The organism is Brevibacterium aurantiacum (assembly GCF_007558825.1).
Lineage (GTDB): Bacteria > Actinomycetota > Actinomycetes > Actinomycetales > Brevibacteriaceae > Brevibacterium > Brevibacterium aurantiacum_A.
Genome location: NZ_VLTK01000005.1, coordinates 1 through 115343 on the forward strand (window position 1 = coordinate 1; position 115343 = coordinate 115343).

The 115343-nt window shown below is 63.5% G+C and carries 103 protein-coding genes and 5 tRNA genes (1 of these 108 running past the window's edge); 59 read left to right on the plus strand and 49 right to left on the minus strand.

Annotation, left to right across the window (positions count from 1 at the left end; genetic code table 11):
* Window positions 1–52 precede the first annotated feature (52 nt).
* Window positions 53–685, plus strand: coding sequence for a TetR/AcrR family transcriptional regulator C-terminal domain-containing protein (locus FO013_RS09760; protein WP_143922371.1), 633 nt, complete (start codon window positions 53–55; stop codon window positions 683–685).
* A gap of 239 nt (window positions 686–924) precedes the next feature.
* Here the strand turns inward: FO013_RS09760 and FO013_RS09770 are convergent, their stop codons facing one another.
* Entirely contained in the window at window positions 925–2268 is a 1344-nt protein-coding gene (locus FO013_RS09770) for an APC family permease (RefSeq protein WP_143922373.1), read from the minus strand.
* A gap of 84 nt (window positions 2269–2352) precedes the next feature.
* The gene (locus tag FO013_RS09775; RefSeq protein WP_143922374.1) at window positions 2353–3237 is read right to left on the minus strand and encodes a carbon-nitrogen hydrolase family protein; all 885 of its coding nucleotides are present in this window, start codon (window positions 3235–3237) and stop codon (window positions 2353–2355) included.
* Between the two features lie 71 nt (window positions 3238–3308).
* On the opposite strand from FO013_RS09775, the gene FO013_RS09780 reads away from it, so the two are divergent.
* The 3 genes from FO013_RS09780 to FO013_RS22340 are packed head-to-tail and all read left to right on the plus strand — an operon-like array spanning window position 3309 to window position 5012.
* Window positions 3309–4067: a FadR/GntR family transcriptional regulator gene (locus FO013_RS09780; protein ID WP_143922375.1), complete on the plus strand. Its 759-nt coding sequence runs from the start codon at window positions 3309–3311 to the stop codon at window positions 4065–4067.
* Window positions 4068–4089: 22 nt separating this feature from the next.
* Window positions 4090–4719: a maleylpyruvate isomerase family mycothiol-dependent enzyme gene (locus tag FO013_RS09785; RefSeq protein ID WP_143922376.1), complete on the plus strand. Its 630-nt coding sequence runs from the start codon at window positions 4090–4092 to the stop codon at window positions 4717–4719.
* Window positions 4720–4736: 17 nt separating this feature from the next.
* A complete protein-coding gene (locus FO013_RS22340; RefSeq protein ID WP_186293041.1) occupies window positions 4737–5012 on the plus strand; it encodes a hypothetical protein in 276 nt (91 codons plus the stop codon).
* Here FO013_RS22340 and FO013_RS09795 read toward each other — a convergent pair.
* The 9 genes from FO013_RS09795 to FO013_RS09835 form a co-directional block, all read right to left on the minus strand.
* Window positions 4990–5298, minus strand: coding sequence for a hypothetical protein (locus FO013_RS09795; RefSeq protein ID WP_143922377.1), 309 nt, complete (start codon window positions 5296–5298; stop codon window positions 4990–4992). The genes FO013_RS22340 and FO013_RS09795 overlap by 23 nt on opposite strands.
* Complete coding sequence (locus FO013_RS09800) at window positions 5295–5759, minus strand: GNAT family N-acetyltransferase (RefSeq protein ID WP_143922378.1); 465 nt, start codon at window positions 5757–5759, stop codon at window positions 5295–5297. The genes FO013_RS09795 and FO013_RS09800 overlap by 4 nt, the downstream gene beginning before the upstream one ends.
* A gap of 133 nt (window positions 5760–5892) precedes the next feature.
* Window positions 5893–5974: transfer RNA gene (locus FO013_RS09805), tRNA-Leu, on the minus strand.
* Between the two features lie 67 nt (window positions 5975–6041).
* Complete coding sequence (bcp, locus tag FO013_RS09810) at window positions 6042–6515, minus strand: thioredoxin-dependent thiol peroxidase (RefSeq protein WP_143922379.1); 474 nt, start codon at window positions 6513–6515, stop codon at window positions 6042–6044.
* A gap of 106 nt (window positions 6516–6621) precedes the next feature.
* Complete coding sequence (locus FO013_RS09815; RefSeq protein WP_143922380.1) at window positions 6622–8367, minus strand: acetyl/propionyl/methylcrotonyl-CoA carboxylase subunit alpha; 1746 nt, start codon at window positions 8365–8367, stop codon at window positions 6622–6624.
* Window positions 8368–8370: 3 nt separating this feature from the next.
* Window positions 8371–10068 (minus strand): 5-oxoprolinase subunit B/C family protein, encoded by a 1698-nt coding sequence (locus tag FO013_RS09820; protein WP_143922381.1) that lies wholly within the window; start codon window positions 10066–10068, stop codon window positions 8371–8373.
* Window positions 10065–10889 carry a putative hydro-lyase gene (locus tag FO013_RS09825; protein ID WP_143922382.1) on the minus strand — a complete coding sequence of 275 codons (825 nt, stop codon included), beginning with the start codon at window positions 10887–10889 and terminating at the stop codon, window positions 10065–10067. Before FO013_RS09825 ends, FO013_RS09820 begins: the two co-directional genes overlap by 4 nt.
* Window positions 10886–11686 (minus strand): LamB/YcsF family protein, encoded by an 801-nt coding sequence (locus tag FO013_RS09830; protein ID WP_143922383.1) that lies wholly within the window; start codon window positions 11684–11686, stop codon window positions 10886–10888. The genes FO013_RS09825 and FO013_RS09830 overlap by 4 nt, the downstream gene beginning before the upstream one ends.
* A 2-nt stretch (window positions 11687–11688) precedes the next feature.
* Entirely contained in the window at window positions 11689–12969 is a 1281-nt protein-coding gene (locus FO013_RS09835) for an NRAMP family divalent metal transporter (RefSeq protein ID WP_143922384.1), read from the minus strand.
* A gap of 203 nt (window positions 12970–13172) precedes the next feature.
* Between FO013_RS09835 and FO013_RS09840 the strand changes: the two genes are divergently transcribed.
* Window positions 13173–13811 (plus strand): GntR family transcriptional regulator, encoded by a 639-nt coding sequence (locus FO013_RS09840; RefSeq protein WP_143922385.1) that lies wholly within the window; start codon window positions 13173–13175, stop codon window positions 13809–13811.
* Between the two features lie 466 nt (window positions 13812–14277).
* Here the strand turns inward: FO013_RS09840 and FO013_RS09845 are convergent.
* The 6 genes from FO013_RS09845 to FO013_RS09870 all read right to left on the minus strand — a co-directional run bounded on the left by FO013_RS09845 (window position 14278) and on the right by FO013_RS09870 (window position 19331).
* Window positions 14278–14353: transfer RNA gene (locus FO013_RS09845), tRNA-Lys, on the minus strand.
* 110 nt (window positions 14354–14463) lie between these two features.
* Window positions 14464–14784: a GroES family chaperonin gene (locus FO013_RS09850; protein ID WP_143922386.1), complete on the minus strand. Its 321-nt coding sequence runs from the start codon at window positions 14782–14784 to the stop codon at window positions 14464–14466.
* The gene (locus FO013_RS09855) at window positions 14777–15067 is read right to left on the minus strand and encodes a DUF3618 domain-containing protein (RefSeq protein ID WP_143922387.1); all 291 of its coding nucleotides are present in this window, start codon (window positions 15065–15067) and stop codon (window positions 14777–14779) included. Before FO013_RS09855 ends, FO013_RS09850 begins: the two co-directional genes overlap by 8 nt.
* 93 nt (window positions 15068–15160) lie before the next feature.
* On the minus strand, window positions 15161–15895 hold the full coding sequence (locus FO013_RS09860; RefSeq protein WP_143922388.1) for an ASCH domain-containing protein: 735 nt from the start codon (window positions 15893–15895) through the stop codon (window positions 15161–15163).
* Between the two features lie 54 nt (window positions 15896–15949).
* Window positions 15950–17536, minus strand: coding sequence for a hypothetical protein (locus FO013_RS09865; RefSeq protein WP_143922389.1), 1587 nt, complete (start codon window positions 17534–17536; stop codon window positions 15950–15952).
* Window positions 17537–17645: 109 nt separating this feature from the next.
* Window positions 17646–19331 carry a hypothetical protein gene (locus FO013_RS09870; protein ID WP_143922390.1) on the minus strand — a complete coding sequence of 562 codons (1686 nt, stop codon included), beginning with the start codon at window positions 19329–19331 and terminating at the stop codon, window positions 17646–17648.
* Window positions 19332–19555: 224 nt separating this feature from the next.
* On the opposite strand from FO013_RS09870, the gene FO013_RS09875 reads away from it, so the two are divergent.
* The 5 genes from FO013_RS09875 to FO013_RS09895 all read left to right on the plus strand — a co-directional run bounded on the left by FO013_RS09875 (window position 19556) and on the right by FO013_RS09895 (window position 24375).
* A tRNA-His gene (locus FO013_RS09875) sits at window positions 19556–19628 on the plus strand.
* Between the two features lie 192 nt (window positions 19629–19820).
* Complete coding sequence (locus tag FO013_RS09880) at window positions 19821–20249, plus strand: organic hydroperoxide resistance protein (RefSeq protein ID WP_143922391.1); 429 nt, start codon at window positions 19821–19823, stop codon at window positions 20247–20249.
* A 71-nt stretch (window positions 20250–20320) separates the two neighbouring features.
* A complete protein-coding gene (locus tag FO013_RS09885; protein WP_143922392.1) occupies window positions 20321–21184 on the plus strand; it encodes a ribokinase in 864 nt (287 codons plus the stop codon).
* Window positions 21181–22080, plus strand: a complete 900-nt coding sequence (locus FO013_RS09890; protein ID WP_143922393.1) for a dihydrodipicolinate synthase family protein — start codon at window positions 21181–21183, stop codon at window positions 22078–22080. The genes FO013_RS09885 and FO013_RS09890 overlap by 4 nt, the downstream gene beginning before the upstream one ends.
* Window positions 22081–22221: 141 nt before the next feature.
* Window positions 22222–24375 carry a choice-of-anchor I family protein gene (locus FO013_RS09895; RefSeq protein WP_186293042.1) on the plus strand — a complete coding sequence of 718 codons (2154 nt, stop codon included), beginning with the start codon at window positions 22222–22224 and terminating at the stop codon, window positions 24373–24375.
* A gap of 34 nt (window positions 24376–24409) precedes the next feature.
* Here the strand turns inward: FO013_RS09895 and FO013_RS09900 are convergent, their stop codons facing one another.
* The 8 genes from FO013_RS09900 to FO013_RS22350 all read right to left on the minus strand — a co-directional run bounded on the left by FO013_RS09900 (window position 24410) and on the right by FO013_RS22350 (window position 31478).
* Window positions 24410–25228 (minus strand): siderophore-interacting protein, encoded by an 819-nt coding sequence (locus tag FO013_RS09900; protein WP_143922394.1) that lies wholly within the window; start codon window positions 25226–25228, stop codon window positions 24410–24412.
* A gap of 125 nt (window positions 25229–25353) precedes the next feature.
* Window positions 25354–26673: a glutaminase gene (locus FO013_RS09905; RefSeq protein WP_143922395.1), complete on the minus strand. Its 1320-nt coding sequence runs from the start codon at window positions 26671–26673 to the stop codon at window positions 25354–25356.
* A 396-nt stretch (window positions 26674–27069) separates the two neighbouring features.
* Window positions 27070–27429 (minus strand): antitoxin, encoded by a 360-nt coding sequence (locus FO013_RS09910; protein ID WP_143922396.1) that lies wholly within the window; start codon window positions 27427–27429, stop codon window positions 27070–27072.
* A 45-nt stretch (window positions 27430–27474) separates the two neighbouring features.
* Window positions 27475–28773 (minus strand): M20 family metallo-hydrolase, encoded by a 1299-nt coding sequence (locus tag FO013_RS09915; protein ID WP_143922397.1) that lies wholly within the window; start codon window positions 28771–28773, stop codon window positions 27475–27477.
* 44 nt (window positions 28774–28817) lie between these two features.
* Window positions 28818–30107, minus strand: coding sequence for a Na+/H+ antiporter NhaA (gene nhaA / locus FO013_RS09920; protein WP_143922398.1), 1290 nt, complete (start codon window positions 30105–30107; stop codon window positions 28818–28820).
* A gap of 114 nt (window positions 30108–30221) precedes the next feature.
* Window positions 30222–30371 carry a hypothetical protein gene (locus FO013_RS22345; protein WP_186293043.1) on the minus strand — a complete coding sequence of 50 codons (150 nt, stop codon included), beginning with the start codon at window positions 30369–30371 and terminating at the stop codon, window positions 30222–30224.
* 71 nt (window positions 30372–30442) lie between these two features.
* Complete coding sequence (locus FO013_RS09925; RefSeq protein ID WP_143922399.1) at window positions 30443–31171, minus strand: LmeA family phospholipid-binding protein; 729 nt, start codon at window positions 31169–31171, stop codon at window positions 30443–30445.
* Window positions 31172–31220: 49 nt separating this feature from the next.
* Window positions 31221–31478 (minus strand): hypothetical protein, encoded by a 258-nt coding sequence (locus FO013_RS22350; protein WP_186293044.1) that lies wholly within the window; start codon window positions 31476–31478, stop codon window positions 31221–31223.
* Between the two features lie 113 nt (window positions 31479–31591).
* Here FO013_RS22350 and FO013_RS22355 point away from each other — a divergent pair, with 113 nt between their 5' ends.
* Together FO013_RS22355 and FO013_RS09935 are read left to right on the plus strand one after the other, a co-directional pair.
* Window positions 31592–31909 (plus strand): FCD domain-containing protein, encoded by a 318-nt coding sequence (locus FO013_RS22355; protein ID WP_186293045.1) that lies wholly within the window; start codon window positions 31592–31594, stop codon window positions 31907–31909.
* Between the two features lie 178 nt (window positions 31910–32087).
* Window positions 32088–33008: an SCO6745 family protein gene (locus FO013_RS09935; RefSeq protein ID WP_143922401.1), complete on the plus strand. Its 921-nt coding sequence runs from the start codon at window positions 32088–32090 to the stop codon at window positions 33006–33008.
* Window positions 33009–33016: 8 nt separating this feature from the next.
* Here the strand turns inward: FO013_RS09935 and FO013_RS09940 are convergent, their stop codons facing one another.
* The 3 genes from FO013_RS09940 to orn are packed head-to-tail and all read right to left on the minus strand — an operon-like array spanning window position 33017 to window position 35756.
* Complete coding sequence (locus tag FO013_RS09940) at window positions 33017–34708, minus strand: SulP family inorganic anion transporter (protein WP_143922402.1); 1692 nt, start codon at window positions 34706–34708, stop codon at window positions 33017–33019.
* On the minus strand, window positions 34705–35094 hold the full coding sequence (locus tag FO013_RS09945) for an ArsR/SmtB family transcription factor (RefSeq protein ID WP_143922403.1): 390 nt from the start codon (window positions 35092–35094) through the stop codon (window positions 34705–34707). The genes FO013_RS09940 and FO013_RS09945 overlap by 4 nt, the downstream gene beginning before the upstream one ends.
* Before the next feature lie 56 nt (window positions 35095–35150).
* Window positions 35151–35756 (minus strand): oligoribonuclease, encoded by a 606-nt coding sequence (gene orn / locus FO013_RS09950; RefSeq protein ID WP_143922404.1) that lies wholly within the window; start codon window positions 35754–35756, stop codon window positions 35151–35153.
* A 169-nt stretch (window positions 35757–35925) separates the two neighbouring features.
* On the opposite strand from orn, the gene FO013_RS09955 reads away from it, so the two are divergent.
* From FO013_RS09955 to FO013_RS09965, 3 genes are all read left to right on the plus strand, one after another.
* Window positions 35926–37545 carry a hypothetical protein gene (locus FO013_RS09955; RefSeq protein ID WP_143922405.1) on the plus strand — a complete coding sequence of 540 codons (1620 nt, stop codon included), beginning with the start codon at window positions 35926–35928 and terminating at the stop codon, window positions 37543–37545.
* Window positions 37546–37716: 171 nt separating this feature from the next.
* Window positions 37717–38661 carry a tetratricopeptide repeat protein gene (locus FO013_RS09960; protein ID WP_143922637.1) on the plus strand — a complete coding sequence of 315 codons (945 nt, stop codon included), beginning with the start codon at window positions 37717–37719 and terminating at the stop codon, window positions 38659–38661.
* A gap of 53 nt (window positions 38662–38714) precedes the next feature.
* Complete coding sequence (locus tag FO013_RS09965; protein ID WP_143922406.1) at window positions 38715–40436, plus strand: hypothetical protein; 1722 nt, start codon at window positions 38715–38717, stop codon at window positions 40434–40436.
* A gap of 67 nt (window positions 40437–40503) precedes the next feature.
* Here the strand turns inward: FO013_RS09965 and FO013_RS09970 are convergent, their stop codons facing one another.
* Both FO013_RS09970 and FO013_RS09975 read right to left on the minus strand, forming a co-directional pair.
* On the minus strand, window positions 40504–40998 hold the full coding sequence (locus FO013_RS09970; protein ID WP_395949581.1) for a hypothetical protein: 495 nt from the start codon (window positions 40996–40998) through the stop codon (window positions 40504–40506).
* Entirely contained in the window at window positions 40989–41339 is a 351-nt protein-coding gene (locus tag FO013_RS09975) for a hypothetical protein (RefSeq protein ID WP_143922408.1), read from the minus strand. Before FO013_RS09975 ends, FO013_RS09970 begins: the two co-directional genes overlap by 10 nt.
* A 124-nt stretch (window positions 41340–41463) precedes the next feature.
* Between FO013_RS09975 and FO013_RS09980 the strand changes: the two genes are divergently transcribed.
* From FO013_RS09980 to FO013_RS10025, 10 genes are all read left to right on the plus strand, one after another.
* Window positions 41464–42675, plus strand: coding sequence for a cysteine desulfurase family protein (locus tag FO013_RS09980; protein WP_143922409.1), 1212 nt, complete (start codon window positions 41464–41466; stop codon window positions 42673–42675).
* Entirely contained in the window at window positions 42672–43865 is a 1194-nt protein-coding gene (mnmA, locus tag FO013_RS09985) for a tRNA 2-thiouridine(34) synthase MnmA (protein ID WP_143922410.1), read from the plus strand. The genes FO013_RS09980 and mnmA overlap by 4 nt, the downstream gene beginning before the upstream one ends.
* 59 nt (window positions 43866–43924) lie before the next feature.
* The gene (locus tag FO013_RS09990) at window positions 43925–45910 is read left to right on the plus strand and encodes a S9 family peptidase (RefSeq protein ID WP_143922411.1); all 1986 of its coding nucleotides are present in this window, start codon (window positions 43925–43927) and stop codon (window positions 45908–45910) included.
* Complete coding sequence (locus FO013_RS09995; protein WP_143922412.1) at window positions 45903–47036, plus strand: hypothetical protein; 1134 nt, start codon at window positions 45903–45905, stop codon at window positions 47034–47036. The genes FO013_RS09990 and FO013_RS09995 overlap by 8 nt, the downstream gene beginning before the upstream one ends.
* A complete protein-coding gene (ligA, locus tag FO013_RS10000) occupies window positions 47033–49240 on the plus strand; it encodes an NAD-dependent DNA ligase LigA (protein ID WP_143922413.1) in 2208 nt (735 codons plus the stop codon). Before FO013_RS09995 ends, ligA begins: the two co-directional genes overlap by 4 nt.
* Before the next feature lie 73 nt (window positions 49241–49313).
* Entirely contained in the window at window positions 49314–49832 is a 519-nt protein-coding gene (locus FO013_RS10005; RefSeq protein ID WP_143922414.1) for a hypothetical protein, read from the plus strand.
* Between the two features lie 164 nt (window positions 49833–49996).
* Window positions 49997–50302, plus strand: coding sequence for an Asp-tRNA(Asn)/Glu-tRNA(Gln) amidotransferase subunit GatC (gene gatC, locus FO013_RS10010; protein WP_009882665.1), 306 nt, complete (start codon window positions 49997–49999; stop codon window positions 50300–50302).
* Window positions 50302–51804 (plus strand): Asp-tRNA(Asn)/Glu-tRNA(Gln) amidotransferase subunit GatA, encoded by a 1503-nt coding sequence (gene gatA, locus FO013_RS10015; protein WP_143922415.1) that lies wholly within the window; start codon window positions 50302–50304, stop codon window positions 51802–51804. The genes gatC and gatA overlap by 1 nt, the downstream gene beginning before the upstream one ends.
* On the plus strand, window positions 51801–53282 hold the full coding sequence (gene gatB, locus FO013_RS10020) for an Asp-tRNA(Asn)/Glu-tRNA(Gln) amidotransferase subunit GatB (protein WP_143922416.1): 1482 nt from the start codon (window positions 51801–51803) through the stop codon (window positions 53280–53282). Before gatA ends, gatB begins: the two co-directional genes overlap by 4 nt.
* 194 nt (window positions 53283–53476) lie before the next feature.
* Complete coding sequence (locus FO013_RS10025) at window positions 53477–54547, plus strand: hypothetical protein (RefSeq protein WP_143922417.1); 1071 nt, start codon at window positions 53477–53479, stop codon at window positions 54545–54547.
* Between the two features lie 94 nt (window positions 54548–54641).
* Here FO013_RS10025 and def read toward each other — a convergent pair whose 3' ends face one another.
* Window positions 54642–55214 carry a peptide deformylase gene (gene def, locus FO013_RS10030; protein ID WP_143922418.1) on the minus strand — a complete coding sequence of 191 codons (573 nt, stop codon included), beginning with the start codon at window positions 55212–55214 and terminating at the stop codon, window positions 54642–54644.
* Between the two features lie 472 nt (window positions 55215–55686).
* Between def and cysK the strand changes: the two genes are divergently transcribed.
* The 8 genes from cysK (at window position 55687) to FO013_RS10070 (ending at window position 63954) form a co-directional block, all read left to right on the plus strand.
* The gene (cysK, locus tag FO013_RS10035; protein WP_143922419.1) at window positions 55687–56613 is read left to right on the plus strand and encodes a cysteine synthase A; all 927 of its coding nucleotides are present in this window, start codon (window positions 55687–55689) and stop codon (window positions 56611–56613) included.
* Window positions 56614–56738: 125 nt separating this feature from the next.
* Window positions 56739–57419 (plus strand): serine O-acetyltransferase EpsC, encoded by a 681-nt coding sequence (epsC, locus tag FO013_RS10040; RefSeq protein ID WP_143922420.1) that lies wholly within the window; start codon window positions 56739–56741, stop codon window positions 57417–57419.
* Between the two features lie 316 nt (window positions 57420–57735).
* Window positions 57736–58914: an LLM class flavin-dependent oxidoreductase gene (locus tag FO013_RS10045; protein ID WP_143922421.1), complete on the plus strand. Its 1179-nt coding sequence runs from the start codon at window positions 57736–57738 to the stop codon at window positions 58912–58914.
* The gene (locus FO013_RS10050; protein ID WP_260848083.1) at window positions 58911–59624 is read left to right on the plus strand and encodes an NAD(P)H-dependent oxidoreductase; all 714 of its coding nucleotides are present in this window, start codon (window positions 58911–58913) and stop codon (window positions 59622–59624) included. Before FO013_RS10045 ends, FO013_RS10050 begins: the two co-directional genes overlap by 4 nt.
* A gap of 2 nt (window positions 59625–59626) precedes the next feature.
* Window positions 59627–60091: a MarR family winged helix-turn-helix transcriptional regulator gene (locus tag FO013_RS10055; protein ID WP_143922422.1), complete on the plus strand. Its 465-nt coding sequence runs from the start codon at window positions 59627–59629 to the stop codon at window positions 60089–60091.
* Window positions 60092–60145: 54 nt separating this feature from the next.
* The gene (locus FO013_RS10060) at window positions 60146–61093 is read left to right on the plus strand and encodes a 2-hydroxyacid dehydrogenase (RefSeq protein ID WP_143922423.1); all 948 of its coding nucleotides are present in this window, start codon (window positions 60146–60148) and stop codon (window positions 61091–61093) included.
* 112 nt (window positions 61094–61205) lie between these two features.
* Complete coding sequence (gene ilvD, locus FO013_RS10065; protein WP_143922424.1) at window positions 61206–62918, plus strand: dihydroxy-acid dehydratase; 1713 nt, start codon at window positions 61206–61208, stop codon at window positions 62916–62918.
* A gap of 94 nt (window positions 62919–63012) precedes the next feature.
* Window positions 63013–63954 carry a D-2-hydroxyacid dehydrogenase family protein gene (locus FO013_RS10070; protein ID WP_143922425.1) on the plus strand — a complete coding sequence of 314 codons (942 nt, stop codon included), beginning with the start codon at window positions 63013–63015 and terminating at the stop codon, window positions 63952–63954.
* A gap of 123 nt (window positions 63955–64077) precedes the next feature.
* On the opposite strand, the gene FO013_RS10075 is transcribed toward FO013_RS10070, so the two are convergent.
* The gene (locus FO013_RS10075; protein WP_143922426.1) at window positions 64078–64899 is read right to left on the minus strand and encodes an aldo/keto reductase; all 822 of its coding nucleotides are present in this window, start codon (window positions 64897–64899) and stop codon (window positions 64078–64080) included.
* A 239-nt stretch (window positions 64900–65138) separates the two neighbouring features.
* Window positions 65139–65657: an adenine phosphoribosyltransferase gene (locus tag FO013_RS10080; RefSeq protein ID WP_143922427.1), complete on the minus strand. Its 519-nt coding sequence runs from the start codon at window positions 65655–65657 to the stop codon at window positions 65139–65141.
* 95 nt (window positions 65658–65752) lie between these two features.
* On the opposite strand from FO013_RS10080, the gene FO013_RS10085 reads away from it, so the two are divergent.
* On the plus strand, window positions 65753–66358 hold the full coding sequence (locus FO013_RS10085; protein ID WP_143922428.1) for a protein-L-isoaspartate O-methyltransferase family protein: 606 nt from the start codon (window positions 65753–65755) through the stop codon (window positions 66356–66358).
* A 305-nt stretch (window positions 66359–66663) separates the two neighbouring features.
* Here the strand turns inward: FO013_RS10085 and FO013_RS22360 are convergent, their stop codons facing one another.
* Entirely contained in the window at window positions 66664–66951 is a 288-nt protein-coding gene (locus tag FO013_RS22360; RefSeq protein ID WP_186293046.1) for a hypothetical protein, read from the minus strand.
* A gap of 90 nt (window positions 66952–67041) precedes the next feature.
* Between FO013_RS22360 and FO013_RS22365 the strand changes: the two genes are divergently transcribed.
* Window positions 67042–67518, plus strand: a complete 477-nt coding sequence (locus FO013_RS22365) for a hypothetical protein (protein WP_186293047.1) — start codon at window positions 67042–67044, stop codon at window positions 67516–67518.
* A gap of 205 nt (window positions 67519–67723) precedes the next feature.
* Here FO013_RS22365 and FO013_RS10095 read toward each other — a convergent pair whose 3' ends face one another.
* Both FO013_RS10095 and FO013_RS10100 read right to left on the minus strand, forming a co-directional pair.
* The gene (locus FO013_RS10095; protein ID WP_143922430.1) at window positions 67724–69574 is read right to left on the minus strand and encodes an ABC transporter ATP-binding protein; all 1851 of its coding nucleotides are present in this window, start codon (window positions 69572–69574) and stop codon (window positions 67724–67726) included.
* A complete protein-coding gene (locus tag FO013_RS10100; protein ID WP_260848084.1) occupies window positions 69571–71343 on the minus strand; it encodes an ABC transporter ATP-binding protein in 1773 nt (590 codons plus the stop codon). The genes FO013_RS10095 and FO013_RS10100 overlap by 4 nt, the downstream gene beginning before the upstream one ends.
* Window positions 71344–71700: 357 nt before the next feature.
* On the opposite strand from FO013_RS10100, the gene FO013_RS10105 reads away from it, so the two are divergent.
* The 5 genes from FO013_RS10105 to serA all read left to right on the plus strand — a co-directional run bounded on the left by FO013_RS10105 (window position 71701) and on the right by serA (window position 78503).
* Window positions 71701–73638 carry an acetolactate synthase large subunit gene (locus FO013_RS10105; RefSeq protein ID WP_143922432.1) on the plus strand — a complete coding sequence of 646 codons (1938 nt, stop codon included), beginning with the start codon at window positions 71701–71703 and terminating at the stop codon, window positions 73636–73638.
* Window positions 73635–74147, plus strand: coding sequence for an acetolactate synthase small subunit (ilvN, locus tag FO013_RS10110; protein ID WP_096178825.1), 513 nt, complete (start codon window positions 73635–73637; stop codon window positions 74145–74147). Before FO013_RS10105 ends, ilvN begins: the two co-directional genes overlap by 4 nt.
* A gap of 132 nt (window positions 74148–74279) precedes the next feature.
* Window positions 74280–75311 (plus strand): ketol-acid reductoisomerase, encoded by a 1032-nt coding sequence (gene ilvC / locus FO013_RS10115; protein WP_143922433.1) that lies wholly within the window; start codon window positions 74280–74282, stop codon window positions 75309–75311.
* Window positions 75312–75441: 130 nt separating this feature from the next.
* The gene (locus FO013_RS10120; RefSeq protein ID WP_143922434.1) at window positions 75442–76734 is read left to right on the plus strand and encodes a GNAT family N-acetyltransferase; all 1293 of its coding nucleotides are present in this window, start codon (window positions 75442–75444) and stop codon (window positions 76732–76734) included.
* A 176-nt stretch (window positions 76735–76910) separates the two neighbouring features.
* Window positions 76911–78503 (plus strand): phosphoglycerate dehydrogenase, encoded by a 1593-nt coding sequence (gene serA / locus FO013_RS10125; RefSeq protein ID WP_143922435.1) that lies wholly within the window; start codon window positions 76911–76913, stop codon window positions 78501–78503.
* Window positions 78504–78538: 35 nt separating this feature from the next.
* On the opposite strand, the gene FO013_RS10130 is transcribed toward serA, so the two are convergent.
* On the minus strand, window positions 78539–79297 hold the full coding sequence (locus FO013_RS10130; protein ID WP_143922436.1) for a phosphatase PAP2 family protein: 759 nt from the start codon (window positions 79295–79297) through the stop codon (window positions 78539–78541).
* Between the two features lie 10 nt (window positions 79298–79307).
* Window positions 79308–80159, minus strand: coding sequence for an HpcH/HpaI aldolase/citrate lyase family protein (locus tag FO013_RS10135; RefSeq protein WP_143922437.1), 852 nt, complete (start codon window positions 80157–80159; stop codon window positions 79308–79310).
* Window positions 80160–80349: 190 nt separating this feature from the next.
* Between FO013_RS10135 and FO013_RS10140 the strand changes: the two genes are divergently transcribed.
* The 11 genes from FO013_RS10140 (at window position 80350) to FO013_RS10190 (ending at window position 92893) form a co-directional block, all read left to right on the plus strand.
* Window positions 80350–81387, plus strand: coding sequence for a 3-isopropylmalate dehydrogenase (locus FO013_RS10140; protein ID WP_143922438.1), 1038 nt, complete (start codon window positions 80350–80352; stop codon window positions 81385–81387).
* Window positions 81388–81538: 151 nt separating this feature from the next.
* Window positions 81539–82630, plus strand: a complete 1092-nt coding sequence (locus tag FO013_RS10145) for a branched-chain amino acid aminotransferase (RefSeq protein WP_143922439.1) — start codon at window positions 81539–81541, stop codon at window positions 82628–82630.
* A 478-nt stretch (window positions 82631–83108) separates the two neighbouring features.
* A complete protein-coding gene (locus FO013_RS10150) occupies window positions 83109–84644 on the plus strand; it encodes an MFS transporter (RefSeq protein WP_143922440.1) in 1536 nt (511 codons plus the stop codon).
* Between the two features lie 85 nt (window positions 84645–84729).
* Window positions 84730–86208, plus strand: coding sequence for an HNH endonuclease (locus tag FO013_RS10155; RefSeq protein ID WP_143922441.1), 1479 nt, complete (start codon window positions 84730–84732; stop codon window positions 86206–86208).
* A gap of 129 nt (window positions 86209–86337) precedes the next feature.
* Window positions 86338–86976, plus strand: coding sequence for an N-acetyltransferase (locus FO013_RS10160; RefSeq protein WP_143922442.1), 639 nt, complete (start codon window positions 86338–86340; stop codon window positions 86974–86976).
* Window positions 86977–87002: 26 nt separating this feature from the next.
* Window positions 87003–89267 carry a prolyl oligopeptidase family serine peptidase gene (locus tag FO013_RS10165; RefSeq protein WP_143922443.1) on the plus strand — a complete coding sequence of 755 codons (2265 nt, stop codon included), beginning with the start codon at window positions 87003–87005 and terminating at the stop codon, window positions 89265–89267.
* A 46-nt stretch (window positions 89268–89313) separates the two neighbouring features.
* Window positions 89314–90402 (plus strand): lipoate-protein ligase small subunit, encoded by a 1089-nt coding sequence (locus FO013_RS10170; protein ID WP_143922444.1) that lies wholly within the window; start codon window positions 89314–89316, stop codon window positions 90400–90402.
* Entirely contained in the window at window positions 90399–90899 is a 501-nt protein-coding gene (locus FO013_RS10175) for a hypothetical protein (RefSeq protein WP_143922445.1), read from the plus strand. The genes FO013_RS10170 and FO013_RS10175 overlap by 4 nt, the downstream gene beginning before the upstream one ends.
* 178 nt (window positions 90900–91077) lie before the next feature.
* Window positions 91078–91863: an FAD-dependent thymidylate synthase gene (gene thyX, locus FO013_RS10180; RefSeq protein WP_143922446.1), complete on the plus strand. Its 786-nt coding sequence runs from the start codon at window positions 91078–91080 to the stop codon at window positions 91861–91863.
* A 1-nt stretch (window position 91864) separates the two neighbouring features.
* Window positions 91865–92443, plus strand: coding sequence for a maltokinase N-terminal cap-like domain-containing protein (locus FO013_RS10185; protein WP_143922447.1), 579 nt, complete (start codon window positions 91865–91867; stop codon window positions 92441–92443).
* Window positions 92444–92458: 15 nt separating this feature from the next.
* A complete protein-coding gene (locus FO013_RS10190; RefSeq protein WP_143922448.1) occupies window positions 92459–92893 on the plus strand; it encodes an HIT family protein in 435 nt (144 codons plus the stop codon).
* A 64-nt stretch (window positions 92894–92957) separates the two neighbouring features.
* Here the strand turns inward: FO013_RS10190 and FO013_RS10195 are convergent, their stop codons facing one another.
* The 5 genes from FO013_RS10195 to FO013_RS10215 all read right to left on the minus strand — a co-directional run bounded on the left by FO013_RS10195 (window position 92958) and on the right by FO013_RS10215 (window position 101330).
* Window positions 92958–94010 (minus strand): zinc-binding dehydrogenase, encoded by a 1053-nt coding sequence (locus FO013_RS10195; protein ID WP_143922449.1) that lies wholly within the window; start codon window positions 94008–94010, stop codon window positions 92958–92960.
* 69 nt (window positions 94011–94079) lie between these two features.
* The gene (locus FO013_RS10200; protein ID WP_143922450.1) at window positions 94080–95042 is read right to left on the minus strand and encodes a 3-methyladenine DNA glycosylase; all 963 of its coding nucleotides are present in this window, start codon (window positions 95040–95042) and stop codon (window positions 94080–94082) included.
* Window positions 95039–97951 (minus strand): ATP-dependent RNA helicase, encoded by a 2913-nt coding sequence (locus tag FO013_RS10205; RefSeq protein WP_143922451.1) that lies wholly within the window; start codon window positions 97949–97951, stop codon window positions 95039–95041. Before FO013_RS10205 ends, FO013_RS10200 begins: the two co-directional genes overlap by 4 nt.
* Before the next feature lie 12 nt (window positions 97952–97963).
* The gene (locus FO013_RS10210) at window positions 97964–99499 is read right to left on the minus strand and encodes a GMC family oxidoreductase (protein ID WP_143922452.1); all 1536 of its coding nucleotides are present in this window, start codon (window positions 99497–99499) and stop codon (window positions 97964–97966) included.
* 67 nt (window positions 99500–99566) lie between these two features.
* Window positions 99567–101330 (minus strand): aldehyde dehydrogenase family protein, encoded by a 1764-nt coding sequence (locus FO013_RS10215; protein WP_143922453.1) that lies wholly within the window; start codon window positions 101328–101330, stop codon window positions 99567–99569.
* A gap of 172 nt (window positions 101331–101502) precedes the next feature.
* Between FO013_RS10215 and FO013_RS10220 the strand changes: the two genes are divergently transcribed.
* The 6 genes from FO013_RS10220 to FO013_RS10245 all read left to right on the plus strand — a co-directional run bounded on the left by FO013_RS10220 (window position 101503) and on the right by FO013_RS10245 (window position 106855).
* Window positions 101503–102636 carry a PucR family transcriptional regulator gene (locus FO013_RS10220; RefSeq protein WP_143922454.1) on the plus strand — a complete coding sequence of 378 codons (1134 nt, stop codon included), beginning with the start codon at window positions 101503–101505 and terminating at the stop codon, window positions 102634–102636.
* A gap of 201 nt (window positions 102637–102837) precedes the next feature.
* Window positions 102838–103644, plus strand: a complete 807-nt coding sequence (locus tag FO013_RS10225; RefSeq protein WP_143922455.1) for a fumarylacetoacetate hydrolase family protein — start codon at window positions 102838–102840, stop codon at window positions 103642–103644.
* 91 nt (window positions 103645–103735) lie between these two features.
* Window positions 103736–105202: a glutamate--tRNA ligase gene (gene gltX, locus FO013_RS10230; RefSeq protein ID WP_143922456.1), complete on the plus strand. Its 1467-nt coding sequence runs from the start codon at window positions 103736–103738 to the stop codon at window positions 105200–105202.
* Window positions 105203–105204: 2 nt separating this feature from the next.
* Complete coding sequence (locus FO013_RS10235; RefSeq protein WP_143922457.1) at window positions 105205–106494, plus strand: alpha/beta fold hydrolase; 1290 nt, start codon at window positions 105205–105207, stop codon at window positions 106492–106494.
* A gap of 178 nt (window positions 106495–106672) precedes the next feature.
* Window positions 106673–106744 (plus strand) — tRNA-Gln (locus FO013_RS10240).
* Between the two features lie 38 nt (window positions 106745–106782).
* Window positions 106783–106855: transfer RNA gene (locus tag FO013_RS10245), tRNA-Glu, on the plus strand.
* A gap of 226 nt (window positions 106856–107081) precedes the next feature.
* Here FO013_RS10245 and FO013_RS10250 read toward each other — a convergent pair.
* Both FO013_RS10250 and FO013_RS10255 read right to left on the minus strand, forming a co-directional pair.
* The gene (locus FO013_RS10250; RefSeq protein WP_143922458.1) at window positions 107082–107972 is read right to left on the minus strand and encodes a DUF4282 domain-containing protein; all 891 of its coding nucleotides are present in this window, start codon (window positions 107970–107972) and stop codon (window positions 107082–107084) included.
* A 72-nt stretch (window positions 107973–108044) separates the two neighbouring features.
* Window positions 108045–109013, minus strand: coding sequence for an aldose 1-epimerase family protein (locus FO013_RS10255; protein WP_143922459.1), 969 nt, complete (start codon window positions 109011–109013; stop codon window positions 108045–108047).
* Window positions 109014–109193: 180 nt separating this feature from the next.
* Between FO013_RS10255 and galT the strand changes: the two genes are divergently transcribed.
* The gene (galT, locus tag FO013_RS10260) at window positions 109194–110330 is read left to right on the plus strand and encodes a galactose-1-phosphate uridylyltransferase (protein WP_143922460.1); all 1137 of its coding nucleotides are present in this window, start codon (window positions 109194–109196) and stop codon (window positions 110328–110330) included.
* Window positions 110327–111562 (plus strand): galactokinase, encoded by a 1236-nt coding sequence (galK, locus tag FO013_RS10265; RefSeq protein WP_143922461.1) that lies wholly within the window; start codon window positions 110327–110329, stop codon window positions 111560–111562. The genes galT and galK overlap by 4 nt, the downstream gene beginning before the upstream one ends.
* A gap of 113 nt (window positions 111563–111675) precedes the next feature.
* On the opposite strand, the gene FO013_RS10270 is transcribed toward galK, so the two are convergent.
* From FO013_RS10270 to FO013_RS10285, 4 genes are all read right to left on the minus strand, one after another.
* The gene (locus FO013_RS10270; protein ID WP_143922462.1) at window positions 111676–111960 is read right to left on the minus strand and encodes a hypothetical protein; all 285 of its coding nucleotides are present in this window, start codon (window positions 111958–111960) and stop codon (window positions 111676–111678) included.
* A gap of 17 nt (window positions 111961–111977) precedes the next feature.
* Window positions 111978–113675 carry a sodium:solute symporter family protein gene (locus FO013_RS10275; RefSeq protein WP_143922463.1) on the minus strand — a complete coding sequence of 566 codons (1698 nt, stop codon included), beginning with the start codon at window positions 113673–113675 and terminating at the stop codon, window positions 111978–111980.
* A gap of 444 nt (window positions 113676–114119) precedes the next feature.
* The gene (locus FO013_RS10280; protein WP_143922464.1) at window positions 114120–114893 is read right to left on the minus strand and encodes a DeoR/GlpR family DNA-binding transcription regulator; all 774 of its coding nucleotides are present in this window, start codon (window positions 114891–114893) and stop codon (window positions 114120–114122) included.
* Window positions 114894–114903: 10 nt separating this feature from the next.
* A protein-coding gene (locus FO013_RS10285) for an IclR family transcriptional regulator (RefSeq protein WP_009882470.1) crosses the window boundary here: on the minus strand, window positions 114904–115343 show its 3' portion. 277 nt of this gene lie beyond the right edge of the window; the window shows 440 of its 717 coding nt (coding positions 278–717); its start codon lies beyond the right edge, outside the window; it ends in the stop codon at window positions 114904–114906.

Here is a 115343-nt window from a genome sequence, read left to right on the forward strand (position 1 = left end):
GCAGAAGAGCCCGGCCGTTGCTTGACAATGAATATAACGGGATGAGGTCGATATGAGGCTCAACAGAGACCGGCTCGTCGATGCTGCGCTTGACCTCGTTGACGTGGAAGGGTCCGAGGCCCTGTCGATGCGCATCCTCGCGGCACGAGTCGACCGCCAGGTGTCTTCCCTGTACAACCACGTGTCCGGGCGCAGTGAGCTCATTGAACTCATGCGGGCTCGAATCGTCGCCGAGATCGACGTGGCTGCGTTTGCCCGAGTCGGCCTAGTCGAACGTTCGGAATGCTGGGACCAGGCGCTCGAATCCTGGGCCCGGTCGTACCTGCGTGCCTTCGCCGCGCATCCGAATCTCATCCGATTGCTTGCGACGACGTCGATCGGCGACCTCTCGACCTACCAGATGTACGACGCTGTGGTCGCGGGTCTGCGCCGAGGCGGATGGTCCAGGTCGCGGACGGTGGCGGTCATGCGCACCGTCGAAGCTCACGTCCTCGGCTCTGCCCTCGATATCATCGCCCCTGCCGACCTCATTTCCCAGGACTCAGCCGACGAACGGTTCTCCGAGATTCGTGCCGCCCTCGATCCACTCTGCGCCGACACCTCGTCGGCGACGGCCGCGTTCGAACTGGGTCTGCGTGCGCTCGTCGATGGACTGCGACTGCAGTTGGAGGCGGGTGCCGCGTGACACGCTTCGCACTCGAGAAGTTCTGGTCGGCCGCACGCTTAAGGAGTGGCGAGAGGACCACGAACAGTTCTGGCGGTGCTACGGGCAGAGCAACCGTGCTTTCTCTTCTGACATGCCGGTGGTGTGCGAGCGATTTGAGTTGGTCTTCGCAGTCTGATGGCCGACGATGCTCACGGGCCGCAGGGCATACGCTCGAGCCGGTCACGGGGAGGGGCGAGTCCAGCCCGACACTGTCCCGATCACCCCGCCTCCACCTCGTCGACGGCCAGCTCGGACGGCTGAGTCCGAAAGCCCCTGGTCGTGATGGCGAGGATCACGGCACCGATGACAAGCCAGAGCGACCCAAGCGTGATGGCGTGGACATCGAGCTGAGTGACGAGGAAGCCGATGACGAGCACTCCCACGATCGGACCGGCCAGATAGAGCAGAACCCCATGATGGCGACCGGCGCGACGTTCCTTGGCCCAGAAGACGATGACCGAGACGTTGACCATGATGAATGCGAGGAAAGCGCCGAAGTTGATGAACGACGTCGAAGTCGCGACGTTCATGACGATCGCGATCAGCCCGATCACGGCAATTGCCAGCAGCGAGAGCACAGGAGTGTGGAAGCGCGGGCTGAGCTTGCCGAAGAAGCGCGACGGCAGGACTCCGTCACGGCCCATCGCATAGAGCAGACGGCTGCCCGCCGCCTGAGCCGCGATGCCCGAGGTGAACTGAGCGATCACGAGAGCGGCAAGGAAGATGGCACCGAAGAGGTGACCGCCGATCCTGCGCGCGATCTCGAATGCCGCGGCGTCGGAGTTCTCGAATACTCCACCGGGGTGGACCAGCTGCACAGCGTAGGCGACGACGACGAAGATGCCGCCGCCGATGATCGCGATGAGCATGATCGCCTTCGGAACGGTGCGCCGGGGGTCGATTGTCTCTTCGGTGAATGTGGTCACTGCATCGAAGCCGAGGAACGAATACGCGGCGATCGCGGCACCTGCGCCGATCGCAACGAGGCTTGAATTGACGCCGGTGAACGGGGTGGCGCTGAAGAGACCGCTCGCGCCATGAGTGCCGAAGACGTCGGCCAGAGACAGGACGACGAAGAAGGCGATGATGAGGATCTGGAATGACATGAGGATGAGATTGACGCGATCGGCGACCTTGATCCCTACGATGTTGAGCGCGGTGGTGAGGATGATGAATCCGATGATCCACACGGCCATCGGCACCCCGGGGAACTGTGCCTGCAGGTAAGAACCGCCGATGAGCCAGATGACCATCGGCAGGAACAGGTAGTCAAGCATGGTCGCCCAGCCGACGAGGAACCCGACTCGCCCATCGATGGTCTTCCGCACGTAGGTGTATGCGGACCCAGCGACCGGAAAGGCAGCAGCCATGCGCCCATAGCTGTTGGCAGTGAAGAGCATCGCGATGAGCGCCAGCAGATAGGCGCTGGCACTTGCGCCCCCGGTTTCGGAGGCTATGACGCCGAAGATCCCCAGGACGATCAGCGGCGTGAGATAGGCGAGGCCGAAGATGACGAGCGAGGGCAGCTTGAGCGTCCGTTTGAGTGTGACAGTGTCTGACATGATTACTCCATTGTTCTCAGTGGTGACATAGGGCCGCCGAGGTGGTGCGACGGTGAGTTGGGATCGCTGCGGTCGGCGTTCGGCTCAGTTGTGCCCGCGATAGCGGGGGGACCATTGCTCGGGGTCGATCCGTCCGCCGTAGAGCGGCAGTGGGATCGGTGCGTCTTCTGGGGTGAACTGCGACCAGATTCGATTGGTCCCAGCAGTGCCCTGAGCTCGCACGCGTTGGATCTGGCCGGAGTCCACCCGAACGACAAGGGTGTCCTCACCGGCACCCGCCTCGGCGAGGACCTGCCCTTCGGGGCCGACGGCAATGCTGTGGCCACGGCCGACTGGTTCGGCGCAGTTGACGCTGAGCATGTAGACCTGATTGACGATCGCATTGGCTCGGGCGAGGACGAGCTCCTGTTCACGATCTTGGCTGGTCGTCTTGACGATGTTGATGATCGCATCTGCACCCATCCACGCGAGGTGCCGGGAGTGTTCGGGGAACCAGGCGTCATAGCAGTTCGACAGACCGAGCACACCGTGGCCGTCGATCGGGGCGACGACGAATTCCGTTCCGGGGAGGTGAGGCTCAAATGGCCGCCACGGGAACATCTTGCGATAGCTGGCGGCCAGCGTCCCGTCGGGGGAGAAGAGGAGCTGGGTGTTGTGCTGCGCGTCCGTGCTGGTCGACTCGCCGATGCTTCCCGGGCACAGCCAGATGCCGAAGGCTGCGGCGACGTCGCCGATCCTCGCCACAAAGGGGTCATCGAGGGGCATTGCCATCAGTGACAGCGCGGCCGGCTGTTCATCATTCGGCAGGTGGTCGACACCCTGGAGGTGGAGCTCGGGATAGACAAGCATGTCGATCTCAGGATGCCGTGCAAGCGTGCGTTCGACGTCTGCGTGCAGCCTGGCCAGCGCATTCGGGCCGTGGAGCGGAGCGCGCTGAGCAAGTCCGACGCTCAGTTCTCTCTGAGGCACCGGCAGCTCCCTTGCTCGAGATAAGTGTTCATTTTGAACACTATAAACTTGTGGGCCGATAGACTCAACACATGGCGGGAAAAAATTCGCGTGCCTCGAACCGGGAGGCCCATGAGGTCGACCAGGCCCTGTTCACGGCTCCGGGATCTGCGGCGGTCACACGGCTCTCAGCCGTCGACACTGTCCGAGCTCGAGTTCTGCTTTCGATCGAGCATGCGCTGCTGGCGCCGGGAAGCAAGCTACCCCGCACAGAGCTCATCGCAGGGGGCCTGGAAGTCAGTCCCATCACCGCACGCCGTGCCTTGGAGAGTCTGGTCGACGATGGAGTCCTGGTGCGCCGTCGAGGGCGCGGGGGCGGCACCTTCGTCGCCGACGATCCGCCGGCGCTCAATGACTCCTCGGTCACGGCCTATCGGGCTGACGAGCAATCGATTCTCCGGCTCATCGATCAGCGCAGCCTGATGGAGAGTGCGATCGTCGCTGCCGCCGCACAGCGAGCGACGGCGGCGCAGTGCGATGAACTCGACGACCTCATTCGGCAGTCGAAGAGCGCCGCCGATTGGCACGAGCACCACATCCCCGACACTCGCTTCCACCGCCTGTGCGCCGAGATCAGCGGCCTTCCGGAAGTGTCGACTTATCTCGCCTGCTATGAGGCGCTGACCAGGTACTTCGTTCCCTATCCGCAGGAACAGCTCAATGAGGGCCGCGACCATCATGCCCGTCTCGTTGCCGCCTTTCGCGCCCACGATCCGATGGCGGCCGTCGATATCGCACGCATTCACGTGGATGCTCTGCGTCGAGAGATGTTCGTCGGCCTCGGCCACTGACCATGAATGTGAGGTACCTGCTGTGAGGGAATCAGAATATTGGACGCACATCCACGCCGAACGCGCTCGCCTCTTGAGTCTCCTTGACGGTCTCGCCGCAGACCAGTGGCAGGCGCAATCGCTGTGTTCCGATTGGAGCGTCGAACAGGTGGTTGCTCATCTCAGTGCCGCCGTGAAGACCGGCAGGTGGGCATGGATTCGCAGCATCGTCGCCGCCGGATTCAATCCGGCCAAGCACAATGCTCGCCTGCTGTCGCGTTACCGGGGCCGCAACTCTGAAGAGACTCTCGCGATCTTCCGCGACTCGACCACGCTCACAGTTGCTCCGACAAGGGACTATCCGGCCTTCCTCGGCGAGGTGATCGTCCACGGCCAGGACATCGCTGAGCCGCGAGGGCTGTCTCTTGTCCCTGATCGGGCGGCGCTTCTGGAGGTCGCTCGCTACTTCGCGCAGAAAGACTTCGCGGTCAACAGCAGAACACTTGTCACTGGTCTGTCGCTCGAGGCCGAGGATGCCGACTTCGAAAGTGGCAGCGGGCCATTAGTCACTGGGAATCTTCTCGAACTGGTGATGACCATGGCGGGACGCCCCACCTTCGCCGTGTCGCTGCGTGGAGAAGGCGCCGAGGAGCTGCGCCATCGCTTGAGTTGAGCGCCCAGGGACGGCGCATGGCTATGAACTCCTTCGGCACCGCCTCCTCGGTGATGCGACCGGTGCGCAGGTTGATCGGAACATTGCCGATGATCGTGACTACGAGCGCGATGCTGAGGCTGATGGCCGCGAAGACAAGTGCGAGGGTGAATGCCGTAGAGGAGCGTGACCAAGAAGGGCCCACTGTCATCCTCGATCGCCTCGGTGACTACACAGAGTCAGCGGAACGTGTGGCGAGAATCGACCTCGAGACCGTCGATGAGGTTCAAATCACACAGCAGGGAGGAAGGTGATCGGGAAAAGTTCAGTTCTTGCGATGACACGATCGCGCTCAGCTGCCTGCTGCTGTCGCCGAGGGTCATTCAGGTAGGAGTCAAGGGCGTCCGGTGAAGCGAAGCGGTAGAACTGCACTTCATCGGGGTGTCCGTCCTTTCCGTCGCTTTTGGCGCGGTCGACGACTTCTCCGCCGTGTTCGGTGAGAAGCGCGAGCACCCCATCTTCATAGGCGCTGAGCGAGGCACCGCACCCCTCGTGAGCCCACAGCAGGCAGCAGAGTAGAATTTCCGTCTCAGCGCTCATGTGTCCGTCGGCTTCGCGTCGTAGGTGAGCCAGTTGGTCTTCGTCGCCACCTTGTCATAGAGGACCTGAGCCTGAGCATTGTCGTCGGCAGTGATCCAGCGGACGACCGAACGACCCTCGTCCGCTGCGATCTCCTGGAGACGGGTGATGAGTGCACGTCCGGATCCTGTTCCGCGGGCCTCGGGATCGGTGAAGAGGTCATCGAGCCAGAGACCGACCGTGCCGGTCGACGGACGCGAGAATCTCCGAAAGTCCGCGATTGCCACGATACGGCCATCCGCCTCGGCGACCAGGCCTTGGCATTCGTGTGCTGTATCCATGAGCCAGCCCCACACCCGAGAGACGATGTCCTCGGATTCCGGCAGGTGATAGAACTCGCGGTAGCCGCGGAAGAGCTCACGCCAGCGAGTCTCATCTGGTGATTCAACAGGGCGAACCGAAGTGGTCGAGGAATCTGCCATGACTGTCCGTACCTTTCCTCTTAGTTCTGCGGGTGATATGGGAGCGCTGCAAGGCGACATGTACTGCAAGAGTATGTGAAAAAGCCTCTGGCCGGGAGGACATTTCCCGAACCAGAGGCCGTTTTCCATTGTGTACGCGAGGGGGGACTTGAACCCCCACGTCCGCAGACACTGGAACCTAAATCCAGCGCGTCTACCAATTCCGCCACTCGCGCGCGACGTCCTCAAGATTAGCAGGACGAGCCCACGTTGTTGAAACGGTCGTGCGCAATGCTGAAACGATCAGGCGGCGTCGATGCCCAAGGCCTTGCGCACACGTGCAACGTGGCCGGTGGCCTTGACGTTGTACTGGGCCAGTTCCACAGCACCCTCGGCATCGATGACGAGCGTCGAGCGGATGACGCCCTGGACGACCTTGCCGTAGTTCTTCTTCTCCCCGAATGCGCCCCATTCTTCCATCATGGACTTGTCAGGGTCGGAGAGTAGGTCGAAGTTCAGCCCCTCCTTCTCCGCGAACTTCTTCAGCTTCTCCGGCTTGTCAGGGGAGATGCCCAACACGACGAGGCCGGCAGCGGACAGCGCCGAGAGCGAATCTCGGAAGTCGCAGGCCTCGGTCGTGCAGCCGGGAGTCATGGCAGCAGGGTAGAAGTAGACGACAACCCGCTGTCCCTTGAATTCGCTGAGGGTCACAGACTTCCCGTCCTGATTGGCCAGGGTGAAATCCGGTGCAGTGTCGCCGACTGACAGACGTGGCATAGTGTCTCCTCTTCTCGTTCGGAACTTCTCCGAAATTCTCAGTTCACAGACCACTCTAGTCCGAGACCAGGACACAGATCAGCCTCACCCGATGCGAGCGATGACCTCACCCGATGCGAGCGATGACCTCACCGACAGCCACCATGTCGCCGACCTTCGCCATCTGCTCCAGGGCACCTGCCGCCGGAGCCTGAACTCGGGTCTCCATCTTCATCGCCGACAGCACAGCGACATCGTCGCCCTCGGCCACCTCGGCGCCGTCGTCGACGAGATAGTCGACGAGGTTGCCGGGCACAGGTGCGCTCACGGCCCCCGTCTCCGCAGCGTCAGTCTCAGATCCGTCCGAACCGATACCACCGGCAGAACCGTTGCCGGCGCCACCGGCGGTGCCCAGTCCAGCCAGCAGCGCAGTCGGCAGTCCGAGCCGGGTGAGTCTGCCGTCGATCTCGATGTCCATGCGCTGCAGCGATGACTCGGGAATCGGTGCCGGCCGGTCCTGGGCCGTCATGCGGGGGAGGAGTTCGGATTCGATCCACTGGGTGTGGATGCCCAGCTCGGCTCCGGTGAACGCCGGATCCGTGAGAATCTCAAGCGAGCAGGGAAGCACCGTGGCAGGCCCTTCCACGTGCAGTTCCTTGGCGGCAGAGACCGTGCGCGCGATCGCAGAATCACGGTCGGGTCCGTGGACGATGAGCTTGGCGAACAGGGAGTCGAAGGCTGGCTGTACGCTGTCACCGGCCCGCACACCAGCGTCCCAGCGCACTCCGGGACCACCCGGGGCGGTCAGGGTATCGATGCGACCCGGTGTGGGCAGGAAGCCGCGGCCCGGGTCCTCGGCGTTGATGCGCAGCTCGATGGCATGCCCGCGGGGTTCGGGAGTCGCAGAAAGGGAAAGCCCATCCCCGAAGGCGATGCGGAACTGTTCGGCGACGAGATCAACCCCGGAGACTGCCTCGGTCACGGGGTGTTCGACCTGCAGGCGGGTGTTGACCTCGAGGAAGGTCATCGTGGAATCGGCGGCGAGCAGGAACTCGACGGTGCCGGCACCCCTGTAGTTCACCTCGGCGCAGATGGCCTCGGCCGAACGGTGCAGGCGCTCGCGCTGATCAGCGCTGAGCCCGGGGGCGGGTGCTTCCTCGATGAGCTTCTGGTTGCGGCGCTGGGCAGAGCAGTCGCGGTCGCCGACGGCTACGACGCGTCCCTGGCCATCCCCGACGATCTGAACCTCGACGTGGCGGGGGCATTCGAGGAACTTCTCAACGAAGCACTCGGAGCGTCCGAAGGCCTCCACGGCCTCACGGGTGGCCGATTCGAAGGCGTCGGCGACCTCGGCGAGTTCGTGGACGATCTTCATTCCGCGCCCACCCCCGCCATGGGCTGCCTTGATGATGATCGGCAGTCCGTGTTCGGCGGCGAAGGCCTCAACCTCGCCGGCGTCCTTAAGCGGCCGGTCGATGCCCGGGGCCAGCGGAGCGCCGACCTGCTGGGCCAGCTGCCGGGCGGTGACCTTGTCACCGAGCGCGGTGATCGTGTCCGCGGTCGGGCCGATCCAGATGAGGCCCGCGTCCTCAACCGCAGCAGCGAATTCGGCGTTCTCGGACAGGAATCCGTACCCGGGATGAACGGCATCGGCCCCTGACTTCTTGGCCGCGGCGATGATCGCGTCGATGTTGAGGTAGGTCTCGGCCGCGCTGGACCCCGGCAGGGAGTAAGCCTCATCGGCCAGCTGGGTGTGCATGGCCTCAAGGTCCTGGTCGGCGTAGACGGCGACCGATGTGTGGCCGAAGTGAGAGCAGGCGCGGATGACGCGGACGGCGATTTCGCCGCGGTTGGCAATGAGGATCGTCGGCATGATTCAGTGTCCGTTCTCCGGTGAATGATCGGTGTGGTCTGTGGTGATGGCATCGGCAGTCGCCGGGTAGGCGTCGGTGACGAAGCGGATCTTGACCCCGGGAGACAGCTGCGCAGCCAGGTCAGTGTCATCGACGCTGGCGATGATCGGATAGCCGCCGGTCAGCGGGTGGTCGGGGCCGAAGAGCACAGGCTGTCCGTTTGGCGGGACCTGCAGTGCCCCGGTGACGGCACCCTCGCTGGGCAGCTCACCGGTGCGGGAGCGTTCGAGCGGGACAACGCCTGAGAGTCTGAGCCCGACGCGATCGGATTCGTGGGTGACCGTCCATTCCTGGCCCAGCAGAGTCTCGACTCCCGCCGAGGTGAACCAATCATCGCGCGGTCCCAAGGTCACCGACATCTCGATGGTCTCTCCCGGTGCGGGCAGATGCCGCTCGTGGCCCGAGCCACGGACCGGATCGACGAGGTGAGGTGCCGAGTCCGGTCGACCGAGGGCAACGGTGGAGTCCGGCTCCAGGTGTGCCGGACCGAGATGGGCCAGGGTATCGGCCGAGGCGCTGCCCAGTGCGGTCTCCGTCTCGATCCCGCCCCGGAAGGCGATATAGGCCCGGGTCCCGCGCTCGGTCGTGCCGAGTTCGAGTTCGTCCCCGTTGACCAGTGAGAAGGCCTCGCCGAGGTGGTGCTGGAACACGGCACCGTCGGCAGATGTCACGGTGATCGCGGCATACGCCCCGGTCACAGCGGCCACACCGGCACCGGTGATGGCCAGCTTCGCCCCGCCGCCGAAGCTCTCCAGCCCGGCTGTGGTTTCGGAGTTGCCGACTAGGCGGTTGGCGGCTTGCAGCGCCGAACGGTCGGCGGCTCCGGCGCTTGAGACGCCCATGGCGGCGAATCCGGGCCGTCCGAGGTCCTGGATGAGCAGCTGAAGTCCGGGACGAATGACTGTGAAGGCATGCGCCGATGCGACTCTGTCCGACTGTGACGATGAATCCGGCTGCGGCGATGACTTCGGCTGCGCAGGCGCACCCTTCAGCGACGACGAGGATTCCGCGCTTGCCTCAGAGACCGTGACTGATTCCCGCTTCGCCTCCCGGAAGGTCACGATGGTCCCGGGGACGAACAGGGCCGGCGGTTCGCGATCGAGGTCCCAGAGTCTGGCGTCGGTGCGCCCGATGAGCTGCCAGCCGCCGGGGGAGGCACGAGGGTAGACGCCGGTGAATTCCCCGGCCAGGGCCACAGCTCCGACGGGCACACGGGTGCGCGGTGAGGACCGGCGGGGAACGGTGAAGATCGGATCGTCACCGGCCAGGTAGCCGAATCCGGGGGCGAAACCGGAGAAAGCGACCTGCCAGGTTGCGCGCTGATGCCGGGTGATGACCTCGGCGGTCGACAGCGACAGAAGATCGGCCACCTCGGTGAGATCCTCACCGTCGTAGTGGACGTCGATCGTGACCTCACGGGGCTCGGCGGAATCCGTCCCTGTGTGCTCGAGACTGCGGATCCGGTCGGCAAGCACCGGGGCCGAGGTGCGGGCCGGGTTGAAGCGGATGAGTACGGTTCGCGCGGCGGGGACCAGTTCGTCCACGCCGTCGAGCTCGGCTGCCTCCAGCGCTTGATGCAGGTGCATCGTCGAGGCCAGGTTCGGGCATTCGACGAGGAGATGGCGGCGAGAGGCGGTGTGGAAGTCGAGGTTGTCGATCATTGGCGGTAGTTGCCTTCCGGCGCATCGGTGATGAACATCCGGCCCGGGGAGTGCGTGATCGCGAACGGTGGGGCCGAAGCCTGGATGGCAAGCTGGGGTGTGACTCCGCAGGCCCAGAAAACAGGGATGTCGCCGTCCCGGATCGCCGGGGCATCGCCGAAGTCGGGGGAGTGGAGGTCTGTGATGCCGATCTGTTCGGGTTCTCCGATGTGGACGGGGCCGCCGTGGACGGAGGGGAAGCGGTCGGTGATGCGCACCGCCTCGGCGACCTGACGGGCAGGGATGGGGCGCATGGACACGACCATGTTGCCGTGGATCCGACTGGCGGGATGACATGCGATCGAGGTGGAGTACATGGGGACGTTGCGGGCGGCATCGTGGTGTCGGATCGGGATGCCCGCGTCCAGCAGCCCGGTCTCGAAGGTGAAGCTGCACCCGATGAGGAAGGACACGAGGTCGGGATGCTGGGACCAGGCAGCACTGGCGTCGTCGACCTCGCCGACGAGCGACCCGTTCTCCCAGAGTCTGTAGCCGGGAATGTCTGTGCGCAGATCACTGCCCGGGGCCAGGGCTGATTCGACCTGCCCAGGCTCGAGGACATCGATGACCGGGCACGGTTTCGGATTGCGCTGGGCGAAGAGCAGCATGTCGAAGGCCCAATCGGCCGGAACCGCGATGAGGTTGGCCTGAACCAGACCAGGAGCCAGACCCGAAGTCGGTTCGGTGGACCCGGCCCGGATGCGCTCGCGAGCCTGCGCTCCAGCCGATTTCTGCGATCGAGCCGATCTGTGTGCTCCGCCGGTATGTGGTGCGCTGCTCATCGACCGGCACCGGCGAACGCAGCGATCGTCACACCCGAGGATTCGAGGAGCTCTCGTGCGGCGCGGGCCATGTCGATCGAACCCTGGCTGTCGCCGTGGAAGCAGATCGACTGGGCGTCGACATCGACGAGGCTACCGTCGATGGCTTCGACCTGTCCGGTCTGGACGAGCCTGAGCACGCGTGCGGCCACGGCTTGCGGGTCATGCAGCACTGCATTGGGTTCGGTGCGCGAAACCAGGGAGCCATCGGGGTTGTAGGAGCGATCGGCGAAGGCCTCGGCCGCCACATTCAGCCCAGCCTCGGCGGCTACGCGATTGGCCACGCTGCCGGCCAGACCCAGGAACACGAGGCGCTCATCGACGGCCTTGACCGCATCGACGACGACCTTGGCCTGCGCCTCGTCGCGGACGATGGCGTTGTAGAGGCCGCCATGGGGTTTGACGTAGGCGACCGAGCCGCCGACGGCTGCGGTCAGGCCCAGGAGGGCACCGATCTGGTACTCGACCTGCGCCTGCAGGGTCGCTGCCGGAACGTCGAGGGGACGACGACCGAATCCCTCGTAATCGTCATAGCCGGGATGGGCGCCGATGACGACCCCGCCCCTCGTCGCCGCTGCCAGGGTCGCCCGGATGCCCTCGGGGCTGCCGGCGTGGAACCCGCAAGAGACGTTGGCGCTGGAGACCAGGTCCAGCATCGCGGTATCGTCGCTGACGACGCGGTCGGGAACGTTCTCCCCGAGGTCCGAATTGAGGTCGATGCTCACCGTGCTGGTGGCGTTCTTATCTGTGGCGGTCATTGTCACCCTCCGATTCCGATCATTGCGAAGATGGGGCCGACTGATCCGACGGCCGTGTACCACATCACCAGTGTTGCCGCGGTGCCGATGATCAGCAACCACCTGGGGTACTTGTCGACTCGCAGCAGGCGTGGCCTGAACCAGCCGATGTACATGAAGATCGTCAGGCCGATCGGCAGGATGAGTCCGTTGAATCCGCCGACGAAGACGAGCAGGGTCGCCGGTGCTGTACCGACGATGAGGTAGATGATGAGGGAGACGGTGATGAACGCGACCGTGGCCAGCTGCAGCGGCCATCCCTTGCCGAGGCGTTTGGAGAACGCGGACAGGAAGGTCGCTGAGGTGTAGGCCGCGCCGATCACCGAGCTCAGTGCCGCTGCCCAGAAGATGGCGCCGAAGATGCGCATTCCGGCATCGCCGAGGACTGCGGCGAAGGCCTGACCGGCAGGGTTGGCGACCTGACCGCTGAGGTCGAGGGCGACTCCCGAGGCGACGACGCCGAGGATGGCCAGAAACAGGATGTAGCGCATGACACCTGTGACGAGGATGCCTGTCAGCGCCGAGCGCATCACGGAGGGAGCATGCTCCGGTCCGGTCTTGCCCGAGTCGAGATAGCGGTGGGCTCCCGAGTAGGTGATGTAACCGCCGACAGTTCCTCCCACGATGGTCGTGATGGTGGCGAAGTTGATCGTGTCGGGCAGGACGCTCTGCTTGATCGCTTCACCGACCGGTGGGTTGGAGGCGATCGCGACGATGACGGTGAGGATGATCATTCCGATTCCGAGGACCATGACGACGGTGTCGACGACCTTGCCTGCGCGTTTGAATAGGAAGATGCCGATGGCCAGCACGCCGGTGAGCAGGCCGCCGAGCTTCGGGTCGATGCCGAGGAGGGCGTTGAGTCCGAGACCGCCGCCGGCGATGTTGCCGATGTTGAAGGCCAGACCGCCGATGACGATGAGGATCGACAGGAGGATGCCCGTGCCCGGGATGGCGCTGGAGGCGAGTTGAGCCGCACGTTTGCCCGAGGACGTGATCATGCGCCAGACATTGAGCTGGATGGCTATGTCGATGAGGATCGAGATGAAGATGGCGAAGGCGAAGGCCGCGCCCATCTGGGCGGTGAAGGTCGCCGTCTGCGTGATGAATCCCGGGCCGATCGCCGAGGTGGCCATGAGGAAGATCGCGCCGAGGATCGCGCTGCGGCTGACCTTGACCGAGGATTTCGCTGTCCGGTCCTCAGGCGCATGGTTATGCGGCGTCTGTTCTTGTGGCTGTGACATGGGGTCTCCAAGTTGCCTGGAATGTGGTCCGCTTCCCGATGGGACAGAGAGCCAGCCACGGTGGTGGTCCGCATCACTATCGAAGAAGCGTTAGACAATCTAGCATGGATTGTTCAACAAGAATAGATCTGAGTCACATTTCAGTTCTGGAATTGTCCTCATGATTCTGGGCTATTTGTTGCCCCGATCACTAGGATGGAACTGTGAATCACGAATCGTCCCTGGTCAATCAGCTCACCGACCGACTCATCGCCGGCGAGCTTCGCCCCGGTGCCCGTTTGTCCGAAGCTGCCTTGGCAAAGGAGTTCGATGTCTCCCGGAACACGCTGCGCGAAGCCTTCCGTGTATTGGGGGAGCAGGGGCTGGTCAATCACATCCCCCATCGTGGGGTCTCGGTGGCCTCGCCGAACACTTCGGACGTCATTGATATCTACCGGGTGCGGCGGCACATCGAGTGCTCTGTGCTCGAGAACGCTCCGAAGAACCACCCGGGCGCCGAGGAGATGCGCCGGGCCGTCGAGGCTGCGCACACGGCCGCGGCCGCCGATGATTGGCTGCGGGTGGGGACGCTGAATATGTCCTTCCACAATGCCGTGGTCTCACTGTCGGACAGCTCGCGCCTGATGCGCTCATTCGGGAATGTGCTGGCCGAGCTGCGCCTGGCCTTCCTCAAAGTCGAGGTCCTCGACTTCCTTCATGCGCCGTTCGTCGAACGCAACCAAGAGGTCCTTGATGCCTACCTCAATGAGAGCCCGAGGGGGGCGGCCGCGAAACTCGGTGCCTACCTCGGTGACTCCGAACGTCAGGTCCTCGGCGCATATGCGCGCGCCGGCCAGGACTGAGCACGCTGATCTCAGCACAGGGCCCGTTGAGCCCGACTGCTAGACTGAGAACGACGTGTTTGTGCAGATTGCATACGCCCATGTCGGCCCTGAGCCTGCATGTCTAACGGCAGATCAGACAGTGGTCGATCTGCGAGGAGTGCGCAATGAAGTATGCACCATATCTCTGTCCCGACTGCTACGGCCGTCTCATCGACACAGCCGCTGCTGCGGAGCCCGGTGACGGAGCCAACTTGAACCCCATGCTTGAGTGTGCAGACGGCTGCGGCGTCTCGGAGAATGCGCTCAAGCCGTATAGAACCCGAATGAATGGCAGGGCCCGAACAGCAGGCAGGTCACCGGTCCGACCTACAGCTAAGGCGCCGGCTCGACGCCAGCGCTAGCGGCCACCCTCGGGCAGCTGCTTGCCATAGGAGACAAACAGGAAACCGCCGTTCGGATGATCCGAACGGCGGTTTCCCTACTGTGGTGCACCCCCCGGGACTTGAACCCGGAACCCACTGATTAAGAGTCAGTTGCTCTACCAATTGAGCTAGAGGTGCGAGCTGCGCTTGCCGCGCAACGAGAATTAATATTACTCAGGTTGCCAGGGTTCTTGCAAACTGAGAACCACTCATTTGAGGTTTTGTGAGGTAGCTCGCATACCTGCAGGTCAGAGGTACATCCCGGATCTCGATTGTTCCGGTGGCTCCGAGATCGCGTGGACGTCGCGCTCACGCAGGAGCACATACGCGCTCCCCTCGAGCTCCACCTCGGCGAGTTCCTCAGGGTCATAGAGGACGGTATCGCCGAGGTTGGCCTGCCTCACGTGGGGACCGGCCGCGACGACCTTGCCCCACACGAGACGCTTCCCCATGCTTGCGGTTGCCGGGATCACGATTCCGGCCGAGGATTTGCGCTCGCCGGCCTCCTCGCCCGGATCCAGCAGCATCCGGTCATGCAGCATCCGGATCGGCAGAGAGGCTTCAGCCACGCTTGCTGCGGCCGGAGAGGCCAACGATCAGTGCGGCCACGCCGAGGACGGCGCCGACGCCGAGGGCAACAGCTTCGGGCTTGACCGAGCCGCTCTCTTCATCGACGACGCCGGACTTCGCCTTATTGGCGGCGCGAGTCGCAAGGACCTTGGGGTGGACACGGCCCACAAGTTCATCGATGTTGTCCGCGATGCGCTCTTCGCGCAGGCGAATCGATTCCGCCAGCTGGCTGGGTGACGCTGAGTCGACGGTCACATCTGAGGTGTAGACATTGTCAGTCATCGGGGCAGGTCCTCCGGGTCGAGAATACAAACATGCACGTGACGGGGTGTCACGGTGCCTCATGTCAAGCTTAACCGCTTGATTCTCTCGGTGTCAGATATTGACTGCGGAGAGCTGAAAAGTCACGACATCGACGTCCGCGTCCTCAGGCATGGTCGGGTAGTGATCGCGCAGATTTGCCACATATCCTTCGATGCTCGACCCAGCTTGCAACTGCAGAATCTGCGTTGTCAGCTCGCTCAATCGATGGGTATTCACCGAGGTGATGTCAACGGGCACAGGCGCGTGCTCGGTGTGTTCGAAATAGGCCAAGGCAGGGCCTGGCGAGTGGGATTCCTTCCATCGCACGGTCAGGTTCTTCCTCCCCGAGGTGGCCGCCTCGTAATAGCGAGGGTGGAACCTCAGGAGGCGCTGGGGTGCCGAATCCGGCTGACGGTAGTAGTGGGGGAGGAGCACGGAGATCGGAGCAATCGTGGCAGACCCGGCAGGCCCGGCAGACCCCGATCTGGGGACTGCGACGAGTGCGTCGGGGTGCAGGTCGAGAATGACCTGACGGCAGCGTCCGCAGGGGGATAGGAGGCCCCGGCCGCCATCTCCGGCGGCTGCGATCGTCACCAGCGGACCTGCTCCGGCGGCCGCCGCATTGCCGATGGCGACGAGCTCAGCGCAGGGCCCACCGGTGAAGTGGTGGACATTGACGCCGGTGTGGATGCGACCATGAGTGTCCATGACGGCGGCTGCCACCGTGTGATTCTCATCGGCACCGAGTGTGGCTGCCAGAGATTCGGCGACGGCGATCACCTGGAGTTCTGAGTCGTAGAGGTTCATGCTGTGATCTTAGAACAGCATGAACCACTGAGGTGGGCTCAGTTCTGAATCGGCTCAGTTCTGTTTCTTGCGTCGGCCGACGATCCAGATGATGAATCCGACGGCGGCCATACCTGAGGCTGCGAGGATGAAGATCGGCCACGAACTTGCAATCGTCGACGCAATCGACTCACCGAACGAGGTCGATGGTGGTTTGTCGCTGCGAGGCTTTGGAGTTTCGCCTCCGGTGATGAGGTCCTTGTCATCATCCGGTACGGGAGTGTCGGGGTTCTGTGGGACGGGATCCGAGTAGTCCGGAGGCGGGGAGTCGCCGTTTCCAGGCATCCAATCGTCGCCGACGTCTCCGGGAATCTCATCGCGTGTGTCCGATGAGCCGTTGCCGGTCGCAGGGTCTGGGGTGGAGTCATCGCCGACTGGCCCGCCATCGCTATCGCTGGAGGTTCCGTCCTTGTCTGCGGAGCCTTTGTCGTCCTTGCCGCCATTCTGGTCCGAGCTGCCTTGGCTATCGGAGCTGCCGGAATCGGAGCCGTCGGATATCGATGAGGAGTTCGAATCAGAATCCTGGTTGGACGAATCGGCGTCCGACGAGGTGTCGGATCCCTCGGAATCAGCGTTTGCGGACTCTGAGGAATCGGAGTCAGAAGAGGTGTCCGAGGACGACTCGTTCTCCGAATCCGATGAGGTGTTGGAGTCCGAGTTGTCGCCGGCGGAGGAGTCGACGTCTGTGCCGTCGGTGCCCGACTCCGAATCGGTGGAGGCACTCAGGTCTGCGTCGTTGGATGAGTCCTTCGCGCCACTGTCGGTGCTGTCAGCATCGTTGGAGCTGTTTGAACTCGCTTCGCTTTCAGCCTCGTCGCTTGGCGGCGGGTAAGGCTCACCATCTTCGACGGTGATGGTTTCTCCGTCTGAGACGAATGTCCATTCGGGGTTCGGCGGATCGTCGAACTCCGTGAATACCATCCGTTCGCCTGTTTCGGCGTCGAGAACGTAGCCGTCCTCATCGAACGAATACTTCGCCGGTGCATTCTCCGTTGCCTCGGGCACGGAGTTTCCACTGTCGTCGGTGGCGCTGTCGGGCTCGCTCCCATCTGCCGCAGAATCGGAGTCATTGGCAGAGTTCGAAGAGTTCTGGGTTGGCCAGCGTTTGGCTTCGTCTTCTTCTGCCGGGCCGGCGAATTCCTTACCCTCCCAGCTTCTGGGCATGCCGGAGACCTGCATAGTCTGCGCGGACTGGTTCCATGTCGAGCCAATCGGGTCTTCGACCTCACACGGGGCGCTGGCGTCGCCACCATCACTGGGTGTGTCGCAGGCGGGGTCGTCTTCGGGGGCCTCGGTGTCGTTGTCCGCTTCGGCCTCGGATCCTGCCCCTTCGTCTCCAGCGGTGTCGTCGGCCTCGGAGCTTCCAGAATCGGAATCGGCCGTGACGGAATCGATCGCCTCGCCTGGATCCGAAGCTATAGCTCCTTCAGGGGATCCGTCAGGATCGGAAGTTGTGTTCCCAGAGCTCGATGAGCTGGTCTGGCCGGAGTCCGTGAAACTCGCATTTGCAGGAGCGATGGTGCCTGTGATCGGCAGGAGTATCAGGGCAAGAGCAGTGCCGAGGGCGGCCGCCGCGCGGCTGAGCTCGTGTGTAGCTGGCACTGTGTTCCTTCGCGGTGGGGGCTCCGGCATCAAACATACAAGGGGACATGACAGACAGGCACGTCGCTGTCCATCCTAATGGCTACGTCCAGGGTGAGAAAGTCAGAGTCTATTTCTCGCTCGTTTCGGACGGCTTATCAAAAGCGCGAATCGTCGAATCGGCGCCGTCGACGATGGCAGTTCCGCCGTCGTTGGTCAGTGCCAGCAGGTTGGTGTCTGTGCGGTAGGCGTGCTTGCCCGCCAGCAGGCAGGAATCGTCGTTGTCGACGGTGCAGGGGACGATCGTGCCCCGTGGTTCAGATAGGTGGATGTCCTTGCTGGAGGTGTCCATGAGCAGCAGCCCGGATTCCAGATCGAAGAGGTACGGGCCGATGTATGCCCGCTTTCCACCCTGCCCGCGTACCCATGACATCTCACCGACGATGTCGGTAGTGGTGGTCACAGTCGACAGGATGGACCCGTCCTCCAGGGAGTGGACGACGAGTTGGATGCGGTGGCCGGAGTTCGTCGAAGCCCCCTGCTCACCCCACAGGGTGACCGCTTTGCCGTGGCCCGCAGAGACCCATTTGATGATCTGGAGCCCATCGGCGGGAGCTTCGAACTTGATGGAACGTTCGTCACCGGACTTGATGTCCTTCGCCTTGACGGGACCGTTCCAGTCGGAGCTGAAGAGCTCGTCGTTCTCTATCGCCATGGGCGTCGACCCTGATGCGGGAGTCGGGACGTTCTCGAGCCCATCAGCGCCGAACGTCGACAGTCGGTTGCCGGACTTGACGAGGACGCTTTTGCCGGCCGATGTGATGCGAGCATTCTCCGGCAGCTGGTAGGTCTTGGGCTTGTCCTCACCGTCGATGAGCGCCTCGGCAGTATTGCCGGCCTGCCACAGCAGGGCGGGCTTGCCGTCGATCATCGTGTCGACGGCGAACGTCGGGGCTTCGCTGGTCTTTCCCGAGTAGCGGGTCTTTCCTGTGCTGGAGTCGAGCACCTCGAGGTTGCCCTCGTCAACGACGAGCACACCACGATCCGAGGCTGTCACCGAGGCGTCCTGAGGGATCTTCGTCTCCCACTTCGGTGAGTTGTCGAACCCGGGGACGACGTCTTCGGTCTTGTCGACCGAGAGTTCGGAAGCCGGATTGATCTGCTTTTCGGATTCGATCGTCTGCGGCGAGTCCTGGGAACTGGTCGGGACGATGTTCGGGATGACGAAAGCCCCGATCATCAGGATCACGATGCCGATGAGCACGAGGCCGGGCACGGTGATCTTCTTCAGACGTTGGGGTCGGCTCTGCGAAGACCTTCTGTGCTGTGGTGCATGCTTGCGCACCCGGGTGCGCTTGACCGTCGGAGCACTGGGGGCAGCCGGTCCAGAGAATGGGGTGCCCAGGGGGTAGTCGTCCCCGCTTCCCGCCTCGGTGTCGGTGTTCGGCTGTTGCTGATGTGCTGTCTGTTCCTCAGCAGAGGTGGTGTCCATCGCGGAGGTGGTCGCGGCCTCATCTGCCGATGTGTCCCCGTTTGCGACCGCAGATGCCGCCGAGGAAGAAGACTCCTGAGGGGGCTCGGTGGGAGGTGCCGGGGATGCTGAAGCGGCGGGGGCGATCTTGCCGGTCTCGTCGAGGAGGACGTCGACTTCCTGCTTGCCATCGTCGATGGTCACAGGCACTTGGGTCGCTGTCTCCCTGGCATAGTCGCCAAGGTAGGTCATGGCCTGTCCGGTGTCGGAGTAGCGACTCGTCGCCCCGTTGAGGGTGAGATAGGTGAACCCGTCCTGAGAGACGGAGATCAGCGCACGAGCCATGTACAGGGTTCCTTGAATAAGATTGAGGGTGGGACCGTGACAATACTATTGAATACGATCGGGTGCTCCTACCGTTTTTCCGAAACCGTTATACATCGCTACTGAATCGTTGCACGTCAGGAGATCTGTGTCTCATTGTGCACCATATCGGCTGTGAGTTTGCCCGGGTGCCTGAGTGAGGTTAGGATATATCTTGCTGTCTGCGCCAAGGTGCAGCGCATGCGGTGGGTATAGCTCAGCTGGTAGAGCGCCGCGTTGTGGTCGCGGATGTCGCGGGTTCAAGTCCCGTTACTCACCCCGAGCAGATAAGCCCCGGAGTCCGAGAGAAATCACGGATACCGGGGCTTTTCTCATCCCTGGTCCTCTTTCAGCCGATCGCAGGGCCGCCCCCTGGACTTCCATCGGTGAAGTGACAATACTCGGTCTCAGGTACCTTCTTCGTGAAGGACCCGATCTGTGAATCATGATTCGACGAACAGGAGACGGTTGATGAATACCCCAGAGAGCATTGTCTACACCGCAAAGGCCGAGATCACCGGAGGCCGGGATGGTCACGGCGCTACCGATGACAAGGCAGTCGACGTCGACCTGCGCACCCCCAAGGAGATGGGCGGACCCGGTGGAGGAGCGAATCCGGAACAGCTCTTCGCTGTCGGATACGGAGCCTGCTTCCAGGGTGCGATGGGCCTGGCCGGCAAGGAGCTCGGGGTCGACACCTCGAAGTCCGTCGTCAACTCCGAAGTCGGAATCGGCAAGGAGGGGGAGAGCTTCGGTATCAGCGTCAAGCTCACCGTGACCATTCCCGGAGCCGACCAGGACACCGCTCAGAAGGTCGTCGATCGTACCCACGAGCTGTGCCCCTACTCGAAGGCCACCCGCGGAAACATTCCAGTCGAGCTCGTCGTCAACGGCTCCTGACCATCAGCTTCTGACCATGTCGGCACCCGAGAAATTCTTCTCGGGTGCCGACTTGAGTGATGGACGACCACATGAGCATTGACCTTGATCTCACCGTCGTCGGCAGCATCAACGCCGATATCACCGCGCTCACGCACCGCCTGCCCGAAGCAGGTGAGACAATCGGCGGTGGGCGCCTCATCCACAGTCCAGGAGGAAAGGGCGCCAACCAGGCTGCGGCCGCAGCACGGCTGGGTGCACGGACGAGGATGGTCGGCGCCGTCGGCTCCGACGCCTCGGGCACGGCGATGAGATCGGCACTGCAGGGCGCCGGCGTCGGGATCAAAGACGTTGCCGTCGTCGATTCGGAGACCGGAACCGCTCTCATCATGGTTGATGCGCACGGCGAGAATCAGATCGCGGTCTGCGAAGGCGCGAACGCGCACGTGAGCATCGCCGGTCGCAGCTTCCCGGCGCAGGAGACTGTGCTCACTCAGCTCGAGATCTCCCTTGACTTGATAACAGAATTGTCACATTCCGTCGAAGGACGGTTCGTCGTCAACGCAGCCCCGGCACTGCCCCTGCCTGCCGAGGTCATCGAGCGGGCCGATCTCATCATCGTCAATGAAACCGAATACGACCTGCTCCCGCAGCTGCGCGAGGCGCGGCTCGTGGCCATCACCTATGGTGCGAAGGGGTCTGCTCTGTTCGAACGTGGTCGGCAAGTTGCCTTCGCGAACGCTCTGCCGCGCCGTCCGATCAGCACCGTCGGTGCCGGAGACGCCTTCTGTGCGGCACTGACGATCGCGCTGGCCTCGGGGCATTCCCTCGACCGAGCGCTGGCGGTGGCCAACGCTGTCGGTGCCGACGCCGTCATGGACCCTGCGGCCCAACCAGAATTTCACCCGCTCGAGCACTACCTGCCATCGACGACATCCACGGAGACTGAGACATGACCTTGTTCACGGGCCTGAGCGCCTTCCCCCTCACGCCGATCCGCGACGAGGAGATCGACGAGGCTGCCTACGCGGGGCTGATCCAGCGTCTCGTCACGGCCGGTGTCGATTCGATCACTGCCCTGGGATCGACCGGGTCATACGCCTACCTCACCGCTGAAGAACGTGCTCGAGTCGCCCGGATGACCGTCGAGCATGCCGCCGGGATCCCCGTGTTCGTGGGCATCGGCGCCCTGCGCACGCGCGAGGTCATGGCCAATGTCCGCTCGGCGGAAGCCGCTGGTGCCCAGGGGCTCCTGCTCGCCCCCGTCAGCTACCAGCAGCTGAGCACCGACGATGTGTTCGAGCTCTTCCGGACTGTCACCTCGGCGACCGATCTTCCCATCGTCGTCTACGACAATCCGGGCACCACGCACTTCACGTTCACCCTTGATCTCTACGCACGGCTGGCCGAACTTGAAGGCGTGGACTCGATCAAGATTCCAGGACAGGCGATGTCGCCACCGGACTTCAGCGCACATGTCGAGCGGATCCGTGCCGCGACCGGCAACCAGGTGACGATCGGGATCTCCGGCGACGCGTTCGGCGCTGCCGGCCTCAACGCCGGCTGCGATGCCTGGTACACGGCAGTCGGCGGGACCCTGCCGACTCCGATGCTCGCGATCACACGAGCCGCCCAGAACGGCGAAGCAGACCGGGCGTCGGAGCTCTCCGCCGAACTCCAACCGCTGTGGGACCTCTTCTCCGAATTCAGCGGCAGCCTCCGAGTCACAGCCGCGATCGCCGAACATCTGGGGTTGGTCGCCCCGCACTCCCTGCCGCTGCCGATCCTCGGTCTCACCGATGCCCAGAAGAGGAAGGTCGCCGAGGTGGTCGCGACCCTCAATCTCGACTGACCGGTCCTACGCGGGTTCCTCCGGAGCAGGAGGGTTCATCCGGAATCCACCCGGAGTTCGAGACAGAGACAGGCCGTGTGCCTATATATGAGTGGTTGCGGGCAGTTTCGCCCTCTCGATCACCTCGACTCCGGAGAACCGATGACGCATCCGTCCACTTCGCGCTCAATCACGGCCGCACTGACTGCCCTGCTGCTGACCACAGGCCTGAGCACGGCCGCGACGGTGATCGGCTTCGGCGAGGCGTCGGCGGCAGAGGTGGCGGAACCGATCAGCCATTCCGCCCCGGATGCGAGCCTGGATCTCGGGTTCCTCGGCTCTCATGAGACCGGTCAGTTCGACGAGTCCGCCGCGGAGATCACCGCTGTTCACGGCGACACCGCATTCACCGTCAATGCTGAGGCCGCGACAGTCGACATCATCGACATCTCGGATCCACGGAAACCTGAGAAGACAGGTGCCCTCGCCGGCTCCAGCGTCGCGAACTCCATCGCCGTCCGCGATGACGGACTCGGCGTCATCGCGCTTGAGGACGAGGACAAGACCGCACCGGGATCACTGATGTTCTTCGACGCCACCACCACCTCGGCGACGGTGCTGGGAACCGTCCCTGTCGGATCGCTGCCGGACATGGTGGCGCTGACCCCCGACGGTGCGCACGCGCTCGTGGCCAACGAAGGGGAGCCGTCCGAAGACTTCGCCACGGATCCGGAAGGATCCGTGGCCGTGGTCGACCTGCCCGCCGAGGTGGCCGCACCGAAGGAATCGGACGTGCACACCGCTGACTTCCACGACTTCGAAGAAGGCGGTTCGAAGACGCTGCACGACGACGTTCGCGTGTTCGGGCCCAAGCCGCACAAGGATCTGCCTATCTCTCGCAATCTCGAACCCGAATACATCACCGTCGCAGGCGACAAGGCGTACGCGACCCTGCAGGAGGCGAACGCGATCGCCGTCGTCGATATCGCCACCGCCGAGGTCACCGACGTTCTTCCGCTGGGCGTCAAAGATCATGGGCAGGCAGGGAACGGGCTCGACGCCTCCGACCGCGACCCAGAGGACGCGCCGGAGACGAACATCGCAGAGCACCCGGGGCTGAAGGGTGCCTACATGCCCGACACGATCTCTTCATTCTCATCCGGAGGCACCGACTACCTGGTCACCGCCAATGAAGGAGACTCACGGGAATGGGGCGACTTCGTCGACGCGGCCAGGGTCAAGGACCTCGGCGAGGACGGACTGGCACCCGTGTGCGAGAACTCTCCGCTGGCTGGCCAGCTCGGTGACGAGGCCCTGGGCAGGCTCAACATCATCACCGACCTGGGGCTGGACGAGAGCGGTGACTGCTACGAGGAACTCTACGCATTCGGCACCCGCTCCTTCTCCGTGTGGACGACCGATGGCGTACTCGTGGCCGACTCGGGCGACAGCTTCGAACAGCTGACCGCCGAGGCGATTCCCGACTTCTTCAACTCCAACCACTCGGAGTCGAATCGCGAGGGACGCAGCGATGACAAGGGCCCAGAGCCCGAGGCTCTGACCGTCGGTGAGGTGGGGGAGACCACCTACGCTTTCGTCGGCTTCGAACGGGTAGGTGGAATCGCCGCCTTCGACCTCAGCGACCCCTCGAACCCGAAATTCGTCACCTACTTCAACAACCGTGACTTCTCGGTCTCCGTCGAAGACGAGATCGAGGACGCCTCCGATCCCGATGCCCTGCTCTCCAAGGCCGGCGACCTTGGTCCGGAAGGAATTGCCTTCCTGGGTGCTGATGAGTCTCCGACAGGCGAAGCTGCCCTCGTCGTCGGCAACGAAGTCTCAGGCACCACCAGCCTGTACTCTGTCGCCGATCTCAACGACGACGGCGCGGGTGCCGATTCCGATGACTCGGCGGATGCAGGTGCTTCGGCCGGCTCCGATGCTTCGGTGGATTCTGAGGCTTCGGTGGATTCTGACAACGAGGTGGACACCGACGGTGCAGGCGACTCCGCTGGTGCAGCCGAAGATGCCGCTGCGGACTCCGAGACGGGAGCCGACGCTTCGAACTCGGCGGCGAAGGGCGACGCAGGCTTCTCCGATGGAACAGACGCGGCTGACGACAACGCGGGCTCGCTCCCGCGCACCGGTGCTGATCTGGGCCAGTACCTCATTCTGGGCGGTATCGCGCTGGCTCTCATCGGCTTCGGCGTCCTGGCCGTCTTCCTCACACGTCGCCGCGGCCAGCGCCGCGAAGGCGAGCGAACCAGTCCGGCACGGTCGATCGCCGAGGACCTCGGCTCAGCCGGTTTGGACTGAGCGCTGAGGCGACGTCAGTCGAGCTGACGCTGTGTCAGTCGATCTTGCCGATGGGTTCGCGCTTCTCGGCCTGGAACTGGTCCTCGGCGCGACCTCGTGCCCAATAGGCTGAGATCGACAGCGCTTCGCGTGGCACCGCGTGCTCCTTGAAGACTGTCCGGATCGTTTTGATCGTCTCTCGTTCACCGTGGGCGAAGACCTGCGGAGTTCCCTCGGGCCAGTCGAGGCCGCGAACGGCGGCGATCAGTTCGTCGTCATCGTCGACCCAGACCACGGTGACTCCAGCCGGTGCTTCGGGCAGCAGCCGGTCGGCCTCGTCTGTGACAGCGGCGATGACGATGCCTCTCGCCTCGGGGTCCATGGCCTCGAGGGCGGCGCTGACGGCAGGGATCGCAGTGTGGTCGGCGACGAGCAGATGCCACTGGGCGTCAGGATTCGGCCGGTACTTGCCTCCTGCGCCGACCATGACGATGGTGTCGCCTGTCTGCGCGGTCTTGGCCCAGGGGCCCGCAACGCCCTCATCGCCGTGGATGACGAAGTCCACGGAGAGCCATTTCTCGTCTTCGCAGATCTCACGCACTGTGTAGGTGCGGTTGCGGGGGAGCTTCTCTGGGGAGTTCTCCCGCAGGTCCGTCAGATCATACGGCGGTATCAGCCCGTGTGCGGGATCGGCGAACATGAGTTTGACGTATTTGTCCGTCGACTCATTGCTCGAGATCGCGTCGAAGCCGTCACCGCCGACCTTGATCCGAATCAGATTCGGAGTGATCCTTGTCACCTCCTGCACCGTCATGACGGCCTGTGGGCGGGGTGGTCGAGCTGAGCGGTCGGGCGTGCTTGGGGTGGTCGACATCGAGAGCCTTCCTGGGATGTATCAGAGCTTGGCTGTTCGGGTGGGTCGCCGGCGATGGCCGCCGACGTCACCGACACAAAAAGTGTAGTTAGCCTCACCTTAGCAAATGGCCGTGTCTGACCGGATCAGACGGCTCTCTGAGACCAGTCCTCACGCAGCCTACGCAGGCCCTTGAGTGCCTTGGGAGAGTCGATGTATTCGACCTCTGGCAGAGACGAGCTCGGACTCTTGCAGAGGAGCATGTCTTCGGGATCCATGAGCGCTATTCGCTTTCCATCCTCCTCGAGCCGACTCATCGCCTCGGTGAGCATGCGCCTGGCCACCCCATTGATCTCATTGACCCGGCGCAGGTCGAGGACGAAGGCCTCGACATTGGATTCGGGGGCGTCCATTGTGCGGATGACGTTTTCGGCACCGCTCCACTGGATGAGGCCCTGCAGGCTGCAGATGCGCACCATGACGCCCTGAGAATCCACGAAGCGCCTGTCACGGCGAATGATGGAGCGGGCAGGCTCGGGGGCGTCCATGATGTGAAGACTCAGCTCGCGCGAGAGAGTCCTGAAGATGTTGGCTCCGCGAACGCTCGTCCCGTGCTTGTCCAAGCGCGGAGAGAAGGTGGCGATGCCGACCTGTCCGGGCAGTACCCCGAAGACTCCGCCGGAGACTCCGGACTTGGCGGGTACACCGACCTCTGTCATCCAGTCACCGGCAGCGTCGTACATGCCACACGACATCATGACGCCGAGCACCTGACGGTTCACGCGAGGTGAGAGCACCTGCTTGCCGGTGATCGGATTGAGTCCGCCCGCAGCCAGTGTGGCGGCCATGATTCCCAGATCTTTGGTGGTGATGAGGATCGAGCACTGGGCGATATACCCCTGGACCACCTCATCGGGCTGGTCAGTGTAGACACCATATGACCGGAGCATATTGGCGATCGCGACATTGCGGTAGGCCTCACCCCATTCGCCTTCAGCCACCGAGTCGTCGACACGCAGCTGGCGGCCGGCGAACTCGGACAGTCCGGCCCGCACGATTTCAATCCGTTCGGCCAGTGAGGTTCCCGGTTCGCCCAGGAGCGAATGGATGACCATGGCACCGGCGTTGATCATCGGGTTGAGCGGTTTGCCGGACATCTTGTCCAGAGAGAGTTCGTTGAAGGCCTCTCCGCTGGGTTCGACACCGACCATGTCGAGGACTGCGGCCAGCCCTTCCTGCTCGATCGCCAAGCCGTAGATGAAGGGCTTCGACATCGACTGGATGGAGAACTCGAACTCCGAATCCCCGGAGGTGTATTCGACCCCGTCGAGTGTGGAGATGCAGATGCCCAGCTTCTCGGAGTCGGCCGAGGCCAGATCCGGAATGTAGTCCGCGTTCGCACCGGACCGGTCTGACCTGTGACGATCGAGCGTCTCGTCCAAGAAGTCAGGGATAGGGGATCGCATTGCACCTCCTGCAGTGTGATGAAGATCGGGGATGAGATTCGGCTGAGTGTATTGCGGGCCGCCGATGTCCGAGTGCTATTCTCACACACCTCGTGCTGGTGGGGAGTCCAACGCGGGACAGCACAGGCCCACCACCCGCATCCCCGATATGCCACCGGATCGGGCCAGATGTCCGAGGTGCTTCGTGCTGCCACCGGTCGTGGAGGTCTCAGCGCAGGAGCTGAGCACGAGATCCATTCCGTCGGCTGCTTGACCACCTGGGCAGCAGTCGGTTCCGCACAGGCGAAGACAGATCTCGGAGGAGTGGCTGTCTGCTTCTGCTTCCGACCCTTGGTTCCAGGGGATATGGACGCCGGCCTCTTCGAACCGAGGACGGATTCTGCGAGAAGGGAATCTTCAGGGGCGAGTTTCTCCCTCGTCGTTGCGACGATTCACATCGGGTCGGTGTTCGCCGGAGGGACGCTGCTCGTCAGTTGGGCGCTGGTTGTCACCAGGGCGCTGATCGCCGGCCGGGCGCTGGCCATCGGACTGGTTGTTCTCCGACTTGCCATCGCTGCCGACTGCACGATCGGCGGCGTCTCGGGCCTTCTGGATCTTGTCGGTGTGCTTGCCCTTGGTCAGGGACTCGGCGACTCCTGCGGCCTTGTCGAGAATCGAATCAGTGGCCTTCTCTCCTTTTTCGGAGTTGAGCTTTTCGCGAATCTTCGGGTCATTGGCCAGGTTCTTGGCCTTGTTGATGAACTTGTCGAATGGCATGATGTGGCCCTTCTCAGCAGACGGTCGTGTCACCACCGATCTTAGTCACACTGACTGTGCTCCACCTGACCGCGCAGCCCCACCGGACGCTGCGGGCCCGCCTGCAGGTGCAGCTCCGTCGAGGCGCAGCACAGTCTCGAGCAGGACCTCGATTCCGGGCAGGATGTCATCGAGTTCGGTGAATTCCTCGGGACAGTGACTGCGGCCATCTTGTGAGGGAACGAAGATCATTCCCACCTGCGTCTTGGCGGCGATGATTCCCGCGTCGTGGCCGGCACCGGAGAACATTGTGGCCCTGGAATGACCAAGGTCATCGGCCACCTCGGCGATGGTCGAAGTGATCGGTTCGTGCAGGGGCACCGGCGCATCGTCCGTCGTCCATTCCATCTCCACACGCACACCGCGCTTGTCAGCATTCTCCCCGGCAGCATCGGTGAGCCTGCGCTGTGCCTCATGCAGCCAAGAACCGTCGGGGCCGCGGAACTCTCCCTCGACGCTGGCATTGGCCGAAACGACGTTCACGGCTTCCGGAGTGAACTGGATCTGACCACTCGTGCCGCGGGTGTTCGTCCCTGACTCAGCGATCGATTCGACGGCGAGCACCGTGCCGGCAGCGGCACACCCTGCGTCGGCACGGACATCCATCGGGGTCGTGCCTGCATGGTCCTGGCGGCCGGTGAAGAGCGCCTTGAAGTGGTTGATGCCGGTGATCGTCTCAACGACGCCGATCTGTTTGCCGAGCCGTTCCAGCTCAGGTCCCTGCTCGATGTGGAGTTCGAGGAAGGCGGTGACCTTCGAGAAGTCGTAGCGCGCGTCTAAGAAGGCTTCCGGGTCGATGCCGGAGTCCGGCAGAGCAGCGGCGAGGCTGCGACCGCTGGTGTCTGTGGCGGCCAGGGTTGTGCGGTCGACGAGTCCAGTCATCGCCCGGGAGCCCACGCAGAAGAAGCCGAAGTCGTTGGGCTCCTCGTTGAAGAAGACCACGACCACGAGGTCATGGTCGAGGCGAACATTGTTCTCCCGCAGCAGCCGCACGACCTCGATGGCACCGAGGACACCGGTGATCCCATCGAAGCGGCCGCCGCCGTCAACGGTGTCGGTGTGGGATCCGAGCATGATCTCCTGCCCGCCGAGGCGACCGGGAAGAACCCCGATCACGTTTCCTGCCCCGTCGACTCGGGTCGCCAGCCCTGCCTGCTTCATCAGGGTGCGGGCATAGTCGCGTCCGGCGATGTCGAACTCGCTCAGCGCCCGCCTCGTCCAACCCGGACGCTCGGAATCGACGAGGGTTGCGAGTCCGGCGAGTTCTGAGCCGAAACGTTCGCCTACGGGGGTGATCGTGCTCATCGTTGAGCCTTTCTGGTGGTGCCGTCAGTGGTGGTGTGCGGTCCTCAGAGGTGGTCCACACTCAGGGTAGCGCCCTCAGCCTTGCGGTATCGAGAGTTCCGGCTGCCCAAGATCAGAGTGGCCAACACTGCGGCGATGACTGAAGCGCTGAGGACTGCGACCTTCGCATAGTCGTGTTCGGGGGAGCCGGGGATGAAGCTGAGTTCGGCGACGAGGAGGGAGACCGTGAACCCGATTCCGGCGAGCAGACCGACACCGGCCAGATCCGGCCACCTCAGACTCGGGTCCACGCCCGCCGAGGTGAATCTGGTGACCAGCCACGCCGATGCCAGGATCCCCACCGGTTTGCCGACGACCAGGGCCGCGATGATCGCAAAGGTCAACGGCTGGGAGAACGCAGTGGCCAGGCCCTCGAGTCCGCCCACAGCCACACCCGCGGCGAAGAATGCGAACACGGGCACCGCGAATCCCGCGGACAGTGGCCGCAGGCGGTGTTCGAGCACCTCGGCGAGGTTCGGGCGGTCGTCGTCATCGGCCTGCCGATCCTGACCACTGCGTCGGCGGCTGGCCAGGGCGGGGATCATGAACCCGAGCAGCACACCGGCAATCGTCGCATGGACACCGGAGGCGTGCATGAGCGCCCAGGCGATGAGCCCGAGGGGCAGCAGAATCACCCACGCAGCCCGGGCTCGGTCGACGAAGAACGTTCTGAAGCGGGCGGCGATGAGACCGTAGACGACGATGACCGCGACAGATGCCAGGAGTGGAACGACAGAGATGGTCTCGGTGTAGAAGACGGCGATGATGCCGATAGCCAGCAGGTCATCGACGGCGGCGAGGGTGAGGAGGAAGATGCGCAGAGCCTTGGGCAGGTGGGAGCCGATGATCGCGAGGATCGCGACAGCGAATGCGATGTCCGTGGCCGTGGGAATCGCCCATCCGCGCAGCGTCTCCGGGTGGGAGATCAGGAGAACCGTGTAGATCAGGGCAGGGACGATGACGCCGCCGGCTGCGGCGGTGATCGGGACGACGGCCGTGCGGAATCTGCGCAGATCTCCGTGGGTGAATTCGGTCTTCAGCTCCACCCCGACGAGGAAGAAGAAGATCGCGAGCAGGCCGTCGGCAGCCCAGGTTCCCAGGCTCAGCTGCAGGTGCCAGGCGGCGGGGCCGACCTCGACGTCTCTGAGAGCGAAGTATGAGTCCGCGAGGGGAGAGTTCGCCCAGATGAGGGCCACGACGGCGGCGATGACGAGGAGTCCGCCGCCGACGGTGTCCCTGCGCAGAGAAGCGAATAGGCGCAAGCTGGTGCCAGGTGCTGGAGATGGTGAAGTCACAGTGAATCCATTTCGTTGCCGGAAGATGTGTTTCTCCGGCCCGAATATGTGCGGGTGATCTGTCAGAGCGGTCAGTGATCGAGCGCCGAGGCGGTCGTGCTCATGGCGGTCTGCTCAGAAAGTGGGCCGGAGTCGTTCACCGGCCGGAAATGGAGCTGTCCCCGACAGCATCATGCCCCACGAAGTGATATAGCCGTTGGTGCCCGGGTGTCCCAGGACCCACACCTTCGGTGTGAATACGGCGCCGAGCATTGTGGGAGTCATCACCGTCAGTCTATGCGAAAACAGGTTGCTCTCGCACATTCATCCATGGCCTGCCTCGAGTCGTCCCCGCCTCATTTCACTGAGACGCCGGTGCCGTGGAGGCTGATCTCCAGACCGGCATCAGTGGCCTCGATGTCAGTGAGCTCAAGGCCGACGGGCAGGAAATCGAGGTCGATGACGATGTCTGAGATCGACGAGGTCAGAAACGAAGGGAGCGAGTCGATGTCGACCTCGGCTGATCCGAGTCTGATCGACGTGGCGTTGACCACAGCCCGTCGTGACTCAGCCTTCGATTCGATGCCGATGAGCAGATCCTGTCCGAGCAGCGAGCCTTGGAGGTAGAGCCCGCCGTCGACCGTGGTGAATGCCATGCCCTCGGGCAGCGAGGCGTGTTCGGTGGCCAGAGAGTCGATCGTCGACAACGGAATCACCGCGCTCGCCTCAACCGTGCCGATCGGGCGTGAGGTATCGACGGGAACGTCGAAGAGCTTGGCATCGACGTCGGTGAAGTCGACGTTCTCGTACTGCGCCCGATCAGCAGTGACATGAACGGTGTCGAGAGTCCCCCCGGCCATCTGCGTCAGCACGGGGAAGCCCTCGACGTTCACATCGGCATCGCCGTAGGGCTCGAGAGAGGCGGCGATCTTCTGTTCGGTGGTGAAGTCGACCACCCGATCGGCGGCGATGAAGCCGACGAGGAGGGTGGCCACGACGATGACCGCGGTGACGATGAGCGTCGTCCGGCGAGTTCTCCGTCGAGGTGGTTCGTGCGGGTACTCCAGAGTTCGGGCCGTCGTCATGGACCCCATTCTCCCGGACAGCGATAGCCTGTGTCGTGCCGGGGCCGACTCACGTATCGACAATGACCACGTCGAGGGTTCGCGGACCGTGGCCGCCTTCGACACGTTTGAGTTCGATGTCGGCAGCCTCCGTGGCCAGAGCTTCATTGCCCATCCGCCTGGCGACCATGGGCTGCTGATGTCCCAGGGGGGCCACGCAGGAGGCCGAGGGTGCGACTGCGACGTCCCATTCTGTGCTCGAGAAGGCGCGGGCGTGGGCGGCGATCACGGGTTCGGCTTGGGCAAACTTTCCCGAGTCGATGTGCATCTGACCTCCAATCGGGACCAAGAGCCGGATCGGTCATCGTCTCCGAACCTGCGGTGGGCCTGTCGCGGGCACTGAGGTTTCACGTCTCGGCCCGGCATATCGTGCCGGCAGACGTGCTGACGACGCGCGTCGTCCTCGATTCCGATGCGGTCGCCAGCGCCGCGAAGGCCGTCGTCCAAGACGAGACCGGTCAGAATACGCGGACACCTCAACCGAGCGATGTCCACCTCCGACGAGCCGGTGAACTCCTGGCCGAGATGCGCGATCCCGGCATCGCCACAGAGCGCTTCCATGATCTCGACGCCAGATTCCATCGTGAACTGTGTGCCGTGGCAGGAAATCCGGTCACCGACATCATCCTCGCCTCACTGTCGAGCAGCATCCTCGACTATGTCTGCGCGGCTGCCGCCGCCACCGACGACCGGTCCTAGGTGCAGGCCGAGCTCACGAGGCAACACGCCGGTCTCCTCGAGGGCATTCTCGCCGGCGATGCCGACCGGGCCCGGCGCGAATGCGCGGCCCACATCCACTGGTTCGCCACGACCACAGGCATCGACGCAGCTGATCGCTGACCGCAAGATGCGACCACCTGACCTTAGGATTGGCACCATGAACTCGCAGCGCACGAAGAACATCAGGACCGTCTCCTCCCGCCTCAACTCATTCCACTCGGCCATGTACTTCTCCGAGACCGTGGGCCGGGAATATGCCAAGCACGGACTCGAACCCGGGGTCGAAGGGAATCTGGTGGCACGATCTGCCCCGATGGGTCGTGTGAACGCCGGCGTCATCAGCGCCGCCTACTACAACTACTCACATTCCTATCTCTCAACCCAGTTCCCGAAACTGTGGGACAAGGTCTCTCCCGAGACCATGGTGCAGGTGCGCTTCGATGCAGTGTCAGCCTTCATGGCCGAGCTCTTCGACGCTCGCGAGGACATCGCACTGCTCACCGAGGCGGCCACGGAGCTGGCCACGGCCATGGCCCCGGTGCTGGCGAACATGGATTTCTCGGGCCGGGCACTGGCCCAGGCTACGACAGACGCACTGGCCGCCCATCAGCCGAAGACCGCATTCGAGCAGCTGTGGAACGTGGCCACCATCGCCAGGGAATTCCGCGGCGACGGTCACGTCGCCTCGCTCGTGACTGCGGGTGTTCCAGGCATCGACGCACTTATGCTCGACGTTGCCACAGGTGCCTCCTTCAAACCGCGTGCGGCGCAGAAGACCCGCGGGTACACCGATGAGGAATGGAAGGCTGCGCAGGCGCGCCTGGCCGAAGCCGGTCTCCTCACCGTCGGTGAAGACGAACGCGGCTTCGACCTGCCTGCCATCACCGATGCAGGACGTGACCTGAAGGAACAGGTCGAGCAGCTCACCGACGGCACCGTGGCCGCCGCCTGGTCAGCATTGACCGACGAGGAGATCGAGGCACTCGTGTCTCCCAGCCGCAGTCTGATCAAGGTGCTGGCGCAGTCAGGAGCCTTCCCATCCTCGGTCTTCGCCCAGCCGGCGAAGAAGACCAGCTGAGGCGCGCCTCAGCTTCGAGCCGATGCCCGCTCCACATGTGAGCGGGCATGCTCGATCGCACTGGGCAGATCATCGAAGAGATGCCTCTTGTCCCTGAGTGCACGAAGGACCCCGACGTGCCGGAACAGATCGACGTGGGAGTCCTTGACTCCCTTGATGAGCACCGTGATCCCGCGGCGTTCGAAGGCGTGCACAACCTCGGCGAGGATGCGGGCGCCGGAGGCATCGACGAGTTCGAGCTGGGACATCCGCAGAATCACCACCACGTTTCCGTCCAGCTCCATGACTTCGTCGAAGATGCGGTCGGATGAGGCGAAGAACAGGGGCCCGTCGAAGCGCACGATCGAGATCGAGTCATCGCCGGGATGTGCGGAGGCTCCGGCGGAGACCTCTTCGATCGTGACTCCGGTCGTCTGGGAGAGGTTGCGCAGAGCAAAAGCGGCTGCCACGGCCATTCCGATTCCGACGGCGACGATGAGGTCGAAGGAGATCGTGATCAGCGCGGTGACGATGAAGCCGACGGCATCTGAGCGCGTTGAGCGCATGATGGCTCGGACCGTAGTCAGGTGAACCATCCTCACGGCGGTGACGAAGAGGACGCCGCCCAGAGCTGCGAGGGGAATCTGCCCCACCGGCGCGGCTGCGGCGAGGACGATGGCGAGCAGGACGAGGGCGTGCACGATCGATGCCAGCCTGGTGCGACCACCGGCACGGATATTGACAGAGGTGCGGGCGATCGCACCGGTGGCGGGCATGCCGCCGAAGAGTGAAGAGCCGATGGACGCGATTCCCTGTCCGACGAGCTCCCGGTCGGGACGGCAGGCACCGGAGGCCGACATCGAGGAGGCCACCCGGGCGGAGAGCAGCGATTCGATGGCGGCCAGCGCGGCGATCGTTCCCGCAGCAGGCAGCAGCCCGCCGATGGCGCCGAGGTCGATGTCGGGAATGCTGGGCAGCGGCAACGAGCGTGGAATCTCTCCGATGGTCGCGAGGGGGTTGGAAAGGAGTGCGGCAAGGACCGTGACGATGATGATGCCGACGAGCGATCCGGGGATCGAGGGATGGATCTTCGGCGCGATGACCATGCATGCGACGACGATCGCGACCGCCGTCAGCGAGTAGGGCAGATAGGACCAGTCGGCCTCGCCGATGAGCTGACCTGCCGCGACAAGTGCATTCGTGCTGTGCTCACCAGGCTGCGCATCGGTCGCCGTCGTGACGAACGGGATCTGCTGCAAGAAGATGATGGCCGCAATTCCCAGGGTGAATCCCTCGATCACTGGCCAGGGAATGAAGGAGACCGCACGTCCCAGACGCAGCAGTCCCGCGGCGACGACGATGATCCCGGCGATGAGCGTCACCGCCACCACAGCCTCGGGGCCCTGGGTGGCGACGATGGGCACGAGCACGACGGCCATGGCGCCGGTCGGTCCCGAGATCTGGACATGTGAACCGCCGAAGACCGCAGCCAGGAGGCCCGCCACGATCGCCGTGATCAGGCCCTGCTCCGCGGTGAGTCCTGAGCTCACACCGAAGCCGAGCGCCAGCGGAAGTGCGACGATGCCGACGGTGACGCCGGCGACGAGGTCCTTCGGCCACGACCGGCGGGTCTCGCTGTAGTCAGAGACGCTGGGCAGCAGTGAGCGTGCCCGTCTCAGGCCGCTGAGTACGGCCGCCGAGGCGGTGGGGGATGAGCTCATGAAGCAGACTCGCTAGCGGACGCGGGGCCGCCTGGAATCTGCGGCAGCGTCTGGGCCTCGGCCAGACGCCCCTCGTCGTCTTCGAGCATCGACAGCAGCAGTGACCGGGCCACGGAGAGCAGCTCGGCGGTGCGTCGGTCGGCCAGACGGTAGTAGACATGACTGGCCCGCCGCTCGGATTCGACCAGGCGGTGTCGGCGCAGAACGGCGAGGTGCTGGGACAGGTGGGAGGCTTCGAGCTCGGTCTCGGACTGCAGGTCGGTGACACTGACCTCCGGAGCACCGGCGAGGAGTTCGAGGATCCGAATCCGATAGGGGTGGGCCAACCCTTTGAACAGGTTCGCCTTGACCTCGTAGAGAGGGCGCTGCAGGTGACTTAGTGGCATGATGAAATCATCATTTCACATGATCGCCTGAAGTGGCGAATGGCTCTCAGGCTGATTCAGCGGGAGATGTGTGAGCCCACCTCGGCGGCGATGGACTTCGCCTCGTCCGATGTGGGTCCTTCGGCGGAGAAGACAGCCCGGCGGTAGTACTGGAGCTCCACGATCGAGTCGAGGATGTCGCCGAGTGCGCGATGGCCGCCATGCTTCTCCGGGGACTGGAAGTAGGCGCGGGGGAACCACTGCTTGCTCAGTTCCTTGATCGAGGACACGTCGATGATCCGGTAGTGGAGGTGATCGACGAGCTCGGGCATCTGCTTCGTGAGGAAGACCTTGTCGGTGCCCACTGAGTTGCCGCCCAGCGGTGCCTTGCCCGACTCCGGGACGTGCTTCTTGATGTACTCGAGCACCTGGGTCTGCGCCTCGGCGACCGTCGTGCCGGCATCGAGTTCGGTGATGAGTCCGGAGCTCGTGTGCATCTGAGTGACGAAGTCGTTCATGTTCTCCAGCGCCGCTGCGGAGGGCCTGATGACGATGTCGATGCCCTCGTCGAGGGGGGTGAGGTCGAAGTCGGTGACGACAGCCGCCACTTCGATGAGCTCGTCCCTGACTTCGTCGAGGCCGGTCATTTCACAGTCGATCCACACAATTTTGTCGTTGCTCACCAGTCCAGCTTAAGGCAGAGTGGCGGCTCTGAGCATTTCGTCTGGCTGTGCGCACCGACACACGCTGAGTACACGCACAAAACCAATGCGCGCGCAGTGACTTAAACTTGGACTGTCCCACGAGTGAACGTGGGGCCAGAAGACACTTTGTTGAGGGAAGGGTTCGTACGTGCGCTACACACTTGCTGTGATTCTCATGGTGGTGGGTGTCGTTGTCGGAGGCCTCGGTATTCTGCAGAAGACCCTGTGGGCGCCGGACGACCAGATCACCGCGACCACAGAGATCGATGCAGACACACCGGCCGTCGTCATCGACCCCGGCATGCTCAATCTCTACGAAACCCCCGCAACACTCGAAGTCAAGGGCTCGGGGGATCTCACGATCGCTCAGGCACCGGCCGAGAACGTCGAGGCCTGGGTGGGCGACTCGGCTTCGGCGCATGTGACCGGTCTGGCACCCGAGGGCAAACTGACGGTGAAGGCCCAGGACGGCAAGGCCAAGGTGCCCAACCCGGCCGGGGCGGATCTCTGGACCTCCGAAGTCACCGGAACCGACTCCGTGACCCTTGATTGGACCGACGACGCGAACCGGACAGGCTTCCTCATCGCCGGCAGCGGTGAGCCGGGCGACGTCAAGACCGTCACCATCTCCTGGCCCAGCCATGCGGAGACTCCGTGGGCAATTCCGCTGATGATCATCGGAGGCGCGTTGTTCGTCGGCGGCCTCGTCGTCCTCTTCTTCAACCGCAACAGTGCGAAGAAGGAGAAGAACCGGCGCACGGCCCGTCAGGAGCGCCGTCGCAAGTTGGCAGAATACGGAACCGCATTCGCGATCGTTCCGGTTCTGGCTCTCAGCGCCTGCGGGCCCGAAGAGCTGCCCAAGCCTGAGCCTTCGGAAGCCCCGAGCTCTGCTGCAGCCGGAGTCAATGACGACCAGGCCAAACGGATCCTCGACTCCGTGGCCGACGACATCAAAGCCGCCGACAAGGGTACAGACAGCACCGAGCTGAAGAAGAGCGCTGCAGGGCCCGCCCTGCAGCAGCGCGAGGACGCCTACAAGGTGAAGAAGAAGGTCAAGGATCAGAAGCTGCCGCCGGCAGTGGCCAACGAGAAGGTCGTCGTCAACTACACCGCGGCCACCGACTCCTGGCCGCGCATGACCAGTCTCATCACCTCGGCGGGCAAAGACACCCAGCTGCTCGTCCTGACTCAGGAAGATCCACGCTCCGATTACAAGCTGTGGTCGCAGACCCAGCTGGTCCCGGGCACGGAACTGCCGGAGATCCCCGATGCCAGGCAGGGCTCGCAGCTCCTTGATCCCAAGGCCAAGGACTTCGCGATGACACCAGAGAAGGCTGTGTCCGACTACGCGAAGGCGCTGGGCTCGGGGAAGGACTCGAAGGAAGCGAAGAAGTTCGAGTCCGATGACTTCTCGAAGTCGATCTGGAAGAACCAGCAGGCGCAGAAGCAGAGCGCAGAAGACGGCAAGGCCGAGGTCAAGTACAAGTACACGCCTGGCAAGGAGATCGTCGCGCAGGGAACTGCAGGCGATGCCGCTGTCGTCACCGGAGTCATCGAGGCCGAGTCCACGATCTCTCCGGAATCCGTTGACGGACGCACCGGAACTCTGACGCTCTCGAGCCCACAGAATGAGCTGACCGGATCCGACAGCACCCAGCAGCCGGTGACGACTAAGACGACTCAGGTCCTGACGTTCCTCGTTCCCAAGGACGGCAAGGCGCGCCTCATCGGCGGACTGGAGACTCTCAGCGGAGCCGAACTGGAATAGTCCGAACCGGAAGAATAGTCGCAGGCCCGGCGATGTTGATACGTTCTATGCTGGATGTCATCAGCTCCGCCCGAGTTTGAGAGGTCCCGACGAACGTCTGGACCGGAGAGCTCCCGACGGACGCGCACCGTAGAAATTCGCACTTCCCGTAACAAAGGAGACCACGTGTCAATGGATCCCTCGCAGGACAACACGCAGCCCAACCAAGGACTCGATCTGTCCGCGGTGCGCAGCAGAAACCTGCCACATGAGGAGCGGTCCGGTGGACAAGGACAGGCCGCCGGCGGACCTGCTGACCCGAATGCGGTTGCCGTGCCGGCGCTGACCTTCGACGTCGACGAGGCCAGCTTCACCGAGGTCGTCGCAATGTCGGATCGGGTTCCCGTCGTCATCGACCTGTGGGCGGACCGGAGTGAAGCGGCCAAGCAGCTCTCGCCGATCGTCCAGCGCGTCGTCGAATTCTTCGGCGGCCGGCTGGTCCTGGCCAGGGTCGACGTCGATGCCAATCCGCGACTGCAGCAGGCCTTCGGCGTCGAGTCGATCCCGAATATCATCGCCATCGTCAAAGGTCAGCCTGTCCCTCTGTTCCAAAGTGCACTGCCCGAGCAGCAGGTGAAGGCCTACTTCGATGAGCTGCTCAAGCTCGCCGGAGAGAACGGCGTCACCGGACACGCTGTCGTCGCCGGAGCCGAGCAGGAACCAGCAGGTCCTGCCCACCCGGAGGCCGAAGAGGCGCTGAGCCGGGGAGACTTCGACACCGCCGAGTCCCTGTTCAAGACGGCTCTGGCCGCGTCACCGGCCGATGAGGAAGCGAAGTTCGGTCTGGCCAGAGCCGGACTCGGCCGCCGTCTCATCGACGCCGATCCGAAGCAGCTCATCGCCACCGCAGATGCGAACCCGAAAGACACCGAGGCGGCCAAGGCGGCTGCCGACGCAGAGATCGTCGGAGGCAACCCGAGCAGCGCCTTCAACCGACTGATCTCGCTGATCCGCGTCAGTGCGGGCGACGAGAAGGAAGCGCTGCGACTGCGGGTTCTCGAGCTCTTCGAAGTCCTGGGTGCGGATGATCCGGCCGTGACCAAGGCACGCACAGCATTGATGAGGGCCTTGTTCTGATCCAGAGAATCCGTCTCACCACAGCCATACTGTTCGCGTTCGCAGCGGTGATCGTGGCAGTACTGGTCATCTCCGCGCTGTCCGTCGTCGGCACAGACGAGGTCACGGAGACCAAGGACTTCACGGTCAAGGACGGCGCCCACGCTGTCGTCCTCGACGAGGCGATCGTTCCCTATTCGGGCACCAACGTGACCGTTGAGGCCGCGAACGCCGACGGCAAGAAGCTGTTCGTCGGCACGGCGAACGGCGTCGACACCGACAGCATCCTCGACGGGGTGGCGCAGGAGCAGATCAGCACCGTCGAGTTCCCCAACACCGTCGAGCACCGGTTCATCCCCGGTGACGACGCTCCCGAAGCGACGCTCACCGATAGGGACTGGTGGATCAGCAAGGACACGGGAGAGAAGGTGGCGAAGACCTTCGACCTCGACGCTGACCCGCAGGTCCTGGTCATCGCCGCCGCGGACGAGGGCGAAAATCTTGATGGAACCACGGTCTCGCTGAAGATGCGAGTGGAGGGAGTCTTGGCTTTGAGCCTGGTCGGAATCGCCCTGGGCATCATCTTGGCCGGATTCGGCGCCTACTTCTTCCTGCGCTGGTTCAACGGACGCATCCGGCCCGAGAAGAAGAGGTCGGTCGCCCGAAAGACTGGTCGCGGTCCAGGCCCCGGTGCAGGTCCAGGCCCCGGCGCTGGGACTGACCCCCACGCGCCCATGACGAATACCGGCAGGGTGCGGAGCTCTCGCCTCGTGAAGAACCCTGGCGGGGCGACGACGCAGCCACCTCGGCGGCCGAACTCACGGGGCGGGCGGTCGCTGCGCATCGTCACAGCCGCGTCGCTGACTACCGGACTGGCATTGAGCGGATGCACCGCGCTGCCGGTGGCACAGCCGCACAGCCCAGACATCACGCCCTATGAGCGGTCGGCGATGCGCCCGGGTGAGGCCGGGGAATTCATGACCGCCTACACCGAATCACTCGATGAGATCCTCAACGATGGAGGCAACGACCTCGAAAAGATTCAGGGCGAGCCCCTGATCGATCGGACCCGCGCGCAGATGCAGATCGCGAAGAAGGCGAAGCAGAAGCTGCGGGCACCGAACTTCAGCGAGGTCGTCGCCGGCAGCCCGAGCTTCACCGAGTACCCGATGTGGTTCTACGCATTCGGCACCACAAAAGGGGATGCGAAGCTCACACAGGTCCAGTTGGCCACCCGAGAATCCGCCTCGACCGAGCCGATCGTGCGCACTGCCTCCTACATCCCGAGCGATCAGATGCCGACGCTGATGGCCGACGGGAACGGGGCCGTCAAGCCCGGCCCAGAGGAATTCGACAAGGAGATGACGACGACCGCGGACCAGGTCTCGAAATTCCTCGTCGACGGCAAGGCCGACGCCGCGGATGCCGATGGGCTCAAAGAAGGCGGGTTCAAGGACTTCAGGGGCTACCTGGGTGACCTGCGGGGCAAGGACTCGGGATTCGACAAGGTCGATATCTCCTGCAAGCCCTATGAGAAGCTCGACTTCACCTCGATGACCCTGAGTACCGAGCACGGTGCCATCGGAATGGGCGAGGTCCGCTGCACCCTGACGATCGAGGTCCCTGACGACTATTCGGTCGACCTTGGCGACACCATCGAAGCGGTGAAGACCAACGACAAGGATGGAAACACCGTCAAGGTCGACACCGCCCACCCATATGTGCTGATGAAGACCGGCGATGAGCTGAGCGCCGTGGCCACCGACTGGAATGTGCTGTCCTCACGCATCGAGTGACCGCAGGCCTCTTCACGCATCGAGTGACAGAACTTGGTCAGGCCCCACCGAGGTGGGGCCTGACTTCTCAGCTGGTGCGGGTTCTGCGCCCCACGAGGTAGAGCCACCACAATCCGACGAGGGGCAGGATGAGCGGGATGAACCCGTAGCCGCTGCCGAAGGATGACCACACGGAGGGCTTGGCGAAGTCCTCCGGATGGGTGAAGCTGAGGATGCCGACGATGATGACGCCTGCGAACTCGACGAGGCAGGCGCCGATCGCGATCCGGTGTGAGGCGCGGTTGCCGATGACCAGGCAGATCGTGGCCACGATGTAGATGACGGCGGCGATCACGGACAGCGAGTACGCGACCGGGGCCACGTCGAACTCACGGATGACCTGGTAGCCGGCGCGTGCGGTCGCCGAGAGCGCGAAGACCCCGTAGACGGCCGTCAGAGCCCGGCCCGGTCCGGTGTGCATCGCCGAGAACGGTGAGCGGTTGCGCTTCGCGGCCCGTTCCTGCTTCGCCGAGGCGGCCGCTGAGCGCGCACCGGCATCGTCGTTTCGCTTCTTCACTGCCAAATCTGGTCCAATCTCTCGATCATGACGATCACCGTCAGTCCTGCTGCTGCGAGGACTCCCGGCCCCCAGCGGCTCAGTTCCGCGAACGCCCAGAAGCCGGCTAGTGCCATGACGAGGATCGCGGTGATGACGTAGCCGAAGTACAGGAGCGGATCGATGCCCTGGGTCGACCCGAATGTGGCGATCGAGAGCACCAGCTGCACGATGAGCAGCAGCAGAAGCACAGCGGTCGCGCCGAGCAGCAGTTTGCCGGCGGGGCGGTTGCGAATGGTCTCGATGATCGACCAGATGGCCAGGACGGCGGATACGGCATAGAGCACGATGGTGAAAACGGTGAACACCCGGCCCAGTTTAGTCGGCGTGAACGTGGCCCCGGAACTTCAGGTGCCCGGTGGTGGCCCGGTATCGGGTGAGATGCGGCACTGATCCTGGCCGAAGTGCCCTTCACGGCCTAAAATAGGCAGAGTGCCGATTTACCTTGACCACGCAGCCACCTCGCCGATGCCGGCAGAGGTGCTCGACGTCTACACCGCTGAGCTGAGCCGACGGGCCAATCCCTCGGCCCTGCATGCCGTAGGTCAGGCCGCACGGATGCGCATCGAGACTGCCCGCGAGGACATCGCCCGAGGTGTCGGCGCCGCAACATCATCCGAGGTCATCTTCACCTCAGGCGGCACTGAAGCCGATAACTTCGCACTCAAGGGCCTCTACCTCTCGCGTAACAACTCCACCTTCGATGCACCGGTTCGCCCGCGCGTGCTCACCACGACGATCGAACATCATGCGATCCTCGACTCCGTGGAATGGCTGGCCAGTCAGGGTGCCGAGATCGTCTACCTCGACGTCGACGAAGAAGGACACCTCGACCTCGACGCGGCTCTGGCCGAACTGCGCCGCGCCCCAGAGAGCACGGCACTCATCTCCATCATGGCCGCAAACAATGAAATCGGCACCCTTCAGCCGATCGCCGAAATCGGTGCAGTCGCCAATGACCTCGGTGTTCCCTTCCACATCGATGCCGTGCAGGCTTTGGGCCAGATTCCGCTGAACTTCGCCCACCTCGGTGCCACCGCAATGTCGATCACCGCTCATAAGATCGGCGGACCCGTGGGCATCGGTGCACTGCTGCTTGATCGCGGTGCCGCCCCAGCACCGATCCTCCACGGTGGGGGACAGGAACGCGGGGTCCGCTCGGGCACACTTGACGTCGCCGGTGCCGTGGCCTTCGCCAAGGCCGTCGAACTCGCCACCGCCGACATCGAGACACGAGCCGCGCGCTTCTCATTCCTGCGCGACCGGCTCATCGCCGGCATTGAGGACACGATTGACAATGCCACATTGTCTGGTCGCCGAGGTGGGGGAAGGCTTCCCGCGAACGCGCACTTCACGTTCTCCGGATGTGAGGGCGACTCCCTGCTCTTCGGCCTCGACGCGAGAGGATTGGCGACCTCGACGGCTTCAGCCTGCTCGGCTGGGGTCTCACGTCCCTCCCATGTGCTGCTGGCCTGCGGTATGGAGGAAGACGTCGCCAGATCAGCCCAACGATTCAGCCTCGGCCACGACTCGACCGAAGAAGAGGTCGATCGTCTTCTCGAGGTTCTGCCCGAGGTCGTCGAACAAGCACACCAGGCCGGAATGGTCTCGGCCACTCCGCGCTGGATGCAAGGAGCATCATGAAAATTCTCGTCGCCATGTCCGGCGGAGTCGACTCGTCAGTCGCCGCGGCACGTGCCGTCGACGCCGGCCACGAAGTCGTCGGCGTCCACCTCGCCCTGTCCCGCATGCCCGGAACACTGCGCACAGGTTCACGCGGCTGCTGCACCATCGAAGACTCCAGGGACGCCCACCGCGTGGCCGGGATGCTCGACATCCCGTTCTACGTGTGGGACTTCTCCGAACGGTTCAAAGAGGACATCGTCGATGACTTCATCGCCGAGTATGCGGCCGGACGCACACCCAATCCGTGCATGCGCTGCAATGAGCGCATCAAGTTCGCGGCCCTCCTCGACCGTGCCCTGGCACTGGGCTTCGACGCCATCGCCACGGGCCATTACGCCGAGGTGCTGCGCGACGAGGACGGGCGACCGGAACTCCACCGCGGCGAGGATCTCGCGAAGGACCAGTCCTACGTCCTCGGTGTGCTCTCCGGCGATCAGCTCGAGCACTGCTACTTCCCGATCGGCGCGACCGCGTCGAAGGCAGAAGTCCGCGCCGAGGCTGCCGAGCGCGGATTCTCCGTGGCCAACAAGCCTGATTCCTACGACATCTGCTTCATCCCCGATGGCGACACGAAGGCGTGGCTGGCGGACAAGATCCCCATGCGCCCTGGCCTCATCAAGGACGCCGAGGGTGAGACCCTGGGCGAACACGATGGTGCGATGACCTACACCATCGGCCAGCGCAAGGGCCTGGGCATCCAGAAACCCGCGCCCGACGGCCAGCCTCGCTTCGTCACCGGACTCGACCCGGCCTCGAACACTGTCACGGTGGGCTCCCGCAGCGATCTCGGGGTCTCCCACCTGACCGGGATCCGGACCACATGGGCCGGACCGGCACCGGCAGACATCGGCAGCGAACCGGCGACCGCCATCGACTGTGAGGTCCAGATCCGGGCCCACAGCGACCCGGTTCCGGCTCGGGCCTGGCTGGGTGACTACATCTCCGAGGCACCCGAGCATGAAGTGAACCCGATCGTCGACGAGGTCGACGTGCCGGCCGCACGACCTGCTGGACAGCTCATGCACATCGACGTCGACGAGGAACTCTCCGGCGTCGCACCCGGGCAGACCATGGTCATCTACCGCGGAACCCGGGTTCTGGGCCAGGCCACCATCGATGTGACAGCCAAGGACCGCCTCGGCGTCTGAGGACAAGGTCAGCCTCGGCGTCCGGGCTGTGCTCTTCGCCCCTGCGTTAACCTGGGGGTATGAAGGAATTTCCCCAAGATGTCGTCACGGCACCTTTCGGAACCTGGTCATCTCCGCTGAGCGCTGCGGAGGTGGCTGCCGGCTCCGCACCGATCTTCGATGCCGCATTTCGCGGTGAGCACATCTACTTCTCCACGAAGGTTCCAGCGGAGAATTCCCGCACCGGCCTGATCCGGACCTCATCGTCGCATCCGGGACTGAAGGAGCAGGTGCTGCCCGCGGAGTTCAACATCAGGTCCTCCGTGCACGAATACGGGGGAGCCGCCTGGGCCCTGGACCCGAGCAGCGAGGTCATCTACTTCGTCAATGCCTCCGACCAGCGGATCTGGCAGATCATTCCGGGCAGAGCCCCACATGCGCTGACCCCGGACACCTCGGGCCGCATCCGGTACGGGGACCTGGCGATGACAAGTTGGGGTCTGCTCTGCGTGCGTGAGGACTGCCGGTCCACGCGCAGGGAACGAGCCATCGTCCTCATCACCAGGCACGGAACGACGAATGTGCTCTCGCGCCATTCCCACTTCATGGCCTGGCCCCGGCTGTCCCCGGACGGCTCCACACTGGCGTTCATCGGTTGGGAGCACCCCAACATGCCCTGGGACTCGACGAGCCTGTGGCTCATCGACGTTCGCACCCAGGACACTCCCGTCGCCGCGGTCATGCACGGACATGACGTTTCGCTCCTGCAGCCCGGTTTCACCTCGGACTCCTCGCTCATCGTCAGCTCCGACCACAACGGTCACTGGGCTCTGTACTCATTGGACTTCGAACCGATCGACTGCCTTGTTCGCGACAGACGTGTGGCTGTGAAGGACTCCGAGCAGGAGGGCGGCGTCGGTGCGGACCTCGACATCTCCGCGCTGAGACCGGCCCTCGACACCGGCGGCGAGATCGGCGGCCCGCTGTGGCAGCTGGGCACCAACTGGCATCTGAGTGACGACGAGGAGATCTGGGCCCACTCCCAGTCCGCGACCGCCTCCCTGATCAGGGCCAGGCACGACGGTGAGGCCGAGGAGATCAGACCGCAGGGGGAGCGGTTCGGCAGCCTCGAACTCCATGACCTGAGTCGCAGCCATGTTCTCCTGACCGGGAAGTCCGCGGACTCGACCGGAGCCCTGTATGCCGTGGACCGGGCCAGCGGAACCTTCATTGAGATCGCCCAGGAACGCCTCGATGCTCATCAGGACTACTATTCACGCCCCCGCACCCGGGAGCTCGGCGGCGTCCCCGTCGTCATCCACCCACCGCACAACCCGCGCTTCACCGCCCTCGACCGTGAACTTCCGCCCTATGTGATCTCCATCCACGGCGGACCGACTGGTCAGGCGACCCCTGACATGTCGGCCCGGTCCAGTTACTTCACCTCCCGAGGAATCGGCGTGATGGAGGTCAACTACGGCGGCTCGACCGGATACGGGCGCAAATGGCGCAACCGCCTACGCGGACAGTGGGGGCTCGTCGACGTCTCCGACACCCTCGCCGCCCTCGAAGCTCTTGTGGCCGAGGGGCTGGCCGACCCTCACCGCATCGCGATCTCCGGGGCCTCGTCCGGTGGATGGACCGTGCTGTCGGCGCTGGCCTCATCAGAGGCATTCGCCTGCGGCACCTCCTATTTCGGGGTCACCGATCTGATGCGCTTCGTCGTCGACACCCACGACTTCGAGAGGCATTACATCGACGGGCTGGTCGGCCCATGGCCGGAGGCACAGGACGCCTACATCACTCGCTCACCGATTCGACGGACGAGTCAGATCAACGTTCCGGTGGCCATCATGCAAGGCGATCGGGACCCGATCGTACCGCCCAGTCAGGCCCAAGAGTTCGTCGATATGTTGGAACTGACCGGAGTGGAGTACATTTACCGTCTGTACAAGGGCGAATCCCACGGATTCGTCCGCGCCGAAACCATCATCGATTCCCTGGAAAGCGAGTTCGGGTTCTATGCCGACGTCTTCGGAATCCCACGCAGCCGCAACCATGGCTGAACAAGTCGAGGCTCCAACCGCCCTCGGCCCGGCAGGCACGACCACCGGAGTCTGGATCCCCGGCCCCAGAGCCGAGACCGGGCCCGGCTCCATGTCCGGTGCTTCTGGATACATCGCGAACAGCCCTGTTCGTGAGGCGGCCGCGGCGGCCTTCACCCACCTCGGTGAGCAGCTGCCACCGGTGCCGCTGAGCGCCCACCGAGCCGAGGACCGGTGGGGCGCCGACGCGATCGGCCGTGCAGTCGGGCTGCTGACCGACCTCCACGTCGACCGGGCCTCCTTCGGCTGGCGACTGACGAGCGCAGCGGGGAGAGACGAACGACTCGAGTCCTCGGCACTGAGTGAGGCCTTCGACGCCATCGCCGAATACGGGGACGGCTACACCGGTGGGGTCCAGATCTCCCTGCCGGGGCCCTGGACCCTGGTCACCGCGCTGAGCCTGACATCCGGGGCCCCTGTGCTCGGCGACCTCGGCGCTCGCCGCGATGTCATCCAGGCCTATGCCTTCGGTCTTGCCGCCTTCGCCGACAAACTCTCGACACTCGGCATGCAGCCCGTGATCCGCCTCGTCGAGACCCGCCTGCATCCGGTGCTCACGGGCACATGGCCAACGGTCTCCGGCTGGGCCACCCTGCCCGCGGTCAACGAGACCCAGGTCTACGCTGCCCTGCAGTCGACGCTGCGCCACCTGCCTCCGGTTCTGCTCAGCCTCCCCGACTTCGACCCTCTGCAGCTGCAAGGTAAGGAGATCACCGCCGCCGAGGTGGTCCGCAACTCCGGTGCCACCGCCGTGTCAGTGCCGTTGGCTAGCCTGAAGGCACAGGGTTGGGAACAGCTGGCCATCGTCTCCGAAACCGGGATCGGGACCTGGATGGGCCTGCCGCCTGCCGCAGGTTCGAGACCGCAGGAGGTCAAGCATTGGCTGAACCGGATCAAGACGCCGTGGAACCGCATCGGCATGAGTGCGAAGAGTCTGCGCGATTTCGGAGTCCTCGCAGGCGAAGAGCTTCCGATGACCTATCCGCCCCTGCTGACCTCGGTCGAAGGGGACGGTGCGAAGAACATCAGCACGGGAACGATGATGATCGCCGCAGGCCTGCGGCGCGCCTTTGAGGAGATCGAATGACCGCAACGCCCGACGAGTCCGACCGCTCCGCGAGTGCAGGGGCCACTGCGAACTCAGATCTGTCGGATGCCACCGCCCGTGCTCAGGCGCATGCTGATCTCGTCGAGAAGATCGAAGCTCAGCGCGCCGCCTACTACACGGATGATTCGCCGCTCGTCTCCGATGCCGAATACGACGAACTCGTCCACAGTCTCGAAGACCTCGAGGAGAAGTTCCCCGAACTCGTCACAGACTCGTCACCGACGCAGACCGTCGGCGGCAGCGTCGACACCTCGACCTTCGATCCGGTCGAGCACATCGGTCGGATGTACAGCCTCGACAATGTATTCGACTTCGAGGAGCTGAGGGGATGGTATGACCGAGTCCGCGCGGCCACCTCGGCGAGGTCGAAGTTCCTCTGCGAACTCAAGATCGACGGACTCGCCGTCAACCTCCTCTACCGCAACGGCGAACTCGTTCGCGCCGCCACCCGCGGCGACGGCCGCATCGGAGAGGACATCACCGCCAATGTCCGCACCATCTCCGATATCCCCGATCATCTCGACACCGACTACCCACCCGCCGAGGTCGAGATCCGCGGCGAGGTGTTCTTCCCGCTGGAGAAGTTCACCGAACTCAATGCCGCCCTCGTCGAGGAGGGCAAGGCCCCGTTTGCGAACCCCCGCAACTCCGCCGCGGGATCCCTGCGCCAGAAGGACCCAGCCGTCACCGCTGTGCGACCCCTGCACATGCTCGTCCACGGCATCGCCGTATGGACCCCGGCCGATGATTCGCATCCTGAACCTGCTCACCAGTCCGAGGTCTACGAGCAGTTCCGGTCATGGGGCCTGCCCATCAGCGAATACTTCAAGGTTCTTGAGACGGTCGATGAGATCGAGGAATTCATCACCTACTACGGTGAGCACCGCCACGATGTCACCCACGAGATCGACGGCATCGTCATCAAGATCGACGACATCGCCGTCCAGGAGACCCTGGGCTACACCTCACGCGCGCCGAGGTGGGCGACGGCCTTCAAATACCCACCCGAAGAGGTTACGACGAAGCTGCTCGACATTCAGGTCCAGGTGGGCCGGACCGGTCGAGTCACCCCGTTTGCTGTGATGGAGCCGGTCACCGTCGCCGGATCCACGGTGGAGCGAGCGACCCTGCACAACGGCTACGAGGTCACCCGCAAGGGAGTGCTCATCGGTGACACGGTCACCCTGCGCAAGGCCGGTGATGTCATCCCAGAAGTCCTCGGCCCGGTGGTCGCTCAGCGCGACGGCAGCGAATACGAGTTCGTCATGCCCACCCACTGTCCCTCCTGCGGAACCGAGCTGGGGGAGCAGAAAGCAGGAGACAAGGACAAACGCTGCCCGAACTCCCGGTCATGCCCCGCACAGCTTGCCAACCGCATCTTCTACCTGGCATCCCGCGCCGCCTTCGACATCGAAGCCCTGGGCGAAGAGGCGGCGCTGGCCCTGACCGCTCCGGCCGAGCCTGAGCAGCCTCCACTGACGTCTGAGGCATTCCTCTTCGACCTCACTGCCGACGACTTGGCCGATGTGAAGATCTGGCGGAACAAGAAGGTCAAAGGGGTGGAGACAGGGGAGCGTGAACTCGTGCCCTACTTCTACACGCGAGCTGCCGCGAAGAAGCCGAGTGCCCCGAGCGCCAATACGACAAAGCTCTTCGAGGAACTCGCCAAAGCCAAAGATCAGGACCTGTGGCGAGTCCTCGTCGCACTCTCGATCAGGCACGTCGGTCCGACCGCAGCACGCACCCTGGCCGCACACTTCCGGACACTCGAAGCGATCCGGGCCGCTGAGCTCGAAGAGCTCTCAGCCGTCGACGGCATCGGATCGACGATCGCGGCGAGCATCCGCGATTGGTTCGCCGTTGACTGGCACATCGAGATCGTCGAAGCTTGGGCCGCCGCCGGAGTCCGGATGGAGGACGAGGCACAGGAAGCAGGCGCGCAGACCTTGGAAGGTCTCACGATCGTGGCCACCGGCTCTCTGAGCACATTCACGCGTGACGGTATCAAGGAGGCGATCCTCTCCGCCGGTGGCAAGGCGGTCAGCTCGGTGTCGAAGAAGACCGACTATGTGGTGGCGGGTGAGAACGCAGGGTCGAAGCTGGACAAAGCCGAATCACTGGGAGTCAGGGTCCTCGACGAGGACACATTCCGCACGCTCCTGGAGACCGGCAGTGTGGACTGATCGGCCATCGAATCTCAGGATCGTCACAGGCATATTCAAGTGGGGGAACAGCTCAGTCTGAAAGAGTGAAAGCATGAAATCAATCCCCCGGTTGGTCGCTGGTACTGCGGTGATCCTCGCAGCTGTACTCACCACTTCGCCGGTGACAGCTGGCATCGCCGACTTCGTCCTCAACCCGGGACAGCCGCCGGTCAAACGCGCGGCCCCTGCGCTCTCCGACTCGACCGCGGAGCTTCTGGTGCCGGTGAAGTCTCGTGGCGACGACCGCGACGGTGCCGACACCGGTACCTCTCACGGCACAGAGTCCGACGGTGAGCAGCCGAACGATTCGTACCGTCTGCACGGAGGTCCCAGCGAAGCAGCCGGCACGGGATCGCTGGCCAGTGACTTCGCCGTGCGGGCCGGGGATTCGGCGGGCTTGGTCGCACACACCGCTGCCGACGCCCAATCTCGTGTCTCAGATCTTGCGAACGATCTGCAGACCGGTGTTGACGCCGGTGAGTACACCCAGGAAGACGCAGACAGGGTGCTCAGTGAGCTCTCGAGCTACATCAAGGGCGAACGCACCTGGCCAGAGCGCGTCGGGGCCTGAAACCGGAACTCTGCCTGAAGCCGGAACCCTGCCTGGCGACACTCGTGCACCTCGACGAAGCTGCGCAGTGAAGCTCGGCGAACCTCACAGCGATCGAATCTGAACCGGTCCGGCAAAGAGACTAGACTTGCTGACGAGTAAACAGAGACGATGAAAGGCAGGGAATGACGGAGTCCTCCGCAATCACCCCCGAGCAAGTTGAGCATTTGGCCTCGCTGTCTCGGATCGCCATGGGCGAAGACGAGCTGAAATCGCTCGCCGGTGACCTGAGCACCATTTTGAGCAATGTCGCCAGGGTCAACGAAGTGGCCGGCGATGACGTACCAGCGACCAGCCATCCGATCGCACTGTCGAATGTGCTGCGCCCCGATGTCGTGGGTGAGACCCTGACCAGCGAGCAGGCTCTGGCCTCGGCCCCGGCATCCGCCGATGACAAATTCCTCGTCCCACAGATCCTTGGGGAGGAATGATGAGCGAACTGATCAATAGGAGCGCCCTTGAACTCGCCGCAGGATTGAAAGCCGGCGAGTTCTCCTCCGTCGAGGTGACCCAGGCTCACCTGGATCGCATCCACGCCACCGAAGCCGACTTCGGCTCATTCATCACCGTCACCGACGATCTCGCGCTGGAGACGGCCAAAGCAGTCGATGCCGAACGCAGCGCTGGTGGAGACGTCCACGCCCTGGCCGGAGTGCCCGTGGCGCTCAAGGACCTCGTCGTCACCGAAGGCGTGCGCACGACAGCGGGCTCGAAGATGCTCGAGAACTGGATTCCACCCTACGAATCCACCGTGCACAACAAGGTCAAGGCCGCCGGACTCCCGGTCCTGGGTAAGACCAACCTCGACGAGTTCGCGATGGGATCGACGACCGAGCACTCGGCCTTCGGCACCACCCGCAACCCGTGGAACCTCGAGCACGTTCCCGGTGGTTCCTCCGGCGGCGCTGCAGCAGCCCTCGCCGGCTTCCAGGCTCCGCTGTCGGTCGGCACGGACACCGGCGGATCGGTGCGACAGCCTGCCGCATTCACCGGCACTGTCGGTGTGAAGCCGACCTACGGTTCCATCTCACGGTTCGGCATCATCGCCATGGCCTCGAGCCTCGATCAGGTCGGCCCGATGGGCCGCAATGTCGCCGACGCCGCGGCTCTGCACGAACTGCTGGCCGGGCACGACCCGCTCGATTCGACCTCGTTGCCGGACCCGGTGGCAGGTTTCGTCTCCGCGGCACAGACTTCGGATCTGAGGGGCAAGAAGCTCGGCGTCATCAAGCAGCTGCGCGGTGAGGGCTACCAGGACGGCGTCCGCGATGCCTTCTCCGCTGCCCTCGATGTCGCCGCTGCTGCCGGCGCCGAGATCGTCGAGGTCGACTGCCCGTCGATCTCCTACGCACTCGATGCCTACTACCTCATCATGCCTTCCGAGGTGTCATCGAACCTGGCCCGCTACGACGGCATGCGCTACGGGCTGCGGGTCGACCCCGAGTCGGGCCCGGTCACCGCTGAGACGGTCATGGCAGCCACGCGCGCAGCCGGTTTCGGCAATGAGGTCAAGCGTCGCATCATCCTCGGCACCTACGCCCTCTCCGCCGGTTACTATGACGCCTACTACGGGTCGGCACAGAAGATCCGCACCCTGGTGCAGAACGATTTCGCGAAGGCCTTCGCAAGCTGCGACGTCCTCGTCTCGCCGACGGCACCGACGACCGCACTGAAGTTCGGTGCCGAGGCGGCATCCGACCCGATGTCCCTCTACCTCGGCGACGTCGCGACCATCCCAGCCAACCTCGCCGGAATCCCGGGACTGTCACTGCCTGCAGGACTGGCCGACGGACTGCCCGTCGGATTCCAGATCCTCGCCCCAGCACGTGAGGACGTGAAGCTGTACGAGGTGGCCGGCCCGCTCGAAGCCGCTTTGGAAGCCTCCGGGACTCGGGTGCTCGATACTCTCGCGGAAGGACTGACCACCAAGTGAAATACGAAGACGCGATCAAGAAGTACGATCCGGTCATCGGCATCGAGGTCCACGTCGAGCTCGGCACCGCGACCAAGATGTTCGACGCAGCACCCAACACCTTCGGTGGGGGACCGAACACCAACATCACCCCCACCTCGCTGGGACTGCCCGGCTCCCTTCCCGTCGTCAACGAGAAGGGTGTGGAGTACGCGATCAAGATCGGCCTGGCGCTGGGCTGTGAGATCGCAGAGACCTGCCGCTTCGCCCGGAAGAACTACTTCTACCCGGACGTTCCCAAGGACTTCCAGACCAGCCAGTCCGATGAGCCCATCGCCGCGGAGGGTGAGGTCGAGATCGAGCTCGAAGACGGAACGATGTTCACGATCCCCGTCGAGCGCGCCCATATGGAAGAGGACGCGGGCAAGAACACCCATATCGGCGGTGCCACCGGCCGCATCCACGGAGCCGACCATTCCCTGGTCGACTACAACCGCGCCGGTGTGCCCCTGGTCGAGATCGTGACCCACCCGATCACCGGGACCGGGGCTCGGGCCGCCGAGGTGGCCTCCACCTACGTGCGCACGCTGCGTGACATCTTCCGTGCCCTCGACGTCTCCGAAGCACGCATGGAGCAGGGCAACGTCCGTGCCGATGTCAACGTGTCCCTGCGCGAGAGCCCCGATGCTCCACTGGGCACCCGCACAGAGACGAAGAACGTCAACTCCTTCCGCTCGATCGAACGCGCGGTCCGCTACGAGATCGCCCGCCAGGCGACCCGGCTCGAAGCCGGAGAGAAGATCGTGCAGGAGACCCGTCACTTCCATGAAGGTACGGGGGAGACCTCGTCGGGGCGCCCGAAGTCCGACGCCGATGACTACCGTTACTTCCCGGAGCCCGATCTGGTGCCACTCGTTCCCAGCCGCGATTGGGTCGAGGAGCTGCGGGCGACTCTGCCTGAACTGCCTGCGCAGAAGCGCCGCCGGCTCGCAGGCGTGTGGGGCTTCTCCGATCTGGAGATGCGTGACATCGTCAACGCCGGTCTGCTCGAAGTCATCGAGGAGACGGTCAATGCCGGCGCGAAGCCTGCAGCAGCGCGCAAATGGTGGACCGGTGAGGTCGCCAGGCTGGCCAACCAGAAGGATCAGTCCACCGCCGAGCTCGTCACGCCGACGCAGATCGCAGCTCTGATCGGACTGATCAACGAGGGCAAGCTCAATGACAAGCTCGCGAAGGACGTCCTCACGGCCGTTGCCGACGGAGAAGGCGAACCGGCCGAGGTGATGAGTGCCCGTGGTCTCGAGATCGTCGAAGACACCGGTGCGCTCGAGGCAGCCGTTGAGGAAGCGATCGCTGCGAACCCCGACGTGGTCGAGAAGATCAAGGGCGGGAAGATGCAGGCCATCGGTGCCCTGATGGGACCGATCATGAAGGCCACCCGCGGTCAGGCCGATGCCGGAAAGGCCAAGGACATGATCCTGGCCAAGATCAACGGCTGATTTCGCAGGCGGCGGGTTCAGCAGGCGACTGAACAGAACTCAGGATTGATCCAGCCACACCCTCTAGACTCGGATACCAAAGAAGTCCGGAGGGTGTGGCTGTTCGCATTCTCACGGGCCACACGCCGACTCCGCCGGACCAGAATCCGGAGGTTCAGGCGTGAGGCTGCCATCCGTACGTGGAGGTGAACGCGGTGTCCCAGTCATGGAAGTCGTTGTGGAAGAGCGAATGCGGGAAGTCGATCCCGATCTATCGCATCCTCGTGCCCGAAAGCGTCAATCAGGGCATCGTGAAGGCGTGGAACGCTCGCGGGTACCGCTACACCGCCGGAGCACCGAGTGCGATCATGCTCACCGGGGCAATGCGTCGGAACTTCTTCCGCTCCAGCATGCTGTTCAAGGGCGGCACAGGAACCGGGGCCGCCGTCACTGCGGGCTTCGCCGCGCCGGGCGGTCTGGCGCTGCTGGCCGGAATGGCCGACGCCGCGCTGACATTCGGAGCTCTCGGAGGAGCGACCGCAGTGGGCACCGGTGTGTTCGCCGCAGTCACCGGACCGAAATACTTCCGTGATCCCAAACGGCTGAGTCGGAAGAACCGTCAGCAGGTCGGACAGGCACAGTGGGTCACGCCCGCTTCGCTGGGGTTCCAGCCTGGCCGCAAGGAGGGCCGCGATACCGACGAACAGCGATTGTTCCACCTCGCGGTGACGATCGCGCGAAAGATCGTCCGGACACGCGCCTGGACTCACCCTATCCTGCGCGACCACGTCTCACGTGTCGACCTCGACCATGCTGTCGCCTCGATCGGAGTGCGACTGGCCGAACTGGTCCGGCTGCGTGAGGAGATCGAGAGCATCAGGGACGCGGGCACCGCGAAGTCGGTGGAGACGTACCTGTCGAAACTCGCCGTGGCCTTCACCTCGATGGCCAATCGTGTGCTGTCGATGCACGAGTACTATGAGCATCTCATCGCTCTCGACGAGCAGCTCATGCTGCTTCACAATTCCGAACGCTCGCGTGAACTCGGCGACCGCGTCCTCGACGTGCTGTCCCGGACAGCTGCCGACGACTCTGCGGACTGGCAGTTCAGGGAACTGCGGATCGACGCTGAGTCACAGTCCTCGATCATCTCGGGCTTGGTTGCCGAGCTCGACCAGACCGCAGACGACTTCGACGATTTCGACACACGACTGGCGGCTGCCCAGGAGTCGATCGATGCATTCGAACCCACTCCCTCATCGGGGCAGGTCCGTCGCCTGGAGTGATCCGAATGCAGACGTCGGGGTCGGCGGTTTCCGGGCCGGCTGTTTCGAGATCTGCGGCATCGAGGTCAGCGGAACCGGGCCAGTGGCGTCGGGATCAGTGACCGAAGGGATCGGGATCGACACCCGGCGTCCATGAACGCCCGGGAACGTTGTACCCGTTGGCAGCCTGTTCCTTCTTCCACTTCTTCGACCAGCGCTTGTCGAGTCGGTCCACATAGAGCGTGCCCTGCAGATGATCGTATTCGTGCTGCATGATGCGGGCGAACCAACCTTCGGCGGTCAGAGACACAGACTTGCCGGTCTCATCGACGCCGTTGACCGTGACACGATCTGCGCGCTTGAGCGGAAAGTCGAGACTGGGCACCGAGAGGCATCCCTCGGTCTCCTCATCGGGATCCGGCCGGGTGTCGGGGATCTTCGAGGCGATGAGCAGGGGGTTGATGAAAGTACCGCGTCTGCGGACTCCCGCGTCATCCTCGGCGTTGAAGACGAAGATGCGCTTAGCCACGCCGATCTGCGGAGCGGCCAGGCCGACACCGTTGCTGGCATCGAGGGTCTCATGCATATCGGCGATCAGGGTGGCGAGCTCGTCGTCGAAGTCGGTGATCTTCTCCGCACGTTGGTGCAGCACAGGCTCGCCGTAGATGACGATGGGATGAATAGGCATGAGGACAATCGTATCGGCTTTCCCCAGGGCAATGCGCCTGCCTTTTCGCTCGGCGCTCTGCAAGGACAGTCGCAGATCCACGATCGTCTCGACGTCTCAGATTCGCACTCCTCCGGCAGTGCCGAAACCGTGGTTCGAAGTACCGAGGCTGGAGTGTCAACGCGAGACGAAATCGACATACGCAGCCCTGATTGTTCAGCGGTTCTCTCGGATCAAGGGCTCGTCGTCGCGATCAGAAATGGCTTCTTTATTGACTGTGACTCGAGATGACATGATATTTCGCCCGAAGCGAACATGGATTGTTGAGCAACCGCATGGGGAACAACCTTGAATGAGCCGTGGTTATGATGGTCATGAACCGTCTCGGTCCACGAGACGAGATCAGCAGTTGAAGCCTTCCGCTGATGGTCGCGTGACTGATTCGTCACAGACCTCAGCACCGGGCGAACAAACAAGCTTGAAAGGACATGTCTTGACCATCTTCAACAATGTTTCCGAACTGGTCGGCCGCACTCCGCTCATTCGCGTGAATAAGGCCAGCGAACGTTCCGGCGCAGAGATCGTCGCTAAGCTCGAATCCTACAATCCCGCGAACTCGGTCAAGGACCGCATCGGTGTCGCGATGATCGACGCCGCCGAGGCCTCGGGTGAACTCAAGTCGGGTGGAACCATCGTTGAAGCGACCTCCGGCAACACCGGCATCGCATTGGCCATGGTGGGCACCTCGCGTGGATACAAAGTTCTGCTGACCATGCCGGAATCGATGTCGAAGGAACGTCGTGCACTTCTGCGCGCCTTCGGTGCCGAACTCGTGCTCACTGAGAAGGCCAAGGGCATGAAGGGCGCCGTCGAGAAGGCGGAAGAGCTTGCTGCTGAGGGAGCGGTCCTCGTCCGCCAGTTCGAGAACCAGGCCAATGCCGACATCCACCGCGCCACGACCGGCCCGGAGATCCTGGCCGACACCGATGGCAAGGTCGACATCTTCGTCTCGGGCATCGGCACCGGCGGAACCATCACGGGAGCCGGCGCCGCTCTGCGTGAGGCCAACCCGGACGTCAAGATCGTCGCCGTCGAGCCCGCGGCCTCCCCGCTGCTCTCCGGTGGAGACGCCGGCCCGCACATGATCCAGGGACTCGGTGCCAACTTCGTCCCCGGTGTGCTCAACACCAAGATCTACGATGAGGTCATCACCATCGAGAACGAGGAATCCTTCACCCGCGCCCGCGAGGTCGCGAAGGAAGAGGGACTGCTCGTCGGAATCTCGTCAGGTGCCGCGCTCATCGCCGCAGAGCAGCTGGGTGCACGCCCTGAGAACGCAGGCAAGCGAATCGTCGTCATTCTGCCCGACTTCGGCGAACGCTACCTGTCGACTCCGCTGTTCGCCGAGTACATGGACTGAGCAGAGGGACTTCGGCCGAGCACTGTCTGAGGCAGATGCAGGTTGACCGGTGAGGGCGTCAAACACATGTTTGGCGCCCTCACCGTATTGAGGATTGACGATGACGAGCGTGAAGGACTGTTGAGATGAAGGCACTGTGGACTCTGGCGGCTGGGGCGATCGGCGCAGCCGCCTACGGACTGAGCCGACCCGAGGTGCGCGCGGCTCTGCGCGAAGACCTCGATACCGTTCGCAGACGCGATCCTGCGGCGAGGAACGACTTCGTCTCGCTGGTCTCCTACCCGGGCATGCACGCGATCTGGGCGCACCGCGGGCTGCACCGACTGTGGCAGAACGACACCACCAAGGTACCGGCCAGGCTGATGTCCCAGGCTGTGCGAACTCTGACTGGCGTCGAGATCCATCCCGGTGCCCAGATCGGACGACGCTTCTTCATCGACCACGCCAACGGAGTCGTCATCGGCGAGACCTCTGAGATCGGTGACGACGTGATGCTCTACCACCAGGTCACCCTGGGTGGAACGTCGATGGAGCAGACGAAGCGCCACCCGACCATCGGCAATCACGTCCTCGTGGGAGCCGGCGCGAAGATTCTCGGACCTGTCGTCGTTGGCGATAATTCCTCAGTCGGCGCGAATGCGGTCGTCGTCAAGGACGTCGCCGCCGACTCGAGTGCAGTGGGAATCCCGGCAAAGGTCAGGCCCTATAAGAAGCACACCGGCGCCGAGGCGGCCACCTCGGATGCCGATGGTGCGCCGTCCACGTACGCCGATTTCGAACTGATCGACCCCGCCATCTGGATCTGAGAGCCATCTGCGTCTGAGCGCCAATCAGATCTGAGCCAGAGGCTTGCTCAACCGCTTCACCCAGCAGCACGGTCTTCTGCCTCACCCAGCAGCACAATCATCGCCGGGCCCACCCCGTCGGCATCCCTGAAGGATATCGACCCGGAGGGCCCGGCGATTGCTGTCTGACAGCGGCCGAGCGTGCCGCGTGATCGCTGTGTGACGAAGCTCGGGAATACTTATCCGGCGGTGTCTGTTAAACTTTCAACTAGTTACTTCAAAACTGAAGTTATTCGGTTCAAGGAGAGTTCGCGAGCAGCGAGCAGAAGGAGCAGACATGGAACTCGGAATCTTCACCATCGGAGACGTCACCACCGATCCCACCAATGGCACGACGGTGTCTGAGAATCAGCGCATCAAGAACACGGTCGAGATCGCCAAGAAGGCCGAAGAGGTCGGCCTCGACGTCTTCGCCACCGGTCAGCACCACAACCCGCCGTTCGTCGCACCCGCGAACCCGCCGGTCCTGCTTGCCAACATCGCGGCACAGACAAAGAGGCTGCATCTGTCAACGGCCACCACCCTAATCACGACGACCGACCCGGTGCGCATCGCCGAGGACTATGCCTATGCTCAGCACCTCTCTGAGGGGCGCATCAGCCTGGTCATGGGGCGCGGCAACACCGGACCCGTCTACCCCTGGTTCGGCAAGGACATCCGTTCGGGCATCCCGTTGGCGGTCGAGAACTACAACCTGCTCTACCGCCTCTGGCGCGAGAAGAACATCGACTGGGAAGGCAAGTTCCGTACGCCGCTCAACGGGTTCACCGTCACCCCGACACCACTGGACGATGTCCCGCCGTTCGTGTGGCACGGATCGATCCGCAGCCCCGAAATCGCTGAACAGGCCGCCTACTACGGCGACGGGTATTTCCACAACAACATCTTCTGGCCGGTGTCGCACACCGCACGCATGGTCCAGCTCTACCGTCAGCGCTATGAGTACTATGGCCACGGAGCTGCGCACCAGGCGATCGTCGGACTCGGCGGTCAGGTGTTCATGCGCAAGAACTCGCAGGACGCCGTCAAGGAGTTCCGTCCCTACTTCGACAACGCACCGGTCTACGGCCACGGCCCCAGCCTCGAGGATTTCTCAACGCAGACCCCGTTGACCGTCGGATCGCCCCAGCAGGTCATCGAACGCACCCTGAGCTTTCGCGACTGGGCCGGGGACTACCAGCGCCAGCTCTTCCTCATCGACCACGCGGGCCTGCCGCAGAAGACGGTGCTGGAACAGCTCGACATCCTCGGTGAGGAAGTCGTCCCGGTCCTGCGGAAGGAATTCGCGAAGGACCGTCCGGCCGATGTGCCCGACGCGCCGACACACGAATCACTCGTCAGCCGTCACCGCGAAGGCCGGGATCCCATCCCCGGCGGCGGTCCCGGATCGCGCGCCTATGCCGACCGCCAGGCCAAGGCCGCAGAGCAGAACGACACCCAAGGAGCTGATCGATGATGCGCATCCTCAGCATCACGACCTCGCTGAGCGAGGACTCGACCACACTGAAACTGTCGAACAAGATCATCGCGGCGGCCACCTCGGCGGCAGAAGCTGCGGGTCTGAGCGCGGAGGCCGACCGCGTCAACGTACGGAACCTGAGCTCGGATCTCACCGATATGGCCCTGACCGGGTTCCGTTCGGAGAACCTCGAAGCGACATTCGCACAGGTCGCCGAGGCGGACGTGATCGTCACCGTCGCACCCGTGTACAAGGTCGCGCCGGTGGGTCTGCATACCTTGTTCTGGCAGCTCATCGACGAAAAGGCGTTGGCGAACAAGCCCGTGCTCATCGGCTCGACCGGCGGCACACCGCGGCACTCACTGGCTGGGGAGAACGTGCTGCGGCCGATGCTGTCCTACCTCAAGGGCATCGTCGTGCCGACGACGGTCTTCGCCGCGACCGATGATTGGGGCAGCATCGAAGGCGGCCGCAGCCTCAACGCCCGGATCGCACAGGCCAGCGAGGAGCTGATCGGATTGGCAGCGAGCCTGAACGGTGTCGGCGCCGGTTCGAGCGCAGGCCCTGCTGACGAGGGTGCCGACACCGACTCTGCGTCCACGACGACCGGCGAGTTCGGCCGGCGCGGCGCGCGGCGGAATCCGAGCATCGATGATGAGTTCAATCCCGAGCTCATCACCCCTTTCGCTCAGCTTCTCGAGGGATGACGATGGTCGAGATCAAGCTCGGCCGGAATCGTGACGCGCTCGCGCAGAGATCGTGGCGGGTCTACTTCGAGACCTCGCAGCGCCTGAGGCAGAACCTCGAGGGCAACCTCAAGGACAGGGCCGGTCTGACCGTCAGCGATTACAACACGCTGCTGCTGCTGTGGGAGGAGCCGACTCACCTGCTGACGATGAGCGTGCTGGCCAAGAAGTTGGTGTTCTCACCCTCACGGCTCAACTACCGGATCAAGGTGTTGGAAGACGCCGGTCTGGTGGCGAAGACGGAATGCACGGAGGACAAGCGGGCGCACAACGTCGGTCTCACCGAGGTTGGGGCGCAGGCCTTCCTCAGTGCGGGACGTCAGCACCGGGAGAACATCGACGAGGTGTTCCTCTCCCACGTCGACGATGAGGAACTCGAGGTCATCGAGCGAGTATTCGCAAGGATCGGCAAGGCGCTGCCCGAATAGGATCTCCTTGTTTGGGCCCTGCCCGAGTGAGGCAGTTCGTGGGACAATGTGTCTATGTCGATCAAGACCATTGCCTTCCCAGATTCCGAACTCCGCAACCGCGTCATCGCCCGGATTCCGGCGCACCAGCGCGCCAACGTCGATCTGGTCGTCTATTCGGATGTCGAGAAGTCGGCGAAGCTGAGCCGAGACGATGTCGATGTCGTCGTGCTTCCGTACCTCGATTCGGGACCGACCATCGAACTGCTCGACGAGCTGCCGAACCTGAGCCTGGTCGTCACCCAGACCACCGGCTACGACCCAGTCGCGCACCTGCCCGAGCGCGGCATCCAGGTGGCGACCGCCTCGGGCGTGCACACCGGCGGAACGGCCGAGCTCGCCCTGACTCTGACCTTGGCCAGCCTGCGCGGAATCGATGATGCCGTGCGCGCGCAGAGTGCAAGGATCTGGAACCACAAGCGCAACCGTTCCCTGCAGGACCGTCGCGTCATGATCATCGGCGCCGGTGAGATCGGGTCGGCGATCGCCGATCGATTCGAACCCTTCGAAGTCGACCTCACACGGGTTGCGACGAGGGCACGCGAAGACGATCGCGGGAAGATCCACAGCGTCGAGGAGCTGCCGAAGCTGCTTCCCCACACCGAGGTGGTCGTCCTCATCACGCCTCTGACGGACTCGACGAACAAGCTTGTCGACAAGGACTTCCTGGCCCAGCTGCCCGACAACGCTCTCATCGTCAACGTCGCTCGAGGCAAGGTCGTCGACACCGACGCGCTCGTGGCCGAATTGAGCACCGGCCGTCTCCATGCCGCCCTCGACGTGATGGATCCCGAACCGCTGCCGGACAACCATCCGCTGTGGGGGACGCCGAACACGCTCATCACACCTCATGAGGGAGGCGACACCTCGGCGTTCGAGCCTCGTGTGGTGAAGATCCTGGCCGAGCAGGTCCGTCGACTCAACGACGGCGAAGCGCCGCTCAACCTCGTCTCCACGCAGTGATCGGAGCAGCTCTCGAGGACCTGCTGGTCAGTTCTCGATGAACTGCTCAAAACAAGTTCCAACATGCGAGAACTTGGCATATGCATGGTGGACGCGGGCGTAGAGTGCCTGCATGAGCATTGATACGAACTCCACCACCCCGGACATCAAACCCCGATCTCGCGACGTCACCGACGGACTCGAAGCCACTGCCGCACGCGGCATGCTGAGGGCAGTCGGAATGGGCGACGACGACTGGGTGAAGCCGCAGATTGCCATCGCGACCTCGTGGAACGAGATCACCCCGTGCAACATGTCTCTGCAGCGTCTCGGCGCGGCTGCCAAGGAAGGCGTCCACGAATCAGGTGGATTCCCCCTGGAGTTCGGCACGATCTCCGTCTCCGACGGCATCTCCATGGGCCACGAGGGCATGCACTACTCGCTGGTCTCACGCGAGGTCATCACCGACTCGGTTGAGACCGTGATGAGCGCCGAGCGTCTTGACGGATCCGTCCTCATGGCTGGCTGTGACAAGTCGATCCCGGGCATGCTCATGGCATCGGCCCGCCTCGGTCTCTCCAGCGTCTTCCTCTACAACGGTTCGATCATGCCGGGCACCGCGAAGATGTCAGATGGCAGCGAGAAGGAAGTCACCCTCATCGACGCCTTCGAAGCCGTCGGTGCCTGCCGCGCGGGGACCATCACCCAGGGCGACGTGGATGCCATCGAACGCGCCGTCTGTCCAGGTGAAGGAGCCTGCGGTGGCATGTACACCGCGAACACCATGGCCTCGGCCGCCGAGGCCATGGGCATGTCACTGCCCGGTTCGGCCGCACCACCGGCCATCCACCGCGACCGCACGATGTTCGCGCGCAAATCCGGTGACGCCGTCGTCAACCTGCTGCGTCAGGGAATCACGACGAAGGACATCATCACGAGGGAATCGCTGCACAACGCGATCGCCGTGGTCATGGCCTTCGGCGGCTCAACCAACGCCGTTCTCCACCTGCTGGCCATCGCCCACGAGGCCGGAGTCGAACTCGACCTCGATGACTTCAACCGCATCGGTGACAAGGTCCCGCACCTGGGCAACGTCAAGCCCTTCGGCCAGTACGTGATGAACGATGTGTTCAAGATCGGCGGCGTGCCCGTGGTGATGAAGGCCCTGCTCGACGCGGGACTGCTCAACGGCGACTGCCTGACCGTGACCGGCAAGACCGTCGCGGAGAACCTGGAGAGCATCAATCCGCCGGATCCCGACGGCAAGATCCTCCGCGCGCTCAACAATCCGATCCATGCCACCGGCGGCCTCACCGTGCTCAAGGGCTCGATGGCTCCCGAGGGTGCGGTCGTGAAGTCCGCTGGCTTCGATGCCGATGTCTTCGAAGGCACAGCTCGTGTGTTCAACCAGGAGAAGCCGGCCATGGATGCCGTGCTGAACGGTGAGTTGAAGAAGGGCGACGTCGTCGTCATCCGCTACGAGGGACCCAAGGGCGGACCAGGCATGCGCGAGATGCTCGCCATCACCGGTGCGATCAAGGGTGCAGGCATCGGTAAGGACGTTCTGCTCATCACCGACGGCAGGTTCTCCGGAGGCTCGACCGGCCTGTGCATCGGCCACGTCGCACCCGAGGCCGTCGATGGCGGACCGATCGCCCTCGTCCAGGACGGCGACAAGATCACCGTCGACATCGCGGCCCGCTCGATCGAACTCCACGTCGAAGAATCGGTCCTCGCCGAGCGTCGCAAGACCTGGACGATCCCCGAGAACCACCGCCTCACCGGTGTGCTCGGCAAGTACGCCAAGCTCGTGCAGTCGGCCTCCACCGGTGCCGTCTGCTTCTGAGTGAGGGAGAGCCATCCATCGCCGAGGCGGTGCGGACCGATGTCCGCACCGCCTCGGCGAGCATCAGGGACCGACCAACACGAGAGGGACAGGCATGCACATCGTTGTGCTCGACGACTACCAGAACGTGGCGGCGGCTTACGCGAATTGGGAGGCGCTTGGGGCTGAGATCGACTTCGTCACCCGCCCGATCCGTGACACCGAGGATCTCGTGCGGACAGTGGCCGGCGCCGAGGTCGTCGTTGCGATGCGTGAGCGTACTCTCTTCTCCGCCGCCCGGTTGTCACGCCTGCCTGATCTGAGGCTGCTGGTGACCACGGGCCGAGTCAACGCCTCCATCGATCTGGATTCCGCCCGCTCGCAGGGGATCACGGTCTGCGGGACAGAATCCACCACCTCGGCGACTCCGGAGCTGACATGGGGACTCATCCTCTCGGTTCTGCGCAGCATCCCAAACGAAGATGCCGCCGTGCACTCCGGCGGCTGGCAGTCGACCGTGGGCGGTGACCTCTTCGGACACAGGCTCGGCGTCATCGGACTGGGCAGGCTGGGCACCCAGGTCGCCCGTGTCGGTGCCGCCTTCGGCATGGACGTCGTGGCTTGGAGCCAGAACCTCGATGAGACGCGTGCCGCCGATGTCGGGGCACATGCTGTGGGCAAGGAGGAGCTCTTCGCCACCTCCGACGTGCTGACCCTGCACTACAAGCTCAGCGAGCGCAGCCGCGGACTCGTCTCTGCCGCGGAGCTGTCGCTGATGAAGCCGAGCAGCATCTTCATCAATACTTCACGGGCGGGCCTCGTCGACATGGAAGCACTGCAGAACGCATTGGCAGAAGGTCGCATTCGCGGCGCGGGGATCGACGTGTATGACACTGAACCGCTGCCAGCCGACCATCCTCTGCGCAGCACTCCGAGGACCGTGCTGACCCCGCATCTGGGCTACGTCACCGAGGACACGTACCGAATCTTCTTCACCCAGGCAGTCGAAGACATCGCTGCTTGGCAGGCGGGGGAGCCGATCCGTCAGCTCACCTGAGCCCAGGTAAGTCCGCCGACGGCGAAGGGCCGGCCCAGATGCAAGGAAAAGGCCCACCCGGAGCGATGATGCTCCAGGCGGGCCCTGACCGAGGTCCTTCGGCGCGAAGCCGACGCGACTGGTTCAGTTCACGTCGGCGGGATCACCGGACACGCGACCGCCGTTTTCCAGCGAGTCGATGGCGGCCACCTCGGCGGAGGTGAGTTCGAAGTCGAAGACATCGAAGTTCTGGGCCATGCGGTCGCGGTTGTTCGACTTCGGGAAGACGACATGTCCGCGCTGCAGGTGCCACCGGATGATGGTCTGCGCCCAGGACTTGCCGTGGGTCGACGCGATCTCACCGATGACGGTGTCTGCGTAGTCGACCTTGCCCTGTCCGAGCGGGCCCCAGGCCTCGACCTTGATGTCGTGCTCGGTCAGCAGCGGACGGGTCTCGACCTGCTGGAACTGCGGGTGGCACTCGATCTGGTCGACGGCCGGGATGATCCCGGTCTCAAGGATCTGCGGCAGGTAGCGGTGGTCGAAGTTCGAGACACCGATCGAGGTGGTCAGACCCTGATCGCGGTAGGAGGGGAAAGCCTCCCAAGTCTCGACCGAGTTGTTGTTCTCCGGTGTCGGCCAGTGGATGAGGTAGAGGTCGACATGATCGAGGCCCAGCTTCTCGAGGCTCTCGCCCAGAGCGCGCTTCGATTCCTCGGCACCGTGGCGGTCGTTCCACAGCTTGGTGGTCACGAAGAGCTCATCTCGGGCAATGCCGGAGTTCGCAATGGCTCGACCCACGCCCTCTTCATTGCCGTAGACGGCAGCCGTGTCGATGTGGCGGTAGCCGACCTCGAGTGCGTCGGTGACGATGCGCTCGGTCTCCTCGGGATCGACCTTGAAGACGCCGAAGCCCAGCTGGGGAATGGTCTTGCCGTCATTGAGTGTGAGTGTTGGAACCGTCAAGGTGCCGCCTTTCGTCACGAATTGGTGGTCTGTTGTGATGCCAGTGCCAGGCACCGCGGTGGCGGTGCCTCTGCGAGCTTATAACGTGACGATGGTGTCCATGCATTCCTGACTGCCGAACCCGACTTGAGTGATCCGTGTCTCGGTGCACTGTCGACGAGCGTAGCCGGAGGACGAGCGAACCCGAAGAATGAACCGCCTCGGCGCGGGGGAGCGGGACAGCCGGCGGCCGCTGTCCGTCAGTCGGCGAAGACGGTGTGCACATCCCCGGTCAGCGACCGACCGCGAAGATCCTTGAGCTCGAGGACGACTGCCGAGCCGACCACCTCTGCCCCGAGCTCCCTCACAAGAGCTTGAGCGGCGGACAAGGTTCCGCCTGTGGCCAGGATGTCATCGACAAGGAGCACACGCTCGCCCTTCTTGAGGACATCGGGCCCCTCGATGGTCGCAGTTCCGTATTCGAGTGAGTAGGAGACTGCTGCGGCCGGGCGAGGCAGTTTGCCTGCCTTGCGGATGGGCAGAATCCCGACTCCTGTCATCGCCGCAATCGTTCCGGCGAAGAGGAAGCCGCGAGCTTCAAGGCCGCCGACGATGTCGAACTGGCCCTCGAACGGTGCGATGAGCGCCTCGGTGACGGCACGCAGTGCAGGACCATCAGCGATGAGCGGTGAGATATCGCGAAAGTTCACCCCCGGCTGCGGGTAGTCGGGAATCGAAGTGATCAGGGTCTGTGCGCGTTCGAGATCGGTATTCGTCACGGGACAACGATACTCGGTGGGGGCTGGCGATACTCGGTGGGGAGCAACGATACTCGGTGGGGAGTAGCGTAGACGCCACCGGATCGGAGGTCGCAGTGGAACCCAAACACCCACAGGTCTCGGTCACCGAGGCCTTTTCCCAGGTACCCCGCGAGTTGTTTCTGCCGAGGGAGGAGCGAGGCTCCGCCTCCAGCAACGTACCGCTGCCGATCGGACATGGCCAGACGAACTCCCAACCGAGCACGGTCGCCGACATGCTCGAGCTCCTTGACCCGCAACTCGGTGATCGGGTCCTCGACGTGGGGTCAGGTTCGGGATGGACGACGGCTCTCCTTGGCGTCCTTGTCGGTCCCAACGGCCATGTGACAGGTGTTGAACGACACGAGAAGCTCATTGAGCGTGCCCAGAAGTCACTGAGCTTGGCCAGAGCGGACAATGGCGACGTGGACAGAGTTGAGATCAGGACCGCGACCGCAGGCGTCCTGGGGCTGCCTGACGAAGCGCCCTTCGACCGTATCCTCGTCTCAGCCGGTGCAGAAATGCTGCCGCGGGAGCTTGTTGACCAGCTGGCGCAGGGAGGCGTCATGGTGATACCGGTCCAGGGTGAGATGCTGAAGGTCCAGCGCTCCAATGCCGAAGTGGACGGTGTCACCATCACAAGGCACGGCCGGTACCGCTTCGTCCCATTGGTCCGAGATTGAAGACCTCCCACGAGCCGGGGCAGCCGTCGGCCACCCGAACCTGCAAAAGCACCGTGCAGGTGGAGTTGTCTCGCAGGTTGAGGTATTCGAAGTAAACCCGATGAATGTTGTTTATTGTTATTTGATGATATTAGCTGCACTATGGATGCATGTATCAAGTGTTTGACACGGCAAGCTTGCTCAGGCTGGGGTTTTCCGATCGTGAAGTTCGCAGGGCGGCCGACTGCTGCCTGGAGCGCGTGGCTCGCGGTCGATTTGCAGTCCGGCGCAGGTGTGAAGACGAACGCCACCGACGCATTTGGGAATCAATCGACCAAGAGGATTCGAGCCTGCTTGAGCTGAAGAACGACTTCCGTGACGTACTCGAAAGGCTGAAGGTTCTCATCAGGGCACGAGCCGACAGAATCAACAGCCTGCAGCAGGTTGCCAGTGGCAATTTGCACAGTGAAGTCTTCTCTCACATCTCTGCAGCCCTCCTCTGGGAGTTGGAGGTCTCTCGTCCGGTCGACGAACGTGTTGAGGTGATGCGACCGGAAATCAGTCGGCGTCACACCAATCTGCTCGTCCGGAAGCGAAAGCTCCCGCCTGAGCACGTCGACAGAATCGGAGATGTTGCCGTTACGTCCCTTGCGAGGACGCTCATTGACATCGCTCGTGACTACACCTTGGATGTCAGTGTTCCGATGCTCGACAATGCACTGCGCCGGAACCTTGTGACCAACCGAGAACTCCTCGATGTCGTCGACACGGCCAACGAGGTGAGGAACAGGAATCGTTTGATTACTGCGATCGATTTGACGGATCCGCTCAGGGAGTCACCGGCCGAGTCGATGGTCGCGGTGCGGTTCTTCGAAAACCAGATCCTCGGATTCCGGCCGCAAGTCGACGTTCGCGATGCTCAGGGGAGATTCGTGGCCCGCGTTGACTTCCTCCATCGGCAGGCGATGATCATCGTCGAGTTCGATGGGCGAGCCAAATATTTCCTCAATGATCGTGACCACAGAGCGGCTTTTGACAGAGAGCGCGAACGTGAGCGGCAGCTTCGCGAACTCGGCTACCACGTGGTGAGGGTGTTCTGGAAGGATCTCTTCCGGCAGCGGAGGTTCACGGAGCTTGCCCGATTGGTCAATGCGCGAGTCGCGCAGTCATTGGATACGTGAGGCCGCAAAAGCACCGTGCAGGTGGAGTCGTTTCGCAGGTTGGGGTAGCTGAAGTCATCCGCATCCGCTCCCGCTCCCGCCTCACCTCCGCGCACGCGCCTACCGGTTCGTCCCGCTGATCGACGACCGAGACCGAGCCCTTGACGTCAAGAATGAGTCCCGCGACCGCCACAGCCCTCCTACACCAACGAGTCTCTCCACAGCCCTACACCAGCGAATCCCGCCACGCCTTGTGCAGCTGGGCGAACTTGCCTGCCCCAGAGATCAGCTCGTCGGGCGTGCCGTCTTCGATGATTCGCCCGGAGTCCATGACGAGGACACGGTCGGCGATCTCCACAGTCGACAGCCGGTGGGCGATGATGATCGCGGTGCGTCCCTCGAGAACTGTCGCCAGCGCCTTCTGCACCAGCCGTTCGGAGGGGATGTCGAGATGGGCGGTCGCCTCATCGAGGACGACGATGTCCGGGTTCGCTAAGAACACGCGGGCGAAGGACACGAGCTGGCGCTGTCCTGAACTCAGCCGACCGCCGCGCTTCTTCACATCCGTGTCGTAGCCCTCGGGCAGATTGCGGATATAGGGATCCAGGCCGACGGCTGTGGCCGCAGCGATCACCTCGTCATCACCGGCATCGGGATTGCCGATGCGAATATTGTCGGCGATCGTGCCCGCGAACAGGAACGACTCCTGGGTGACCATGACGACGCTCTGACGCAGCTGGGCATCGTCAAGATCACGCAGGTCCACCTCGTCGATGGTGATCCGACCTTCGCTGGGATCGTAGAACCGAGTGACCAACTTGACCAAGGTCGACTTGCCCGCGCCAGTGGCGCCCACGAGCGCCACGATCTCCCCCACTGGGATGCGCAGGTCGAACCGGGGGAGGACATCGGGACCGTCGCCGTAGGAGAAGCGGACATGATTGAGTTCGATCGAGCGCCCGCTGGGTTTCGAAGAAGGGTCCGCCGCCGAGGTTGCGCCTGAACTCTGGTGGGAACTGTGCGCGGGCAGCGCCCTCGGCCTCGTCGGTGCCACCACCTCGGGATCGGTGTCGAGAACAGCGGCCATCTTCTCCAACGCCGCCGAGGCGGACTGATAGAGGTTGAATGACTGAACCAGTTCATCAAGCGGACCGTAGAACCGGCGCAGGTAGAGGATGAACGCCGCGAGCACGCCGACCTGAGTCCAATCCTCGATGACGAGCCACGCGCCGACGATGATGATGACCGTCTGCGTGACATTGCCGACCAGCCGAGTCCAGCCCGCGAACCAGGCTACGCCGCGCAGGGCATCGGTGTTGGCGTCGCGGTACGCAGTGTCCTCGTCCTTGAGGGTGCCGCGGCGATCGGGCTGCCGGCGGTAAGCCTGAACAGCACGGATCCCGCCCATGGTCTCGACGAAGTGGACGATGACCTTGGCGATCGAGGTCCGAGTCCGACGGTAGGCGTTGCGCTGTGAAGTGTGTGCGGACTTGGTGATGAAGAACAGCGGGATGAACCCGAGGAAGACCACGATGGCCAGGGGCACGTCGAGGACGATGAGAGTGACGGCGATGAACGTCATCTCGAACAGGGCCAGCGCCGTGTCGAAGAGCGAATAGGTGAGGAACTGCTGCACCGACTCCATATCGGAGGTCTGCCGCGACACCAGTCGGCCCGAGGTCGACCTCTCGTGGTAGCCCAAGTCGAGGCGCTGGATGTGCCCGAACAGGCGAGAGCGGAGAGTGTAGACGACCTTCTGCGCAGTGATGCCGACCAGCCTCGTCGAGGCGAAAGCGAGCACCGCCGAGGCGATGGCGGAGATGACGAAGGCGGAGACAGCCCGAATCAGCGGCCCCGGATCACCCTCGACAGCTTTCGGAACACCGTTGTCGAGCGCATCGGCGATGAAGATCGGACCGATGACGAGGAACAGAGCGGTGAGCACGACGATGACGAACAGGAAGATCGCCATTGGCAGATGCGGTCGGACCAGTGAGAGCAGCAGCGCACGGGCCTTCTTCGCGATGTCCGGCGGAAGCTGCTCGACCTCGTCCTCATTGAGACGGGGAATGCTCATCGCGTGCCCCCTTCGGCGGAGTGCTCGGCCGCAGAGCGCTCGACCGTCGAGTGATCGGCCGCACCCATAAGCTCACGGTAGAGCGGCGAGGAGCCCAGCAGCTCATCGTGGGTGCCCAACGCGACGATGCGACCCTCATTGAGGACGGCAACGGCATCGGCCAGCGCTGAGGTGGACGGACGGTGGGCGATGATGAGCGTCGTCGAATCGGGCAGGATCTCCCGCAGCGCCCGCTGCACCCGATCCTCGGTATCGACGTCGACGGCGGACAGCGGGTCGTCGAGGACGAGGATTCGGGGCGCACCGATCACCGCACGCGCCAAGGCCAGGCGCTGTCGCTGTCCACCGGACAGAGACAGGCCCTGCTCGCCGACCTGCGTATCGAGTCCCTCCGGCAGCCGTTCGACGAAGTCCTTCGCGGCCGTGATCTCCAAGGCCTGCCAGATCGCGTCGTCGTCGACCCCGGGCGCACCCATGCTCACGTTCTCAGCCACCGAGGTGGAGAACAGGATCGGGTCTTCGAAGGACACAGACACCAGGTTGCGCACCTCGTTGACGGGCAGATCTCGAATATCGGTGCCATCGACGCGCACGGATCCGCCGGTGACGTCCTGCAGGCGTGGGACGAGGGAGGCCAAGGTCGTCTTGCCCGACCCGGTCGCACCGACGATGGCAAGGGTCTGGCCCGGTTCGATATGCAGATTGAGGTTCTTCAGGGTCTCACGGTCGGTGTCGGCGAAGTGGAAGTCGACATCCTCGAAATCCAGCTCGCCCTTGTAGCGACCTATATCGGGGGCATCGGCGATCCGACCGTCGGCGTCGGTGATGTTGTGCCGGATGTCGATCACCTCCCAGTACCTGGCCGCAGCGGTCAGGGCCATGAGGGCATCGGCGAGGAGGAAGCCGAGCATCTCGATCGGCATCCGCATCACCATCGAGATGGTCACACCGGCGACGACGGTGCCGATCGTCGTCCACCCCTGCACGACGCCCCAGGTGCCGACTGCCACGATGGCTGCCTGGGCGAGTGTGGGCAGAAGGATCAGCACACTCCAGAACCAGGAGTCGAGCTTCGCCTTGCGCACTTCGACGCCCTGGAACTTCCGTGACAGAAGGGAGAACCGCTGTGCAGCCCAGGGAGAGCGGCCGAAGGATTTGAGGATCCGGATCCCCTGAATCGACTCCTCGACCTCGGTGGTGATCTCGCCGACGGTGTCCTGGGAGAGCCGGGAGGCCTCCCGGTAGCGCTTCTCGAAGACTGTGACCGTCGCAATCGTCGGTATGGCCATGATCAGCATGATCAGACCGAAGACCGGCTGCAGGAAGGTGAGGATGATGGTGCCGATGATGATGATCAGCGGGGTCGTCACGAGGAAGGGGATCCCGAAGGCGAAGAACCGTCGCAGCTGCGAGAGATCATTGATCGCGCGCGAGAGCAGCTGCCCCGATTCCCACGAATCGTGGATGGCCACCGAGGTGTACTGGAGTCGGTCGAAGAGACGTGATCGCCAGGTGATCTCCCATTGGGCGACGACGGGAGCGACGAGGAGTCTGCGACCCCACAGTGCCACCGCCTCGGCAATGCCGATGATGAGGACCCCGAGCACGGGCAGCCACAGACCGGAGAGATCACGGTGGGCGATGGGGCCGTCGATGATGTGACCGGTGATCAGGGGGATGATGAGTTGGATGCCGTTGGCGAGGAGGGTGAGGGCGAGCACAGCGATGTACACGCCGATGCGAGAACGCAGATCGGGCCAGAAACGCAAGAGGGGACGCACCTTTGAGAGCCTAGTCGGGGCGCGTGTCGTAGTCCATGGTTCTCACAATCGAACCTTCCCTTCCTCCATGGGCGGCTTCATGGGCGCGATTGCGGACCCCGCCCTGCGATCTCACCCCTCAGTCGATGTCAGTCCCAAGTTTCGAGACGATCCATTGCGACGTTTGACACGCTTATTGTCAGCGGTGAACTATTGAGCCATGACTCACCTTCTTGTCGTCGTTATTCACCAGCGCGCGGATCTTCCGTAGCCTGTCAACACGACACGTTCCGCGCGCCCCTACCGAAACCGGAGGGGCTTTTTTCATGCGGAGACAAGATGGATCACTAGGAAGGATACGAAACGATGGCAGCCACGCCCTCGGCCCAGTCAGCGGGAACTGGCACTGCGCCCAGCCCAGCCCCGGTGACCGCGACCCCGTCAAGCATTCGACGCAACTCGACCCCTGAGGTCCTCACCGGAGCGCAGGCGATCGTCCGCAGCCTCGAGCTTCTCGAGGTCGAGACGGTCTTCGGCCTTCCCGGCGGTACCATCCTTCCGACCTACGACCCGCTGTTCGAGACCGACAAGATCCGTCACATCCTCGTTCGTCACGAGCAGGGAGCCGGGCACGCGGCCGAAGGCTATGCCGCAGCATCGGGCAAGCTGGGCGTGTGCATCGCAACCTCGGGTCCGGGTGCGACGAACCTCATCACGGCGCTCGCCGACGCCCACATGGATTCCGTCCCGATACTGGCCATCACCGGTCAGCAGAGCTCGAAGCTGCTGGGCACCGATGCCTTCCAGGAAGCCGACATCGTGGGAATGACGATGCCGGTGACCAAGCACAGCTTCCTCGTGACCAAGCCCGAGGACATTCCCTCGGCGATACTCAACGCCCATCACATCGCGACCACAGGCCGGCCGGGTCCGGTCCTCGTCGACGTCACCAAGGACGCCCAGACGGGCACCGCTCCCTTCGTCTGGCCCGAGGAGCCGGCACTGCCCGGGTACCGTCCCATCCTCAAGCCGCATGCGAAGCAGATCCGCGAAGCCGTCCGGCTCATCTCGGATGCCCAGCGCCCCGTGTTCTACATCGGCGGCGGTGTCATCCGCTCCCAGGCGGAGAAGGAGCTGCTCAAGCTCGCCGAGGCGACCAACATTCCCGTCGCCACGACCTTGATGGCCCGTGGTGCGTTCCCCGATTCGCACCAGCTGCACCTGGGAATGCCGGGTATGCACGGCAGCGTGCCCGCAGTGACCGCCTTCCAGAAATCCGACCTCCTCATCACCATCGGCGCCAGGTTCGATGACCGTGTCACCGGCAACCTCGATTCCTTTGCACCGAATGCGCAGGTCATCCACGCCGACATCGACCCGGCGGAGATCGGGAAGAATCGTGACGTCGACGTCGCCATCGTCGGCGATGCCCGAGAGGTGCTTGCGGAGATGCTCACCGAGTTGCGCGGCAAGTTCCCCAAGGCTCTCGAGCGTCAGCGCGAGCCCTGGTGGCGCTTCCTCAACCGCCTCAAGACGACCTACCCGCTGGGCTATGACACACAGGATGAACTCTGCGATCCGCAGTATGTGATCTCGCGGATCTCGGCCCTGACCGGACCTGAGGCGGTCTACGCTGCCGGTGTCGGCCAGCACCAGATGTGGGCCGCCCAGTTCGTCGAGTTCGAACGCCCCAAATCATGGCTGAACTCCGGTGGCCTCGGCACCATGGGCTACTCGGTGCCTGCGGCGATGGGTGCGAAGGTCGCCGAGCCGGACCGGGTGGTCTGGGCGATCGACGGCGACGGATGCTTCCAGATGACCAACCAGGAACTCGCGACCTGCGCGCTCAACGACATCCCGATCAAGGTCGCGATCATCAACAACTCGTCACTGGGCATGGTTCGACAGTGGCAGACCCTGTTCTATGACGGCCGGTACTCCAACACCGATCTCAACACCGGGCATGAGACGATCCGGATCCCCGACTTCGTCAAACTCGCCGAGGCCTACGGCTGCCTGGCCCTGCGCGTGGACAGCAACGACGACGTCGACGCTGCGATCAAGACGGCGCTGGAGACCAACGACCGTCCCGTGGTGCTCGACTTCACGGTCCCACCGGACGCCATGGTGTGGCCGATGGTCGCCGCTGGAGTATCCAACGACGAGATCGAATACGCACGCGGCATTCGCCCCGAGTTCGACGGCGAAGGCGACGAGCAGGCCGAGAGACAGATCGCGGACGCAGGCACGGAAGAAGACGGCACGGTTCGCTCCGTGGCACAGATCGAAGGAGGCCTGGAATGAACAACCGGCACACACTCTCAGTCCTGGTCGAGAACAAGCCCGGCGTGCTCACTCGCTTCACCGGCCTCATCGCCCGCCGCGGCTTCAACATCCACAGCCTCGCCGTGGGCGTGACCGAACATGATGAGCTCTCGCGCATCACGGTCGTCGTCGACGTCAAGGACGTGCCGCTGGAGCAGGTGACCAAGCAGCTCAACAAGCTGGTCAACGTGATCAAGATCGTCGAGCTCGAACCGGCCACCTCTGTGCGTCGAGCCCACATCATCTACAAGGTCAAGGCCAACGCCACCACTCGTCCGCAGGTCGCTGCGGCAGTGGAGATGTTCCGTGCCAAGATCGTGGACGTGGGACCCGATTCCGTCAGCGTCGAAGCCACCGGCGAGCTGGGCAAGGTCGAGGCCCTGCGTGAAGTCCTCGAGCCGTTCGGGATCAAGGAGATCGTGCAATCGGGCACCGTGGCCATCGGCCGCGGATCGAAATCGATCACCGATCGCGCCCTGCGCAGCTGATCGTGGACACTGCGCAGCTGACGTCTTGACGTTCCACTTCGTGGAACGTCAACCATCTCAACAAGTGAACAGCAGTACCGAACTGTGAAACAATGGGGGAGTACCCCAAACCTCTGAAGGAGCAAGAGAACTATGGCAGCAGAACGCTATTACGACGACAACGCAGATCTGTCCGTCATCCAGGGCAAGAAGGTCGCCGTCATCGGCTACGGCAGCCAGGGCCACGCGCACTCACTGAGCCTGCGCGATTCGGGTGTCGAGGTTCGCATCGGCCTCAAGGAAGGCTCCGCCAGCCGCGACAAGGCCGCAGCCGAAGGCCTCGAGGTCGGCACCCCCGCCGAGGTCTCCGAATGGGCCGACCTCGTTGTGATCCTCGCTCCTGACCAGGTTCAGGCCGAGATCTACAACGCCGAGATCGCTCCTAACCTGTCGCCCGGCAACGCTCTGCTCTTCGCCCACGGCTTCAACATCCGCTTCGACTACATCCAGCCGCCAGAGGGCGTCGACGTCATCATGGTCGCACCCAAGGGGCCCGGGCACGTTGTGCGTCGCGAATACGTCGATGGACGCGGCGTCCCCGTTCTCGTGGCCGTCGAAGCTGACGCCACTGGCAGCGCCTGGGAGCTCGTGCTCTCCTACGCCAAGGGCATCGGCGGACTGCGTGCCGGTGGCATCAAGACCACCTTCACCGAAGAGACCGAGTCGGATCTCTTCGGCGAGCAGACCGTGCTCTGCGGCGGCACCTCCCACCTCGTGCAGTACGGCTTCGAGGTCCTCACCGAAGCCGGCTACCAGCCGGAGATCGCCTACTTCGAGGTTCTCCACGAGCTCAAGCTCATCGTCGATCTCATGGTCGAGGGCGGAATCGCCAAACAGCGTTGGTCGATCTCCGACACCGCTGAGTACGGCGACTACGTCTCCGGACCTCGTGTCATCACCCCGGACGTGAAGAAGAACATGGAAGCCGTCCTCGCGGACATCCAGAACGGCAAGTTCGCCGAGCGCTTCATGAACGACCAGAAGAACGGTGCGGCCGAGTTCAAGGAACTGCGCTCGAAGGAAGAGACGCACCCGATCGAGACCACAGGCCGCGAACTGCGCAAGATGTTCGCGTGGCTCAAGGACTCCGATGACGACTACACCGAGGGCACTGCCGCTCGCTGATCGTCACACCACGAAGCCCCGGAAGGCCGCTTGGCCTCCGGGGCTTCGTCGTACCCGCTCCCGGTGGGACGCGACTATTTCCACTCATTGCGGACCCGCAATCCTGGTGATGTGAATTACTGTTGGAATCGTGACGAATTACAGGTTCGAGAACTTCAAGCCCGCCTTCGACGAGTCCACCGGCGCCCCCGATGAACGCACGCAGGGATACTTCGCCTCGACGAGTGTGGGATTCCATGACGCCAGGTCCACCGATGATGCGCTGAAGAACCGTGTCGAGCGGGCCATCGCCGACGGGCGGAATCTCACCGCCGTCTACGCGAAGCAGGAGTACGAGCACGCCCTCGACACCAGCGTTCCCGTGGCGACCTTCGCGTGGTTCGAGAAGTTGGTCAACGTGGGCGGTGGGCGTCTGGTGCCCGGTCACCTGATCACATGGGTGACAGTGCGCCCGACGCACCGCCGGCGCGGACTGCTGCGGTCATTGATGACGACAGATCTCGCCGAGGCCAAGGCCGACGGATACCCGTTCGCCGCACTGACAGCGACCGAAGGTGGGATCTACTCCCGCTTCGGCTTCGGCGTCGCGACCTGGGCCCACTCCATCGAGGTCGACACCTCGCCCGGTTTCAAGATGGTCCACGAGCCCGACCGCCGAGTCGAGATGTGCCTGCCCAGCGAACTGCGCGAACTGGCTCCGAGGATCTACGGGGAGTTCATGCGCACCTCGCCCGGTGCCATGGAGCGCCAGCAGACCTACATCGAGCGTGCCACCGGCGCGTTGAACACCGACACAGGCGAAGCCGACCGCGGTGTACGTGCCGCCCTGCACTTCAACGAGCAGGGGGAAGCCGACGGCTACGTGTCCTATAAGTTCGCCGGCTGGTCGAAGAATCCGCCGACGATCGATCTCATCGACTTCGTCGCGGTCACCGACGCCGCCTATGCCTCACTCTGGTCGTTCCTGGCCGCCATTGATCTGTCGACGAGAGTGACATTCGGAGAATCCGCCGAGGACTCGCCGCTGCCCTGGCTGCTCACCGACTCCCGCCGCGTTCGGACAGTGTCCACAGAGGACAACATCTGGATCCGGATCCTCGATGTCAAGGCAGCACTCGAAGCCAGGCCCTGGTATGTGCCCGGCACTTTGGTACTCGAGATCGACGATTCCCTCGATCTGGCTGGTGGCCGCTTCACGATCACCTCCGACGGCGAGAACGCCGTCGTCGAAACCGCCCCCGATTCGGCCCCTGCCGATCTGAGCATGGGCATCGCGGAACTCGGCTCTCTCTACTTCGGCGGCGCCGATCCTGTCATCCTCGCCCGCGCAGGACGCATCGACGAGAATGTGCCGGGTGCTGCCGTGCGCGCCAGCTCGATGTTCAACCTGGGCCGGATGCCTTACTCACCCAACGGTTTCTGAACTCACCCAACGGTTTCTGAACTCACCCAACGGTTTCTGGGGCCCAGACCCGGGCGACGTACCTGAGATCCGCGACTGAGTGTGCCGAGACTCACTTCCCAGAGTTTGAGACTTTGTGAAAGCATTCACAAAGTCTCATAAGATGGACGCGTCCCACACGCTTCAGGAGGAACTCAGTGCCCAAGCCCATCGTGCTCATCGCCGAAAATCTGTCACCGGCCACCATCGATGCCCTCGGAGGCGACTTCGAGATCCGTCACACCGAAGGTGCTGACCGCTCTCAGCTCCTCAACGACATCGTCGATGCCGATGCGATTCTCGTCCGCTCCGCCACTCAGGTCGATGCCGAGGCGATTGGTGCTGCGAGGAGTCTCAAGGTCATCGCCCGCGCCGGAGTCGGACTCGACAATGTCGACGTCCCGGCGGCCACCTCGGCGGGTGTCATGGTCGTCAACGCTCCGACCTCGAACATCATCTCCGCGGCGGAGCTCACGATGGCCCACATCCTCGGATCCGCGCGCTACTTCGGCGCCGGCAACACCTCGCTCAAGGCAGGGGAGTGGAAGCGTTCGAAGTACACGGGCGTGGAGCTCTACGAGAAGACTCTGGGCATCGTCGGACTCGGTCGCATCGGCGGTCTCGTGGCCGAGCGCGCGAAGGCATTCGGCATGCGCCTTGTCGGCTACGACCCCTACATCACTCAGGCTCGCGCCGCACAGATGGGCGTCGAGGTCGTCGACCTGCCCGGACTGTTGGCCGTGTCCGACTTCGTCACCGTCCATATGCCCAAGACCCCGGAGACGATCGGCATGATCAGCACCGAGGAATTCAAGGCCGCGAAGTCGGGTGCACGGTTCATCAATGTGGCCCGCGGCGGCATCATCGACGAGGACGCCCTCGCCGAGGCGATCGCCGCAGGTGAGGTCGGAGGTGCCGGCATCGACGTATGGAACACCGAACCTCCGGAGCACTCGGCGCTGATGGAACTCGACGCCGTCAACGTCACGCCCCACCTCGGCGCATCGACCGCTGAAGCACAGGAGAAGGCCGGCGTCGCTGTGGCCAAGTCCGTGCGCAAGGCTCTGGCCGGTGAACTCGTTCCCGACGCGGTCAACGTTGCCGGCGGAGCCATCCACGAGGACGTGCGCCCCGGCATTCCCCTGGCCGAACGACTCGGCCGAGTCGTCAACTCACTGGCGAACTCCTCTGTCACCCACTTCAAGGTCGAGGTCAACGGTGAGATCGCAGACAAGGACGTGTCCGTCCTCAAGCTCTCTGCGCTCAAGGGCCTGTTCAAGGACGTCGTGTCCGATCAGGTCTCCTACGTCAACGCACCGCTGTTGGCTGAGGAGCGCGGCATCGGCGTCGAGCTGGTCACCGATCCGTACTGCGAATCCTTCCGCAACGTCACCCGGCTGACCGCGACGACGAGCGAAGGGCAGCGGATCTCCGTCTCGGGCACCGTGACCGGACCGAAGCTCGTGCAGAAGCTCACCGAGGTCAACGACTTCGACCTGGAGATCGAGCTCACTGACAACCTGCTCATCTTCCGTTATGAGGACCGTCCCGGCATCATCGGTCAGCTGGGCCAGGCCCTCGGTGCCAATGACATCAACATCGCCGGCATGCAGGTTTCGCCCTCGGCGACCGACAACGATGCACTCTCAGTGCTGGCAGTCGATTCGGCAGTATCTGAAGAAGTCATCAAGGCAGTGGCCGGAGCCGTCAACGCATCAGCCTTCAGCGGAGTCTCACTGAGCGAGGACTGACCTCGACAGGAAACAGCAGAACGAACGGGTCCCGTTCACCTCTGAGAATGAGGTGAACGGGACCTTATCGTCGCCCAGGTCCAGAGTTCATCGGCGAGTACCGCAGCCGAGATGCCGATGAGGGCTCCGGCGATCGTGTCGGAGAGCCAGTGCACCTGCAGCGCGGTGCGCGACCACATCATCAGCAGGATCCACGCGAAGGCCAGGACCATCGACCAGTGGAACTGCAGTCGCACCGGTTCGAGCGGGGCAGTGATCTCGGTCGGAACGGCGTCGACCTCGTCCGTGTCCTCAGGCGGGATCGCCAATGGAGCGACTGCACCCACCTCGGACAGACGCAGCATATGTGCTCGAGAGGCGATGAAGGCGAGGCCGAGGGCCAGCGCTGCGGCACCCATGGAATGGCCCGAAGGATAGGAATAGCCTAGCGAGTCATAGAGCTGTTCACTGGGTCGGACCCGGGTGACCACGGCCTTGAGCAGCTCGGACAGGACGATTCCCATGAGCATGGTGGTCACGAGGACGCCCGCGGAGCGGAATCGTCGCAGGAGTATGAAGAGCGCAGCCAGCAGGCCGGTGCAGATCACGGCCCCCGTACCCCCTCCCACCTCGGCGAGGATGACCGCCAGCCAGTATCCGGAGGTGTCGGGATCAAGCCCGACGAGATTCAGCCAGTCCTGGTCAACCGACGTGGGCCCGGGGACATTGACTCTCAGCCATAGGCCGAAGGCAACGACGAGGAGGACCGCCGGCAGGGTGGACCACAGAATCCACGAGGGTTGACGGACCGACATTCCTGAGAACTCAGGCGTTCCAGAGTCCGTAGGTTGATGCCAGGGACGCAATCTTCTTCGCGCGGGCCAGGCGTGGCAGGTATGAGCCGTCGGTGATCTCGGAACCGCCCTCGGCTGCCTCGAGCAGCTGGCGGGCCCAGTCGCGCTCGTCCTCGCTCGGGCTCATCGACTCGTTGAGCGTGACGACCTGATCGACGTTGAGCACGAGCTTTCCGGTCATGCCCATCATGTGGGTCACCTCGGCGTCCGTGCGGACCTGTTCATCGCTGGCAACAGCTGCGGAGGGGCCGTCGATCGCACCGGGCAGTCCACCCATGCGCGAGGCGATGGTCAGTCGTGAGCGGGCATAGGCCAGTGCCATCGGATCGCCGGAGAAGCCGGTGTCCTTGCGGAAGTCATTCGTTCCGAAGGCAAGGCGGAATGTGCCCGGCGCCTCGGCGATCTTTGTCGCGTTCTCCACACCCATCGCAGATTCGAGCAGAGCGATGACCGGGAGTCCCGCCTTCGCGCGCATCGCAGTGTAGGAGACCTGCTCGGGACGTTCCGTCTCGGGCAGCATCACTCCGCGCAGGCCGGGGAGCATGGCGATGGAGGCAAGGTCGTCGTCCCAGAACTCAGAGTCCATCTTGTTGATCCGGACCCATGCGGACATGCCGCCTTCAAGAGCACGGACGACATTGTCGCGGGCGGCGAGCTTCTTGTCATCGGAGACCGAGGCCTCGAGGTCGAAGATGACGGAATCCGATTCGGAGATCTGCGCCTCGGTGAAGATCTCCTCCTTGGCCGCGTTGACCAATAGCCAGGAGCGTGAGAGCTTGGCGGGAAGTGCGGCGGCTCGGGCGTTGCGGATCGTCTCTGTCAATGATCGACTTTCTCTGGGGGTTTCGGGGTGTTCCTCCCATCTTCGACGCTCGGGCCGCGAAATTGTAGTCGGGAACGAAGTTTGAGACATGAAATTGTGGATGACGGGATTCGCTGAACCCGGCAGTCGAAATGTGTCCGAATAGTAGGACGACCAAGTTGCATGCTGAGATGAGTTCTAGTCTGAGACCATGAAGTTCTCAATTGCAGTCATGCCCGGCGACGGTATCGGCAACGAGGTCGTCCCCGAAGGTCTCAAGGTCCTCAAGCGCGCCATCGAGGTGTCAGGCGAGCCCGTGGAACTCGATCTCACGGACTATGAGGTCGGTGCCAAGCGCTGGCACGAAACCGGCGAGACACTCACGGACGACGAGTTGGAATCGCTGCGTTCCCACGATGCCATCTTCTTCGGCGCCTGCGGTGACCCGAGTGTGCCGTCGGGCGTGCTCGAGCGAGGTGTGATCCTCAAGATGCGCTTCGGCCTGAGCCACGCAGTCAACCTGCGTCCCTCGAAGCTCTTCGCCGGAGTCACCAGCCCGTTGGCCGACCCCGGCGAGATCGACTTCGTCGTCGTCCGCGAAGGCACCGAAGGCTCCTACACTGGAATGGGCGGCTCGGTGCGCACCGATACCCCCTATGAGGTCGCGACCGAGGTCTCGATCAACACCTGGTACGGCGTGGAGCGGGCAGTCCGCGATGCGTTCGAACGTGCGCAGGCCAGGAGCAAGAAGCTCACCTACGTCCACAAGCACAATGTCATGGTCCACGCGGGTCACCTATGGCGTCGCGTCGTCGAGAAGGTCGGCGCAGAGTACCCGGAGGTGACGTTCAACTACGAGCACACGGACGCGTGCACGATCTACATGGTCACCGACCCCGGCCGCTATGACGTGATCGTCACCGACAATCTCTTCGGTGACATCCTCACCGACCTCGCCGCGGCTGTCACCGGCGGCATCGGTCTGGCCGCATCGGGCAACCTCAATGTCGAAGGCACGGGACCGAGCCTGTTCGAGCCCATCCACGGATCGGCCCCGGACATCGCCGGTCAGCAGATTGCCGATCCCACCGCCTCGATCCTCTCCGGTGCGCTCATGGCTTCGCACCTGGGGCTCGATGTCGTGGCGAAGTCGATCGAGACCGCTGTCGAAGCCGATCTGGCCGACCGCGACGGAACCAAGCGCTCCACCGCCGAGGTGGGCGACGCGATCGCTGCCCGCCTGAGCTGACGTGGCCTGCAGGGGCCGAGGTCGGGCACGACCACCTCGGCGAGGCGAGGGCCGACTGGACGATTCGTGAGCCATCACCCCGGTGCGACGCGCACCGGGGTGATGGACTACCCTGACAGTGTCACTCATCACAAATGAGAAAAGAGTTCTTATGACCAAGTTTGCCGTTCTCAAGAATGTCCAGCCGCAACCCGAGCTGGTGCGAGAGAACATCAAGAAGGACCCCGGATTCGGGCTCTACTTCACCGACCACATGGCCCATGTCAGGTACACCCTTGACGATGGTTGGCACGCTCACGAAGTGAAGCCGTACGGCCCGCTGGTGCTCGATCCTGCGGCTGCAGTGTTCCACTACGCGCAGGAGATCTTCGAAGGCATGAAGGTCTACCGCCACGCAGACGGCTCCGTCTGGACCTTCCGTCCCGAGCGCAACGCTGCGCGCATCAACAAGTCCGCCGAGCGTCTTGCGCTGCCGCAGATCTCGGAATCCGACTTCATCGAATCGATCAAGGCACTGGTCTCACTCGATCAGCAGTGGGTTCCCACCCCTGAATCCGAAGCCGACGAGTCGAGCCTGTACCTGCGCCCATTCATGATCGCCACCGAACGGTTTCTGGGCGTGCGCTCCAGCCATGAGGTTGACTACTACGTCATCGCCAGCCCCGCCGGACCGTACTTCTCCGGCGGCATCAAACCTGTTTCGATCTGGCTGTCGCAGAACTTCAACCGCGCCGGCGCCGGCGGCACCGGATTCGCCAAGTGCGGCGGCAACTACGCTGGCTCGCTGGCAGCGCAGAACGAAGCTGCAGCCCAGGGTTGCCAGCAGGTCCTGTTCACCGATGCGGCAGAGAACAAATACGTCGATGAGCTCGGCGGAATGAACCTCATGCTCGTGACCAAGGACGGCCGCCTGCTCACTCCGGAGCTCGGTGACTCCATCCTCGACGGTGTCACTCGCCGGTCCCTGCTCGACCTCGCCCCGCAGTTGGGCCTGCAGCCGGAAGAGCGCAAGATCTCCGTCGATGAATGGCGTGAGGGAGCTGCCAATGGCAACATCGTCGAAGCCTTCGCCTGTGGCACCGCCGCAGTCGTGACTCCGATCGGCCGTGTCATCGGCAGCGAATTCACGATCGACCACGGTGAAGAGCCTGGTGAGAAGACCATGGAGTTCCGTAAGACTCTGCTCGACATCCAGTACGGTCGCGCCGAGGATAAGAACAACTGGATGGTTCGTCTGGCCTGAAGTCTGGGTTCGAGGCTCGAGGCTCGAGGGCTGAGGACTTGAGTGTTGAGGCCTGAGGGCTGAGGGCTGCTCAGACATGGCGGCTCAGGACGCCCCGCATTGAGAGGGTCGGGTGCTGCGATTTCGATCGCTGCGCCTGACCCTCTTGAGTTGCGCCCGATCTTCTTGAGCACCACCTGACGTTTTCTTTAGCTGCACCCCGTCCTTGTGATGTATCAGCGACGAACTGCATCAACGACGCTGCACCCCAAAGAGTGAAGACGATTCCCACCGCAGTGCCGAGGACAGTTGAGACCGCAGTGCTGAGGACAGTTGAGATCGGGATGATCCAGAGAAACGAACCTGGCGCAGGTGGGAGCAGCCGCGCGATCCCAGCCACAGGGCCGTGCCGGCGAAGAAGGGACATCGCCTGGATCGAAGCGCAGACAAGATTTGGAGAATTTTACTCACAAATGCGTTAAAGAGGTATTGTGGCCTCGTGTCTACTGCAACCTCGGCGTCCACGCCGACCGCCTCCGAAGTCGTCGCCAACCTTCCGTGGCGGTGGCGAACCCAAGGTGCCATCTTCATCATCGGCGGCCTCGGGTTCATGTTCGATGCTTGGGACGTCGCCCTCAATGGGTTCCTCATCCCACTGCTCAGCGACTACTGGAGCCTGAGCGTAGGCCAGGCCGCCTGGATCGCTACGGCCAATCTCATCGGCATGGCGTTGGGCGCCTTCATCTGGGGTGGCATCGCTGACGTGATCGGTCGCAAGAAGGCCTTCACGCTCACACTCCTCGTGTTTTCGATCTTCACCGTCGCTGGCGCCTTCTCTCCAGCGTTCAGCTGGTTCATCCTCTTCCGCTTCCTCGCTGGATTCGGGCTCGGCGGATGCATCCCCGTCGACTATGCACTCGTCGGGGAATTCACCCCCAAGAAGCACCGTGGTCGAGTCCTGACGGCAATGGACGGTTGGTGGCCGATCGGCGCATCGCTGTGCGCCTTCGTCTCTGCAATGCTGCTGGACGTGGGGGATTGGCGACTCATCATGCTCGTCATGATCGTGCCCGCGCTGCTGACGGTGGCCGTGCGTTTCGGAATTCCCGAATCTCCCCTCTACCTTGCTTCCGTCGGACGATACGCCGAAGCCGACGCCATCATCTCCCGGCTCGTTGAGCGCACCGGCGCGGAGGTGACGACTTGGACCCACGATGTCCCCATCGTGAGTACGACCGACACTTCTGGTGCCAGCGGCACGACCGACACTTCCGGTGCCGCCGGCACGGGCGACGCAGCCGGCACGACCGCAGTCCGGACCGCCGGCACGGGCGACGTCACCGGCCCGGCCCAGGTGCCGGTGAAGACGTCGGACTCGGCAGGAACGGTGACTTCCGTCAACAAACAGCTTCGTGCAGCCAGCGGCCAGCTGGTCCAGCTCTGGCAGTACTCGGCGAAGACGACTCTCGTCTCGTGGTCGCTGTTCGTGTCCGTTCTCCTTGTCTACTACGCGGCACTGACGTGGCTGCCGGGCATCCTGAAGAAGCAGGGCTTGGGCGATCAGGCAGCATTCATGGTCACCGGATCGATGACCGCGGTGGGCATCCTCGGCGTCATCGTCTCGGCTCTGATCGTCGAACGCGTGGGTCGAAAATGGGTGCTCGGAGCGACCTCGATCGTCTCCGCCCTCCTGTTGGTCGGCGCTGCAGTGTTCATCGAGGCCTCGGGTTCAGAGCTGACCTTCGCCGCCAAGGCCAGCATCATCGGATTCGGGTTCGTCGTGCAGATCGCGATTCCCACTCTCTACACCTACGTGTCGGAGTTGTACCCGACACGTCTGCGAGGTTCAGGCTTCGGCTGGGCATCTGCGGCCTCACGCATTGCAACCGGTATTGCTCCGCTGGTCTTCGGTGCGTTCATGTGGCCAGTCCTCGGACTGACAATGACCTTCACGCTCACGGGACTGCTCGTGATCGTGGCGGTGGTGCTGATGGGTCTGCTTGCGCGTGAGACCACGGGCGAAGCGCTCGGTTGAGGTTCCAGTTGCTTAGCTTCACCTCTGACCTGGGCTGACACTGATCGAAAATCTCGTGTCAGGACCGACCGCTACTGTCATTGATATGGAAGCGGAGTCGGTTTCAGACGTGATCACCGAAATTCATCGGTGGCATGAAGTGCTGTCCGATCTGCCTCCCGCGCAGACGGAGGACGAAGCGATCGACAGAATCACTGCGCTGGAAGAACTGACCTCAGCGAGTGCGGCAGCTCAGGCCAGAGAGACGCTGACATTCGACATGCACCGTCGGAATCGCGAAGCCGAAGAAGGCATGTCGAGCCGCACGCAGGGCAAGGGCCTCGGTGCCGAGATCGGTTTGGCTCGGAAGGTGTCGCGGGCCAGAGGCAGCAGACTGCTCGGCTTCGCCCGATCCTTGTTGCTGGATCTGCCGAAGACCTATGCCTCATTGAAGAGCGGAGCCATTTCGGAGGAGAAGGCGCGAGTTGTTGTGAAGGAGACCGATTGGCTTCCCAGAGACAAGCGTCACCAGGTCGATGACCGGGTGGCCGACCGCCTCGCCGAGGTGGGTGTCGGTCGACTCGGCAACGAGGTTCGCGCTCTGGCTCAGCAGCTCGACCAGAAAGCAGCCGTCGAACACCTCGACAGATGTGTGGAAGAACGTGCCGTCACTGTGCGTCCTGCACCAGGAAACATGGCCTATCTGACAGCGCTCCTGCCCCTGTCGCAGGCTGTGGCAGCGTATACCAGCCTGTCGAAATCGGCACAGTCCATCGTCGGGACAGGACAATCCGAAGGGCGAACTCAAGGACAGGTCATGGCCGATCTCTTGGTCGAGAGAACAACGGGCCAAGACAGCGCTGAGGCTATTCCTACCGAAGTCCACGTGGTGATGAATGAAAACAGCCTCTTCGACCCGGGCGAGACTCCAGCATGGTTTCCCGGCTTCGGCCCGATTCCGGCAAAGACGGCACGCGACTTCATCGCTCAGAACGAAGCCTCAGTCTTCATCCGCAGGTTGTACACGCGTCCGTCCGACGGACAGCTGGTCCGAATGGACTCGAAGCGACGTGAATTCTCCGGACTGCTACGACGCATGGTGGTGATCCGCGATGACGTCTGCCGATCACCGTGGTGCGATGCCCAGATCAAACACGCAGACCACTCCCAGGCATTCGCCGCTGGTGGTGAGACCGACTGGGACAATGCATCGGGACTCTGCGCTGCCTGCAACCTCCTCAAGGAGCTGCCAGGTTGGCGACACGAGGCCACAGCAGAAGAGCTGGTCGTACGAACTCCCACAGGGCACAGGTATCAGATCGGCACCAGACCGCTCGGGACCCCGACGACGAATTCCAGTGAGCTACCTCGCTCCAACCTCGCCAACGACCAGACGTGTGATGAAGCCAGCACACCCAACACCTTCACAGTGAGGATTCCTCCATTTCGAAAGGTCGAAGCGCCGAGGCTTGAGGGAAGATTCGAATCCCTCAAGGTAGATATGTGGCACCGTCGTGAAGAGCCGCCGAGCGAGGTGGAGATGTGCCTTGTCGGACAACTAGCCGAATTCGCCTCTGCACTCTGATTCACCTGGCACAGCACCATGTCCCGGGCAGAGCATCATGTCCTTGGCAGAGCATCATGTCCTTGGCCGCCCAGCGAGAATTCCCTCTGAGTTCAACTGCGCGACTGCCGACGTGGCTAGGCTGGGAGCATGGACGAATATGCCGAGCGTGAAGTTCTTGGAACTTCACCTGCAGAGCTCAACGTCGAACTCGTGTGGGGCGTGCCAGGCGGGCTGGGCCAAAGCTGGGAACCCGTCGGCTCCGCAGCCGGAATCCCGGGAATGTTGCCTCCTCCCCACGAGGTCGAAGAACTCTACGCAATGGCGGCAGCCGAACCTCCTTTGAGCGAAGATCCGAAGCACGCGGCACTGTTCGGGAGCCTCTACGACCTCTCGGTCCGAAACGGTCAGGTCCTCGTCGTGGCAGGGCGATCCGACGGCCGCTTAAGATCGATCGCCTACGGTCATTTCTGGTCGTGGCTGGAACAGGACTACGACTGGGCACATGAGCTCCGATCGACTCTCGGAGACGCCGCTTCGACGATCGATTGGTCGTTCGCGCTCAACCTGTTGGCACGTGACCCTCAGCTGCGCAGTTCTGGTCTCGGACGGGCCACTCTGCAGACGTGGCTGGCCGGAATCAGCGGATACAGCTGCTGGCTGCAGACAAGTGACATCGACAGCCCCGCCCGCCGACTCTATGAGAGCCTCGGCTTCTTCACGCTCGGTTATGGGCCGCAGGCACCCAACGGCAAACCGGGGCTGGTGATGTTCAGACCAGCAGCCTGAGCCGGACCGTTCACTAGGATGGTGGCATGCGCAGAGAAGCTCCGGCAGACAATCAGAAGACCGAAACCTCCACCACGGCCACGGAGTCGCAGAACACTGCCCCGATGCCACACGATGAGAACCTGTGGCTCGAAGACATCCACGGTGACGAACAGATGGGCTGGGTCAAGGACCAGAACGCGAAGACCATCTCCCGGTTCCAGGACGACCTGTTTGACTCCATCGCCGGAGAGATTCGGACAGCCTTGGACTCCGAGGGCAAGATCCCGATGGTGGCCAAACGCGGTGAGCACTACTTCAACTTCTGGCGTGACTCCAACAATCCCAAAGGCCTGTGGAGACGAACCACATGGGACAGCTACGTCTCGGATTCCCCCGAATGGGAGATCCTCATCGACCTCGACGAACTCGGCGCAGCGGAGGAGACGCCTTGGGTATGGGCCGGAGCCTCGGTGCGTCGTTCGGACGATTCCCGAGCACTCGTCTCACTGTCTCCCGACGGTGGCGACGCCCACCGGGTGCGCGAATTCGACCTGGTGACCAAGACCTTCGTCGACGGCGGCTTCGACCTGCCCTCGGCGAAGACTCGCTTCGCGTGGTTGGACGATGACACGATCATCGTCGCCACCGATACCGGTGAAGACTCACTGACCACATCGTCCTATCCGCGTCAGGCACGTGTCCTCACACGCGGACAGGCCATCTCCGCTGCCCCGATCGTCGCCGAAGTGCCCCGCGAGCATGTCGCCATCTTCGTAGGCAGCGATGTGGGAGCGGCAGCGTCCGATGTCACTGACAGGGCGTTCGCCATCGATGCCATCGACTTCTTCAATACGCAGCTCAGCTTCATCGACCTCGATGCAGTCACCGATGAGTCGGGGTCCGTCTCAACCGTCGCCTCGGTGTGGGAGAACAACTGGACCGTCGTCGAGGTGCCGACCGATGTGGAAGTCGGGTTCGAGAAGGACGACGTCCTCTTCCGTCCCCAATCTGAGTGGATTCATGAGGATTTCTCGGTCCCGGCCGGAAGTCTGGCCGTCGCTGCCATCGCCGAGGTGAAGGCCGGAACAATCGCACCGACCGTCATCTTCACCCCGGATGAGCACACGGCCCTGCAGTCATGGACGTGGACACGGGACTACCTGATCCTCGAACTGCTGACCGATGTGCAGTCGCAACTGACTGTTCTTGACCCGAATGACGATTTCTCGTCGTCTTCCCTGCCAGGAGTCCCCGCCAATCACATGGTCGGGTTGGGAGCAGTCGACAAGCATGATGACGCGAGCGCCAACGACTATTGGCTGGTGAGCACGGGGTTTCTGACTCCATCGACCCTGTCGTACGGGAGCCTGAAATCTTCGAAACGTGACAGTGAACCCGCCGTCATCAAGTCGGCACCAGCACTCTTTCCCAGCGACGGGTTCATCGTTGAACAGCACTTCGCCACCAGTGAGGACGGGACGAAGATCCCCTACTTCCAGATCGCCGACAGCACGCTGGTGCTGGATGGGACCAATCCGACCCTCCTGGACGGTTACGGCGGTTTCGAAGTCAGCCGGACTCCGGTGTACTCCCCGGTGATGGGCATCGGCTGGTTGGGTCGCACGACGGCTGAAACCCGACACGATCCCGCCGATCGACAGACCGGTGAGAACGCCGAGGCACCGATTCCCGCAGGACGTCGTGGGGTCTATGTTCTCGCCAACATCCGCGGCGGTGGAGAATACGGGCCACGGTGGCACACCTCGGCGATGCGGGAGAACCGGATGCGAGCCTATGAGGACTATGCCGCCGTTGCCCTGGACCTCATCACACGCGGGGTGACGAGCCCGTCGAAACTGGCCTGCGCCGGCGGATCGAACGGTGGGCTGCTGGTGGGGAACATGCTCACGCAGCACCCCGCGCTCTTCGGCGCGATCTCGTGCGGAGTGCCTCTTCTGGACATGCGCCGCTACACCAGACTGAGCGCCGGCTATTCGTGGACGGCCGAATACGGTGACCCAGATGTGGCCGAGGACTGGGCGTTCATCCAGAAGTTCTCGCCCTATCATCTGCTCGAAGACGGCGCAGACTATCCGCCAGTGCTGTTCTGGACGGCAACCTCTGATGATCGTGTCGGACCAGTGCAGGCACGCAAGATGGCTGCGCGGATGCAGGATCGCGGCATCTCGGATGTGTGGTTCTTCGAAGACACGGAAGGGGGACACTCAGCGGCATCGGACAACAGACAGGCGGCATTCACCCGGGCCCTGAGCTACCGGTTTCTGTGGAACTCACTGACCGGCGAGTGAGCAAGTTCACAGCTTCGACGAGGGCCCCGAGAGTAGGTTTGGAAACATGACGAACGATATGCACGAACCCGAGCGTTATCACGCCGAATACAAGGTCATCGGCGGGAAGCTTGTGGTCGCCGATGTGGAGACTGACGGGAAGCACATCACCGAGGTCAAAATCTCCGGTGACTTCTTCCTCGAACCCGAAGAGGCCTATTTCGACCTCGCCCCCGCTCTTGTGGGCGCCAGCGTCATCGCCGACAACGCGAATCTGCGGCAGCGCCTCGATGCGGCGCTCGCCGGGTACGGCTCTGAACTGGCGATGCACGGATTCTCCACTTCGGATATCGCCACCGTCGTCCGCCGTGCTCTGGGGTCGGCGGCGAACTTCACCGACTTCGACTGGCAGGTCATCCGCGGCCAGGTGCTGCCCACACAGGTCAATGTCGCACTCGACCAGGTGCTGCTGGAGGAGGTGGCGGCGGGACGTCGGAAACCGACGCTGCGATTCTGGGAGTGGGACGACACCGCCACGGTGATCGGAGCCTTCCAGTCGTATGTCAACGAACTCCGCCCAGAAGGCGTAGAGAAGTACGGCGTGCAGGTTGTGCGTCGCATCTCCGGTGGGGGCGCGATGTTCATGGAAGGCGGGAACTGCATCACCTATTCGATGTTCGTGCCGCCCTCGCTGGTCGCCGGCCTCGACTACGAGGAGTCATATGTCTTCCTTGACCAGTGGGTGCTGGCAGCGCTGAAGAGCCTCGGTGTGGAAGCCTTCTACAAACCGATCAATGACATCTCCTCGACCGGAGGCAAGATCGGCGGTGCGGCACAGAAGCGACTGCGCGATGGCACTCTTCTCCACCACGCGACGATGAGCTACGACATCGACGCCGACAAGATGGTCGAAGTCCTGCGCATCGGTGAGGCCAAGATCTCTGACAAGGGAGTCTCGAGTGCCAAGAAGCGCGTCGACCCTCTCCGCAGTCAGACCGGCGAAGCCCGCAAGGACATCATCGACGTCATGGCCAACACCTTCGCCGACCGCTATGGGGCAAGCTTCGACACCTTCACCGCTGACGAACTGGAAAAGGCTCAGGCCTTGGTTGACGAGAAGTTCGGCACCGAGAAGTGGACACACCGGGTGCCGTGAGTGTGTCCCCAGGCAATCAAGGCCCCTGGTGGCAGGACCAAGCTCTGGCCCTTGCTGTGGAATCGCAACGCCGGGAGCGACGGCAGGGAACCGTACTCATCATCGTCTCGGCCGTGTTCGTGGCGGTCTCGTTGCTGTGTATGTTCATCGGCGCTCTCCGCCTGATCAGCCTGGTGTGTCTGGTCTTCTTCGGTGCCTGTCTCCTCGGCGGCATCCTGATGCGCAGGGACCCCAATTCTCGGACCACCTTCGTGCTCACGCTGTGGGTGGCGTTGCTGATGGGGCTCGGGATGGGACTCCTGTTCATGTTCACACTCTTATCAGCGCTGACTCACGGGGCGAGCGGTCATCAGATCGTGGTGCTCGTCGTCGCAGCAATCGGCTTCCTGTTCTTTGGAATCGGCGCCGTCGTGGCATTGGTCAAGGCTGGCCGAACGGGGCGGGAAGCCCGAGACCAGTGGCAGAGCAGACGACCTCACGGGCCCACAGGACGATGAAGGATGATGCTCTGAAACCCTCGACTTTCCTCGGCGGTGGAACGGCCGTCCTGACAGTTCGCTTTTTCGCGCGCGATGGAGGCGTCTGGAAACATTCGGCACGGACCGTCGGACCACCTCGGCGATCTGGTCTGTAGGATTGGGAATCAATCAAGCCATACCCTGCACAAGGAGAGCCATGCGCCAGGTCGAACCGTCCGTAGAACTGCTCGCAAAACCCAGCATCGACTGGGAATCGATGAGGACATACCTCGACGAGGTGGGCGGAACTACCTGGGCGGATCGTGTCGAAGAGGCTGATTCTCCCGACGCCGAGGATCTGCTCGAGTTCTCCGGACGCATGTGCTACCGCTCATGGGAACCGGGACTGAACCCGAATGTATCCCGTGTGCGCACGGATTCGGCCCAGTACCTGGGCAACGTCATCGCCTCCCAACATGGTTCGGTGCTCGAACACGCGAACTTCACGTTCGTGCTGCACAATGTCTCGCGAGTGCTCACCCACGAACTGATCCGCCACCGCGCAGGATCGGCGTTCTCGCAGGAATCCCTGCGCTACGTCCGCCTGGCCGACATTCCGTTCTGGTTCCCCGAATGGGCGCGTGAGGACTCGGAACTCATGGAACGCTCCCTCAAAGTCCTCGACACGCTCGAAGAGCACCAGAAGTGGATGGCCGAGCACTTCGAACTCGACGAAGCCAGCACCAAGTTCTCCCACAAGAAGCACATGACTTCCTTCATGCGTCGCTTCGCTCCCGAGGGCCTGGCCACTGGCATCGTCTACACCGCCAACCTCCGCTCCCTTCGTCACGTGATCGAGATGCGCACCGCCAAGGGTGCTGAGGAAGAGATCCGACTGGTGTTCAACAAGATCGGTGAGGCCATGCTCGAAGAGGCCCCAGCGATCTTCTCCGACTATGAAGTGGTCGACGGGGAATGGATCCCCGGGACCCGAAAGGCATAACATGGCTGACATCTACAAGGCCGAACTCAACCCCGGGAAACTCGACGTCATCTCTGCCTGGCTGACCAAGCAGGCGTGGGCAGCCGAGGCCGATGTGGCTCCGGACTCGCTGCAGAAGGTCACTTCCTACCGGTTGGATGATCCGGAAGGCAAGGTTGGAGCCGAGATCCACATCGTCGCCGCCGGTGACCGAGTCTTCCAGGTGCCCCTGACCTACCGCGGCGCAGAGTTGGCGGGTGCCGACAAGCACCTGATCGCCACCATGGAACATTCCATCCTCGGCAAGCGCTGGGTCTACGCCGGGATGGGCGATCCTCTCTTCCGGCAGCGACTGGACCACACGATCGCCACCGCTGGAACGTCTGCGAAGCAGTACCGCGTCGACGATGAGGGCAACAGAATCGAAGAGATCACCGATGTGGCTCATGCCTGGGGCACGGGTCCGCTGGCCGGTGCCGAAGACGTGCAGGTGCTGTATGAGCTCAACCTCGACTCTCCGGCTGAGGGATCTGATGCAGGACTGCTCTTGGGCCGCTGGTCGGGCCAGGAGTCCGCGGTCGTCCTCGCCGTCATGGTGTGACGGGCTGATGCGCCGATGAGTCAGGACTGCCTGTTCTGCGGGATCGTCGCAGGTGACGTGCCGAGCGCGAAGGTCGCTGAGACGGACACGACCTTCGCGTTCATGGACATCCAGCCGGGCTCCGACGGGCATCTGCTCGTCGTCCCGAAAAGTCACAGCACCGATCTGTGCGACATCCCGCCCGCCGACCTCGCCGACGTGGCGATCGAATCGCAGCGCATCGCGAAGCAGGCCTTCGACGTCTGGGGTGCCGATGGAGTCAACCTGCTCAACTGCTGCGGCAAGGACGCCTGGCAGTCGGTTTTCCACTTCCATATGCACGTCATCCCGCGCTACCGCGACAAGGGCAAGGATCGGCTCAGGCTGCCGTTCGCACCCGGTGTCCGCGGTGAGGCCGAGCTGATCGAGGACCTGGCAGTGTCGATGAGGTCGGCGCTGGAGGATCGCTGAGTCAACTCAGCGACCGGAATCCGCCAGATCAGCGGCCAGAGTGGACTGGCTCAACGACCCGATTTCACCGATTGAGGTCGATGATCGTCATCCCCGAACCGGTGTTCGAGCCCAGAGCCTCCATGGCCGCCGGCGCGTCCTCGATCCCGATGATGTTCGTGACCAGATCCTGCGGGCGCAACTTGCCGTCGACGACAAGGTCCAACATCTCCGGGTATTCGGCCGCGGCCATCCCGTGAGAACCCAACACGCTGAGCTCGAGGCCGATGACACGCCCCACGTCGACGACAGGCGGCGCGGCCAGCAGCCCGATCTGCACATGCCGACCCAAGGGTGCCAGCGAGGCGATCGCGGCAGTGATCGTGTCCTCACGGCCGAGGGCATCCACGCTCACCGCCACACCATCGGGGGATTGATCTGAGAACTGCGCGATCACCTCGGCGGATAGTTCGTCCGGGGTCTGACCGGTGGCGTTGACCGTGTGTGAGGCTCCATGCTCACGCGCCCGGTCGAGCGCAGCATCGCTGACGTCGACCGCGACAACCCGAGCACCGATGGCACGGGCGATCATGATCGCAGACAGGCCGACTCCGCCGCAGCCGAAGACGGCGACTGTCTCACCCTCGTGAAGGTTCGCACGCACGCGCAGTCCGTGGAAGGCTGTGGCGAATCGGCAGCCGAGTCCCACCATCGCCGAGGCGGGGAGATCGTCCGGAACAGCGATGAGGTTGGCATCGGCGTTGTGGATGACCACCTGATCCGCCCAGGAACCGAAGTGAGTGAACCCCGGCTGAGTCTGATCGGGACACACCTGTGCGTTGCCGCTTAAGCACCACCGGCAGCGACCGCAGCCGCACACGAATGGCACGGTCACACGCTGGCCGGTGTGGAATTTCGTGACCTGGGGCCCCGCCGAGGCGATGCGACCGACCAGCTCGTGCCCGGGCACGTGGGGCAGAGTGATCGTCGAATCATGGCCTGACCAGGCGTGATGGTCGCTGCGGCACACTCCGGTGGCTTCGACGTCGATGACGACACCAGAACTGGGGGCGGAGGGAGGCTCGATGTCTCTCAGCTGAGGGAGGACAGAGAATTCTTCATAGACGATTGCGCGCACACATCGATCCTATGCAGTGGCGTTCCTGCTGCACAGCGCGGTCCACACTGTGTGCTCGCCGGCCGAACTCTACCGGGCGTGGATTCCGACGTGATTCAGAGCGTCGAGCAGTCGCTGCCGCAGAGCCTGCGCACGTTCGGAGAAGGCCTTCTGCCGGTCCATGTACTCGGCCTTGCCCGCGGCGGTTTCGATGGCGACGACTCCGTAGCCCCATCCGCGCAGATCGTAGGGCGAGGCCTCCATATCGAGGGTGCGGATGTCGAGCGCCAGATCGAAGCAATCGACGACGAGGTCGGAGGGGGCGATGGGGCCGATCTTCATCGCCCATTTGTACAGGTCCATGCCCGCGTGCAGACAGCCGGGCTGTTCGTTGGCCACCATGGACTCGCGGGTGGGCTGAAGAGTGTTGCGGGGCCGGGCAGGTTCGGTGAAGAAGCGGAACGCGTCGTGGTGGGAGCACTGGATCCGGTGACTCTCGACGACGGCATCGGTGGCCTCATGGCTCAGACGCAGCGGCACCTGCTGGTGGCGGCGCTGCTCTTCGCTGAGCTTGTAGACCATTGCCCATTCGTGGATGCCGAAGCACCCGAAGTTCGCCTCACGGTGGAGGGTCGACTGGAGCAGTGAGGCGATGAACTTCGCCCCATCGCCCCGGTCTTCGCGCCAGGCCTCGACGTCCACCTCGGCGACCGTGCCAGCAGGGTTCGTTTCGTACCAGCGGCGGTCGAAATAGGACTGATCGGCGTCATCGGCCAGTTCGAGCCGCACGCCGGGGCCGGGGTTCCATTTGGCCAGTTGACCCGCTTTGAACGGATAGTAGGTGAACAGGAAGTCCTCGACCGGGTGCTTCTCGCCCCTGAGGCGCCGGGCGAGGTGCGCATCGGTCCTCTCTGCGATCCGCGTTGCGTGACGATCACGCAACGCGCGCCACCTGGACGCGCAGATCGCAGCACCGGCGGTTCCTTCGGCAGCACCATTGTCAGCACCGAGTAAGTCGGTGCTGTCGGCTGTCAGCGAGGCGGTGGAGGTCACCGCTTCATTGTCCCAGACCGTTTGGTCCCGCGCAGCGGGGGTGCCGTCAGCGGATCCTCGGGCCATGAATGCTTCGGATACCGTCCGCGGTTCTCTGCTCTGACGTGGGAATACGCATTTGCCCAGAAGGATGCGAGATCGCTGGTGACGGCCAATGGTCGGCGGGCGGGGGACAGAAGGTGGACCACCACGGGCACCCGGCTCTCACACACGCTCGGAGCCGTCTGCCAACCGAAGCACTCCTGGAGCCGGACCGCGAGAACCGGCCCCTGCTCGGACTCGGAGTCCGAATCCACCAGGTCGGGATCGGGGTAGTCGAGGCGGATCCGTGAACCGCTGGGCACCTCGATGCTCACCGGCACCAACTCCTCGAGGCGGGCCGCCTGCGGCCAGGGCAGGAGCGTCCGCAGCGCCGACACCAGATCGACCTTGCCCGGGTCTGCCCCTCGTGCGATCCGATCCAGGGCTGCCGGGCACCAGTCGATCAGGGTCTGGGACAGCCGCGACCAGCGCACGTCCGGCCACGGAGCCCCATAGACGGCATGCAGCAGCCCCAATCGGGACCGCAGCTCTTCGAATGCCCAGCTGGGCCGCAGAATCTCGCGGGCACCGCGCTGGCGCACAGACGCTGCGATCGCCGACCGAGCCAGATCCGGGCTCGCCTTGATCGGCGTGGCAGTGAGTTCGATGCCGCCGAGGCGAGTCCGGCGCACCGCACGCACCTTCCCCTGATCGAAGGTCGCAGTCTCCTCGGTCGCCATCAGTCCGGCGCCTGCAAGTTCAGCGGTGTCCTCGTCGATGACCACAGCAGCCCTGATCACGGCGCGACCGCCCGAGAGTCCGACATCGGAGATCGCCAACCACGGGCTGCCCTGCAGAGACGAGTTCCGGGGCAGGGACGCCGCCGTTCCGGATGCCAGCAGATACTCGGAAGCAGAGGAACTGCGCAGCCGTCCGATCTGCAGGGGGTGGGCAAGCGCCACCACGAGACCCAGATCATCAGGGCGCAGAGAACCACCCCGAACTGAGCTGTGGCCTTGTGCTTGGTGGCCTGCTGTGTCGCGTACGGCTGTGTCGCGCCCTGCATAGTCCCGCCCGGCTGCGTCGCGTGCGGCAGGGCCGGGCGGATCCGAGAACTCCGCGGCCAGGCCCGCGAAGCGCTTCACATCCTGGGTGAACCGCCGGTCCTTGCTGCGCCGCAGCTCGCGCAGGGTGGCCACGAGATCGGCGCCAGGAGCCCGCTGCTCGGATTCGATCACAGCGATGGCCTCGGCTGCCGCGGTCGGGGACAGCATTGCGGCTCCGTCGAAGAGACCTCGCGCCGACCACACGGAGGCGGGAATCCGGGCGATGGCCCGCCCCAGCTCCGTCACGGTGACAGCGGCGTCCTCAAGCGCCCCAGTCTCGGCGCTCGCCTTGTCTTCACCGTCCGTCATCACTGCGGATTCTGCGACCTCGATCGCCCCGAGGGCCACGAGATTCTCTATGGCCAGGCGGTGCGGGCCCTCTGGCATCGGATCCGGCAGCAGGTCCGTGTCGCCGCCCCACACCGCGAGGGTCAGGACCGCCGAAGTGAGATCGGAGGTCGCAATTTCTGCCGGCGTGTGCTCGGGCAGACTCGCCCAATCCGGTTCGGACAGGCAGCGATAGACGGTGCCCGGGCCCAGCCGTGAGGCACGACCACCACGCTGGGTTCCCGAGGCCTTGGACTCGCGGGTCGTGACCAGCCCCGACATTCCACGACGAGTGTCCAACCGTGGACCCCTGGCCAGCCCCGAGTCGACGACGATGCTCACTCCGGGAACTGTCAGAGCTGACTCCGCGACCGAGGTCGACACAATCACGCGACGATGGCCAGCCTCGGCGGGATGGGGGCGCAGGATCGCATCCTGATCCTTGGCCGAAGTGCGTCCGAGCAGTGTGTGGACTTCTGTTCCCGCACCGGTGTGAGGCGACCGGGTGATCCGTGAAGCGATCTCCTCGACTTCCCGGGCACCGGGGGCGAACACGAGCACGTCGCCACTGTCGTGCCGAGACAGGGCATCGATGGTCGTTCGCGCCATGTGATCGAGGAAGTCCCAGGTCACCCCGCGTGCATCCAGCGGCCGCTGTTTCGGCGGTGCCCACCTGATGTCGAGGGGATGGACCTCGGCGGCGACCGAGAGCAGCACCGCAGGCTCCCCGCCTCCGTCGGAGGAGATCCCGTCAGAGAAGTCTTCGACTGCGCTGTCCCCGGCGGTGCTGTCCCCGGAGCCCAGGCGCCTCGCCCACATCCTGGCATCGAGGGTTGCCGACATGACGACGAGACCAAGGTCCTCACGCAGATCGATGAGCTCTCGACACAGCGCGAACGTCAGATCGGTGTCCAACTGCCGTTCGTGCACTTCATCGAGGATGACCGCTGAGACTCCCGCCAACTCGGGATCGCGCAGCAGCCGACTCAGCAGCACTCCCGTGGTCACGAACTCGATCCTCGTGCGCGCCGAGGTGCGCGACTCGCCGCGAACCGTGAACCCGACATCCTCGCCGAGGCGGGTCCCCGTCAGCGTCGACAGTCGCCTGGCCGCTGCTCGAGCCGCCATGCGCCTTGGCTGAGTGACGATGACTCGACCCAGGTCAGTGGATGAATCGGCGGGCCCAGTCAGCCTCCCGGACAGATGCTCGGCGATGAGCGGGGGCACCAGAGTGGTCTTTCCCGTGCCGGGTGGAGCCTCGACGACTAAGCGGGGGAACCTGCCGACCCGGGCACCGTCAAGTTGGTCGATGAGCGCCGCAGCGGGCAGACCTGAGGCGATGTTCGACAGGGCGAATGTACGTTCAGCGTCGGTGGGCCGCCGACGGGCCGATTCACTCGATGACTGCAGCGGCTGCGAACGGTGCACAGCCTTCGGAGGTTGCGGTGGGGGCATGTCTCCAGTGTCTCAGCTGCGCAGCAACTGGGCCGCCTTCTCTCCGATCACAACCGAGGGTGCGTGGGTGTGACCGCGGATGATCTCCGGCATCACCGATGCATCGGCGACTCGCAGTCGGTCGACGCCGCGGACCCGCAGCTGCGGATCGACGACCGAAGTGTCATCGGTTCCCATCCGAGCCGTTGAGGTCGGATGGTAGAGGGTGTGGGAGTTGTGTTCGAGAAGAGTGGAGAGCATTTCGTCCATCGGCAGTCGTTCCGCACCGCGAGGAGAGACATGACGGCCGTTGGTCACCTTCGCCATCGACGGGGTAGCGAAGATGTCTGAGACCATCTTCAGCGCTCGCAACATCGTGGCGCGGTCGGCTCCTTCAGGATCGGAGAGATATCCGGCGTCGACGATGGCCTTGGCAAGGGGATCGGCCGATGCGAGGCTGATGTTTCCGCGGCTCTTCGGCTGGAGCAGAATCGGCCCCAAGGAGGCACCATGACAGGGTATCCCGCTGAGCCCTTCCTGCACATAGGCGACCGGGGCGAAGATCAGTTCGACGTCGGGCAGCTCGAGCGCATCGTCCGTGCGTACGAAGCCGTAGGCCTCGGCGACATTTGAGGTCAGCATCCCTTTTCGCCGCGTGAGATACTTGATGACGTTGCCGATCTTCGTCGCGTCTTTGATCGTGCCGCCCGCCACTTCGAGACAGATGAGGCTGACCAGGTGATCGCGCATGTTCTGGCCGACCTCGGGGGATTCGACGAGCACCGGAATCCCGTGCCGGCCCAACTGGGCCGGATCTCCGATGCCGGAGAGCATGAGAGTCTGCGGAGTGTTCACGGCTCCGCCGCTGAGCACGATCTCTCTGCGGGCGCTCGCCTCGAAGCGCTTGCCGTCCACGAGGTATGACACTCCGGTGGCGGTCTGTCGATCGAAGTTGACCTTCTCGACATGAGCTGTTGTGCGGATGGTGAGGTTGGCACGGGATTTCGCGGGTTTCAGATAGGCCTGCGATGTGTTGTGCCGTGACCCTTTCAGCTGTGTGACTCGGGTCTGCGTGAAGCCGTCCGGCTGGACGGAGTTCGCCGCTTCGACACGGTGGCCGGCCTCCCTGACTCCATTGAGGAAGGTCGAGGTCAGCGGCCTGGGGTCTCGTTGTTCGGCGACGTTGATGTTCGTCGACTCGAACAGGGGCGCCAACGACTGCCATCCCCACGTCGGTCCTGCCGATTTCGCCCAGTTCTCATAGTCGGCAGCGAAGCCGGGAACCCACATCATCGCGTTGAGTGAGGATGATCCGCCCAACACCTTGCCCCGGGGCCAGTAGACGGTGCGGCCGTCAAGACCAGGCTGCGGAATCGTCTCGTAATTCCAATCGACCTGCGACTTGAACAACTGAGAGAATGCCGCCGGAATCGAGATATTCGAGTCGGTGTCCGGACCTCCGGCCTCAAGCAGCAGCACCGAGGTGGTGGGATCCTCGGACAGGCGAGACGCGACGACGGCTCCTGCTGAACCGGCGCCGACGATGATGTAGTCGAATTGCTCACTCACAGGTGACACTCCTTTGTGCACACAGCTTCATTCGTGCTGCGCGAGGTTTCTGATGGGCTTGGTCTGTTCAGGCTTGGAACGCGGAAAGGAAGATCCCGGGCAGCTTCGCCCAACTCGGCGCCGCGGAAAATGCGGTCAGGGCGCGTCCTGTGCGTGCAGCACTGCGTGCAGTGACGAACCACGGTGGCTTGGGGAACAGAGCGAACTCCCCGCCGACGATCGAGCGCGGGAATGGTCGGAATGGTCCCGAGACCACTGTGCGTTCAGTGTGGGGAATGAGCAGACCGTTGTGCACTACGCCGATGCCGCTTTGCACGTCCTCGAGCGTGTGACCGGGGAAAGCACCCCAGGTCGCGGTCGAGGCGAGGAAGGCCAGGCCCGTCCACGCATTGATCGCGATCGACCCATAGCGCAGCCGTTCGATCTCGGAATCGAACTGCTCTCCCAGGTTCTTCCGGTCATCGGGGGCGATGATGACATTGGCCCCCAGCGTGCCGGTCAACCTGTCATTGGCATAGTCGACGGCATCGCGGAGGAATGCCGCACGGTGCTCGAGCGTGTCCGCAGCACCCACATCCGTTCGAATGGTCTTGACGCCGAGCACTGTGTCGAAGTACTCGGTGGTTTCGACTTCAGCCTCACCGGCGATGGTCACGAGCTGTCGATGCCCGTTTGAGAACGACTCCACGTGGTCGTGGTCGGCAGCCGCCTTTTCGATCCGCCTCTGACTGCCCGGATACCACGCGGCACGGTATGGGATACGATCCAAAACAGCTGCGAGTGCATCGAGGAATTCCTCACGCTGTGGCCATCGAGCGTCGACGACGACAACTTGGGCTGCGATGCAGTTGTGTCCTGCATTGTGCAGGCGCATAGTGGCGACATTTTCTGCCTGATACTTCAGATCCGCCTTTGACCACCGGCCGGGCACGACGATGACCGGAGAGACTCCGCCCAACTCGCTGGTGATGGGTTTGGTCAACTTCGGCTCGGCATCCGGGGCAGAGCGATTCCCACCGGCTCCCCATACGATTCTGTCGTGGGTATCCGCGCTGCCGGTGATGTGGACGTGGCTGATGTCGGGATGGTCGCAGAGGTATTCGCCGACTTCGGCCCCGCCTTGGACGACACGCAGCAGATTCGCTTCGATGAGAGGGCCGAGGGCTTCACGATAGACCGACAGAAGCGGAGCCAAGGTGGGGTTGATCTTGAGGATGCTCGCCCGGTTGTGCGCGACGAGTTCGGTCAGGACATCCAAGGGGCCGATCGACGTGATGTTGCCCGCGCCCAGCACCAAGCTGACACCGCTTTCGGTCCCGAGGTGCTTGGCTCCCAATCCGGCCTCGGCTCGGACCGTTTCGGCATCGAATCCCGGACGTGTCCACACGTCTGCCGAGAAGCCATGGAAGAGAATGGCCTCCCTGAGGTCGGTGGGCAGCACCTTCCAAGTCAGGCGTCCGCCGGCGGTCTCTCGAGGGTCGACTCCGTCAAGCGGTGAACAATCCCGCGCCAGCGCACGGATTGATGTGGCGACTGTGGAGAAACCGGTCAAGGCGGCATACGGGCCGGACAACCACTCTTCGCCGGTCAGCTGCGAATCGGGGTGGAGACCCTTGATGTCGGTGGCGGTGCGAGTCCAGCGAGCGACGTTGAGAGCGATCGACTCGTGCGTGCGCTCAAGCAGTCGGGCGCGCTCTGACAGGGACAGACTTGCCCACTGACGTATTCCCGAACCCAGTGAAGCAACAGCAGAGTCGAGCCGGGTGGTGTCAAGCGGGTACGCAACTGGCCGTATGGGTTCGGTCGCTGTGGGTGAAATGTCAGTCGTCATAGTGTTGCTCCTCGTTGAGCCTGATCGCCAGCGGACATCGTCCCGCAGCGACAGCAGCGTCTGGGTCAGTGAAGCCATCGTATCTGCCGGGGTCGATGGTTCTTATGGGCGTCGATCCTAAACCTGTAAGAAACCATTGTGCGTGAGCACAATCGGTGAGTACTCTGGCGAGATGAGTGAGAATGTTGATGTTCGTGATGTTGTGCTTGCCTCGACTCTGGACGTTGATCGTCTTTCGCACGTGATCGCCGACGACATCCTCTCGGGCGATCGTGCCTATGCTGAGAGGCGCATCCCGCGCCAGGCTCTCGTCGACATCGTCGCCGAGAATCTGCGATCTCTTCTGTACTCGTTCGGATCCGCAGACTTGGATCTGAGACCTGCCCGTCGCGCTGGTCAGATCAAAGCCGAACACGGAGTCGAACTCTCCGGAGTCCTCCATGCCTACCGCATGGCGGGGCTGCGACTGTGGAGTGCCTTGGAGGAGTCCTCTGGGCCCGACGACTCGGTTCAGAGCACTCTGTTTCCATTGGGTTCCGAACTGTGGACGGCTCTCGACGAGCTCTCCACAGCTGCGGCGGAGGCGCATCGGGAGTCGACCATGGCCCGTGAGCGCTGGGCAGAGCAGTCACGGTTCGCAGCCGTCGTCGATCTGCTTTCTCCGATGGCGGCACCAGAGCGCCGCGAGGCGGCCGCCCGCCTGCTCCAGGTGCACGAGGGCATGCGGTTGTTCGTTCTTGTGATGGACGAGCACAGTCCGGAAGTCGAGATACTCGGCGTACGAGAGCACTGGGCGGAGTTCAACGGTGCGCGAGTGTGTCTGCTGGTGCAGCGGGGGAGCGCCGAATTCTTGGTTTCCACCGATGGTGCTCGGATCGGGGTGAGCGAAGAGTTCCGGTCGTTGGAGGCCGCAGCCGAGGCAGAGCGCCAGGCGCGTGTCGCGTTGCGTTGTCTGGGCACCGCACGCGAAGGAATCGGTCGCTATGGGCAGTCGCTGACCGATATGCTCATCGTCTCCCAGCCCACGGAAGCCGATGTTGTGGTCCGACGGACCTTCACCGAGGTCGGTGCGCTCAGCCACGACAGTCGTGAATTGCTGCTCGAGACATTTGAGACGTGGATTCAGTGCGGCGGTTCGCTCTCGAAGGCCGGCGAACTGCTCCACTGCCATCGGAACACCGTCAACTACCGGCTGCGCAGACTTGAGACGCTGACTGCGCGGTCGATAGCCGATCCCACCGATCTCACTGTACTGACGCTGGCGCTGCGGACGATTCGACTGCTCGGGTGGCCGGCCGAGCGTTGAAAGCCTGTGTTCGCAACCGGTTGTCTGAGATTCGGCCACGCAGCACACGGTCAGCGGTGGTGGACGTCTTCGTACGATGACGCCACGCACGCGGGCACCGGGACATATTCTGCGGTGTCGGACGCGACTTCTTCGAACTCTCGATCTGCCACCCAGGCGCCCGTGTGCCAGGGGCTCAGACGACTGACTAGACTGGGGCACATGCGTATTGCCAGATTTGTGCACCAGGATGAACCCAAATACGGAGTCGTCGAAGGCGACGTGCCGCAGATTGAGGACGGCATGTGGGACACGTCCGGTCTCAGCCTCGCCGTTCTCGACCAGGACCCGTTCTTCGCTCCGGCCCAGTCGACGGGGGAGCGGCTGAAGTTCGACGATGTTCGTCTGCTCAGCCCGATCCTGCCACGGTCGAAGGTCATCGGCGTCGGCCGCAACTTCGCCGACCACGCCGCCGAGCTCGGCAATGAGGTGCCCATCAGCCCACTGACCTTCTTCAAGCCCAACACCTCGGTCATCGGCCCCGGAGACCCGATCCGTCTGCCCGCCATCAGCGAATATGTGTCCTACGAAGCCGAGCTGGCCGTCATCATCGGCCGCGTCGCCAAAGGCGTGAAGGCAGAGAACGCCTTCGACTACGTCCTCGGCTACACCGCCAGCAACGATGTCACACTGCGGGACATCCAGAAGTCGGACAAGCAGTGGACCCGGGCGAAGGGCTTCGACACCTCGAGCCCACTTGGACCATGGATCGAAACCGAGCTCGACGTCGATGACCTCTCCATCCGGTCCTGGGTCGACGGGGATCTGAAGCAGGACGGCACAACCGCCGACTTCATCTTCGACATCCCGACGATCATCGAGCACCTGTCCGAGACGATCACCTTGCTGCCCGGAGACGTCCTCCTCACCGGCACTCCCGCCGGCGTGGGTCAGATCGTCGCCGGAAACCGTGTCGATATCGCGATCGACGGGCTCGGAGTCCTCACCAACATGGTCATGGACGCCTGAGACCAGCACACAACACCAGCTGAAGCCCCAACGCAGCAGCCACACAACTCGCAGCCACACAACTCGCAGCACCAGAGACCGAAGGATCACAGTGAGCGTCAAAGTTCGTTTCTGCCCATCACCCACCGGCACCCCGCACGTCGGTATGGTCCGCACCGCCCTGTTCAACTGGGCGTATGCGAAGCACACCGGCGGAAAGTTCGTCTTCCGCATCGAGGACACCGACGCCGCCCGTGACTCCGAGGAGAGCTTCGGCCAGGTCCTCGAGGCCATGAAGTGGCTCGGTCTCGACTGGGACGAAGGCATCGACGTCGGCGGACCCGACGGACCCTACCGCCAGTCCCAGCGCGGCGACATCTACGCTGGCGTGATCGAGAAGCTCAAGGCCGCAGGACACATCTACCAGTCCTACTCGACCAACGAAGAGGTCGAAGCCAGGCACAAGGCCGCAGGCCGCGACCCCAAGCTCGGCTACGACGGCTATGACCGGGACCTCACTGCCGAGCAGATCGCCGGCTTCAAGGCTGAAGGACGCGAGCCGGTCTGGCGTGTGCGCATGCCGGCCGAGGACGTCACCTTCACCGACCTGGTGCGCGGAGAGATCACCTTCCGTGCAGGCACCATTCCCGACTATGTCGTCGTCCGTGCGAACGGCCAGCCGCTGTACACCCTGGTCAACCCCGTCGACGACGCCCTCATGGGCATCACCCATGTGCTGCGCGGTGAGGACCTGCTGTCCTCGACCCCACGTCAGGTCGTGCTCTACGAAGCGCTCAAGGACATCGGCGTCGCCGAGGCAACCCCCGAGTTCGGTCACCTGCCCTACGTGATGGGCGACGGCAACAAGAAACTGTCCAAGCGCGATCCGGAATCCAACCTGTTCCTCCACCGCGACAACGGCTTCATCCCCGAAGGCATCATCAACTACCTGGCCCTGCTCGGCTGGTCAATCGGACCCGACCGGGACGTGTTCAGCGTCAAGGAGTTCGTCGAGGCCTTCGACATCCACGATGTTCTGCCCAACCCCGCCCGCTTCGATGTGAAGAAGGCGACGTCGATCAACGCCGACCACATCCGGCTCCTCGACGTCAGCGACTTCCGTGACCGTCTGGTGCCCTATCTCCAGGCCGCCGAGGTGCTCCCGGAGAAGCCATCGGAGGCTCAGTTGGAGATCCTCAGCCAGGCGGCTCCGCTCGTGCAGACGAGGATGAACCTCCTCGGCGAAGCACCTGACCTGCTCGCATTCCTGTTCACTCCCGATGCCGAGCTGACCATGGCCGAGGACGGTCTGAAGACCCTGAAGGACTCGGCTCCCGAGGTGCTCGCCGCCTCGATCGAGGTCCTCGAAGGAGTCGAGGACTGGACGACTGACACGCTGCACGAAACGCTTCAGGTCAAACTCGTCACCGAGATGGAGATCAAGCCTCGACTGGCCTTCGGCCCGCTGCGCGTGGCCGTGTCCGGACGCAAGGTCTCACCACCTCTGTTCGAGTCGATGGAGATCCTCGGCAAGGACTCGTCACTGACTCGCCTGCGGGCGCTGGCAGCCCAGCTGTGACGATGCTCAAGCAGGCGGCCTGGACGCGTGGGGGACTGCACCTGAAGGACGTGACCTTCGAAGCCCCACTCGACCACTTCGGTGGGGGAGCGGGACTGTCCGCGGCCGCCTCGGCGCACATCGAGGTCTTCGCCCGGATCACCGCGACCGAGGCGGACAGCACCAAGCCGTACCTCGTGTTCCTGCAGGGCGGTCCGGGTGTCGAAGCGCCAAGGCCCACCACCCCCGTCGGCGAGTCCACCTGGTTGGCGCGAGCACTCGAGGACTTCCAAGTCGTCATGCTCGACCAGCGCGGAACCGGAAGGTCGAGCCCGATCGGCTCCGCGGACGGACGCATCACCGGTCTCGACGGAGTCGGCGAGGCCCCTGCAGACATCGCTGCGGCGCTCAGCCACTACCGTGCCGATTCGATCGTCGAAGACGCTGAGATCCTGCGCCACGGGCTGGGCGTCGACACCTGGTCGCTGCTGGGTCAGTCGTTCGGAGGATTCACCGCCCTGCGGTATGTCTCCGCGCATTCGGAATCGCTGAACGAGGTCTACTTCACCGGCGGACTGCCGGCGATCGACACCGACCCCGCCACCGTGTACGCCACGACGTGGGAAGGAATGAAGCGGAAGTCGGAGCAGTTCTACCGAGCGTTCCCCGGTGACCGTGACAAGCTCGCCCGGCTCATCGATCTCGCCGAGGCGGATGGGGGCATCGCACTGCCCGGCGGAGGCCGAGCCACGACGGAACGCGTCCGGCTCCTCGGGCACTTCCTCGGAGCCTCTGACGGACCCGAGAAGCTGCACTACCTGCTGGACCTGGACCCCGCCTCGGCGGCATTCCGTCATGATCTGGCTGCTGCACTGCCGTTCTCGGGACGAAACCCGCTCTACGCCGTGGTCCACGAGTCCTGCTGGGCCGACGGCGCGGTCACCAACTGGGCAGCTCGGCGGGCAATGCCTGCGGACGTCGAAGCCGATCCGACCCTTTTGGCCGGCGAGCACGCCGGGCCCGAGTCACTTGCCGAGGATCCCGAGCTTGCCCCCTTCGCCGAGGTGGCCCAGCTCGTCGCACAGCACGAATGGCCCAGGCTCTACGACGTTGATGCGCTGCGGGCCTCGAACGTGCGCGGAGGCGCAGCGGTGTACTTCGAGGACGCCTACGTTCCTCCGGAGTACTCATTGGCTACAGCGGACCTCCTCGACGGAGTGAAGCCATGGGTGACGAACGAGTACGAGCACAACGGACTGCGTGCTGACGGATACCGGGTGCTCGATCGACTCATCTCCCTGGCGCGGGAGTGAATTCGTTCGTGCAAGTGGCACATCGTTCGAGTGAGAGGCAAATCGTTCTCGCGGGAAGCGGTGTTAAGAAGGTCACACCGAAAATGAGCCCCGATGATTTGGAGTCGAGCGGGGGGTTTGTGTAGAGTTATATCTCGTTGCTCAGGGAAATTCCTTCGGGGATGGGCCTGAATGACATTGGGGTATGGTGTAATTGGCAGCACGAGTGTTTCTGGTACATTTAGTCTAGGTTCAAGTCCTGGTACCCCAGCGAACAGCATCGGGAGTATGACTCTGAGCTGTTTATTGGCCCCCGTCGTCTAGTGGCCTAGGACGCTGCCCTCTCAAGGCGGAAACGGCAGTTCGAACCTGCTCGGGGGTACGGTTGAGTCCCGCATCGAGGAATCGGTGTGGGGCTCGCTCTAATTCACGACCATTTTTCTGCAGATGCGCGAGCCTCCTTGAGCCTCGCGGGTCCGGATGTTTCTGAATCAGCTCGCTCTGAGTCACAGAGCTCGGCTTCGAAGCCGATCACTGCAACTCAGAGCGAATGCACTCAGGTCGAATGAACTCAGAGCGAATGCACTCAGAGAGATTGCTGAGCTGATTCAGCGTCCGAGGGAGTCCGCGATCCTCTTCGTGTTCTCCGCCGTCTTGACGTTGGCCACGATGAGCTCGAGGGCCAATCGGACGAAGATCACCCAGAGCGCGGGAATGATCCAGCCGAAGATGATCGCCAGCAGCAGCGGCCACGGACTGAAGCTCGGGCCATCGCCCAGATAACTGGTCGCCGCTCCTGCTGCTGCACCTGTGACGATTCCGCCGATGATGGATCCCAGCCAGGACAACGCAGCCACAACGATGGCGATGATGTAGATGAATCCCGCCCATCGCACGGCGATGAGATTATCGAAGCGGAAGTCGAAGAGCGACTTGAAGAAACCGCCGCTTCCGCCAGGCTTCTGCTGCGCTGCCGGCTGCTGGAAATTGCCCACCGGAGCGTGCTGGGAGCCGGCGTAATTGCCTTGGTTGTATGCAGCGTAGTCAGCATCCTGATGGTATTGACCCTGCTGGGCTGGCTGTCCATACTGAACGTACTGATTCTGTGGGTCGTACTGACCGCCTTGGTCGTACTGATCCTGAGGCGTGTACTGGCCGCTTTGGCCAAATTGCTGCTGCTGACCGAACTGGCTCTGCTGGCGGTACGGTTCCGACTGGCCGAACTGGGTCTGCTGGCTGTTGTACTGATCGCTCTGACTGAACTGATCTGCCTGGCTGTACTGATCGCTCTGACTGAACTGTGAGCCTTGGCCATACTGGGCAGTGCCAGCATGCGACTGGGGGTCACCTGGCTGTTCGCCGACAGCGGGTTCGTGAACCGTCTGTTCGCCGGCCGCGGGTTCCTGCGGCTGGTCCAGGTCAGGATCAGGCTGATCGCCCGGGATGTTCTGATTGTTCTCTGCATCCGAACCGGAGTACGGGTTCTGTGGTGTCGACATAATCTTCCTTCGCACGAGTTGAAGCCGATAGTCGCAACTTATCAGTGCAGGCTGACTTTGCAGCCAGAACTCTTAACGTAAGGAGACGGTCCATTCCGCGCTGAGTTCGCCCTGCGCTTCTATGACATCGAAATCCAAACCCGAGGCGAAGGCGTTGGGTGGGCACGTCATCGGTTCGATGGCAATGGCGCTGCGGCGAAGCGGCTGGTCGAGTTCGTCTCCGGTGCACAACTGCCAGGCCCGGAAACTCTCATCCATTCCGATGGTGACCGTCCTGTCGTCGGCTCCTCTCAACCTCACTCGCGACCACCCGTCGTCACCGCGCTGTGGTGTGCCGAAGGCGTCATCGAGGATCGCCGGGCCAAGAGTGCGCAGCGCGCGGAAGTCTTTGCAGAGGACGCAGGATGCTTCTTCGGGCCCGTGATCAGCGGGGATGTACGATCCGGTGTCGAAATGCCTGATCGTCTGGGGGATGAGTCTGTCATCGGTCTCGAACCAGGTTTCTGCCGGAACGAGCAGCTGTGCCTGATCAACTCGTTCCGCGCCTGGATGGATCCAGGGATGAAAGCCGAAACCGAAGGGGACGGTCTCGTGCCCGATGTTTCTCGCGACAGCCAGGATCCGGAGCTCGCCGCTGCCCTCGTATTCATTCGCACATTCGCCCTCGTCTTCACGCTCGACGAGGGCGTAGGTCACCTCAAGGGACAATTCAAAGGGATACCCCGGCGGGCCGGAGATGTCTGTTTCGAGCCGTACCGAGGCATCATTGCGTTGACTCACCTTCCAGGCGGTCTCGGCCACAAGACCATGCAGAGACGTTTCGCGTGAGACTTCGGTGATGGGCAACTGGTGGGAGCGGCCGTTGAAGTCATAGCGTCCATCGGCGATACGGTTCGGCCACGGTGCCAGCACGGCGCCATCGAAGGCGGACATCTGGACGACGACTGGACGATCCCCGACGGTATAGTCGAGCAGAGCTGCTCCGCTTGTGGAGACGACCGCGCTGTCGTCGCCCAGGGCGAGCTCGATGAGATCGGTCATGCGACTCCTGAGCAGGTGGTGAGCGGATATTCCGGTGTCCCAGAATTCTACGCGAGATCTGGGATCTCTCCCATGCGGATGTTAGCATTATGATCGAAAATGATCAGTTTTGGGAGGTCTGATGGGTCAGTGTAGCTTTTCTCAATTCCACCGACGAGCCGTTGAACTCGTGGGTGTCCGTTGAGCACACAGGTTCGTCGGAACACGCTTGCCGACGGCAGAGACATCCTTTTCTTCCAAGACGAAGATTCGACGGCGGCACCACCTGCCGAGGACCATCGCCCCGCAGAACCGCGTCCTACCGGCGGACAGCTGCGCTTCGACCTGCTCACCGGCGAGTGGGTGGCCGTGGCCACGCATCGCCAGTCGCGGACGCATCTTCCCGCCGCCGCCGAGTGCCCCCTCTGCCCCTCGGCACCCGGACGACCCACTGAGATCCCTGTCGCCGACTACGATGTCGTCGTCTTCGAGAATCGGTTCCCTTCGCTGGGGCCATCACTCGGAGCGGTGCCTGCCGATCCGAGGCAGAAATTCGCCGAGGCGGCCTCCGAATCCGCACTGACCGCCCCCGCCCATGGGCGCTGTGAGGTCGTCGTCTTCTCTTCCGAGCACGATGGATCGTTCGCCGACCTCGACCCGGCGCGTGCCCGCACGGTCATCGACGCCTGGGCGAATCGGAGCCGGGAGCTCGCTGCACAAGAGGGGATCGAGCAGGTCTTCGTGTTCGAGAATCGGGGTGAGGAGATCGGTGTGACGATGAACCACCCGCACGGCCAGATCTATGCCTATCCGTTCGTCACCCCGCACACCGTAATCACCTCGGCTCGAGCGGAGCAGCACAAGCGCGAGACCGGCCGGCCGCTGCTGGGCGACGTCCTCGACTTCGAACGCGGCTCGGGGGAGCGGATGGTCCTTGAGTCGGCATACTTCTCTGCTTTCGTGCCCTTTGCAGCTCGGTGGCCCGTCGAAGTCCACATCGTCCCGCATCGGCAGGTGCTGGGACTCGACGAACTCGACGATGCCGAACGCGACGACCTCGCTGGCATCTACCCCGAGGTGCTGCGAAGGATCGACAACCTGTATTCGACTCCCACCCCATACATCGCAGCTTGGCATCAGGCACCGGTCAACTGTGCGGACCGCTCGGCGGAGTGGATGCATCTCGAGATCACCAGCCCCAGACGTGCCGAGAGCAAGCTGAAGTTCCTCGCTGGATCCGAAGCGGCAATGGGAGCCTTCGTCGGCGACGTCTCCGCCGAAGAGACGGCTGCACGGTTGCGTGCGGCGTCGCCTGCGCTCGAAGACGGTCGCAGATGAGCGCGGCCACCCCTCCGACGGGCACTAACATGCGCCGCGAGTTCGAAGCGTTATTCGGCTATCCGCCGAATGACTGCTTCCGTGCTCCCGGGCGCGTGAATCTCATCGGAGAACACACCGACTACAACAACGGGTTCGTCCTTCCCATCGCCATTGACAGGGCTGTCCACGTGGCCATCGGCCTGCGTCCTTGGGGCCGGTCGGAGGATCATGAACACGGAACTGCGGCACCACCTCGGCGCGAGGAGAGCATCCGGATCGTCTCCGACCATCGCGACGAGTCGGGTGAGAGACTCGCAGGCCAGTTCACGGCCGAAGAACTGGTACCCGGAGCTCTGCCGAGCTGGCTCAGCCATCCGGCGGGTGTCGTCGATGAGATCGCCAAGACGACGGGCACAGTCGTCGGCGGCATCGACCTCTACATCGAATCGAGTGTCCCCGTAGGAGCCGGTCTGTCTTCGTCCCATGCGCTCGAGGTGGCGGTCCTCATCGCCGTCGACGAGATCTGCGGGCTCGGACTCGACGACCGAGAGAAGGCGCTGCTGACCCAGCGCGCCGAGAACGACTTCGTCGGCGCTCCAACCGGAATCGTCGATCAGGCGGCCTCGATCATGACCGAGGCTGGGCATGCACTCTTCCTCGACTGTCGGGACCTTCGGACTCGACAGATCCCCTTCGATCTCGAAGCCGAAGGGCTGCGGCTGCTCGTCATTGATACCCGCGTGTCCCACTCCCACAGCGAGAGCGGATACGGCGACCGGCGGCGCACCTGTGAGGAGGCCGCCAGGATCCTCGGAGCTGCGAGTCTGCGCGAATTGGATGAGAGCGTGGACCTTGGCCCACTCAACGAGGAGCAGAGGAAGCGGGTGCGGCACGTCTTCACTGAGAACGCCCGAGTCCGAGCCACCGTCGACCTTTTAAAGTCCGGCGGCGGGAGCCACAGCATTCGCGGAATCGGCGAACTCCTGCTTGCCTCCCACGACTCCCTCGCCCACGACTATGAGGTCTCGTGCACCGAACTCGACACCGCTGTCGCGGCAGTCATGTCGGCCGGTGCGATCGGAGCGCGGATGACCGGCGGCGGCTTCGGGGGTTCGGCGATTGCACTCGTTGACATTGCGAGTGTCGACCAGGTTGGCGAGGCAGTCCGAGCGACGTTCGCCGACCACGGATTCCGCAGGCCCGACATCTTCGCAGTCAGTCCGGGAAAGGGCGCGGGCAGAATCGCCTGACCCCGGGCAGAATCGCCTGACCCGAGGCGGAATCGACCGACCTGACCCAGCAGGAGAATCGGCCGACCAGGCAGGACATTCGGCCGACCAGGCAGCGAAAACGCCCGGCCGGACTAGGCGCGGGTCTCGCCGGTCTCGGCCACCTCGGTCGACTCATCGGCGATGATGCGAATCGGACGCAGCCTGGCCCAGGCGATGAAGAAGACCGCGGCGAGGATGAGGCTGATTCCCGTCCAGAGGTTGGCGTCGATTCCGCCGGTCCGCTCCGCCTCGTCGGGGGTGTAGTCGACAAGGCCTGCGATGGCGAGGATGACTCCGAAGATCCCCAGCAGCACGCCGATGAAATTTCGTATGTCGAAGGCACCTGCGGTCTTGGTCAGTTCATTGGCTTTGCTCATTGTTCTCACTTGCTCCTTCAGCCGAAGACCACGTTGAGGATGATGACGAGGACCAGGGCGACTCCCGCAACGGGCACCGGGCGTTTCCACATCGGGGGCTTCGGTTCACTGAGATCTTCGAAGTCGGTCTTCGGCGTCTCCGAATAGACGAGCCCTCGCAGTTCATGGGCAGGCTTGGGTGTGGTCCTGAAGGTGACGATCACCGAGAGGACGATATCGACGACGAACGCCGTGCTGGCGGCGAGGAACGCTGCGCCCTGACCGGGCAGGTCGAACACGCCGGTCTCGCTGAGGACGAATACCGCGACGGCCGATAGGGTGCCGCCGACCAGTCCGACCCAGCCGGCAGTCGGGCTCATGCGCTTCCAGAACATACCGAGGATGAAGGTGGCGAACAGCGGTGCGTTGAAGAAGCCGAACAGAGTCTGCAGGTAGTCCATGAGGTTGGCGAAGTTGCCGGCGATGAGGGCGGTGAAGATCGCGACGATGCAGGCGCCGACCGTGGCGTAGCGGCCGACCTTGAGGTAGTAGGCGTCGTCGCGGTCCTTGACCACGTACTGCTGCCACAGGTCATAGCTGAAGACGGTGTTGAACGCGGAGATGTTGGCGGCCATTCCGGCCATGAAGGCGGCGAGCAGGCCGGCGATGGCAACTCCGAGGAGACCATTGGGCAGAACCTCGCGCATGAGCAGCAGGAGCGCATCGTTGTAGGTCACTCCGGTCTGGGACTGGGCGGTCGCTTCGTCGACGCTGGACGCGATCTGCTTGAACTTCGTCATCTGGGTCACGAGGACCGCCGAGATCATTCCGGGAATGATGACGATGAACGGAATGAGCATCTTCGGGAAGGCGCCGAGGATCGGAGTCAGTCGTGCGGCATTGATGCTCTTCGAGGCCATGGCACGTTGGACCTCGACGAAGTTCGTCGTCCAGTAGCCGAAGGAGAGCACAAAACCGAGCCCGAATACGATCCCGACCACCGAGAGCACCGGGTTGGAGAACCCGGAGAGCTGCTCTCCCGGCCAGCTGCTCAGCTGCTCGGCCCCGAGCATGCCGTCGTTGCTGACCTTCGCCACGAGACCGTCCCAACCGCCCACCCGATTGAGGCCGATGATCGTCAGCGGCAGCAGGGCCGCGACGATGACGAAGAACTGGAGCACCTCATTGTAGATGGCAGCGGTCAGCCCGCCGAGCGTGATGTAGGACAGGACGATGGCGGCAGCGACGACCAGGGCGATCCACAGCGGCCAACCGAGGAGACGATTGACGATCGTGCCGAGGAGGAAGAGGTTGACGCCGGCGATGAGGATCTGTGCGACGGCGAAGGACAGCGCGTTGACGAGGTGGGCGCCAGTGCCGAAACGTCTGCGCATGAACTCGGGAACGGACCGGACCTTCGAACCGTAGTAGAAGGGCATCATGACCACACCGAGGAAGAGCATCGCCGGGACCGCGCCGATCCAGAAATAGTGCATCGTCGGCATGCCGTATTGGGCGCCGGTGGCCGACATCCCCATGATCTCTACGGCACCGAGGTTCGCCGAGACGAAGGCCAAGGCCGTCACCCACGCCGGAAGGCTGCGCCCGGAGAGAAGGAATTCGATGCTCGAGGAGATGCCGCGCTTGGCGAACCAGCCGATTCCGAGGACGAATACGAAGTAGATCGCGATCAGCAGATAGTCGATCCATTGAGCGTCCAGGCGGATGTCTTCCAAGGTTCCTCCAACGTCTTCGGTGAATGGCTCCTTGTGATCAAAGCCACCTCAAACGGATACTCTAGAGGACGGATCGACCGATCTCCAGTGATCGAACATGAAAAGTTTTGATTGTTTATGATCGCTCGCCTGTGGGCAGGGGATTCTCCCCCTGCCCTCGGCGTGTCGGAGATACCCGCGACCTCGCCTCCGCGTCTGCGCTCACGCTCCTTTGCCTGGACCCGCGAGAGGAGGAGCTTTGCGACCGCGACGACGATCACGACGGCCTGGATCATCTGCGTGACGGAGTCCGCAACACTGTGGGGGACGAAAAGGTGGAGACGATGAGCTGCAAGAGCAGTGCGCCTCCGACGGTGCCGAGGACTCTGACGCGGCCGCCGTTGAGCGCCGTTCAGCCAGATCGAGAGGTCGAGAGGCTCCGGCTCGCCCGGCGCGGGTCGTCGGTCAGCTCGCCGAGGTGGTGGTGACCTCGACATCGACGCCTGCGGTGCGCAGTGCATCCAGCTCGGAGCCGTCGCTGCCGGAGTCCGTGATCAGATGGTCGATCTCCTCCGTGGGGACCGTGAGCACCGAGGAGCGCAGGCCGACCTTCGTGTGGTCGACGAGTGCGGTGACCTGTCCGGCGCCGGCGGCCATGGCTCGGTCGGTGTCGGCGACAGGAAATGCAGGGGTGGAGAGGCCGAAGTCCGCGGCCAGCCCGTTGCCCGAGAGGAATACCGTGTCCGCCCTCAGGCCGAGGAGCGCTGAGACCGTGCCGCCGCCGACGAAGGCTCGAATCGAGTGTCGCAGAATTCCACCGACGACGATGACTTCGACGTCGGGGGAGGAGACCATCGCCTCGGCGACGAGGAGGGAATTGGTGACGATGCGGATGCCCGAGCGATCGCTGAGCTCCTTGGCCAGCAGCTCGGTCGTGGTGCCGGGGCCCAGGGCCACGACGTCGCCGTTGCGCACATGTTTGGCTGCGGCCCGCGCAATCGCAGTCTTCTCAGCCAGTGCCTGCTCGAGCTTCTCTGCATACGTCGATTCGCGGGCGCTGGAGAAGGCGACCGCGCCTCCGTGGGTGCGGGTCAGGCGCCCTTCATCGGCGAGCTGATCGAGATCGCGACGGACCGTCACCGCTGAGGTGCTCAGCAGATCCGAAAGGGCGGCGATGGAGACCGCGCCGTCTCGTTCGATCGTCTCGATGATCACGTTTCGTCTTTGGGCGGCGATCATGGGGTTGTCCTCAGCCTCTGATGAGAGCTTCGCTCAAGGTCCGGGCCGCTTCGATGATGGACTTCGCGTGCAGACGTCCCGGTTGACGTGTCAGGCGGTCAACGGGGCCGGAGATCGACACAGCGGCCACGACGCGATTGCTGGGTCCGCGCACGGGGGCTGAGACGGAGGCGACTCCTCGTTCACGTTCGGCGATCGACTGCGCCCAGCCTCGGCGACGGACGCCGGAGAGCATGGTGGCGGAGAAGCGGGCACCGCGCAGACCGGTGTGCAGACGGTCGGGTTCCTCCCAGGCCAGCAGCACCTGGGCGGCGGAACCCGCGCGCATGCTCAGGGTGGCACCGATCGGCACCGAGTCGCGCAGGCCGACAGGGCGTTCGGCGGCGGCCACGCACAGTCGCAGGTCGCCTTGGCGGCGGAAGAGCTGGGCGGACTCGCCGGTCTGGTCGC

Coding starts and splice junctions, on each gene's coding strand:
- FO013_RS10160 (WP_143922442.1), top strand. CDS start 86,338: ATGGACGAATATGCCGAGCGTGAAGTTCTTGGAACTTCACCTGCAGAG.
- FO013_RS09855 (WP_143922387.1), bottom strand. CDS start 15,067: ATGACTGACAATGTCTACACCTCAGATGTGACCGTCGACTCAGCGTCA.
- FO013_RS10105 (WP_143922432.1), top strand. CDS start 71,701: ATGGCAGCCACGCCCTCGGCCCAGTCAGCGGGAACTGGCACTGCGCCC.
- FO013_RS10140 (WP_143922438.1), top strand. CDS start 80,350: ATGAAGTTCTCAATTGCAGTCATGCCCGGCGACGGTATCGGCAACGAG.
- FO013_RS09925 (WP_143922399.1), bottom strand. CDS start 31,171: ATGACGACGGCCCGAACTCTGGAGTACCCGCACGAACCACCTCGACGG.
- mnmA (WP_143922410.1), top strand. CDS start 42,672: ATGAAAATTCTCGTCGCCATGTCCGGCGGAGTCGACTCGTCAGTCGCC.
- FO013_RS09885 (WP_143922392.1), top strand. CDS start 20,321: ATGAGCATTGACCTTGATCTCACCGTCGTCGGCAGCATCAACGCCGAT.
- FO013_RS09815 (WP_143922380.1), bottom strand. CDS start 8,367: ATGCCGACGATCCTCATTGCCAACCGCGGCGAAATCGCCGTCCGCGTC.
- FO013_RS22365 (WP_186293047.1), top strand. CDS start 67,042: ATGCTCGACAATGCACTGCGCCGGAACCTTGTGACCAACCGAGAACTC.
- FO013_RS10145 (WP_143922439.1), top strand. CDS start 81,539: ATGACCAAGTTTGCCGTTCTCAAGAATGTCCAGCCGCAACCCGAGCTG.
- FO013_RS22345 (WP_186293043.1), bottom strand. CDS start 30,371: ATGACTCCCACAATGCTCGGCGCCGTATTCACACCGAAGGTGTGGGTC.
- ilvC (WP_143922433.1), top strand. CDS start 74,280: ATGGCAGCAGAACGCTATTACGACGACAACGCAGATCTGTCCGTCATC.
- FO013_RS09940 (WP_143922402.1), bottom strand. CDS start 34,708: ATGAGCTCATCCCCCACCGCCTCGGCGGCCGTACTCAGCGGCCTGAGA.
- FO013_RS09835 (WP_143922384.1), bottom strand. CDS start 12,969: ATGTCACAGCCACAAGAACAGACGCCGCATAACCATGCGCCTGAGGAC.
- FO013_RS10005 (WP_143922414.1), top strand. CDS start 49,314: ATGAAATCAATCCCCCGGTTGGTCGCTGGTACTGCGGTGATCCTCGCA.
- FO013_RS09890 (WP_143922393.1), top strand. CDS start 21,181: ATGACCTTGTTCACGGGCCTGAGCGCCTTCCCCCTCACGCCGATCCGC.
- epsC (WP_143922420.1), top strand. CDS start 56,739: ATGAAGGCACTGTGGACTCTGGCGGCTGGGGCGATCGGCGCAGCCGCC.
- FO013_RS10225 (WP_143922455.1), top strand. CDS start 102,838: ATGCGTATTGCCAGATTTGTGCACCAGGATGAACCCAAATACGGAGTC.
- FO013_RS10185 (WP_143922447.1), top strand. CDS start 91,865: ATGGCTGACATCTACAAGGCCGAACTCAACCCCGGGAAACTCGACGTC.
- FO013_RS10050 (WP_260848083.1), top strand. CDS start 58,911: ATGATGCGCATCCTCAGCATCACGACCTCGCTGAGCGAGGACTCGACC.
- def (WP_143922418.1), bottom strand. CDS start 55,214: ATGCCTATTCATCCCATCGTCATCTACGGCGAGCCTGTGCTGCACCAA.
- FO013_RS22350 (WP_186293044.1), bottom strand. CDS start 31,478: ATGCACATCGACTCGGGAAAGTTTGCCCAAGCCGAACCCGTGATCGCC.
- FO013_RS09935 (WP_143922401.1), top strand. CDS start 32,088: ATGAACTCGCAGCGCACGAAGAACATCAGGACCGTCTCCTCCCGCCTC.
- FO013_RS09860 (WP_143922388.1), bottom strand. CDS start 15,895: ATGAACCTCTACGACTCAGAACTCCAGGTGATCGCCGTCGCCGAATCT.
- FO013_RS09910 (WP_143922396.1), bottom strand. CDS start 27,429: ATGCCATTCGACAAGTTCATCAACAAGGCCAAGAACCTGGCCAATGAC.
- FO013_RS10165 (WP_143922443.1), top strand. CDS start 87,003: ATGCGCAGAGAAGCTCCGGCAGACAATCAGAAGACCGAAACCTCCACC.
- FO013_RS10060 (WP_143922423.1), top strand. CDS start 60,146: ATGTCGATCAAGACCATTGCCTTCCCAGATTCCGAACTCCGCAACCGC.
- FO013_RS09995 (WP_143922412.1), top strand. CDS start 45,903: ATGGCTGAACAAGTCGAGGCTCCAACCGCCCTCGGCCCGGCAGGCACG.
- FO013_RS10215 (WP_143922453.1), bottom strand. CDS start 101,330: ATGACGACTGACATTTCACCCACAGCGACCGAACCCATACGGCCAGTT.
- FO013_RS10235 (WP_143922457.1), top strand. CDS start 105,205: ATGCTCAAGCAGGCGGCCTGGACGCGTGGGGGACTGCACCTGAAGGAC.
- FO013_RS10130 (WP_143922436.1), bottom strand. CDS start 79,297: ATGTCGGTCCGTCAACCCTCGTGGATTCTGTGGTCCACCCTGCCGGCG.
- gatC (WP_009882665.1), top strand. CDS start 49,997: ATGACGGAGTCCTCCGCAATCACCCCCGAGCAAGTTGAGCATTTGGCC.
- FO013_RS09800 (WP_143922378.1), bottom strand. CDS start 5,759: ATGGCAGATTCCTCGACCACTTCGGTTCGCCCTGTTGAATCACCAGAT.
- FO013_RS10250 (WP_143922458.1), bottom strand. CDS start 107,972: ATGTCGACACCACAGAACCCGTACTCCGGTTCGGATGCAGAGAACAAT.
- FO013_RS09830 (WP_143922383.1), bottom strand. CDS start 11,686: ATGACCGCCACAGATAAGAACGCCACCAGCACGGTGAGCATCGACCTC.
- FO013_RS10205 (WP_143922451.1), bottom strand. CDS start 97,951: ATGCCCCCACCGCAACCTCCGAAGGCTGTGCACCGTTCGCAGCCGCTG.
- FO013_RS09960 (WP_143922637.1), top strand. CDS start 37,717: ATGGATCCCTCGCAGGACAACACGCAGCCCAACCAAGGACTCGATCTG.
- FO013_RS09825 (WP_143922382.1), bottom strand. CDS start 10,889: ATGAGCAGCGCACCACATACCGGCGGAGCACACAGATCGGCTCGATCG.
- FO013_RS09895 (WP_186293042.1), top strand. CDS start 22,222: ATGACGCATCCGTCCACTTCGCGCTCAATCACGGCCGCACTGACTGCC.
- FO013_RS10055 (WP_143922422.1), top strand. CDS start 59,627: ATGGTCGAGATCAAGCTCGGCCGGAATCGTGACGCGCTCGCGCAGAGA.
- gatA (WP_143922415.1), top strand. CDS start 50,302: ATGAGCGAACTGATCAATAGGAGCGCCCTTGAACTCGCCGCAGGATTG.
- FO013_RS10280 (WP_143922464.1), bottom strand. CDS start 114,893: ATGATCGCCGCCCAAAGACGAAACGTGATCATCGAGACGATCGAACGA.
- FO013_RS09870 (WP_143922390.1), bottom strand. CDS start 19,331: ATGGCTCGTGCGCTGATCTCCGTCTCTCAGGACGGGTTCACCTATCTC.
- FO013_RS10255 (WP_143922459.1), bottom strand. CDS start 109,013: ATGACCGATCTCATCGAGCTCGCCCTGGGCGACGACAGCGCGGTCGTC.
- FO013_RS09770 (WP_143922373.1), bottom strand. CDS start 2,268: ATGTCAGACACTGTCACACTCAAACGGACGCTCAAGCTGCCCTCGCTC.
- bcp (WP_143922379.1), bottom strand. CDS start 6,515: ATGCCACGTCTGTCAGTCGGCGACACTGCACCGGATTTCACCCTGGCC.
- thyX (WP_143922446.1), top strand. CDS start 91,078: ATGCGCCAGGTCGAACCGTCCGTAGAACTGCTCGCAAAACCCAGCATC.
- FO013_RS09905 (WP_143922395.1), bottom strand. CDS start 26,673: ATGCGATCCCCTATCCCTGACTTCTTGGACGAGACGCTCGATCGTCAC.
- ilvN (WP_096178825.1), top strand. CDS start 73,635: ATGAACAACCGGCACACACTCTCAGTCCTGGTCGAGAACAAGCCCGGC.
- FO013_RS10190 (WP_143922448.1), top strand. CDS start 92,459: ATGAGTCAGGACTGCCTGTTCTGCGGGATCGTCGCAGGTGACGTGCCG.
- FO013_RS10095 (WP_143922430.1), bottom strand. CDS start 69,574: ATGAGCATTCCCCGTCTCAATGAGGACGAGGTCGAGCAGCTTCCGCCG.
- FO013_RS10045 (WP_143922421.1), top strand. CDS start 57,736: ATGGAACTCGGAATCTTCACCATCGGAGACGTCACCACCGATCCCACC.
- FO013_RS09760 (WP_143922371.1), top strand. CDS start 53: ATGAGGCTCAACAGAGACCGGCTCGTCGATGCTGCGCTTGACCTCGTT.
- galK (WP_143922461.1), top strand. CDS start 110,327: ATGAGCGCGGCCACCCCTCCGACGGGCACTAACATGCGCCGCGAGTTC.
- FO013_RS09945 (WP_143922403.1), bottom strand. CDS start 35,094: ATGCCACTAAGTCACCTGCAGCGCCCTCTCTACGAGGTCAAGGCGAAC.
- FO013_RS10070 (WP_143922425.1), top strand. CDS start 63,013: ATGCACATCGTTGTGCTCGACGACTACCAGAACGTGGCGGCGGCTTAC.
- ilvD (WP_143922424.1), top strand. CDS start 61,206: ATGAGCATTGATACGAACTCCACCACCCCGGACATCAAACCCCGATCT.
- FO013_RS10155 (WP_143922441.1), top strand. CDS start 84,730: ATGGAAGCGGAGTCGGTTTCAGACGTGATCACCGAAATTCATCGGTGG.
- FO013_RS09780 (WP_143922375.1), top strand. CDS start 3,309: ATGGCGGGAAAAAATTCGCGTGCCTCGAACCGGGAGGCCCATGAGGTC.
- FO013_RS10270 (WP_143922462.1), bottom strand. CDS start 111,960: ATGAGCAAAGCCAATGAACTGACCAAGACCGCAGGTGCCTTCGACATA.
- ligA (WP_143922413.1), top strand. CDS start 47,033: ATGACCGCAACGCCCGACGAGTCCGACCGCTCCGCGAGTGCAGGGGCC.
- FO013_RS09820 (WP_143922381.1), bottom strand. CDS start 10,068: ATGATCGACAACCTCGACTTCCACACCGCCTCTCGCCGCCATCTCCTC.
- FO013_RS10220 (WP_143922454.1), top strand. CDS start 101,503: ATGAGTGAGAATGTTGATGTTCGTGATGTTGTGCTTGCCTCGACTCTG.
- FO013_RS09990 (WP_143922411.1), top strand. CDS start 43,925: ATGAAGGAATTTCCCCAAGATGTCGTCACGGCACCTTTCGGAACCTGG.
- FO013_RS09880 (WP_143922391.1), top strand. CDS start 19,821: ATGAATACCCCAGAGAGCATTGTCTACACCGCAAAGGCCGAGATCACC.
- FO013_RS09900 (WP_143922394.1), bottom strand. CDS start 25,228: ATGTCGACCACCCCAAGCACGCCCGACCGCTCAGCTCGACCACCCCGC.
- FO013_RS10170 (WP_143922444.1), top strand. CDS start 89,314: ATGACGAACGATATGCACGAACCCGAGCGTTATCACGCCGAATACAAG.
- FO013_RS09915 (WP_143922397.1), bottom strand. CDS start 28,773: ATGAGCACGATCACCCCCGTAGGCGAACGTTTCGGCTCAGAACTCGCC.
- FO013_RS09795 (WP_143922377.1), bottom strand. CDS start 5,298: ATGAGCGCTGAGACGGAAATTCTACTCTGCTGCCTGCTGTGGGCTCAC.
- FO013_RS22340 (WP_186293041.1), top strand. CDS start 4,737: ATGGCTATGAACTCCTTCGGCACCGCCTCCTCGGTGATGCGACCGGTG.